This window comes from Pseudoalteromonas luteoviolacea S2607 (genome assembly GCF_001625575.1).
In the GTDB taxonomy this organism is placed as follows: Bacteria; Pseudomonadota; Gammaproteobacteria; order Enterobacterales; family Alteromonadaceae; genus Pseudoalteromonas; species Pseudoalteromonas luteoviolacea_E.
In genome coordinates this window covers 173015-288357 of sequence record NZ_AUXV01000073.1, presented here as the reverse complement: position 1 = coordinate 288357, position 115343 = coordinate 173015, and the positions used below count along the sequence as shown (strand labels likewise).

The 115343-nt window shown below is 42.2% G+C and carries 90 protein-coding genes (1 of these 90 cut by a window edge); 33 read left to right on the top strand and 57 right to left on the bottom strand.

The genetic code is table 11. The features are described 5' to 3' along the window. Nucleotides 1-147 precede the first annotated feature (147 nt). Both N480_RS24680 and N480_RS24675 read left to right on the top strand, forming a co-directional pair. Complete coding sequence (locus N480_RS24680) at nt 148-1386, top strand: NAD(P)/FAD-dependent oxidoreductase (RefSeq protein WP_063375089.1); 1239 nt, start codon at nt 148-150, stop codon at nt 1384-1386. 27 nt (nt 1387-1413) lie between these two features. Further along, nucleotides 1414-2628 (top strand): M24 family metallopeptidase, encoded by a 1215-nt coding sequence (locus N480_RS24675; protein ID WP_063375088.1) that lies wholly within the window; start codon nt 1414-1416, stop codon nt 2626-2628. Nucleotides 2629-2674: 46 nt separating this feature from the next. Here the strand turns inward: N480_RS24675 and N480_RS24670 are convergent, their stop codons facing one another. Further along, nucleotides 2675-3400, bottom strand: coding sequence for a hypothetical protein (locus tag N480_RS24670; protein WP_063375087.1), 726 nt, complete (start codon nt 3398-3400; stop codon nt 2675-2677). A 240-nt stretch (nt 3401-3640) separates the two neighbouring features. On the opposite strand from N480_RS24670, the gene N480_RS24665 reads away from it, so the two are divergent. Next, nucleotides 3641-5971 carry a hypothetical protein gene (locus N480_RS24665; RefSeq protein ID WP_231102318.1) on the top strand — a complete coding sequence of 777 codons (2331 nt, stop codon included), beginning with the start codon at nt 3641-3643 and terminating at the stop codon, nt 5969-5971. Nucleotides 5972-6030: 59 nt separating this feature from the next. On the opposite strand, the gene N480_RS24660 is transcribed toward N480_RS24665, so the two are convergent. The 4 genes from N480_RS24660 to N480_RS24645 all read right to left on the bottom strand — a co-directional run bounded on the left by N480_RS24660 (nt 6031) and on the right by N480_RS24645 (nt 8926). Continuing rightward, nucleotides 6031-6444 carry a hypothetical protein gene (locus N480_RS24660; protein WP_063375086.1) on the bottom strand — a complete coding sequence of 138 codons (414 nt, stop codon included), beginning with the start codon at nt 6442-6444 and terminating at the stop codon, nt 6031-6033. A gap of 223 nt (nt 6445-6667) precedes the next feature. Next, nucleotides 6668-6910, bottom strand: a complete 243-nt coding sequence (locus N480_RS24655; RefSeq protein ID WP_063375085.1) for a hypothetical protein — start codon at nt 6908-6910, stop codon at nt 6668-6670. Then, nucleotides 6891-7835 (bottom strand): ornithine cyclodeaminase family protein, encoded by a 945-nt coding sequence (locus N480_RS24650; protein ID WP_063375084.1) that lies wholly within the window; start codon nt 7833-7835, stop codon nt 6891-6893. Before N480_RS24650 ends, N480_RS24655 begins: the two co-directional genes overlap by 20 nt. A gap of 11 nt (nt 7836-7846) precedes the next feature. Next, nucleotides 7847-8926, bottom strand: coding sequence for a M24 family metallopeptidase (locus N480_RS24645; RefSeq protein WP_063375083.1), 1080 nt, complete (start codon nt 8924-8926; stop codon nt 7847-7849). Nucleotides 8927-9524: 598 nt separating this feature from the next. Between N480_RS24645 and N480_RS24640 the strand changes: the two genes are divergently transcribed. Both N480_RS24640 and N480_RS24635 read left to right on the top strand, forming a co-directional pair. Then, nucleotides 9525-11162 (top strand): alkaline phosphatase D family protein, encoded by a 1638-nt coding sequence (locus N480_RS24640; protein ID WP_063375082.1) that lies wholly within the window; start codon nt 9525-9527, stop codon nt 11160-11162. A 200-nt stretch (nt 11163-11362) separates the two neighbouring features. Further along, nucleotides 11363-12616 (top strand): aromatic amino acid transport family protein, encoded by a 1254-nt coding sequence (locus N480_RS24635; protein WP_063375081.1) that lies wholly within the window; start codon nt 11363-11365, stop codon nt 12614-12616. A gap of 48 nt (nt 12617-12664) precedes the next feature. On the opposite strand, the gene N480_RS24630 is transcribed toward N480_RS24635, so the two are convergent. Then, nucleotides 12665-13585 (bottom strand): diguanylate cyclase domain-containing protein, encoded by a 921-nt coding sequence (locus tag N480_RS24630; RefSeq protein WP_063375139.1) that lies wholly within the window; start codon nt 13583-13585, stop codon nt 12665-12667. 141 nt (nt 13586-13726) lie between these two features. Further along, nucleotides 13727-14290, bottom strand: a complete 564-nt coding sequence (locus N480_RS24625) for a YSC84-related protein (protein ID WP_063375080.1) — start codon at nt 14288-14290, stop codon at nt 13727-13729. A gap of 570 nt (nt 14291-14860) precedes the next feature. Here N480_RS24625 and N480_RS24620 point away from each other — a divergent pair. Further along, nucleotides 14861-15736: a carboxylate/amino acid/amine transporter gene (locus N480_RS24620; protein ID WP_063375079.1), complete on the top strand. Its 876-nt coding sequence runs from the start codon at nt 14861-14863 to the stop codon at nt 15734-15736. 41 nt (nt 15737-15777) lie between these two features. On the opposite strand, the gene N480_RS24615 is transcribed toward N480_RS24620, so the two are convergent. After that, nucleotides 15778-16215, bottom strand: a complete 438-nt coding sequence (locus N480_RS24615; RefSeq protein ID WP_063375078.1) for a GNAT family N-acetyltransferase — start codon at nt 16213-16215, stop codon at nt 15778-15780. A gap of 417 nt (nt 16216-16632) precedes the next feature. Here N480_RS24615 and N480_RS24610 point away from each other — a divergent pair, with 417 nt between their 5' ends. Further along, nucleotides 16633-18177, top strand: coding sequence for a basic secretory protein-like protein (locus N480_RS24610; protein WP_063375077.1), 1545 nt, complete (start codon nt 16633-16635; stop codon nt 18175-18177). A 228-nt stretch (nt 18178-18405) separates the two neighbouring features. After that, nucleotides 18406-19575, top strand: a complete 1170-nt coding sequence (locus N480_RS24605) for a response regulator (protein ID WP_063375076.1) — start codon at nt 18406-18408, stop codon at nt 19573-19575. Here the strand turns inward: N480_RS24605 and N480_RS24600 are convergent. Then, nucleotides 19567-22989: a PAS domain S-box protein gene (locus tag N480_RS24600; protein WP_063375075.1), complete on the bottom strand. Its 3423-nt coding sequence runs from the start codon at nt 22987-22989 to the stop codon at nt 19567-19569. The genes N480_RS24605 and N480_RS24600 overlap by 9 nt on opposite strands. Nucleotides 22990-23245: 256 nt before the next feature. Next, nucleotides 23246-23644: a MerC domain-containing protein gene (locus N480_RS24595; RefSeq protein ID WP_081231993.1), complete on the bottom strand. Its 399-nt coding sequence runs from the start codon at nt 23642-23644 to the stop codon at nt 23246-23248. Nucleotides 23645-24005: 361 nt separating this feature from the next. Between N480_RS24595 and N480_RS24585 the strand changes: the two genes are divergently transcribed. From N480_RS24585 to vioE, 6 genes are all read left to right on the top strand, one after another. Next, complete coding sequence (locus N480_RS24585) at nt 24006-25391, top strand: MATE family efflux transporter (RefSeq protein WP_063375073.1); 1386 nt, start codon at nt 24006-24008, stop codon at nt 25389-25391. A gap of 735 nt (nt 25392-26126) precedes the next feature. After that, complete coding sequence (locus tag N480_RS24580; RefSeq protein ID WP_063375072.1) at nt 26127-27425, top strand: FAD-dependent oxidoreductase; 1299 nt, start codon at nt 26127-26129, stop codon at nt 27423-27425. A gap of 53 nt (nt 27426-27478) precedes the next feature. Further along, on the top strand, nt 27479-30514 hold the full coding sequence (gene vioB, locus N480_RS24575; RefSeq protein ID WP_063375071.1) for an iminophenyl-pyruvate dimer synthase VioB: 3036 nt from the start codon (nt 27479-27481) through the stop codon (nt 30512-30514). Nucleotides 30515-30516: 2 nt separating this feature from the next. Next, nucleotides 30517-31806: an FAD-dependent oxidoreductase gene (locus tag N480_RS24570; RefSeq protein WP_063375070.1), complete on the top strand. Its 1290-nt coding sequence runs from the start codon at nt 30517-30519 to the stop codon at nt 31804-31806. Beyond that, a complete protein-coding gene (locus tag N480_RS24565) occupies nt 31806-32942 on the top strand; it encodes a hypothetical protein (RefSeq protein ID WP_063375069.1) in 1137 nt (378 codons plus the stop codon). The genes N480_RS24570 and N480_RS24565 overlap by 1 nt, the downstream gene beginning before the upstream one ends. 1 nt (nt 32943) lies before the next feature. Then, nucleotides 32944-33543 (top strand): violacein biosynthesis enzyme VioE, encoded by a 600-nt coding sequence (gene vioE / locus N480_RS24560; protein ID WP_081231992.1) that lies wholly within the window; start codon nt 32944-32946, stop codon nt 33541-33543. 85 nt (nt 33544-33628) lie between these two features. On the opposite strand, the gene trpS is transcribed toward vioE, so the two are convergent. Beyond that, on the bottom strand, nt 33629-34627 hold the full coding sequence (gene trpS / locus N480_RS24555) for a tryptophan--tRNA ligase (RefSeq protein WP_081231991.1): 999 nt from the start codon (nt 34625-34627) through the stop codon (nt 33629-33631). A gap of 558 nt (nt 34628-35185) precedes the next feature. Here trpS and N480_RS24550 point away from each other — a divergent pair. Both N480_RS24550 and N480_RS24545 read left to right on the top strand, forming a co-directional pair. Continuing rightward, nucleotides 35186-40615, top strand: coding sequence for a glutamate synthase-related protein (locus N480_RS24550; RefSeq protein WP_063375067.1), 5430 nt, complete (start codon nt 35186-35188; stop codon nt 40613-40615). 13 nt (nt 40616-40628) lie between these two features. Next, nucleotides 40629-42416 (top strand): diflavin oxidoreductase, encoded by a 1788-nt coding sequence (locus N480_RS24545; protein ID WP_063375066.1) that lies wholly within the window; start codon nt 40629-40631, stop codon nt 42414-42416. A 49-nt stretch (nt 42417-42465) separates the two neighbouring features. On the opposite strand, the gene N480_RS24540 is transcribed toward N480_RS24545, so the two are convergent. Further along, a complete protein-coding gene (locus N480_RS24540; protein ID WP_063375065.1) occupies nt 42466-43401 on the bottom strand; it encodes a glycerophosphodiester phosphodiesterase family protein in 936 nt (311 codons plus the stop codon). Nucleotides 43402-43640: 239 nt separating this feature from the next. Between N480_RS24540 and N480_RS24535 the strand changes: the two genes are divergently transcribed. Next, nucleotides 43641-44486, top strand: a complete 846-nt coding sequence (locus N480_RS24535) for an ADP-ribosylglycohydrolase family protein (RefSeq protein WP_063375064.1) — start codon at nt 43641-43643, stop codon at nt 44484-44486. 28 nt (nt 44487-44514) lie between these two features. Here the strand turns inward: N480_RS24535 and N480_RS24530 are convergent, their stop codons facing one another. The 3 genes from N480_RS24530 to N480_RS24520 form a co-directional block, all read right to left on the bottom strand. Then, nucleotides 44515-44877 carry a hypothetical protein gene (locus N480_RS24530; RefSeq protein ID WP_063375063.1) on the bottom strand — a complete coding sequence of 121 codons (363 nt, stop codon included), beginning with the start codon at nt 44875-44877 and terminating at the stop codon, nt 44515-44517. An 85-nt stretch (nt 44878-44962) separates the two neighbouring features. Beyond that, nucleotides 44963-45325: a nuclear transport factor 2 family protein gene (locus N480_RS24525; protein WP_063375062.1), complete on the bottom strand. Its 363-nt coding sequence runs from the start codon at nt 45323-45325 to the stop codon at nt 44963-44965. A gap of 89 nt (nt 45326-45414) precedes the next feature. Next, a complete protein-coding gene (locus N480_RS24520; protein WP_063375061.1) occupies nt 45415-46455 on the bottom strand; it encodes an MBL fold metallo-hydrolase in 1041 nt (346 codons plus the stop codon). Between the two features lie 187 nt (nt 46456-46642). On the opposite strand from N480_RS24520, the gene N480_RS24515 reads away from it, so the two are divergent. Both N480_RS24515 and N480_RS24510 read left to right on the top strand, forming a co-directional pair. Beyond that, nucleotides 46643-47239, top strand: a complete 597-nt coding sequence (locus N480_RS24515) for a TetR/AcrR family transcriptional regulator (protein ID WP_063375060.1) — start codon at nt 46643-46645, stop codon at nt 47237-47239. Between the two features lie 11 nt (nt 47240-47250). After that, the gene (locus tag N480_RS24510; RefSeq protein WP_063375059.1) at nt 47251-47934 is read left to right on the top strand and encodes a tRNA (adenine(22)-N(1))-methyltransferase; all 684 of its coding nucleotides are present in this window, start codon (nt 47251-47253) and stop codon (nt 47932-47934) included. Nucleotides 47935-47945: 11 nt separating this feature from the next. Here the strand turns inward: N480_RS24510 and N480_RS24505 are convergent, their stop codons facing one another. The 7 genes from N480_RS24505 to N480_RS24475 form a co-directional block, all read right to left on the bottom strand. Further along, a complete protein-coding gene (locus N480_RS24505; RefSeq protein WP_231102317.1) occupies nt 47946-48458 on the bottom strand; it encodes a GNAT family N-acetyltransferase in 513 nt (170 codons plus the stop codon). 19 nt (nt 48459-48477) lie between these two features. After that, entirely contained in the window at nt 48478-49110 is a 633-nt protein-coding gene (locus N480_RS24500; RefSeq protein ID WP_063375058.1) for a LysE family translocator, read from the bottom strand. Nucleotides 49111-49223: 113 nt separating this feature from the next. Beyond that, nucleotides 49224-50579 carry a cell envelope integrity protein CreD gene (gene creD, locus N480_RS24495; protein ID WP_063375057.1) on the bottom strand — a complete coding sequence of 452 codons (1356 nt, stop codon included), beginning with the start codon at nt 50577-50579 and terminating at the stop codon, nt 49224-49226. A 68-nt stretch (nt 50580-50647) separates the two neighbouring features. Beyond that, nucleotides 50648-52090, bottom strand: a complete 1443-nt coding sequence (creC, locus tag N480_RS24490; RefSeq protein WP_063375056.1) for a two-component system sensor histidine kinase CreC — start codon at nt 52088-52090, stop codon at nt 50648-50650. Between the two features lie 3 nt (nt 52091-52093). Continuing rightward, nucleotides 52094-52762, bottom strand: a complete 669-nt coding sequence (locus tag N480_RS24485; RefSeq protein ID WP_063375055.1) for a response regulator — start codon at nt 52760-52762, stop codon at nt 52094-52096. Nucleotides 52763-52911: 149 nt separating this feature from the next. Continuing rightward, the gene (locus tag N480_RS24480; RefSeq protein WP_063375054.1) at nt 52912-53391 is read right to left on the bottom strand and encodes a macro domain-containing protein; all 480 of its coding nucleotides are present in this window, start codon (nt 53389-53391) and stop codon (nt 52912-52914) included. Continuing rightward, entirely contained in the window at nt 53382-54011 is a 630-nt protein-coding gene (locus N480_RS24475; RefSeq protein WP_063375053.1) for a LysE family translocator, read from the bottom strand. The genes N480_RS24480 and N480_RS24475 overlap by 10 nt, the downstream gene beginning before the upstream one ends. Nucleotides 54012-54300: 289 nt before the next feature. On the opposite strand from N480_RS24475, the gene N480_RS24470 reads away from it, so the two are divergent. Beyond that, nucleotides 54301-56085 (top strand): GGDEF domain-containing response regulator, encoded by a 1785-nt coding sequence (locus N480_RS24470; RefSeq protein WP_063375052.1) that lies wholly within the window; start codon nt 54301-54303, stop codon nt 56083-56085. Between the two features lie 53 nt (nt 56086-56138). On the opposite strand, the gene N480_RS24465 is transcribed toward N480_RS24470, so the two are convergent. Genes N480_RS24465 through N480_RS24440 form a run of 6 tightly spaced genes read right to left on the bottom strand, consistent with a single transcriptional unit; the run spans nt 56139 to nt 62532 of the window. Then, a complete protein-coding gene (locus tag N480_RS24465) occupies nt 56139-56561 on the bottom strand; it encodes a response regulator (protein ID WP_063375051.1) in 423 nt (140 codons plus the stop codon). Nucleotides 56562-56566: 5 nt separating this feature from the next. After that, nucleotides 56567-58003 (bottom strand): sensor histidine kinase, encoded by a 1437-nt coding sequence (locus tag N480_RS24460; RefSeq protein ID WP_063375050.1) that lies wholly within the window; start codon nt 58001-58003, stop codon nt 56567-56569. 11 nt (nt 58004-58014) lie between these two features. Beyond that, the gene (locus tag N480_RS24455) at nt 58015-59004 is read right to left on the bottom strand and encodes an ABC transporter substrate-binding protein (RefSeq protein WP_063375049.1); all 990 of its coding nucleotides are present in this window, start codon (nt 59002-59004) and stop codon (nt 58015-58017) included. Nucleotides 59005-59052: 48 nt separating this feature from the next. After that, nucleotides 59053-60126 carry a sensor histidine kinase gene (locus N480_RS24450; RefSeq protein WP_063375048.1) on the bottom strand — a complete coding sequence of 358 codons (1074 nt, stop codon included), beginning with the start codon at nt 60124-60126 and terminating at the stop codon, nt 59053-59055. Nucleotides 60127-60128: 2 nt separating this feature from the next. Further along, nucleotides 60129-60563, bottom strand: a complete 435-nt coding sequence (locus tag N480_RS24445; RefSeq protein ID WP_063375047.1) for a response regulator — start codon at nt 60561-60563, stop codon at nt 60129-60131. Then, the gene (locus N480_RS24440; protein WP_063375046.1) at nt 60550-62532 is read right to left on the bottom strand and encodes an ATP-binding protein; all 1983 of its coding nucleotides are present in this window, start codon (nt 62530-62532) and stop codon (nt 60550-60552) included. Before N480_RS24440 ends, N480_RS24445 begins: the two co-directional genes overlap by 14 nt. 168 nt (nt 62533-62700) lie before the next feature. On the opposite strand from N480_RS24440, the gene N480_RS24435 reads away from it, so the two are divergent. Beyond that, complete coding sequence (locus N480_RS24435) at nt 62701-64398, top strand: GGDEF domain-containing response regulator (RefSeq protein ID WP_063375045.1); 1698 nt, start codon at nt 62701-62703, stop codon at nt 64396-64398. Between the two features lie 45 nt (nt 64399-64443). Here the strand turns inward: N480_RS24435 and N480_RS24430 are convergent, their stop codons facing one another. The 8 genes from N480_RS24430 to N480_RS24395 all read right to left on the bottom strand — a co-directional run bounded on the left by N480_RS24430 (nt 64444) and on the right by N480_RS24395 (nt 73489). Then, nucleotides 64444-64779 (bottom strand): zinc ribbon domain-containing protein YjdM, encoded by a 336-nt coding sequence (locus N480_RS24430; RefSeq protein WP_063375044.1) that lies wholly within the window; start codon nt 64777-64779, stop codon nt 64444-64446. Nucleotides 64780-64906: 127 nt separating this feature from the next. Then, the gene (locus N480_RS24425; protein ID WP_063375043.1) at nt 64907-65971 is read right to left on the bottom strand and encodes a lipocalin-like domain-containing protein; all 1065 of its coding nucleotides are present in this window, start codon (nt 65969-65971) and stop codon (nt 64907-64909) included. A gap of 15 nt (nt 65972-65986) precedes the next feature. Then, nucleotides 65987-68410, bottom strand: a complete 2424-nt coding sequence (locus N480_RS24420; RefSeq protein ID WP_063375042.1) for an ABC transporter permease — start codon at nt 68408-68410, stop codon at nt 65987-65989. Next, nucleotides 68403-69059 carry an ABC transporter ATP-binding protein gene (locus N480_RS24415; protein ID WP_063375041.1) on the bottom strand — a complete coding sequence of 219 codons (657 nt, stop codon included), beginning with the start codon at nt 69057-69059 and terminating at the stop codon, nt 68403-68405. Before N480_RS24415 ends, N480_RS24420 begins: the two co-directional genes overlap by 8 nt. 176 nt (nt 69060-69235) lie before the next feature. After that, nucleotides 69236-70672 (bottom strand): sensor histidine kinase, encoded by a 1437-nt coding sequence (locus N480_RS24410; RefSeq protein WP_155732962.1) that lies wholly within the window; start codon nt 70670-70672, stop codon nt 69236-69238. Continuing rightward, nucleotides 70672-71127 carry a response regulator gene (locus N480_RS24405; protein WP_063375040.1) on the bottom strand — a complete coding sequence of 152 codons (456 nt, stop codon included), beginning with the start codon at nt 71125-71127 and terminating at the stop codon, nt 70672-70674. The genes N480_RS24410 and N480_RS24405 overlap by 1 nt, the downstream gene beginning before the upstream one ends. 3 nt (nt 71128-71130) lie before the next feature. Continuing rightward, entirely contained in the window at nt 71131-72627 is a 1497-nt protein-coding gene (locus N480_RS24400; RefSeq protein ID WP_063375039.1) for a PAS domain-containing sensor histidine kinase, read from the bottom strand. Between the two features lie 106 nt (nt 72628-72733). Continuing rightward, nucleotides 72734-73489 carry a substrate-binding periplasmic protein gene (locus tag N480_RS24395; RefSeq protein ID WP_231102316.1) on the bottom strand — a complete coding sequence of 252 codons (756 nt, stop codon included), beginning with the start codon at nt 73487-73489 and terminating at the stop codon, nt 72734-72736. Between the two features lie 194 nt (nt 73490-73683). On the opposite strand from N480_RS24395, the gene N480_RS24390 reads away from it, so the two are divergent. Continuing rightward, nucleotides 73684-74406, top strand: a complete 723-nt coding sequence (locus N480_RS24390; protein WP_063375038.1) for a spermidine synthase — start codon at nt 73684-73686, stop codon at nt 74404-74406. On the opposite strand, the gene N480_RS24385 is transcribed toward N480_RS24390, so the two are convergent. Together N480_RS24385 and N480_RS24380 are read right to left on the bottom strand one after the other, a co-directional pair. Further along, nucleotides 74403-74909: a hypothetical protein gene (locus N480_RS24385; protein WP_063375037.1), complete on the bottom strand. Its 507-nt coding sequence runs from the start codon at nt 74907-74909 to the stop codon at nt 74403-74405. The genes N480_RS24390 and N480_RS24385 overlap by 4 nt on opposite strands. Before the next feature lie 144 nt (nt 74910-75053). Next, on the bottom strand, nt 75054-75809 hold the full coding sequence (locus N480_RS24380; protein ID WP_063375036.1) for an SDR family NAD(P)-dependent oxidoreductase: 756 nt from the start codon (nt 75807-75809) through the stop codon (nt 75054-75056). Nucleotides 75810-76156: 347 nt separating this feature from the next. On the opposite strand from N480_RS24380, the gene N480_RS25560 reads away from it, so the two are divergent. After that, nucleotides 76157-76285 carry a bacteriocin gene (locus N480_RS25560; protein ID WP_155732961.1) on the top strand — a complete coding sequence of 43 codons (129 nt, stop codon included), beginning with the start codon at nt 76157-76159 and terminating at the stop codon, nt 76283-76285. Between the two features lie 323 nt (nt 76286-76608). Here N480_RS25560 and N480_RS24375 read toward each other — a convergent pair whose 3' ends face one another. Continuing rightward, on the bottom strand, nt 76609-77028 hold the full coding sequence (locus N480_RS24375; RefSeq protein ID WP_155732960.1) for a hypothetical protein: 420 nt from the start codon (nt 77026-77028) through the stop codon (nt 76609-76611). Between the two features lie 178 nt (nt 77029-77206). Here N480_RS24375 and tsaA point away from each other — a divergent pair, with 178 nt between their 5' ends. The 3 genes from tsaA to N480_RS24360 all read left to right on the top strand — a co-directional run bounded on the left by tsaA (nt 77207) and on the right by N480_RS24360 (nt 80718). After that, the gene (gene tsaA / locus N480_RS24370) at nt 77207-77938 is read left to right on the top strand and encodes a tRNA (N6-threonylcarbamoyladenosine(37)-N6)-methyltransferase TrmO (protein WP_063375034.1); all 732 of its coding nucleotides are present in this window, start codon (nt 77207-77209) and stop codon (nt 77936-77938) included. A 95-nt stretch (nt 77939-78033) separates the two neighbouring features. Further along, nucleotides 78034-79755, top strand: a complete 1722-nt coding sequence (locus tag N480_RS24365; protein WP_063375033.1) for a proline--tRNA ligase — start codon at nt 78034-78036, stop codon at nt 79753-79755. A 162-nt stretch (nt 79756-79917) separates the two neighbouring features. After that, entirely contained in the window at nt 79918-80718 is an 801-nt protein-coding gene (locus N480_RS24360; RefSeq protein ID WP_063375032.1) for a UDP-2,3-diacylglucosamine diphosphatase, read from the top strand. A gap of 8 nt (nt 80719-80726) precedes the next feature. Here the strand turns inward: N480_RS24360 and N480_RS24355 are convergent, their stop codons facing one another. Genes N480_RS24355 through N480_RS24345 form a run of 3 tightly spaced genes read right to left on the bottom strand, consistent with a single transcriptional unit; the run spans nt 80727 to nt 83524 of the window. Continuing rightward, the gene (locus N480_RS24355) at nt 80727-81935 is read right to left on the bottom strand and encodes an ABC transporter permease (RefSeq protein ID WP_063375031.1); all 1209 of its coding nucleotides are present in this window, start codon (nt 81933-81935) and stop codon (nt 80727-80729) included. Beyond that, nucleotides 81928-82716 (bottom strand): ATP-binding cassette domain-containing protein, encoded by a 789-nt coding sequence (locus N480_RS24350; RefSeq protein ID WP_063375030.1) that lies wholly within the window; start codon nt 82714-82716, stop codon nt 81928-81930. Before N480_RS24350 ends, N480_RS24355 begins: the two co-directional genes overlap by 8 nt. After that, the gene (locus N480_RS24345; RefSeq protein ID WP_063375029.1) at nt 82682-83524 is read right to left on the bottom strand and encodes a DUF3025 domain-containing protein; all 843 of its coding nucleotides are present in this window, start codon (nt 83522-83524) and stop codon (nt 82682-82684) included. The genes N480_RS24350 and N480_RS24345 overlap by 35 nt, the downstream gene beginning before the upstream one ends. Before the next feature lie 187 nt (nt 83525-83711). On the opposite strand from N480_RS24345, the gene N480_RS24340 reads away from it, so the two are divergent. Both N480_RS24340 and N480_RS24335 read left to right on the top strand, forming a co-directional pair. Further along, nucleotides 83712-85340 (top strand): M28 family metallopeptidase, encoded by a 1629-nt coding sequence (locus tag N480_RS24340; protein WP_063375028.1) that lies wholly within the window; start codon nt 83712-83714, stop codon nt 85338-85340. Nucleotides 85341-85412: 72 nt separating this feature from the next. Continuing rightward, entirely contained in the window at nt 85413-86579 is a 1167-nt protein-coding gene (locus tag N480_RS24335) for a putative manganese transporter (protein WP_063375027.1), read from the top strand. Between the two features lie 83 nt (nt 86580-86662). On the opposite strand, the gene N480_RS24330 is transcribed toward N480_RS24335, so the two are convergent. After that, nucleotides 86663-87307, bottom strand: a complete 645-nt coding sequence (locus N480_RS24330; protein ID WP_063375026.1) for a DUF2987 domain-containing protein — start codon at nt 87305-87307, stop codon at nt 86663-86665. After that, complete coding sequence (locus N480_RS24325) at nt 87297-88121, bottom strand: glucosaminidase domain-containing protein (RefSeq protein ID WP_063375025.1); 825 nt, start codon at nt 88119-88121, stop codon at nt 87297-87299. The genes N480_RS24330 and N480_RS24325 overlap by 11 nt, the downstream gene beginning before the upstream one ends. 260 nt (nt 88122-88381) lie before the next feature. On the opposite strand from N480_RS24325, the gene N480_RS24320 reads away from it, so the two are divergent. Next, nucleotides 88382-89677, top strand: coding sequence for an anti-phage deoxyguanosine triphosphatase (locus N480_RS24320; protein WP_063375024.1), 1296 nt, complete (start codon nt 88382-88384; stop codon nt 89675-89677). Nucleotides 89678-89703: 26 nt separating this feature from the next. Here N480_RS24320 and N480_RS24315 read toward each other — a convergent pair whose 3' ends face one another. The 6 genes from N480_RS24315 to N480_RS24285 form a co-directional block, all read right to left on the bottom strand. Further along, a complete protein-coding gene (locus tag N480_RS24315) occupies nt 89704-90312 on the bottom strand; it encodes a hypothetical protein (protein ID WP_155732959.1) in 609 nt (202 codons plus the stop codon). 239 nt (nt 90313-90551) lie between these two features. After that, a complete protein-coding gene (locus N480_RS24305) occupies nt 90552-92942 on the bottom strand; it encodes a glycoside hydrolase family 15 protein (RefSeq protein ID WP_063375021.1) in 2391 nt (796 codons plus the stop codon). Between the two features lie 24 nt (nt 92943-92966). Continuing rightward, the gene (locus tag N480_RS24300; protein ID WP_063375020.1) at nt 92967-94454 is read right to left on the bottom strand and encodes an MFS transporter; all 1488 of its coding nucleotides are present in this window, start codon (nt 94452-94454) and stop codon (nt 92967-92969) included. A 2-nt stretch (nt 94455-94456) separates the two neighbouring features. Continuing rightward, entirely contained in the window at nt 94457-96298 is a 1842-nt protein-coding gene (locus N480_RS24295; RefSeq protein ID WP_063375019.1) for an alpha-amylase family glycosyl hydrolase, read from the bottom strand. A 214-nt stretch (nt 96299-96512) separates the two neighbouring features. Then, the gene (locus N480_RS24290; protein ID WP_063375018.1) at nt 96513-98015 is read right to left on the bottom strand and encodes a tryptophan halogenase family protein; all 1503 of its coding nucleotides are present in this window, start codon (nt 98013-98015) and stop codon (nt 96513-96515) included. Nucleotides 98016-98115: 100 nt separating this feature from the next. Then, a complete protein-coding gene (locus N480_RS24285) occupies nt 98116-100974 on the bottom strand; it encodes a TonB-dependent receptor (RefSeq protein WP_063375017.1) in 2859 nt (952 codons plus the stop codon). Between the two features lie 643 nt (nt 100975-101617). On the opposite strand from N480_RS24285, the gene N480_RS24280 reads away from it, so the two are divergent. Further along, the gene (locus N480_RS24280) at nt 101618-103240 is read left to right on the top strand and encodes an alpha-glucosidase family protein (RefSeq protein WP_063375016.1); all 1623 of its coding nucleotides are present in this window, start codon (nt 101618-101620) and stop codon (nt 103238-103240) included. Nucleotides 103241-103301: 61 nt separating this feature from the next. Here the strand turns inward: N480_RS24280 and N480_RS24275 are convergent, their stop codons facing one another. The 7 genes from N480_RS24275 to N480_RS24245 form a co-directional block, all read right to left on the bottom strand. Further along, entirely contained in the window at nt 103302-104828 is a 1527-nt protein-coding gene (locus N480_RS24275; RefSeq protein WP_331245807.1) for an EAL domain-containing protein, read from the bottom strand. 199 nt (nt 104829-105027) lie between these two features. After that, nucleotides 105028-105327, bottom strand: coding sequence for an integration host factor subunit alpha (gene ihfA / locus N480_RS24270; RefSeq protein WP_023400419.1), 300 nt, complete (start codon nt 105325-105327; stop codon nt 105028-105030). A 2-nt stretch (nt 105328-105329) separates the two neighbouring features. After that, nucleotides 105330-107717: a phenylalanine--tRNA ligase subunit beta gene (gene pheT / locus N480_RS24265; RefSeq protein WP_063375014.1), complete on the bottom strand. Its 2388-nt coding sequence runs from the start codon at nt 107715-107717 to the stop codon at nt 105330-105332. Nucleotides 107718-107730: 13 nt separating this feature from the next. Continuing rightward, on the bottom strand, nt 107731-108711 hold the full coding sequence (pheS, locus tag N480_RS24260) for a phenylalanine--tRNA ligase subunit alpha (RefSeq protein ID WP_063375013.1): 981 nt from the start codon (nt 108709-108711) through the stop codon (nt 107731-107733). An 84-nt stretch (nt 108712-108795) separates the two neighbouring features. Continuing rightward, nucleotides 108796-109500, bottom strand: a complete 705-nt coding sequence (gene hda, locus N480_RS24255) for a DnaA regulatory inactivator Hda (protein ID WP_063359204.1) — start codon at nt 109498-109500, stop codon at nt 108796-108798. After that, complete coding sequence (locus tag N480_RS24250; protein WP_063375012.1) at nt 109500-110558, bottom strand: DUF2066 domain-containing protein; 1059 nt, start codon at nt 110556-110558, stop codon at nt 109500-109502. Before N480_RS24250 ends, hda begins: the two co-directional genes overlap by 1 nt. Before the next feature lie 74 nt (nt 110559-110632). Continuing rightward, entirely contained in the window at nt 110633-111820 is a 1188-nt protein-coding gene (locus N480_RS24245) for a sensor domain-containing diguanylate cyclase (RefSeq protein ID WP_063375011.1), read from the bottom strand. 158 nt (nt 111821-111978) lie between these two features. Between N480_RS24245 and N480_RS24240 the strand changes: the two genes are divergently transcribed. The 3 genes in view from N480_RS24240 to N480_RS24230 are tightly spaced (at most 5 nt apart) and all read left to right on the top strand, a layout consistent with a single transcriptional unit that may run on beyond the window. Next, nucleotides 111979-113490: an ethylbenzene dehydrogenase-related protein gene (locus tag N480_RS24240; protein ID WP_063375010.1), complete on the top strand. Its 1512-nt coding sequence runs from the start codon at nt 111979-111981 to the stop codon at nt 113488-113490. Next, complete coding sequence (locus tag N480_RS24235; RefSeq protein WP_063375009.1) at nt 113487-114164, top strand: DUF1566 domain-containing protein; 678 nt, start codon at nt 113487-113489, stop codon at nt 114162-114164. The genes N480_RS24240 and N480_RS24235 overlap by 4 nt, the downstream gene beginning before the upstream one ends. Nucleotides 114165-114169: 5 nt before the next feature. Beyond that, nucleotides 114170-115343, top strand: partial view of a pre-peptidase C-terminal domain-containing protein gene (locus N480_RS24230; RefSeq protein ID WP_063375008.1) — the 5' portion only. Its footprint extends 776 nt past the window's final position; 1174 of the gene's 1950 nt are visible here — the first part of the coding sequence; it begins with the start codon at nt 114170-114172; the stop codon falls past the right edge of the window.

The window sequence follows — 115343 nt, the reverse complement described above, 5'->3', positions numbered from 1 at the left end:
ATATGCTTTTTTTGATGATTTGCAAAAACATCGTCTTAAATCATCAAAAAACAGATTATGCATATGTTTTTATTGAAGTTATTTATTTTTATTTTTTTGACAAACCTTGTAATTGGGGTTGATGCAATCTGAAAAAAGAGAGATACAATGGAAAAAAGCAATAAAATTGCAGTAATAGGTGCAGGTATTGTAGGCCTCTGTAATGCCCTTCAATTACAGCAACAAGGGTACCAAGTCATCTTATTTGACAAGCACGGTGTTGGTGAGCAATGTTCAAAAGGCAATGCGGGGCATTTTGCAACAGAACAGGTATTCCCGCTCGCTGATAAATCACTTCTACCCAAACTGCCAAAAATGTTGCTAGATAGCATGAGCCCACTGCGGATAGACTGGCGCTATTTAATCAAGGCAATACCTTGGTTTGCTAAGTTTTGTCAAAACATGTTGAACAGCAAATACCAACGACACACGCAAGCACTTAAACTTCTCAATAAAGATGCAATAAACGCATACGCAAGGTTGCTGGGAGATAATTTTGAAGAGCACGTCACCCTCAGTGGCAGCCTGTTAACTTTTGAACATGGCAACCTCACTGAGATCCGCGCACTACAAAACAAGTTTCTAAAAGAAGGGATCAAAGTAAAACTGCTTAACCAGGATGAAGTGCAAGCGCTTGAACCGCAACTCAGTATTCGTATTAAGTATGCGTTACTGTTTACGGAAGTTGGACACACCAGCGATCCATTTCAACTCAGTCTTTGTGTTTACAACAAATTTGTTTCTTTAGGGGGGCAGTTTGTACAACAGCAAGTAACAGATATCTGTCAGGCCAACAGCACATGGAAGGTGGCCACACAGCAAACAGAGCACAGCGAATTTGACAAAATAATTGTTTGTACAGGTGCTTGGAGTAAACGCCTATGTAAGCAACTGGGATATCGAGTGCCTATTGAAGCTGAACGCGGTTACCACAATATGCTTTCCACCCATGCCCTATCGAGGCCCGTAGCCTCTGCAGAACGACAGTTTATTATGACCCCTATGAACTCGGGCCTCAGATTGGCAGGTACCGTAGAGTTTGCTGGACTCGAAGCCCCACCAATGTATGACAGAGCAGCATACTTATTAGCACATGCCAAGAATATGTTGAAAGATTTTGACGACGTTCAACAAGGGGAACATTGGATGGGGCCAAGGCCATCCCTGCCAGACTCACTCCCGGTTATTTGCGAAGCACCAAATCACCCGAACATTATATTTTCATTCGGCCATCAGCACCTTGGATTGACACAGGCCGCTATCAACAGTGAACTCGTCGCAAATTTGGTTGCAAAGCAGCCAAGTGCATTTGATATTAGCCCCTACAGTATTACGCGTTTTCAGTAACACTGAGCAAAACATTTAGGATTATTTATGAAAGGTATAGGTTTTCAAACAAAGCAGGCAGCATTAGATAGCCTCAATAATATGACCGCTGGCACCGCGCCCATCGCCGCAGAAGAATTCACAGCGAGAATGGAAAGAGCCCAGTCGTACATGAGAGCGCACAACATCGATGCCCTGTATCTTAATGCCGGAACCAATTTAAAGTATTTTACAGGACTCTCATGGTCTGCAAGTGAACGCTTGGTCGGTGCTATTTTGCCTGCACACGGTCAAGTTAGGTTTATTGCGCCTTTTTTCGAGCTTGGCACTATCAATGAGTATCAAATCATCAAAGGCGAAATCCATGCTTGGCAAGAAGAAGAGTCTCCCTACTTACTCGTAGGAGAAGCGCTAAAAGCTATGGGGATTGCCCAGACGGCAACATTGGCAATAGACGAAAGCACTGCGTTTTTCACCGTTGATGGCATTGCAAACGCCAACTCTGAGTTGAACATCATTAACGGCCACCATGTAACAGCCCACTGTAGGATGCACAAATCAGACAGTGAAATCGCATTAATTCAGCGTGCAATGGATATGACGCTTGAAGTGCACAAAGCCGCAGCATCTATCCTACATGAGGGTATCTCCACTACAGAGGTAGAAGAGTTTATTGAACTGGCGCACCAGAAAGTCGGTGCAACGGGCAATTACTTTTGCATTGTGTTATTTGGTAAAGCGTCATCCTTCCCGCACGGTGTTAAAGATCCTCAAACGCTAAAACAAGGGGATGTGGTTTTAATTGATACAGGGTGTAAACTGCACGGCTACTTGAGTGACATCACGCGAACTTATGTGTATGGCGAAGCAACGGAACGTCAAAAAACGATGTGGCAACATGAAAAAACCGCACAAGCGCGCGCTTTCGAGGCCGCTCAGATAGGTGCAACATGTGGTGATGTTGACTATGCGGCCAGAAGCTATTTGGCATCGCAAAACCTTGGACCGGATTATCAACTACCTGGTTGCCCGCATAGAACGGGCCACGGTATTGGATTAGATATCCATGAATTACCCTATTTGGTCAAGGATAACCCTCAACCTCTTGCCCCTGGGATGTGCTTTTCAAATGAGCCTATGTTGGTCATTCCTGATGAATTCGGTATTCGACTTGAGGATCATTTCTATATGACTGAGCACGGTCCAAAGTGGTTTACTGAGCCGAGCCATAGTATTGATGACCCATTCGGAATCGATAAATAAAAATGCGGTGTGGCCAGCGGGTCTTTTACCCGCTGGCCAAGTCTATTTATTGCTCTTTTATATCATACAGTTTAACGTTACCTGAGCCGTCATTAAGTAATTCAAATGCACCCGCGTTTGTCACAGTGACATTACCACTGCCATCGTCCACAGACACTTTTCCTGTCACATTTTCAATGACGATATTACCGGAGCCGTCCTCAACCATCACATCACCTTCAATGTCTTCTGCACGCAATTTTCCAGAGCCATCATCTACGGTAAGCGTTCCTTTGATACCGACTAGTTCAATTTTCCCTGAGCCATCTTCAATTTCTAACGGTGTTAAATTGTCATGAACTTCAATCGAACCAGAGCCATCATCAATGAAACGAATACTCGCATCTCGCGCCTTAATTGAACCAGAGCCATCTTTAATTTTAGTCATTAATGTATTTGGCAAAGAGACAGTCAAATGAATCAGTGTGTAGTTGTTCCTAGTATGACACACATTGGCTTGCAGCTGCGCAGTACCGCCCTTTTCCTGCAAGTTTAAACAATAATCTGAGCTCTTTTCAGACTGGTAAATATCTGCTTTCACAGAGACTTCATCAGTATCAGTGCCAACCACTGAAAGGCTACCTGCGCCTGCATCTATTTTTAGTTGCGTGATCTCTTTGGTCGATAACGATAGCGTTTCACTTTTTACAAACTCAAAGTCACTAGAATAAAATTGGTGTGCCGAAACATTCGTAGCGCCCAGCGCCATTGCAGCAAATATATAAGCTTTCATTTATTCATCCTTTATCGCTCTATTTTTTGATTAAGACGCGGCCGTCTCCAAAATGGTTTAAACCTATTTAAAATAATTTCCACCTTCCTTTTCTTAACCACATCAATCTCTCTGGTTAAGAAAATACCTTGGATTTACATAAAAATTATTGTATACAATATACATAAAATAGAATGAGATCCCGTTATGTATAAAGCCTGTCTAAGTTTATGTTTTGCTTCGCTCCTATCTGGATGTGCTATGACATCCGCAACCAAATCTGAATCGAGTATCAAATCACCAGCGCAGATGCAAGTCGATATCGATGTATCTGGTCGAGTAAGTACACTTAACCACATTGATATTCAATTTGTTGGAAAGCAAATCCCTCGAACCTATAGCGATGGGAAAATATCCAATAGCCGAGGCTATAATTGGTGGGTTAGTAAGCACTTTGCGCTAAAAAGTGATTTACCGGAAGAAAAAGTCTATTTGTACCTAGAGCTGTTGGAAATGTCATACCCTCACTACGTTGAGCTATTTGGTATGGAGCCCAGCAATATTGATAACCAACGCATTGCTGTGGTGTATGGCAGCTCTCGTGATCGTGTACGCGAAGCCATGTTGGATGATGGTTTTTTACGCGGCGTGCACACACATGCCGGCGGTGAAACTATGTTTTATAATCGCGCCGGATACAGCTTTCCTAGCCATCGTCAGCACCATCAAAGGTATATCGTAATTCACGAAACCATGCATGCTTTCCATATGGCTCTAAACGGGCACTCAACCTGGGCACCAAACTGGATCACTGAAGGTATGGCTGATGCCATCGCAAGTCACACATACGATCCAACACTAAAGCAATTGAATGTTATGGTGTTTGATAGAGCCCCGATGAACTATCTCGCATTAGGCCTAGAGCAGTACCACAACGCCAATCAACCCAGCTTTGAACAAATTAATGATGACCCGAGATTAAAAAGGGGATTAAACTTTTTTATCGTACATTTCTTGCTTAGTGACCCAACTCGTTACCATTACTTCAAACGTTACTTACGCACGCTCATGGATGCTAACCCTGATTCGGAGCACACATTACCGACAGCAAATAAACTGCTTAAAGCAACCTTTCCTGACTGGCAGGCACTCGAAACACAATTTGCTCAATTTATTCAATCAGCACAACCTAGCTTTTACATCGTAAAAGGTCCTTGGGAGCAAAACGGTGCTGGCTATTTTTTACGTAGCGATAAAAGTGACGTTTTACACCGTTTAGATATCCTTGCGAACAATAACAGTAAACAAATCACGCTCGACTTTCCGGCTCCGCTTGCGCACCCTTTGATTGCGCCTGTAAAACAAGATAGCCTAGGTGCACTCATTGATTTTGAGCCAGAGCAAAGAACCCGAGGTAAATTAGGACTGGGGTTGATCACAGAGCTATCGACAGATAGCAAACAAAAGCGCTTAGGTTTAATTGAAGATGCAGATTTTAGCCAAGATAAAATGCTGGCTATATTGATTGAAAATGGCAACAAACTCTCCTTACAATTTGTCGGTTATAACTTGCCAAAACAATTTATCTCGCTCCCGACAGAGATTACAGAAGACATAGCGTTACATCATCAACTCGCCGTAAATTTAAGACAACAGGGCCACACACTTAGCGCAACACTCAATACCAAAGATCATAGTCATCACGTTGAATTTGCCTTGCCAGAGCAAATTAGCGCCAATGTAGACTTACAAAAGTTATCTGTGTTGGGTAACGCGATGAACCACACCATAACCCCCTATATATTCGGACACTCGAAGAAAGTAAAAAGACTTTCGTCTGCTTCTCCAAACCCATGGCAATATCAAGATGCAGCGCTTGCCCTTCGCGCTTTCAATACCTGTGAATCTTATGTTTCTCAGTTGCAAGGTTGTCGATCGCAACTTAGTACGGCATTCGATAAATTAACAGTGCCAAGCCAACATGAGACACTCTCAACCCAGCTTTCCTCACTATTAAATACTTGGCAAACACAACTTGATGCGCCAGATGCAACCACACTTAGCGGCATAACTATTTTCCCAAGATACGACGCCCAGACCCCATTTTTGCAAGTTGTAAATCCGAGCAAACATGCGGCAAAACTGACATTGACTCACAGCGGCATTAGCGAAAGTCAAACGATTGTACCTGGACAGAACCGTATCGAGCTGTCAAAAAAAGCGACGCAGTATACTTATCAATTGCAATGGCAAGGTACTGACCAGCAAGGCGCAATAGATATTAAACCGCACCGTTTTGACGGCGTTTACTTAAACGCAGCTCTGCAGAAACAGCAGCTTGAAATTGCGCTCTCAGGGCCGTACTCAGGAGCCACAACAGGCCAATTAGATGTTAAGTTTTTACCCTACGCAACACCAATAAGCACACCGGTATTGTGGCAAGATAAAGTCGAAATCGCACCGTATGAGAGTCGTACATGGCAACCTAAATTACCGAATGTAACTCAATTAGCGCATGGTATTTTAGAGGTCACAGCAACACTTGACGTCGATGGTGAGCCCATTTTGCTAAAACAGCAAATAAAGCTATAAAAACTAAAACGCATAGCGTATTTTTCTTGTACGCTATGCGCCTCATTTAAAAATTATTTTTACTTGCAGCTAAAAGACATATTGATTTGATACGGTTCACCCATTGAATCTTCTGCGATACCTCCACCAATCCACATAGCAGTGCCCACATCATCTACCGCATTGCGACCAAATATCGCCATCCCAGCACCAGCAACTTCAACCGCATTTGCCAAGTTTCTGTTACGCAAATATTCTTCCTCCGGCATGGAGCCCATGTAAGTCAACTGCTCATTGATCACATAGGCACGAACACTGCCTTTTTCTTCACAGAAGTGATTGGCTTGATCAATGGCTTCTTCAGCTGCTTTCTCTCTGGTTTCAGCTGTCAAGTTGACATAATGTTTACCGTCTTCAGCAGGCCGTACATTGTTGTGGTGTGCACATCCGGTTACTAATACGGCTAGAAGCGATGCAGCGATAAGTTGTTTCATGTTTTTCCCCAATTTGTTTGTTGGGAAAATAATAGGCGAACTCGGTGTGCGTTTCAGTCAGGGAATGTTTGAAAGTGTTAAGTTTGTTATGGTGTTTTTGACATTGGCTACAAATGTAACGGGATAACCTAGTTAAAAATAAGGATTTAATGAGTCACTGAGTAACAAGTTACAAAGTGACTCAATCAAAGGTCTGGTGGCTATTCGCCTTCGATAACGGGTATTACAAGTGCCATATCATTTTATCATCTGCAAGAACGTGCAACTGTTCAGTAGCTCTAGACTTTTCAAAAAATGAGTCATCATAAAGTACTTTATTACTGCACACTGCATCGCCATACTGGTATGTGATCAGTAAGTGCGCTTGATGGCAGACTAGCGTATTACATAGTCGCTTGTCATGAACGACGCTGACTTCTAGCACTTTGCACAATTGGCATTTTGCTTTATTCTTGAACCAAGTCATAAACGAGTTTTGCAGTCACTAAATCACTCAGTGCCGTCCCTACTGATTTAAATAAAGTGATCTCACTCTGAGACTCACGCTGGTTGATGTTACTTTTGGTCAGCTCAGTCAATTCTGCTTTAACTTGATCTGCACTAAATACATTTTCTGCGATTGGGATTAGCAACTCACCAGCTTCATTTAACACATTTGCTCGGCTGTCCACATACACTGAACTTCGTGTTACGGTACGTGTATCGCATTCTCTGTATTGCTTATGGTGATTGCCAATCACATCAATGTGCGTGCCTTCAGAGATCCAGTTACCGTCAAATAAGGGGGAGTGACTCCCCGTTGCACAACTAATTACATCGGCAGCTCGAACTACATCTTCGCTTGCACTGCCAAGAGCAAACTCAACTTGTGGAAACTGCGACGCCATTAAAGAAATTAAGGTCTGTGCCTTATCTTTATTTCTGGCAACAATAGTAACTTTCTCATATCTTCGTACGCTCAAGTGAGCACGGATCATAAATGGCGCTAAGTTACCAGAACCAAAAAACACGAGCTGCTTTGCATCTTGCTTCGCCAAATAAGACGCAGCCAGTGCAGACACCGCCGCGGTGCGCCATAGCGTGACTTCCGTACCATCAACCAGTGCTAATGGTTCTCCGGTTGCTCTTGAGAACAGCATGATTTTTGAGTAAAGGCTTGCTTTGTCTTGCTTAAAGTTGTCTGGAAAATAAGTAAATGCTTTTACCCCTATCACTTCGCCATTCCAAGCTGGTAAAACGGCAAAAGCATCGTAGTTAGTAGGATTGTCGTCTAGCTCAAAAACTTGCCGCATTGGCATGCCCGCGTCACTCGCAAAGCCTTGTTGCAAAGCAGGTATTAACTTGTCGAAACTAAGCGCTTGCTTTACTTGCGCCCGATTGATTTGCTGCATAGAGATAACCCTTATAATTCGAATGTTTGAGGAGCTTTCGTGAGGCACTGGTAGCCCTGCTCCGTCACGACAATATCTTCCTCCAGACGGACGCCACCAAATTCAGGTATGTAAATACCTGGCTCGATTGTGATGACATTTCCAGGCTTTAAAATATGCTCGGCTCTGGGTTTGATAAACGGTTGTTCATGTAGGTCAAGCCCCAAACCGTGACCTAAGCCTTCACCGGCGAATTGTGCAAATGGGCTGTTCGCCATAACTTGATGGGCAACCCTATTTAAGCTGTCGCAGTCTATTTCTGGCTTCACACTTTCTAATGCGCATTGCTGCGCTCGCTGAACCGTGTTAAACACGGACAATTGCTTGGCTGTTGGTGTGCCGAGCACATAGGTACGCGTCATATCAGAGCGATAACCATTTACGACGGCACCGAAGTCTACCAATATAAAGTCGCCTTTTTTTAATCGCCGCTCACTGGGGTTACCATGGGGTAATGCACTGCGTTCGCCGAACAATAAAATAGTGTCGAATGAAACACCTTCAGAGCCTTTGCTACGCATTTTATATTCAAGCTCTAGTGCTAATTCGCGTTCTTGTACACCCTCTTTTGCAAGCGTCAACATCTCACTCAGTGATTCATCCGCAATTTGTGCTGCTTGTTGAATGTAGGAGATTTCTAGCTCATCTTTCACTTCACGTAATGCTTCTACGCACCCAGTCACTCCGCGTAAATTCGAATAAGGTAACTCACCTGAAATTAGACGCCATTGGTCAACGCTAAAATGAGCAGCTTCAAAAACAACAACTTCACAATTAGGCAAACAGCGCGCGATACACTGTCCGAGTGACTCCGTGTCTCTATCTCTTTGAACCACTGCAATGTCACTCGTTTCTGCACATGCACGTTCAAAATAGCGGTAGTCTGTTATTAAATAGGACTGGTGTTCACTAATCAGCAAAGTTGCCGCATTTCCACTGAACCCTGTGAGGTAGCGGATATTTTGACGGCTAGATATGATCATCATGTCTGCTTGATGTTGCTGCAACGATTGCAGTAATTTGCTCTTTCTTGCTTGATAATTAACGTTCAACGGTTTCACCTTTCGTAAATTAGTGATGAACAAAGTGGTGAAGGCTCACCTAACCGAACAAAATATATTGTATACAAATAAAATAAGCAAGCGAAATACCGTGCGATCTTAGACTGACAAGTATGGTGTTAGTAAGAAGAAGTTGGTGACGTTACTAGTAATGAGAAGGTCAACGCTTTTGCATTAACCCATTCGTTCAATTAAATAAAATCAATCAAAAAATGATGAGGTTTTTTTAAATAGCGTAAAGCAGAACCACAATAATGTGAGTACAAAAAGATAATAAAGCATAGGCCCCTACTACTAGTCTAAAAAGTCAGTACCTTAATGCACTGGCTCAAACTCTTATGAATCCTGCTTCGATATTATCAGTAACGCTTTTTATATTTAAGAAATAACCCCTTAACAAACTCATTTTATGAAGAAAATCATCCCCTATGATTTAAATTATAATAACACATAACCGCATTAAACAGCCTCTTTGTCATTCAGCAACTCAACACTTACATAAGATGAAAAAATGCACTTATTTGCAAATTCCACTTTCGCTTACTAACGTTACAAATAGTTAAATTTTACTATCAAGGACTGGCTTATAATGAGTATACAATTGCGCCATGCTTTCGACTCAGAGAAACTTGTTAACTGCTTAAATGATGCAATAATCATTGGCCATGTAACACGTTCCACAGCAAAGATATGGGTGAGAAGTAAGCACTGTGGCAAACATTACGTAGTATTGAGCAGCATGCCAATTCAGCCAATAGACATTAATATCGACGCGGCTGATACTTATACCACTTTGCAAAACGAATTCGAAACAGATGGTCTTGGTCAAGTTCGACCAATTGCTTTAGATGACACAACAGATCGCACTCATTGTGTCGAGTTTCAAGGTTTGCAAAGCGCAACTCGATATTGGGTCGCACTATTAGCAGATCAGTCAGTCCCGGCTCGACGACATTGGCGCAGCGGCTACGAAATACCCGCGTCGTTTAAGACACAAACCCCAAACGCTCAATCCCTCGCTTTTGGCTTTTTTAGTTGCCATGATCCCTATAAAAAAGGACATGGGCCTGATGATATTTTTCAAGATATATTCAACAGATTAAATGAGCTAGGCGGCGACTTTATTATCGCAGGCGGAGATCAGGTCTACGTCGATTCAAGCACCAAAGAGTTCGACATATGGCGGTGGGTAACCGCTAATAAAGCACAATTAAAACCCTACTTCGAAACACAGGACCAAGCGGGATTAATTAAAGAGCTCAGCTATTTCTATCGATTTATTTATCGACTATATTGGCAATCTGCACACTTTCAAAAGTTGTTGCGCTCATACCCTACTTATATGATTTGGGATGACCATGAGATTATGGATGGATGGGGCTCACTTACGGAAGAGGAGTTGAGCAATAAGTTAGATACGCTTTTTGAGTGGGAAGACAGTGAGTTTAACTTGTTTATCGCACATGCAATGTTTCATGCTGCAGCACAAGTCTACCAAGAGTACCAGCATAGCCATAACCCAACGACGCCTTCTTTGCCAAATGTCCTCTTGGCAGATAGTCAATGGGACTACAGTTTTGACCACAGTCTTGCCAGTTTTTACGTCATGGACCAAAGGGGACATCACCAATATCAAAACCCTCAAGGTTATGATCTATTGGGGTCTGAACAATTTGCTCGTTTGTCCCAATGGTTTGAAAACATACCTAGCTCTGCAAAAGCAATATTCATCGTTTCTCCTGTTCCTGTTGTGCATTGGAGTTGCACCATTGTGAACATGGCTGACATAGGCTCCTATAAAGATGATTTTAGAGACGAGTGGGACCATGAAGCTAATCATCAAGAACGCAATGCATTACTTGATTTAGCGTTCGATGCCTCGCAAAAACATAAGGTACCCGTGATATTTTTGTCCGGCGACGTGCACTGTGCAGCTTCTTTTAAACTCAAACGCCGTGCAAATAGTGGGACTATTTATCAATTTACTGCCAGTGGTGTAACAAGAAAGTCTGCGCCATTTGCCAGCAAGGCCATTTCTTGCGCACAAGGCGCATTGAGCGGCTGCAACACTTTAACGACGTTTGAACGGCTTGCTTTTAGCACTGAAAACAACTTTGGGATCATCAAACTTTTTACAGATGCCGAGCAAACACACCTAATTGCGGAGCACATTTCAACAACAGACGAAGAAGATGAAATTTTAATAAAACAAGTGCGATTAATTTAATTTTAACCAATTTAATTGTCATTAAATACGGCTTAACTCTAAGCCGTATTCGACTACCTTTAACGCACTTTGTGAACACTCATTAACCACAAACCACCTTAAAAGACTAATTTTCAATCAATCAACCCGAATAAACATGCATCATTAAGTGAATTTCTATATCATCCGCCCGATTAAAAAGAAAACATAGGACAACAAGTATGAGTAATTCGCACGCGGGAGATGCCCGTAGCATGATGCCAGAAGGCCACGCCCGCTGGACCCAGCATGATACTAATTGGGTGCTTAGCCTCTTTGGCACCGCTGTTGGCGCAGGCATATTATTTTTGCCTATCAACATCGGCATAGGTGGATTTTGGCCATTACTCATTATGGCGGTACTCGCATTTCCAATGACGTACTTAGCGCACAGAGGCCTAGCAAGGTTTGTGCTTTCTTCCAAAAACAGTGACTCAGATTTTACTGATGTCGTTGAGGAGCACTTCGGCGCAGCAAGTGGTCGGTTAATTTCCCTGCTTTACTTTTTCTCTATTTTTCCAATTTTGCTTATTTATGGTGTCGGTTTAACCAACACGGTAGACAGCTTTATGGTCAACCAAATGGGAATGGAATCTCTGCCAAGAGTTTTACTTTCAGGTGTATTGGTTGCCGGTATGATTGCCATCATGTTAGGTGGCGAGAAGCTATTGCTACGCGCATTTGCTATTTTGGTATATCCGCTGGTCGGTGTCCTACTATTTTTGTCACTTTACCTTATCCCAAATTGGCAAATCCCAGCGGTTACAGCACCAGACATAGGCTCGCTAAGCGAAACCCTTTGGCTATCTGTTCCAATTATTGTTTTTTCATTTAGCCATGCGGCAGCCATTTCGAGTTTTGCGAACACGCAGCGCCGTCATTATAAGTCAGAAGCCATCATCAAATCAGAAGCCATTTTACGCAATACAGCGCTAATGCTAATTGCATTTGTATTGTTATTTGTATTCTCTTGTATTTTCTCACTTACGCCAGAACAAATGGCAGAAGCAAAACAAGCAAACGTATCAGTACTGTCGTATTTGGCAAATGTTTACAACAACCCCTTTATTGAAACATTAGGACCATTAGTCGCATTTATTGCCATCACCTCTTCATTTTTAGGCCACTTTTTAGGCGCGAGAGAAAGTTTCAATGGCCTATTAACTAAGCAAACAAACATCAGCCTCAAAACCGCGGACAAGCTAGGTGTTGTACTTATGTTTGTTTCTATTTGGGTATGCGCGGTCATTAATCCGAGTATTTTGGACATGATGGGGGCAATATCCGGCCCTGTGATCGCATTGATCTTATTTGTAATGCCAACTATTGCAATATATAAAGTGCCTGCACTACAAAAATACAAAGGTAAGCTCAGTACTTACTTTGTACTCGCGGTAGGCTTGTTGGCAGTCTCAGCTTTGCTCTTCAATATGTAAAGTTAACAAGGTGGATGTGTGTTCGACTGAGTTGAACACACATTCATGTTATTCATCCAACAAAAATGATTGGTTTCTGCCGTTATCTTTAGCTTGGTAAAGTGCTTTGTCCGCAGTTTTTATCAACTCTTCCACATTGTCGTAATGGCCATATTTACCCACCGCAACACCTGCACTGACAGTCACAACATCAAACCGCGACTTACTATGCGGAATTTCGAGTCCTTTAATGGCTGCTACAATGGCATTTGCGATCTTCTGAGCACCTTCCCTATCAGTATTTGGCAGCAATACAGCAAACTCTTCACCTCCGTACCGAAATACACTATCAAGGGGCCTATTTACCATTTGTACAGCAACTTTTGCCACGGCTTTTAGCGCGTCATCGCCTTGCAGATGACCGTAATGGTCATTAAAAAACTTAAAGTAATCAATGTCTAGCATGATCACCGACAGACTCTGCTGCTGGCGTAAGTTCTGTTTAAATAATCTCTGACATTCCATATCAAAATAGCGTCGATTGAATACTTCTGTCAGACCATCAAAAAAGGAGTACTGCTTGAGAATATCCGTTTGTCTCTTGTATTTGAGATGCGTTCTAACTCTATTAACTAAAGTTCTAGCAACGATTGGCTTACCTAAAAAGTCGACTGCACCTGCATCCCAGCACAACTCCTGCTGATTTTCATTGGTGTTTGATGTGACAAAAATGATTGGAATATCATTCAGCTCATCCATCGCCTGAATCTTTTTACACGCTTCTAAACCCGTCATCCCTTCGAGTATCCAATCCATTAAAATAAGGTCGGGCGGATTGTCTATACAGTGTTCAATGGCATCTTCGGCTGAAAAAACACAGTCAACTTTACACAACCCATCCAAGCAGGCACTCAATACTTTTTGCGTGAGTGAGGAGTCCTCTACAATTAAAACTGAACTATCACTGAGGTCATCAATATCCTTAAACATACGGCCCCCAAAATAATTAAATATATAACTCTGTTTATAGCGAATACTCATGCACCTAACAAGTTAAAAAAACTCATTAAGTGCACAAATAATTTCGATAAGCGCTTATACAAAGTATATTCTTTCCCTTAAATTTAGCGATTAATTTAATTCGCTATCTGGCCAAAACTTCGTACCTTTAATGGTAGCCTGCAATGCTAAGCCACTCTTTGTCATGGTATAGACTGACATATCGCCATAATAAAGCTCCCCTTGCACTGACGCGCCCTTTTCTGACGCCTTCGCAGCAGCATCGGCATTGCCACCAAATGTCCAACCGTGTTCAATAAACGTATCTAGCGCTTTTTGTGTATGGAACACTAAAATAAGTCGATAGTCTTTCACTCCTAAACCCAAGCCCACGCCGCCTTCAGCCATATTCATGTAGGTAAAATTCCCCGTCTTATTTGCATGTACTACGCCATACCCTGTACCTGCTGAAACGAGTAGTAAATTGACATTGGCATTGGAAAATACCGCATACCCCACCGCGGATTTCAGTTGTGCCCGCGTATCTGGTTTTTCAGAATATAACTGTGAAAGTGTTTCATTTTTCATCTTTATGATATCGGAACGTTTTTGGGCTGTATCTCCTCCGCCCATCGATGCGCAACCGGCCATTACCGCTGCAAACCAAAGCACAGTTACTTTAAACATATAATTCATAGTTTTTCTCCCAATCAGATACTGTGAACGGCTGGTTGTGCACATATGCACAACAATTGTTGGGAACTATGCACTCACCAAGTTTAGCCCAAGATGAACGAAGCCAAATTAAAATCAAAATGAAAGTTAAACTGACGAGATATAAACCTAGAGCACATTCAAAGTACTCGATAGCAAGCAGGTGTTGTAACTTAAAAAACTTACACTACTTATAAGCCTTGCCACTAATGAAGCTAAGCATATGGATTTTAAGCTACGATAAAAGCCAGTCACGCCCCGTAATTTGCTTCTAGCAATATGTGAGAAAGTGAAATAAAAAGGCCGCCTGGGAATGGCGGCCTTTAACACATCATGGGTAATCATGAAAGGGATAAATGTGAAAACAACTTCATTGTAACCATTAGGTAGTAAATTAAAATCATATTATAACGGTCATTTACTTCGTTATTTTCGAACTATTAACGTATTCATAGAGTTAGGGGGCACTCTAAATACAGTACCTTCAGAGAAGTTTCTATCGATTTCATTTCTTATTACGCATAAAATGACTAAAAAACTCAGTCAATCTCTATGCTACATTTATCAATTGTGACCGCACTTTGGGCATTTTCATTCAGTCTTATTGGGGTCTATTTAGCAGGCCAAGTCGACTCTTGGTTTGCAGCTATGAGTCGTGTCTTAATCGCTACACTTATTTTCTTACCATTTATTAAGATAAGCCAAGTTCCTTTACAAACGGCATTACGTCTAATGCTAATTGGAGCCATCCAAATCGGTGCAATGTACGGGTTTTACTACCATTCTTTTTTATTTCTTAGCGTGCCCGAAGTACTGCTTTTTACAGTCATGACACCCGTTTACATTACTTTAATTAACGATTGCATGGACAAGCGTTTTCAAGTCCACCATATGTTAGTCGCACTTATCGCAACCCTCGGTGCCATCACTATTCGCTATGAGCAAATCAACGAGGATTTCTGGGTTGGCTTGTGCTTGGTACAAGGTGCCAATTTATGCTTTGCGCTTGGCCAAGTTCTCTACAAACGACTATTGCAAAACGCTTCCGTATCACAACATTGTAGCTTTGGCTTTTTCTTTATTGGTGCCCTAATCGTCACTGGGGCAGGATTTATGCTATTTGGAGATAGCACCAAGCTTCCTACCAACCAGCTGCAATGGGGGATTCTGTTGTATTTAGGTCTCGTTGCATCAGGGCTGGGATATTTCCTTTGGAATAAAGGGGCAACTTTAGTATCAGTAGGTACATTGGCAGCCATGAATAATGTGCTGGTACCAGCTGGGATTTTGGTCAACTTGGTTATTTGGAACAGAGAAACCAGTTTAGAGAAACTGGCTATTGGCAGTGCAATTATTTTCTTTGCTCTGTATCTGGATAGATATTTTGAAGCCAAATATTCTAAGACTCAGACATTCAAAAACGAGTAATAATTGTTAATTGAGGGGGCCACAAGCAAACATGAGGCCTCTCACTCGAACTGCTTTAGAAATTTGATTTTACTATCTGTTCCACCATTGACAGGGTTGCAAGCCACAATGTGATAATTATTTTTTAAAAGCATCATGAGCATAGATTTAAACTTATTCATGGACTTCACAGATATAAATTCATAGCCCTGCTCTAGACACCACCTTTCTTGTTCATTCAGTAATGATTGTGCGATACCACTACCGCGATACTCTGGTATTACAGCACCTAGCCAACTATAAAAGTGCTGTGTCGATTTCTCGTAGCCCAGTTTATACGCTACAGGCTTTCCATCTACCTTAGCAACCAACAGCAACGAGCGACGGTTTTGTAGACGTGCAACTATCGTATCTTTAGATTTAGGATTATCAAATTCAGGAATTTGTTGTTCTATCTCAGACAGCTCGTCTAGCGTGCCTTGTTCAACCAAATACTGCACTGTGCTGTGACCCCCTTAGGTGTATTTATCAGTAACTCATTAGATCTTTTTTAAAACTATTTGTCGGTAAAATAGTTTATTTTTTGAATGACGGTTACTATTTCCCAATAGAAAAATTATAGCGATACTTTTCAATATATTATACATCATTACTCAATACTTTTTTTAACCGCAAGGTCTAAAAACAACGGATGAAAAGCCCAATAATCTGACTATTTATCAGACCAAAAACAGGCAAAACAGTTAATCTAATGTAAAAAACCTTTGACAAAGTACATTTTACAACCAATCATTAAAACGTTCCAATAAATAATAACAGTGACAACAACACAAAAAATATGAGTTAAGCGATAAAGAACTTATTGGAACATCACGTTAATTCGAATAAATTTTGGAACGATACAAGGTTGCGTAAAAATGAATCAAAGACATACAAATAACGCTTTGAAGTACACAAAGCTCGCGTGCATAATTGCTGCTACTTTATCAATTTCGGCATATGCTAATACAGATCTCACATCAGCAAACCCAAATGCAATATCCGCCTCTGGTGAAAATGGCACTTTCGAAGGACGTACCAAAGCCTTTGATGATGATCAATACAGCAAATGGCTCACGTTTTCTCCATCAGGCTGGATCAGCTATCAGTTCGACCAGCCGCAGCGAATTACCAGCTATACACTCACATCAGCAAATGATGCGCCCAGTCGCGACCCTCAAGACTGGCAATTGCAAGGCTCTGCTGATGGCGTTAATTGGTATACGTTAGATACCCGCCATAATCAGTCGTTCGGCGCGCGTTATCAAACCAAACAATTCAATGTATCCAATCCGCAAGCATTTCAATTTGTTCGTTTAAATGTAACGGCAAACCATGGCGCCAACATTTTACAGCTAGCTGAGATTGAAATGTTTGGCTCTAGCATCGTAACCCCACCCGATGAACTACCTATCACTCAAAGCAATTCATTAAATGCACGGCAATGGCAACACTTTGGTCCATTTAATGTTGCGAATAAAGTTATCGCAACCACCAACGGTTCTGGCGATGCTGACTTGTATATGCGATCAGGTGCTCAACCAACAACACAACAGTTTGACTGTAGCAGTACCTCTCCTACTGCAACTGAATCATGTAACTTGCAGGGCAATGATCTTTATGTTTCTGTCTACGCGTACAGCAATACAAGCTATACCATCAATATCCAAGAGCAAACCACAACGCCGCCAGATGGACAGTGGAAAAAGCCCCAAGTCGACTTTGTGGACGTAGACCCACAAACTCAAGGCTCTATTCTATTCAAACGTATCATATCTGATCCTGCTGGACATATGGCGAATCGTTGTGTCGATGTTGCTCAGATCCTTTACCGCGATCCTGTCGAGTCAAACAGATTTAGAAATCTTAGATTTGAGCTAAGGGCAAAAGATCACTGGGGCAATGAATTTGTCGCATACAAAATGGGAGAAGATGGCTCGGGAGAAATGACCATCGTAGTCAGTACAACACATTTAGCTAACCTTTATCGAGACAACGGCAACTCCGACGCAGCAATAAGAGATGAGATTGATGGCATTCTTTTTCACGAAGTAACTCACGGGTATAATAACTCACCGCTTACCCATGACAGCTATGGGGATGGAAAAGCGTTTTGGGCATATACTGAAGGGCTTGCCGATGCGGTAAGAATAGGTGAAGGTTTTCATAAAACGAGACAGCCAAACGTTACCGATCCAAAAAAATGGTTAGGTGGCTACACGACTACAGGCTTTTTCTTGCACTATGTGAGAGTTACGCATGATCCTGAATTTCTGTACAAGTTTAACAAGGCAGCCAAAGATCTTGGCAACTATACATGGTCATTTGATTCCGCGTTTAGAAGTATTTTAGGAAGAGGCGTTGATGATCTTTGGCAAGAATATGCCAACTTTATCAACAACGGCGGACAGCTCCCATATTGATTGGTAATAACTGATCCCTTCCCCTCCAAAACTCAGCAAGCTGCGTTTGGCTTTTAAGTCTAAATCAGCTTGCCTTCACTAAAAATCATACCAAATTATTCTTGAATATAGATAAATAGCCCTCGCCAAGGTCATATTTTTTTAGCGCATATAATCGTTCTACACTATGCTGTTGAGAGTGGTACATTTTACCTAGTTTTACCAGCTCACAGTAGGAGTATAAGAATCATGTCGGGCAACGCAAAGGTGCTAATAGTTGATGATGAAAAACCAGTGAGGGATATGATCCTCGCGGCACTCAAGCCTTTTTTTTCATGTGAGCAAGCCTCATCCGCGCAAGAGGCCTATGAGATTCTTGAGAATTATAGCCCGCAAGTCATTTTGATGGATATAAGTATGCCTGGTATTGATGGGCTTGCAGCATGCGAGAAAATCAAAAAAGAAATTTTAACCAGTAATTGCGCCTTATTTCTGGTGTCCGGGTACAATAATTTAGATATGCGTTTACGCGCTTTTGATGTCGGTGCTGATGACTTCATCGCAAAACCATTTCAAATCAAAGAACTCGTCACAAAAGTACAGAAGGTCTCTGAGTTTATTCAATCACAAGTGGAACTCAAAGCCAGCGAGCAAGAGTCGATCACACTGGCACTCTCTTCAATGCAACAGGCTTCCCACTACAGTTTGGTAATGCAGTTCTTCAAATCACTCAATCAATGCAAAAATGAGCATCAAGTAATTAATCAATTTTTCGCGACCATGAAACAATTGGGATTACTGACAAGCGTCATGATCAAAAAAGAAGAGATTACTTTTTATGGGCCAAATGGCGCAAGCATCAGCCCAATAGAGCAAAACATCTTTGAGTTACTGTGCACTAAAGGCCGTTTGCATAGTTTTGGAAGACGATTGATTGTAAATGAAAAGCACATATCATTTTTAATCAAAAACATGCCAGAGTCCCCCGAGGAAAGCGGCGCTATCAATGATATCTCAGTTGCAATAATTGAAGGGCTGGAAGCAAAATTACTGGACCTATATCGCCAGCAAGCAATGGAGCAAATCGTCGTAGATATCACGTCCGGCATTGGCGAGCTACACACGTTATCAGAAGAATATAAAGGTTTAATACATGACGTCATGCATGACTTAAACCAGCAAATTACGTCCAGTTTTCATATTTTAGATTTAACCGAAGAGCAGGAACAGTTTATTGCCAATCTGATTGAAAAAGAGGCCAAAAGCCTCGGTTCCATTGAACCGAAAATTAATTTACTAAAATCGAACTTAACCAGCATCATTCAAAAAACAGATAAGTATTTTGAAATGGAGCAAAAAGTAGCGCCTGAGTTAGAGACTGATCTCGATTTAAATAATACCAAGCCTGAGTTATTTTGAGCAGAGTGTCGCAACTCTATTCAATAACTCCTGAGGGCGAAATGGTTTTCTAATAATGCTTGCGTAGAGGGCGCTGTCAAAATCGCTGACTTTTTCAATATCCACATAGCCACTTATCATCTGCACTTTTATCTCTGGATGAAGACCCTGAGCTTGCTTGACTAAACTAAAGCCATTCACATCGGGCATGAGTACATCCGATATGATTAAATCGTATGTGTTTACTTTGAGTATCTCCAGCGCTTCTATACCACATGTTTTCGTGTCTACAGTGTGGCCCGCCTGACAGAGAAGTTTTGCGATTACATCTGCAAGTGACGCCTCGTCATCCACAACTAAAATGCGACATGGTGTTTGGTGAATATGCGCATAGTTAAGCTTAGCTTGAGACATCTGCTTGGACTTAGATTCTAGTGCAGGAAAATAAATGGCAAATATCGTGCCCTTTGGACTGCTTTTAACATCAACCCCACCGAGACTGCGTTGAATAAATGCATACACTTGGCTGAGCCCTAAACCAGTGCCTTTATCCCCTTTGGTAGAAAAAAATGGGTCAAAGATATTGTCTAAATGTTGCTCTTGAATCCCCTCTCCGGTATCTATTACTTCACACTTAACATGTAAGCTCGTTGATTGATCGATTTTATCATTTTGATACCAATCCAGACTTGTTTTGATGGTTACACTCCCTGCTTCTTTAATTGCATGAACACTATTAATCACCAAATTCAAGACCATATCATCAAAGTCATGCCTATCGAGCTGTACATCAGGTAAATCTTCAGCTAAATCAAAAATGAGCTTAACATCGGGTGTTAGCGACTTTTCGAGTAATTGGCGGCTGTCGGCAAGAGCATCATTTAAAGAAAAAACCTCACTCAATGCACTTTCTTTTTTTGAAAAGCTCAACAGTTTTTGGGTGAGATTTGTCGCTCGCTCTCCTGCTTTTACTATTTCTTGTACATAACTTTTGATTTCAGGATCGAGGGATGACTGCATTGTAATAATATCGCTATAACCCAGCATGATCCCTATTAAGTTATTAAAGTCATGCGCTATCCCACCCGTTAATTTACCTAGGGCGTCCATTTTCATCGAGCGCCTAAGCTGCTCTTCTTTCTCTTTAATGTTGGTTAAATCAACGCAGTTACCAATAAACCTCCTCACACCATTGGGCATAATCGGCAATTCGCTAATAGATAAGTGCATAGGAAACACATCCCCACTGGCCCGTCTGCCCATCACTTGCCGACCTATACCAATGACTTGTTTGTGACCGGTCGTTATGTAATTAAGTAAAAAGGAGTCGTGATGCTTTGCAAACTCTTCAGGCATCAACATTTTGACATTTTCACCAATAACCTGCTGCGCATCATATTGAAATGCAACCTCAGCAGCTTTGTTAAATGTCAGTATTTGTCCTTTGTCGTTGATGGTAATGACAGGATCTACCATGGACTGAAGCACTTCGTCTTTTTCAGCTTCTTTCAGTTCCAGTGATTCAATCACCTCGTGTAGCATCGTAATATCGGAAATTAGAGAAGCATATCTCGCTGCCTCGCTGGTTTCATCAGAAAGAATGAAACTATGCCACTCAGTAACCCGTTGCCTACCTTTTTTATCTGCTATCGCAATTAACTGCTTTGCATTGTGTTCGTTCGATATAGTTTGCAGTAAGTAGCGCTCAAGATCAGAATAAAAGTCAACGGCAACGAGCTCTGACAAATTACTTCCCACCAAAGAGTGTTGGCAACTACCAAAAAGATCCGAGGCAGCCTGATTACAAAATACAATATTAAGCGATTGATCCCATTCAATAATTGCCATAGGAGCATGACGAACCAACTCAGCTAATCGTTTTTGAATCTGTTGCAGTTCATAATCTGTTTTCTTTTGTACAGTAATGTCTGAAATAAACCCAGCCATTGCGTAATTGCTCTTGTTTTGCTTGATAATTGGAAACAGCGTAATAGCACAATAATACGTCTCTCCACGAAATTTATAATGTACTTCTTCTCTTATATAGCTATCTCCAGACATCACTGATTGCATACGAAGCTCTAAAAAAGTCGCAATGTTTTTTGGACACGCCTGCAATAACTCTTCTGCACTCGACACCTTAGTTTGCGAAGTGAGAAAACGCTTGAACTGCCCATTGAGATAAGCCACCTCGCCATTCTCTTGCAATAAAAATACGCTTTCGGGTAAATTCTCAATGATGGAAAACAGTTTTCGTTCACTCAGTTGCAATTGCAACGTGAGTTCAAACTCTTTTTGTTGATCTACAAATGCAATTAAATAGCAAGATAGCCCCTGCTTCGCCATAGTCAGTTTAGTAATAGATAAGTTGATCGCATGCCATTTTTTCTGATTTAACCAAAAGCTCTTTACGCTTTTTCCCCTATGACTATCCGCTTCTTTTGCAAGAGAGACTAATAGTTTAGTATCACAGTCATGAGAAAGTAAAAACTGCTCATTAAATTGCTTTGAATCAGCCAAGTCCTGCGACAAACACTGCTTGGCGGTATGGTTCAGGTCTAGTATTTCCCCTTGCTCATCCACAATGATAACGGCATCTGTAATACCCTCAAATAGCGCTTGAAAGTAGTCTTTTTGCTGACTCACGGCGGTGTGGCTCAAGGCTAGATCTTGGAACAGTACATTACTTCTCCTAGCTAATTCGCTAAGCTCATCTTTTCCACCAATATCAATAAAAGTGATGCCTTTTTCGGCATGGAAGTTATCAAAGTGAGTAAAAATTTTTTGCAGCCGTTTCTGAATTGAGATATGAAAGATCATTGCAACTAATAACGCAGTAACGAGCATGATGACAAAGAGCGGTGTGAAGGCATGCATCGTAGAGTTTTCTATGTATTTTTCTGCAAATGAGTAATCCGCTAAGACCAATAAATATTTAGCATTTACTTGAGGTGCGTTACTTTGCGAACTTATTGGACCTGACATCGCAAAAAGGTTAGACTCGCGGTCAAATGCATCCATGGTCTTCTTTTGCTTTAACATGGTTGATAAATTTGAAAACTCAGATTCATTGAATTCAAACTTAGCGAGTACTGCACTTGCTGTCATGCCAATATACTCAGGTTGAGTGGCTAACATCACGGTACCGGTGTCATCAAAAACAACGGCTAATTCAACGTCTGAATGGGATTTCATTAAATTTAAGTATTTATCTATGGCATCCACTCTATTCTCAGAAACCATAAACTCTAGGGCTGTCTGTGCTTGTACGAAAAGGCTCATAACCTCATCAACACGGGTATTAAGATGACTTTCAACGGTTTGTTTGAGGGTAAATAATTGTAAGGTCGCCACCTGAGCTAATAAACCAAACACCACGACTACAAATATCTTCAGTGCAATTGGTAATCTGACATAGTTTTTCATCGGGTGCATGTCAGTCTCCTAAAGTGATGGACTGACTTATTATTTTTACGCGCATGTCATTCAGGGAGTGAACGCAAGGAAGCAAACAACCAAGGGGATAAGAGAAAGGTAGCACTTTGCCTCCCAAAGCATAAAGTTAATGCTCTGAGCATAGTACATACTAGAAAAACCACCCACTTATCAAAAGGTGGGCGTTAAATTTAATATATTAAAGTCGGCAGAAATACGTAATGAGGAGGAGTTCGTTAGCTAAGTTGCCCCTCCTTTATGAGGAACAACACCTAGCAGCTTTACATGCTTTAATATTTTTCAAATGTGAAAAAGCAACGATGAGGCTTCCTACAACGGTTAAAATCGTTTCGCCATATTCACCAAACAAGTCATGGCCAAAGAAAGCTGCAATTGAGAGCACTGCTAGGCCAGTGATCCCAAACGTAAAAATGTGCCATTTACTGTGTGTTTTGCAGCCCGATACCAAAGCTAATACACTTGTTAAAAGTACCCCACCGAGGAGCAATTGATGAAATGCCTCTTCTTGTAAAAAGCTTGCTGATAAGAAAGGCAACGCCACAAACAATATAGGTAACACAATACAATGAATGACACACATAGTTGCCAAGCCGATAGACACTTTGTCTCCGACCTGTTGAATTTGACCACGCAATTTAAATCTCTCCAAACCCAAAAGATATAATATAACATACCATTGATAAGCTAATAATTAAAAATTTTATGTTTTGTTTTATGCCTTGGTCATTACATTCAACCTCTGGATCTCTATATCCAATTAATTGAGTGCACTTTAGAAATCCATAAAAGTTAATAAAAGCGACATCAACAACACATTTTTTTATGAAATAAATTATGGCCTTACAAACGACATACAGCGTCCTTCCATACACAAATGGTCCAAATTTAAGTCAACAAAAACACATTATTAAAAATTTAAAACATAGAATTAACCTTTATAAACATTTTTTCAGTAAACTATCCGCAGCTTTAATATCAGAATACAAGGAATAAGCATGAGTACGACTACAGCAGAAATGAGCACAATAGATGAGCAAGCCGACTCTCCTTTGCTCACTGGACCTATATTTAAACAGTTCTGCTTTTTAGCAATCCCAACAATTTTAGGTATGGTCATTAATGGGCTCTACACATTTGTTGATGCGCTGTTTATCTCTCAAGGGATTGGCGCACAAGCAATGGGCGCTGTATCAGCAGTTTTCCCCATCCAAATGATACTCATCGCTATCAGCACAATGCTCGGCAGTGGTATGGCTTCTCTTGTTTCTAGATATCTAGGTGCTAAACGACAAAAAGATGCAGACGAAGTATTTTCTGCTTCATTTATGTTAGCCATATTGAGTGCATTGTTACTTTGCACGCTTACCTACTTGAACCTAAACAGTATCTTTAGTTTGTTGGCGGTTCCTGAATCCTTGCAAGCTCAGGCATCTAGCTATATTACGCCCATTGTAATGTTTTGGGTAATTGGGTTTATTTGCAATCAAATTACTGAGGGCTTTCGTGCTTCTGGTAATCCAAAAGCGATGATGCAAGTACTCTCTACAGCATCGATATTGAATATCTTGTTAGATGCACTTTTTATTTTTGTCTTTGAGTGGGGTGTTGCAGGTGCTGCTTGGGCAACTATCTGTGCTTTAAGTATTGCCTTAGTTATTGCGATTCAGCTTCAATCAAAAGGCGAAAGCGCTGTTAAATTCCAACGTCGCAGTTTATTGAGCCCAGTCCAAGTTCACCTCAAAATGCTAAGCCTAGGATTACCCGTTTTACTTTCACACGGTGGCTTTTCCGTGATCTTAGCAGCAACAGTCTATTCAATTTCTACCGTATTCGCGCAAAACTCAGAGCCACTAATCACCGCCCACGGCATTTTAGTTCGGTGTTACATGTTCTTGTTTTTACCAATTATAGGCATGATGGTCGCGCTACAAACCTTAGCGGGCTTTAACTATGGTGCTGGAGAATTTGAGCGAGTTAAAAAAGCCTACCTGGTTGCCTGCTTAATAAGTACCGTATGGGGCGTTATCGTGACATTTATACTGTGTTTAAACGCACACTGGCTAATTGCGCTTTTTACGAGTGATGCATTGGTAACCGAATTAGGTAAAGAGATAGCTTTAGTGGCATTTGCAGGCTTTACCACTGCAGGATTCTGTATGATGTCCAGCGGATTGTTTCAAGGAATGGGTAAAGCCATACCCGCGACTATGTTGGACGCCGCCCGCACTTATGTATTACTTTTACCTTTAATGGTAACTCTACCAAATCTATACGGTTCGGACGCTTTATGGTGGTCATTTCCCATTGCAGACGTCGCAGGCGGAGTTTTTGCATTGAGTTTTTCAATTTTCACACTCAACAGGCTAATAAAAAAGAATTAGAAAAGGATGAAGTTATAAAAAATTCATCTTACTTTTTCCGTTGCAAATAAACAAATACCGGCTTACTTATTGTTTTCCTACTCTAGGTAACCGGTACAAACTCAGATCAAACTCTCGTTAAAAGTGCAATCTTTCACATAGAAATTTTCTCAATTTAAAAATCTCTCTTTAAAATCCTCAAATACTCCAAAAATGTCGAGTTTTTTTGCATTAATTCTGTTATTTCATGGTCTTAGTCAATAGCCCTAAAGAACTACCCTTTCCGTGATGTACACTTTATCACCTGACTTGTAATGCAATGAAATTACAGCTCCACATTTCCTACATATTTATCCCCAAATTGAAAACAAAATTTCATCGATTTATCACCTAGCTTGCACATTGATTTATCCCTGAAAATAAAATTAAGGCTAACTTTGCAATAGAGTAAATGCACAAATTGCAATAATAAGAACAATGAAAGATTTATTTCAGACCGAAAATATCATTATTTTAATAACATTTTACTGATCTTTGTTAATTATGAGGAACAACAGTGGTATCATTTATTAAAACGCATACCGCGGGTTTGAATTATCGTAATCGATTGATTTTAGGGAATACGAATTTAATTTCATCGTGAACCAGTGAATAAACCGGCTTAAAAGTGACATTTGATATTTAATTAATGTTAATTATTAATGAAGTTTCATTTAAAGCTATAAGTTTTTAGGAAAACTCAAGGAAATATGGAACATGGCGATTAGAGAAAACACAATCTCAATCATAGGTGCAGGAATATCAGGCATTATTTGCGCGCTTACATTAGCAAAATCAAAAGCATGCAAAAAAAGTTCAATTAAGGTTTATGAGCACAAAAAACGAGTTGGTGGTCGAGCACATGCAGTTAAAGTCAATGATCACTTTGTAGACCTTGGCGCAGGCCGGTTTTCATCCCAGCTTCATCACAATGTCAAGGCGCAAATCACATCTTTAAACTTGCCTTACGAAACATTCCCTTTTACACAACTAAAGCGCCCACAAGCATTGCATAAAAGTTTAAAGAGTATTTTAAAAAATTTGAAACCTCTATGTGATGAACACCCAAATGACTCATTTGAAGAGTTTTTAACTATTTATGTCGGTAGACATCAAGCAAGAGAAATGATCAATGCATTGGGCTATGACTCTTTGTCTCTGCCTAACATTTCACCGCATATTGCTTTTGACATAATAGAAAAGCACCCTGAAATACAAGGGTTTTCAGAAAATGCTGGATACGAATGGTTTAACTTAAAAGAAGGCTTTTCAGCACTGACTGAAAAGTTGTATGAGGAAGCACTCGCACAGGGTGTTGAGTTTTACTTTGACCATGAGCTCGCTAGCATAGAAACCAACAACAATGGTTGCGCGCTAAAATTAATCAAAGATGGTAAGCAAGAGGTCACTATCTCTGATGGTGAGATGATCCTTACCTTTCCCCCTACTGCGATGAAAAAACTCAATTGTGGCTTTCCACAAGATTGGAGCGACTACACCTATGGCTCAATCCCGCTATTCAAAGGCTTTTTATTTTATGATGCACCTTGGTGGCAAGAGTTAGATCTAGCAGATCATGTAGTGATTACTAATAATCCAATGCGCAAACTGTATTTTAAGGACAACAGGTATGTATTTTTTTATACCGACAGTGATTACGCAGACTTTTGGCGTGATACAACCTTAAAAGGCGAGGCTCACTACCTAAGCACAGTTAAAGCATTGATGGCACAAGCACTACGTTGCGATGAAAGCCAATTACCTGACCCACACGTCCACACCTACAAACACTGGACCCACGGCGTTGAATTTTCTCAAGAATGTTGCCCTAACCACCCTATGACATTAGTACATAAAAAGTCACGTATTATCTCTGCAAGTGATGCTTATACACCACACTGTGGCTGGATGGAAGGCGGCATTATGGCTGGCAAAAGCGCAGCAGGAACATTATTGAAGCGAATAGAATCAGAGCAAGCTCAAGCGCTACAAAGCGAAGAGCTGGCACACGTTTAATTGTCATCTACACAGTACAGACTAAAGAAAAGTAACTAGGAAGTTTGAAATAAATGAGTATTCTCGATTTTCCCCGAGTTCATTTTAAAGGGATTGCGCGGGTTAACGTCCCAACGGCAAATCGCAATATCAACAATACATTGGATATTGCAACCAATACAGCAATTAAAGATGGAAAGCCCTATGATGTGGCACAGCCACCAGCACACTTCCACGAATACTTAACAGATATAGGGCCCAAATTTGATGCTCAAGGACGAGTTGATGGCGCTGGACCGTTTAATCTCGCAGCTGGGTATAATATGCGAGGAAATAACCATTTCAGTTGGGAAAATACGCTTGTTACTAGCGTACAGCTGAAGCCAGGAGAATACATTACCAACGATAAATTAGTTGGTCACAAACTATCTCTTTGGGGGCACTACAACGAATACTTGCGAACGTCTTTCAATCGCGCGAGATGGGTAGATAGTGATCCTACAAGGCGAGACTCTGCTCTGATTTACGCAGGTCAGCTAACAATCACAGATTCAAAAGCATCGGCAAATACGACCCATGTATTGTCAGCAGATATTGATTGCACTCACGGAGTGCGATGGATGAACAAGAGCTACATCGCTCAGCCGATTTCTCACTTCTTATATGAAGAAATGAGTGAAGCTAGACTGTTCCAATTTTCGATAAGAAAAGACAGCGACGAGTTTTTGTTTAATCAGCTAGGACTTGACTCAGACTTTCTGGCCTCACTGCAAACGGCTTTAGATGACCCCAAGGTATTAGGTTTAACCGTGCAGTATTGTGTGAGTAATTTATCCCCTCCAGTCGCACCAAATATGCCAGTGTTCTGTGATTTACATGGCACTATTGGTTTATGGCGCGAAGAAGATATGATGACTTCGCCCACGGGGCGGATATTAAGACCAGAAAACAGCGAGCAATATGCCCCCATTGCAGTATCAATTGGGGAAGACTGGTTGAGTTTAAACGCTGCTGTAGGTTTACCACATGAAAGCTACCAAGAAAGCCTCCCTGTCAAAACAGGTATGCCACCAAGACTGAGTAAAAAACTCGATTTGGGTAATCTATTTCTCAAATCAAATAATGGGCAAATCATCGCGACAATTGCGCTAGAAGATTACAAAGATAATGCACTGAATTCAGGTATTATTGATATTCCATTGCAGCAGTTTGATGAACAATTTCATCAACAGTCACTCAGACTATGCTCTGAGGAGCATACATGGTATGAAAGTGACTGGCACATCCAAGCTGAACAGCATATTTTTTCCATGGAAAGCCCTAATCATATTAAGGGTGACAAAAGTACAACATCGGTTGCAATTCGCAGTTACTTTCAGGGTAAGCCGATGCCAATCGCAAAACTGGCCTCTCATGTAAAAGATTCTAGCACTCTGAACTGTGACCAATATATAGAGACAGACTGTGAAGGCAAAGGTTCCATTACCATAGAAAGCCTAAAGCCAGGCAGTACAGAGTTATTCTTAGGTGAGTATCACAACGCCATCTTAGTGCGCGTTTTGCCAGACGACTGGGCGCTCATGGATACGCCAACAGAGCTAGTTGACTACGACTTTTTGTATAAGCATGTTATGGCCTACTACGAGCTGTTCTACCCCTTCATGACGGAAGCCGTATTCAGTATGGCTGACAAGTGTAAATGCGAAACATATGCAAGATTAATGTGGCAAATGTGCGACCCTCGCAATCGCGACAAAAGCTACTACATGCCAAGCACTCGAGAAATGCCAGAGGCACATGCTCAACTCTTTTTAAAATACTTATGTAATGTTGAGCAATCTGCTATGCCAAAAGTTTTGCCTCCCCAAAAGCCACAGTTTAAAGCTAAGGGGAACATTAAAAATAAAGCGCAGTTAATCAATGCGCTACGTGATGCTGTCGATCTTGAGCTCTCCATTATGCTTCAGTATCTATACAGTGCTTACTCGCTACCAAATTATGGCGTCGGAGAGCACTTCGTCAATGCAGGAAGGTGGCAACAAGCGCAACTCGAGTTAGTTAATGGCGGTGCAGACAGACGCCGTAACAGCGGCTGGCGCGGAGCACTATTAGAGATAGCCCATGAAGAAATGATCCACTACTTGGTGGTAAATAACTTGCTTATGGCACTGGGAGAACCTTTTTATCCGGGCAAACCGGTATTAGGTGAAGAGGCAAAAGACAAATTCGGCTTAGATACCGAGTTCTCTTTTGAGCCTTTTTCTGAGCATGTCGTTGCTAAATTTGTGCGCTTTGAGTGGCCGGCATTCTTTCCTACGGTAGGAAAATCCATCGCTGATTTTTATCACGATATCACCGTCGCAATTGGCGAGTTACCAGATTTATTCTCGACAGAAAAAGTTAATTTAGGTGGTGAACACCATTTATTCTTGAACGAAATTATTAATAGAGAATATCCAGGGTATCAATTTGAAGTCTATGACAGAGAGACAGCAATTTTTGCTATCAATTTTGTAACAGAGCAAGGTGAAGGCGTCTCTGCCGATTCACCCCAGTTTGATGTAAGTCACTTCAATCGACTGCGCTCGATTTCAAAAGCACTGACACACAGCGATATTCCGTTTGAGCCTGCCTATCCAGTGTTGAAAAACCCAGTGTTCGAGCCTCGTCAGGGCTGCAACCTCGTGACAGATCCTGAAGCGGTAGAATTAATGACCTTTTACAAAGGCTGCCATGAATTAATGTTTCAGTTGATGATGCAACATTTTGCCATCAAACCTTTGGGCAGCATGCGTCGTTCGCGCTTAATGAATGGCGCGATTGACCTGATGACGGGGATTTTAAGACCACTGTCAGTACAGTTGATGACCCTGCCCTCAGGCGAATTAGGACGCAACGCGGGCCCGCCTGTACCCGAGGCAATTTCAGCGGAAGTCTTCGACAATTTAGAACAAGGATGCATGGCCATTTCAAGGCAATGCAAAGATTTGGTAAGCATGGCTAAAAGTATGGTTTCGGCCACGCCACCACAAACACAAATTGAGTTATTAGAGTTTTTTCAAAATCAGATGCAAGAAATCGCAACTGGCAAACTTTCAAGGGAAGCGTAAATATGAAGAAAATAATTGTCATTGGCGGCGGTCTAGCCGGTGGCTTAACAGCCATTTACTTAGCAAAACGTGGATACGATGTTCACATTATAGAAAAACGCGGTAACCCTTTGCTAAGCCAAGCAGACTATATTGATCAGGTCAGCTCGCGCGCAATTGGCGTTAGTATGACTGTGAGAGGTATTGAGGCGGTTGTCGCTGCTGGCATTCCACTGGCTGAATTACAAGAGTGCGGTGTTGAAGTGTCAGGCATGTCATTTTTCGTTAAAGGTGAACCTAAAACGCGCGAACTTCCACCTCTTGATAAGCTTAAACCATTATCACTGAGTCGCAGTGCATTTCAAGTGTTACTCAACAAATATGCTGAACTAGCTGGTGTTCATTATCACTACGACCAACGCTGTATAGAAGTAGACCTAGATGGCTGCAGCCTCATGACCAAAGACAGCGAAGGTAATTTTACTACGCATAAAGGTGATTTACTCATTGGGGCTGATGGTGCTCGCTCGTGCTTACGTGAAGCGATGCAAGCTAACTGCCGACGTTTCGAATTCCACCAATCATTTTTCAAACATGGTTATAAAACCTTGGTTGTGCCTGATGCCTCAAAAGTAGGATTAAGAAAGGATTTGCTGTACTTCTTTGGTATGGACTCGGGTGGCCAATTTGCTGGACGCGCAGCAACGATCCCTGATGGCAGCATCAGCTTTGCAGTCTGCCTGCCATACACAGGACAAGTAAGCTTGCACAGTGATGATAGAACAGCGATGAAGGCGTTTTTTGATCAGTACTACCCTATGGTGCCAGAAGATATCCGCCAAGATATGTTTGAGCAATTTATGATTAAACCGAGTAACGACTTGATCAATGTCCGTTCTTCAACTTTCCATTACAAAAATACAGCACTGTTGATAGGTGACTCTGCACACGCCACTGCGCCTTTCCTCGGTCAAGGCATGAACATGGCACTCGAAGACTCTTTCGTCCTTGATCAGCTATTCGGTCAATACGGCGATGACTTCGAAAAGATTTTAAGTGAGTTTACTGAATTACGTAAAAAAGAAGCCGACGCGATGCAAGACATGGCCAGAGCGAACTACGAAGTTCTCAGTTGTTCAGACCCAATATTCTTCATGCGTGCACGCTTTGCACGTTATATGAATCAGAAGTTCCCAGACCATTACCCACCGGATATGGCTGAAAAATTATACTTCACTTCAATGCGTTACAGTGAGTTACGAGACGAGCAAGAAAAGCAAAATGTTTGGTACAAAATAGGGAGAATGAATTAATGAAGATTTTAGTGATTGGCGCCGGCCCTTCAGGCCTTATGTTTGCAAGTGAAACCAAAAGACTTAAACCTGATTGGGATATCAAAATAATTGAGAAAAACCACCCCGATGATAACGTCGTTGGTTGGGGTGTTGTACTACCTGGGCGTGCCCCGCATCACCCAGCTAACCCTCTGTCGTATCTCGCCAATTATGAAACTTTAGATGCGCAGTACCTAGAAGATTTTAAACTTACTCACCACAACCAGAGTGCATTGAAAAGCACAGGCGTGACTTTATGTGGTGCAGAGCGCAAATCAATGGTCAGAGAGTTGCGCCAAATGTGTATCGGCTTAGGTATTGACATCCAGTTTGAGCAACCTGTTTTAACGGATGCCGAGCTGGCGTCTAACGATTATGACCTAGTGGTGGTGTCAAACGGCCTTAATCACACCACCACCTACTATCGTGACGCATTAAAGCCAAAGGTAGAGTTCGGTAAAAATCGCTATATGTGGTATGGCACTACTAAAACTTTTGATGCAATGAATCTCATCTTTAAAGCACATTCAAAAGGTGTTTTTGTTGCACACTCTTATAAATACTCCAGCAAAATGAGTACTTTTGTTGTTGAATGTAGCGAAGAGACCTACAAAAAGTCTGGCCTAGACGAAATGACTACCGCAGATGCAGAGCGCTTTATTGCATCGGTATTTGAAGAGGAGCTAGATGGTAAAGCAGTCATTGCACAAGAAGGTCTGAAATGGCGCAACTTTATGACCTTGAGCCATGAGAAAGCTTACGATGGCAATGTAGCGCTATTGGGTGACGCACTCCAGTCTGGTCATTTCTCCATCGGTCACGGAACAACAATGGCGGTTGTCGGTGCGCAAATACTAGTAAAGGCGGTCTACGATAACCCAGACAATGTTACTGCGGCACTTGAAGACTTTAATCAACATGTTATGCCAGTAATGCAACTATTTGATCAACACGCAACCGTGAGTCGCTTGTGGTTTGAGTCAGTAGAGGATCGAATGCACTTATCTACAGGTGAAGTTGCGCAAGGGTTTGCTGAACGACGTGGACAGCTTCCTCCACTGCCTGCTGCGCTTGGCCAAGCATTGGAAAGAGCTTTAGATCGTGGGGAAAAGTAACGTGGAACTAAACAAACAAATGACCCCTCCAAAATTACCACAGCAATGGAGCAGTAGTTACATTTCATACTGGTCTCCTATGCAACCTGAAGAGCATATAACATCAGGTTATTGCTGGTTTGATTACAGCAAAAATGTATGTCGTATCGACGGGTTGTTTAATCCATGGAGTGAGGAAAAAACAGGCCACAGATTGTGGATGTCGGAAATAATGTACCCTGGTACTAATGAGTCATTTAAAGCCAAAGTCGCTTATTCCCGTGCGCACATGGACAAACAAAGTGAGTTCACAGGTGAAGTACTGAATGATGAAGTAGACCCGTGTCACGAGCTAATTTTAATGCAAGATGTATTGCAAACATGCAATGCTGAGTATCAAGGCACTTGTGAAGTACTAGGGTTTGAAGCTGACATTTGGCATTTCCAGAGACCGAATAGTAAAGGACCTGCAACTTACTATTTGAAAGCGGGCACCAATGAACTGCTAAGAATGGTTACAGGTGACCCAAAGGTCATGGCATCTGTGAGAGATTTTCCTAACTTCAACACTAGAGAAATCGATGCAGATATCTTCAAGCATGAGCCCTTGAAGCAAGCATAAAATACCAAGTAACATTGGGAATGAGGCGTGCCGACCACAATATTTAGTTTATTGTGGTCGGTCACATTGAACGACAAACCCCCTTTCAAAGTACATTTAATCCAAACGCATCTTTTACTCGGTTGAGCACTCGCTGAGACTGCTGGTTCGCTCTCTCTGTACCCGCTTTTAATATTTCACGTAGTTGTGTAGGGTCTGATAGATAGGTTTCACGTCTAGCCCGTATTGGCGTAATTAGGTTCACCAAACAATCCGCCAAAATCCCCTTTAATTTGCTATCACCTAACCCACCTCGACGATAATGGGCTTTGAGCGTTGCCACATACTCTTTGTCTTCATGAAAAGCATCCAAGTATGTAAAAACCACATTCCCTTCAACTTGGCCAGGATCTTCTACTCTAATGTGGTTTGGATCCGTGTACATCGCCCGCACAGCCTTTGCGATTTCATCATCACTGCTACCAAAGGTGATCACGTTTCCAAGCGACTTTGACATCTTAGCTTTGCCATCTACACCAGGTAACCTTGAAACCTCGCTCAGAAGTGGCTTTGCTTCTACTAACACTTGCTTTTTTGCGACACTGTTGAGTTTGCGAACAATTTCGTTGGTAAGTTCAAGCATCGGGAGCTGATCTTCTCCAACAGGCACTAAGGTCGCGCCAAACGCGGTAATATCAGCAGCTTGGCTTATTGGGTAATTTAGAAAACCTGCGGGAATTGACGCGCCAAAGTCTTTACTTGCGATTTCTGCTTTTACTGTTGGATTGCGCTCTAAACGCGACACACTGACCAGATTTGCATAATACATACTTAGCTCAGCCAAAGCCGGTAAAGCAGACTGTAAGCAAATTGTTGTTTCTTCAGGGTTAATGCCAACAGCAAGGTAATCCGCCATCACGTTAAATATATTGTCGGCAACCTTCTGTGGGTTGTGGCCGTTATCTGTCAAGCCCTGCATATCTGCGATTAGAATTGTTTGAGCATGCTGAGATTGCAATGAGATACGATGTTGTAAGGAACCCACATAGTGCCCCAAATGTAAAGGGCCTGTTGGTCTGTCACCGGTAAGAATTGTATGTTTCATGTCTGTCTCCTTATTTTGTTTGCTACCGAAAGAGACAGTGGTCATGTCAACTATTACCTTTCGGCAGCAGTTGAACACGTGTATTCAAGCGCCGCTCTAATAAGAGCGCCACCAAGAAATTGTGATGTGTCGTAGGTTTGATAAAATATTCATAACGGACAAAAAATTAACACAGTCAGATGAGCGCATCAAGTCAAATTTCTCGGTTAATACGATCGTATAATAACCGCTATGAATGAAGTGAGAAAATAAAAAGCATCTCGAACAAACTTTCAAATACAATACAAATTCACTAGCGTGAAAAATATTCAACACCCAAACAACCCTCTATCACAAAGAAAAAAACACATTTAAAAACAAATCATTAAATAACACATCGTGTTAACCGCTTAACGATAAAAATCTCAAAACCCGGCATTTTATTGAATGCAAATATTTATCATTTGCATATAAATTCACAAAAATATACTTTGAAAGGCCTGCTTAAAAAAATGTGTAGCGCACAGTGCACGCTTTAATCCACTGTGAGCACACCCGTTTTACTGAATTGGGTACACTATGAAACGATATTTATTTGATAGAGACCAAGATAAGTCTAGCTGTGGTGTTGGCTTTATTACCCACAAGCAGAGCTTACCAACTCATCAACTGATAAAACACGCACATCAAGCACTGTGTAGAATTCCGCATAGAGGCGGTATGAATGCTGAAGGAATTGGCGATGGTGCTGGTGTAAATATTGATTTATCTCTCACATTTTTTAGAAAAGTGACCGAAAGGCCAGACTTAACGCTTGGAGAATTTGGCGTCGCGAACTTTTTTCTGCCAAATGAGCAGACTAGCAATGAACTCGCGATGTCACTGATCTTTGAAAAACTGGCATCATATGATCTACAGGTCATTAAAGTCCGCACTGTAAAAACGGATCAAAGCACCCTCAATCCAGCGAGCCGAAAGGCCCAACTCGCCATCAAGCAAATCATCTTTTTGCGCCCAAATCACATGACAGATCAAAATGTATTTGAGTCACATATCCATCAAGCGCTTGAAGAGATTGAAATGCACGCATTTACTGGACCTCAGTATACTGGGCTATACCCCCTCTCTATGAGCTCAAGAACACAAGTACTTAAAGGGCGCCTAAATAGCTGGGAGGTTGTCCCCTACTTTGCTGATCTCAACGCACCGGAGCAGCAGATCCACACACTTTTCTTTCATACACGGTTTTCGACAAACACTGCACCTAACCCCATGTTTGCGCAACCCTTTAGACGCATGGCCCACAACGGTGAGCTCAATACCGACCGAAAAAATAGGTTAAGTGAAAATGCCATCGCAAAATATAAAAATAAACGGCTGATATTCCCACGAGGACAATCTGACTCAGCACGATTAGACCAAACGCTTGCTCGCCGTGTGATTGAAGATCAAATGCCAATTGATGTGGCTGCATTGGCAATGATGCCGCCAGCATGGGAAAACGACAATGCACTTCCAGCCTCAGTAAAATCTATGCTTGAGTACTTTTCTCTCTATGAGGAAAAAAACGACGGGCCAGCGGCCTTTATATTTGGTGATGGCGTCACAGTAGGCGCAAGGCTCGATAGACTCGGGCTAAGACCACTTAGAAGCGTGGAAACTCATGATTACTTGGCTGTAATGAGTGAGGCTGGTCAGATTGATTTTGAGCCGTCCGATATCATTCGACGCGGTCGTATTGAAGCCGGTGGCATGATTGTATTCGACCACGCCTCAAAACAAATAAAATATACCCAACAAATATTAGAAGAACTTGCCGAACAAAAAAACTACGCTGAATTGCTGCAACAAGCGCGGGTTACACTCGATGAGTTACCGCAAATATCACTGACTGACGTGGTTAAAAATCAACATTTGAGTATAACGGCTCAGCATGTTGCCTTTAGCATGAACCAAGAAAGCTTTAAGTTCATGCTCGACCCTATGTTACAAGATGGCTCAGAAAAGATTTCAGCAATGGGCTATGGTTTAGCACCGAATGTGCTAACCAGAGAAGAAGGTGGTGTATCTCGGTATTTCAGCCAACGCTTCGCGCAAGTGACTAACCCTCCCCTAGACAGCATTAGGGAGGCAGATGGTATGACACTCAGAGTGGCACTAGGACCAAAACCCAATATATGCCCGACCAGCCACCGCCAAATCGTACTCGACTCCCCTATTTTACAGCCGCATGACTTAGCGAAGATCACGAACCAGTCGGCACTCAAGGTCGAAACCTTACCCATGCTGTTTCACATTGATGTTACGCAATCAGATCATCAGCCCCAGCTGTTAGACGCCATTAAAACGCTCGCTGCTCGCGCGGAAGAACTCGTTAAATCAGGCTGCGATGTGCTCATTTTAAGCGACCTGAATGTAAGCCATCAGCAAGGAGCGATTCCAGCATTGCTTGCCATTGCTGCGATTAATCAAAAGCTCATTTCTGAAGGGCTTAGGTTTAACACCAGTTTAGTATGTCATACTGGGCAAGCCGCCAGTACTCATGATATTGCCTGCTTACTTGGGTTTGGCGCGTCTGCCATTTGCCCTATCACAGTGCACAACCGTGCTATCGAATTGTTCCAGCATGACGCTGATATTGTGGAAGGACTTGCAAGGTATCAAAAAGCGGTAGAAAAAGCGCTGATGAAAACGATGGGTAAATTTGGCCTATGTACCGTAGAAAGTTACATTGGTGGTGAATTTTTCGAAGCCAATTTTATCGACACCCAAGACCCACTGCTAAAAGCAATATTTCCCAATATTCACTCGCCAGTGGGCGGCGCAAGATTTAAAGATCTCGCTCAAAGCGCAATCTATTGGCATAAAAAAGTATTCGAAGTACAAGCTGAAGATCAAATTCCGGTACTCGGTTTATTTAAAGAGCGTGCGCAAGGTGCTGGTCACAGCTTTGGTACTACGGCAGTACGTGAGTACATTAATATGACTCAAGAGCGCATACAATATGTGGACGAGTCGCAACTCGAGTCTCATGATACTGGCGTTATTCTGCCACAAGACAATGGCTATAAAGACCTAGGCTTTGAGGCGAGAACGCCTGAGCAAATTGCTCAGTTTAAAGTGACACAAGCCTATAGAGACTTCAGTAAGAATTTAAAGCATGAGCGCTATCATAGGCCCGCAGCACTGCGAGATGTATTGGCATTGCCTTTTGATTTTTCTCAGTTAAAAAGCGCACAAGCGTTTATTGACGCGCTTTCATATATCGATGCCTCAGGGTCATACCAAGTACACGTCAAAGGCTTAATGGTTGAAGCAATTTCACAGCAAAAGTGGCTGTTATGTCATTCGTCAAAGTCCGATGCCATTCATCAACAATTGGCATTAGCGTTAAATACACTTTACGAAGCTGAAGTATACGAAATAGTTCCAGCTCTGGATAAAATCCTCATTGAGACCAGAACCAACTCAACGTTGGATACATTGTGCGCCAAGCTCTGCACAGCACGGAATTCGATCGCATTAGAACACGTTCAGCCCGCGCACGAAATCACCGCAACTTTTGCTTCCGGCGCAATGAGTCATGGCGCATTAGTCGAAAAGGCCCACGAGGCAGTTGCGCAAGGAACAAATATTGCCGGCGCAATGAGTAACTCAGGCGAAGGTGGCGAAAACTCCCGTCGCTATAACACAGTCAAAGCCAGTAAAATTAAGCAGTTTGCGTCTGGCCGATTTGGCGTCTGGACAGGTTACTTAGCTGATCCTGCGCTACAAGAAATTGAGATAAAAATAGGCCAAGGAGCGAAACCCGGAGAAGGCGGCCAGCTGCCAGCGCCCAAAGTTAATGTCGTTATTGCCGCTGCACGTGGTGGCACACCTGGCGTTGAGCTCGTCTCCCCTCCTCCACACCATGATACCTACTCAATAGAGGACTTGGGTCAGCTAATTCACGATGCCAAAGCCGCAAGGGTCCGTGTCATTGTTAAATTGGTATCATCAGAAGGCATAGGTACTATCGCAGTGGGTGTCGCTAAAGCTGGGGCAGATGTAATAAATGTTGCGGGTAATACAGGTGGAACTGGCGCGGCGCAAGTCACCAGCCTTAAACATACCGGACGCGCGGCAGACATAGGCATCGCAGAAGTGCATCAAGCTTTGAGCGAAAATGGCCTGCGAGATAAAATTACCTTGCGTTGCTCCAATGCTCACCAAACTGGCAGTGATGTTGTCAAATCAGCCATGCTAGGTGGTGACTCCTTTGAGTTTGGCACCACAGCATTGATGATGCTCAAGTGTGTTATGGCAAAAAACTGTAACTTAAAATGCCCTGCTGGACTCACCACAAACCCAGAAGTATACAGCGGCGATCCTCGCGCGTTGGCCCAATACTTTATGAATGTAGCCCATGAAGTGCGCGAGATCTTAGCAAGTATCGGTTATACGTCACTCAACGAAGTTCGTGGCCGCTCGGATTTGCTGCACCTTGTATCTCACCCAGCTATGGTCGGAAAGCTAGACATGACAGCGATGCTGCAACCTGCCAAGCAGGTCGTAGTCACCAATCCGATTTACCTAGAAGCTAACTTTACACTGGATGATATTTGGCTAACTGAAATCGAGACTCAATTTTTTGCCACACAGAATGAATGCATCGAAATAAGCCCACGAGCCCTAGACAACTGTAATAAAACTGTTGGCGGTCAATTGGCAATAGACCTTGAGCGCAAGCTCAATTATCAACTCGATGATGAGCAAATTGCCGCTCACCCGGCTGTTATAAGGCTCAGTAATGGTCGAGCCGTGCTCAAACCACATAGTATAAAAATTAATACGCGTGGTTCGGCAGGACAAAGTTACGGGGCATTTATCAATTCGGGGATGGTGCTTCGCCACAAAGGAACATGTAACGATGGTGTAGGTAAAGGTGCCAGCGGCGGAAAGATCGTCATAGATAGCGAAGGCTGCGCCCTTGCAGAGGATGTGCTCATCGGAAATTTTGCACTCTTTGGTGCAACCGGAGGCCAATTGTATGTGAATGGCCAAGCGGGAGATAGATTTGGAGTGAGAAACTCTGGTGCTGTGGCTGTCATTGAAGGCGTCGGAGACTTTTGCTGCGAGTATATGACCAACGGCTCCATTGTTAACCTTGGAGGCTTTGGTAAAGGGTTTGGTAACGGTATGAGTGGTGGTACAGCCTATCAATATGATCCTACAGGCAATATCACCCATTTGTGCTCAAAAGACTCCGTCACAGCAATTCAGATATCGCAGCCAGATATATTATGCCAAGGTCAGGAGTGGGCGCTATTACAACACCTACAATGCCATGTAGACGCGACACAATCGGCATTAGCAAATCGTTTACTGAGTAATTGGCAACAATCTAGGCAACACTTTTATGTGCTTATTCCTAATGCGCTATACCAATATCACTGTGCAGAAAACATTGCGCAGCAACTCGACAGGCGCTCAATGTTGGAAGAGTTAGCTGTATATTGGGGCGACAAGTCACTGAAAAGTATTCAGCAAGCCTACAAAGCGCATCAGCACACAAATCGGTGTTTGTTCAATGGTCAACTTCCTGACTACGGAGACAGAGACTCAGTGCTAATTTATCAATACATTATCCATGCTGGCATACTCCACCGAGGAGAGCAGCTTGCCGTTAAACAACAGTCCCAAGGGTTCAATGAGGTCAGCGCTCAATACTTGTTTGATACCTTAGACCATAAACTTGGCGACGCTTTAGCCAAAGATGCAAAAGAAGCTCTTGCAAGCTATGACGACACTGCGCTCAGCGGCTTAGTCGCACAAAAACGCATTCAAGACTATAAGTCGGCCCTGTCACTTCGAGAAGTTTGGGATACCGATGCGCTTGGTACCAGCGTCTGGATTTTACATCGAGATATTCAGACTAGAAAAGCGCTCGAGCAATACCGTGACCTAGATGAATTACTCGCAACGCATTATTGCCATGTGCTGTCAGAAGCAGTGAAAGCGGCTGTATAAATAGGAGAATATGATGGAACAACTAAAAAGTAACAAAAAAGTCCCTTTTTTACCGCAAGACATCCCTTTTAATGATGATCAAAGGCAGTGGTTAGGTGGCTTTTTAGCTGGCTTGCACACTAGATTATTGGTGAAAGAAGAACATGTCACTACGGTTAACACCGCCACTTCGCAAGTAAAGCCTTTGACCATCATTTATGGTTCGCAAACCGGTAATGCCGAAAGTGTCGCTGAAGAAGCCGCCGAAATTGCTAAAAACCATGGATTGACAGCCCATGTACAAGATATGGACGATGTCGATATACATCAGCTTAGTAAGTCCGAGCGTTTACTTGTCATCACCAGCACCTACGGTGAAGGCGAAATGCCAGATAACGCACAAGCACTTTGGGATGATATTTCAGCACAAGATGCTCCAAGGTTTGATAATACATATTTTTCAGTTTTGGCACTGGGAGATACCAACTACGATGATTTTTGCTTAGCGGGCATAGAGTGGGACAAGCGTTTAGAAGCACTTGGCGCGACACGCGTTGCCAACAGAGTAGACTGTGATGTTGCTTTTGAATCACCGGCACAAGAATGGATTGCAGAAACACTCCCAACAATTGCTCAAAAAGGCTGTGATGGTGGCAGTGAAGTGATGCCCGCCCCCGCGAGTTCAACTAGGAAAGTTAAACCAAAGTACAACCGAGACAACCCATTTGAAGCCGAATTAGTACGAAAATACACCTTGAATAATCCAGATTCAGGGAAAGAAACTTGTCACTATGAGCTTTCTTTACTGGATTCAGGGGAGACTTATGAAGCGGGAGACGCCATTAATTTACTGCCGCGCAATCGCCCCGACTTAGTAGCAGAGCTTATTGGCTTACTCGGTGCCAGAAAAGAGCAGCACGAGCATTACGATGGGCACACGCAAGAACTACACAAAATATTTACCGAAGATCTAGAAATACGTATGCCAAGTAAAGAGTTTATCGCTGAAGTGGCAACACGCAGTGGCGATCAAGCATTTATTGCCAAGCTTGATGAAGGGGCACAGGCGCTTAATGAATTCGTTTGGGGCCTAGATTGTATAGACCTACTCAGCCGCTATGCGCCCAATGCCTTTACAGCCAGCGACTTTATACGCCTTGCGAAGCCCTTAGCACCACGTGCTTACTCAATCTCTTCTAGTATCAAGCAGCATAGCAACGAAGTGCACTTAACTATTGCCAGTGTGAGATATCACCAAGCGGATCGTGCGCATCATGGTGTTTGTTCAACTTTCTTGGCAGACCTCTGCGAACCCGGAAGTAAAATCAAGTGTTACTTTGCACCAAACAAACACTTTAGTGTGCCACAAGACCCTACAGCCCCTATTATCATGATTGGCCCCGGCACAGGAATAGCGCCATTTAGGGGGTTTTTAGAAGAGCGTTTAGCTACCGGAGCAAGTGGCGACAATTGGCTGTTTTTTGGTGACAGAACAAAAGCAAATGACTTTTTATATCAACAAGAACTTGAGCAGATGCAAGAAAGTGGCTTGCTTACGCACTTAGATCTCGCATTTTCACGCGACCAAGCACAAAAAATCTATGTACAAGATAAAATGCAATCGCAAGGCGAGCGATTATTTTCTTGGATTGAGCGCGGTGCCTATTTGTATGTGTGTGGTGATGCCTTCAGAATGGCCAAAGACGTAGACAAGGCACTGCATAACATCATTGCTATACATGGCGAGTTAGACGAACAACAGTCTCAAGAATATGTCGCGAATCTTAAAAAACAAAAACGCTATGTGAGGGATGTCTATTAACGGTGAAATGCCAAACAGACAAGCTCTGTTTGGCACTCTAATCAATGCTTTATTTCGTGTTGTTACCTTGCTCTGCAAGACCAACCATATCACCAGTAAACAAGCCGATACCATACTCTCTCAAGTCTGACGCTTTGGAATATGGTTGAGATTTTTGATACAGGTAAACTTCAGTACCATTTTGTTGTGCTCTTGCTGCGAACTGTTCTGGCCAACCCCATAAAATACGGCCAAACTGCTCAGGTAAAACAAGTGTTGTGTTTGCACAAGATGCTGGATAATAACGAGACCAACCCATGAAAAAATATTTCACCAAGCAACGTTTACCCACTTCTTTTGAATAGGTCATTTGCTCAGGAAACTTTTCGGCAATGGCTTCTGAAATACTCTGCATACCGATAAAGCTTAATCGGCTTCTTTGCGCTGGATCCATCTCATTTAGATGTGTTGAAAGTACCTCAATCGCTTCTGGACCAGCCGTTTTCATATTGAGTAAAAATGACTGTTCAGGAAAACGCGTTAACACTTCATCAAGCGATGGGATCAAACCAACCCCCTGCCCTCTCAATGGATATAAGCCTTCTTCTTCACCAATGCGGTACCCGTACCCTGCATCTAACGTTTTCAGAAATACCATTGACTGTTCTGAGGTAATACCTTCACCATTTGTTCTGCAATCCAGAGTCCAATCGTGAAATACGGCAAGCTTTTTGTCTGAAGTTGCATGGATATTTAAGTGTACGGTATCTGCGCCTAGCTCGAACGCTCTCTCTATTGCCGGGATGGTGTTTTCAATGAACGGATGCGCCACCTTAGTCAGCCTATCTGCTGTACAGGTTGCGTTTGTAACGCCAGTGTAGTCTGTAGGTTGTACTAATCCTTTGTACGAAATGGTTTTGCCTTGATGATCAAGTTCTATATCTGGCTGTCTCGCAACCAAAATGATAATAAATAAGACGGATAGTCGTACAGCCCAGTGCTTCATGAAACTCCTCAAAAATAAGCATTTAAGCCCGTTATTTTAACAAAGCTCTTAAAGTTAAGGAATTACCAAAATAAGCGATACAATCCAAATTGAATTATTACTTGCGCAGTCGAGCATAGATTGTACTTTCTTTTTGCTTATCTGCATGTTAAATGTGTTAAACATTATAAAATGTAATATGGTCATTATTGGCAATTACACAAAATTAGCTTTCCCTCCCCGGTTTTTAAGGAATCGACATGTTATTAGAAATTGCCATTGGTGATGCCTATGGTGCGGGCTTTGAATTTGCCAAAAGAGAAAAAATAACTCAATTCAACAATCTAAGTGCCTACCATGAACATGGCCTTGGCATTGCGCCAGGACACTATACAGACGATACGCAAATGTCACTTGCGCTGGCTGAACTCATTATTGATGGTGAAACTTGGGATAAACAGACGATAACCCGTAAATTTATCGACTGCTTTAAAAGGGATCAACGACTGGGATACTCCAAAGGGTTTTATGCTTTTTTAAACTCTATATCTAACGCCGATGAGTTCCTAGCCAAAATAAAACCCAACAGCGTCGCCAACGGGGCGGCAATGCGCTCGGTGCCAATTGGGCTATTCCCTACAATTGAAGAGGTACTCCATAAAGCGGAAGTTCAAGCGTCAATTACACATAATACCCCCATTGGCATCAATTCGTCACAAGCGGTTGCACTTGCAAGTCATTACTTTTACTACAAGTTGGGACCAAAAGCACAACTGGGTGAATTTGTTCAATCTCATACAAACATTCAATGGAATACCAACTGGCATGGCGAGGTCGCCTGCTGTGGCTACGAGACTGTCAATGCGTTACTCTCCGTATTGTTATCTGAAGATAGTTATTCGGCTTTACTCACTCAATCTGTCGCGTTTGGGGGAGATGTGGATACAATCGCAGCTTGTGCGCTTGGTATTGCGAGTTTAAGTGACGAGTATAAAAACGATTTACCGAGCTTTCTATATGAAGAACTTGAGAACAATGACTACGGTAAGGACTATTTAATCGAGCGGTCTAGACAACTCCACTCGGCAATACTTGCTTCTAAGTGACAATTAAATGGGCTCGACCACGGGCCCGTTAAACTTTTCTAAGCAAAGGTACAATATTTCTACCAAAGGGCGTAAATACCTTTACTAAATGCGTATCTATTTGGTTTAGTTCTTTTTCACACATAGCTTGAAAGCGTATGTTAGCAGAGCCTCTGCCATGGTTTAATACCAGGTTTCTCCTCACCCATAGCCGCAAATTGATAACCAAAAGCCGGTCTTCATCTCTCAAACAGATATCAATGAGCTTTTTGGCAGATCGGATATACGCAGCAAGATTATCTATATTTGCTGGGCTGTGTTTTAATATCATGGAGTGCACTGCTAGCTCTGCATTGGCATCTTGGTAGGCCCGCAATTGAGCATCTTTGGCTTCTAGATAAGTATCGAACATAGTGAATATTAGGGCTAACAATTACTGATAATGATAATTAATATCAAATAGACTGTAAACCCAAATATAAACCGATTTCGAAATACTAACCCATAAACGTCACGCGTTTGATTAAGCCATTTTCAACTTCATACGCTGCAATCACTTTCACGCTATTATCGATTTCTTTGTTGGGCTGCGTAGATGACTCAGCAAGCTCATGATCTACTAAAAAGCGACCCTGTACCATCCGAGTCATCGACGTTGCACGCAAATAGCTCAAACTTGCAAACTTTTTACCATAGCGCTCTACGAGCGTCTGTTTGCCCTTAAATACTAAATTTTGACCTTGATAGATTTCCACATCATCAGCGTAAGTTGCTGCAAATGCATGGATATCTTGACTGTTGTAAGCGTCGAGTTGCCTGTCTACAACAACGGCGGTTGCTTGCTCTATGTCTGTATACATAAAAAGTCCAAAAACTCATTCGTAATTGGACCGTAATTATATACACATGTATCAAGGCTGTTAAGTTGAGATGCACTTGAGCTAAACAACTAACCTTTTGACATCAGAGATTTCCACCAAAAAGCATTATTGTGAGGTTCGCCTGCGGTGATCACCTCACCCACAATTGGCGTATTGACCGTTACATTTTTTTGTGCGGCAGCTGTGGTTACCCGCTCTAACGGGTCATACCAAGCATGAAATGCTAAATCAAATGTGCCATTGTGTATTGGCAGCATCACCTCAGCATTCAGGTCTATGTGTGCTTGTACACTTTGCTCCGGTGTCATATGAATATCAGCCCAATCTTTGTCGTATGCACCCGTTTCAATAAAGGTGTAGTTAAAAGGCCCGTAGCGGCGACCAATTTCTTTAAAGCCGTCAAAATATCCAGAGTCACCACTAAAGTAAATGCTCTGGTCAGCTGCTTTGATGACCCACGAACCCCACAAAGTTTTATTGGCATCACCTAAGCCTCTGCCAGAAAAGTGTTGGGTTGGAACAAACGCAACTAGGCTGGATTTGTCCGTATGCTCCTGCCACCAATCAAATACTTTCACCTTATTTGTGTCTACTCCCCATTGCTTTAGGTCACCTTCAACACCTAACGGAACAAATATCTCCTTTGTTTTATCCATAAGAGACAAAATGCTTTCTTTATCTAAATGATCATAGTGATTGTGAGAAATTAAGATCCTATCGATTTGCGGTAAGTCCGCTAACGTAATTGGCGCCTCATGGAATCGCTCAGGGCCTGCAAAACTAAAAGGAGACGCACGCTTCGAAAATACGGGGTCCAACAACCAATACTTACCAAATACTTTTAATAGTACTGACGAGTGACCCAATTTAATCATGTGTATTTGATCGTCTGAAAGTTGCGCGAGCATATCCGGACTCTGTTGCACCATAGGAAGAGGAATATTGGGCATTGGATCTTGCTTGGACTCAGTAATAAAACGCCAAAAAATCCCTAACGTCTTTTTCAAGCCCGGCTGCTCTACCTCATTGGTATTGTAAAACTTACCGTCTTTAAATTGCTTGGAGCTGTATCCTGAATCACTCACTTGCGCGTCTAAATTCGAAACCATTGCACATCCTCCAACTGTCAAAACAAATACCGATGCGAGTAAAGAAAATTTGTATCTAGCTTTCATACGCCACCATCAAAAGTAAACTACACGGTGCAGTTTTTCACGTTCTGAACTAAAAGTAAACTACCTAGTGCAAGTTTTTTATAATTCCGCTAAACTACGCTCACTTTAGTAAGGAGTTGATATGAAGCTATCAGAAAAAAAACGCCTGCAAATCATTCAAGCGGCTGAGCAGCTGTTTTCTGAAAATGGAGCACAGCAAACCAGTATGGACTTGGTCGCGCAAACCGCAGAAGTATCTAAGCGTACTGTGTATAACCACTTTGATAGCAAAGAAGCGCTTTTGTACGCTGTAATCGAAAACATGCTGACACACGTTGAGCAAGGCAATACATTGCTTTATACGCCTGACCAATGCATTCGGTCACAGCTAATTAATATTGCGCAAGCAGAGGCACAATTGCTTACGTCAGACACCTTTTTGCGAATCGCCCGTGTCGCGTTTTTAGAGTTATTGCAAAACCCAGATATGGCCGCGCACCTAAACAATACTAAAGTGGGCTGCATGCGTTATTTGGAAGAGTTTCTTGTTGCTGCCAATTCATCTGGCGCAATCAATGTGGAAGATGTTACTTTCGCTGCAAAGCAATTTGTCTTCCAACTGAAATCATTTATTTTCTATCCGCGCCTCTACGGTTTCGCGCTAGAGCCTCATATGGATCAAGAATTTGTGATAAACCAAACTGTCGACACGTTTTTAGCCCGCTATCAAACCAGCTAAATGGTGTTCAAATGAAATTGGGAAAACGCCTGTCGCAGATTAGCGACTTAGTGAACAATGACTATGCACATATTTGGGATTGCTGTTGCGACCACGGTCTACTTGGCGCGAACTTATTAGATAAAGGCCTGAACGCAAAAATCCACTTTGTCGATATAGTACCGCACCTGATTAATGAATTAGATGAAAAACTCACGCAATTCTATGCCCATAAAGAGTCGCATTGGCAAACACATTGCCAAGACGTCACGGCCTTACCTCTGTCACAGTATGCGGGCAAGCATTTGGTGATTATTGCTGGGGTTGGCGGTGATTTGTGTAGCGCTTTTGTGCAAAATATCATGCGTCAAAGCCCAAATTTAAACATCGACTTTATTCTTTGCCCAGTGCATCACTTGTATACACTGCGACAAACATTACAATCGCTGGCACTGACCTTAAAAAATGAGCGATTAGTCAATGAAAACAAACGCAGCTATGAACTTATTTATGTTTCGGCTGATAAATTCGGTGGTCAACCCGTGCATGCTGTGGGCCAGCGTATTTGGTGCTATCAAGATCAACAAGAGTATGAAATAGCCAAACACTACTTGAATAAGACCATTGATCATTATCAACGTATTAACCAAGGTAGTGACGATGTGTCAGAGATAATATCTGCCTATAAGCGGGTTCAGTTACAGCCGGTTGAGTGAATGGTGAGCACTTATATGCTCACCTTCTTTAAGGTATAAATATCTCGATATAATCCATCTGGGAACAACATTCTATCTGTTTTAGTACCACCTAGCCGTTCAACTAATTTTCGGGCAGCGTCATTGTCATCGTTCATATAAGTGCGAACTTGTGAAAACTCCAGTTCATCGTATGCATAATTAATCGCAGCAATAGAAGCTTCTTTGGCATAGCCTAGACCACGCGTTTTGGGTATTAGCCACCATGTAAGTTCAGTGGGCCAATTATAGCCTTGCCAAAAACCACAAGTACCAATGTAATTACCAGAGGCTTTCTCTTGTACAACCCAGACACCAAAACCATGTAAATACCATGAGCCCAAATCTGCTTTCAACCTTGCAAGTACTTGCGCAGGCTCAATCGGCCCACCGTACATTTTTGACGCTTCACCATCGGTATAAAATTGTAAGTAGGCGTCTAAACATGCTGCGCTGGGTGCCACTAAACGTAGCCGTTCTGTTTCTATTGGTACAATGTGAATCATGTATTTCCCTGTTTATTTATTATTTTGAGGTAGCAAGCCTCGCTGCAAGCGTCACAAACAAGACGCCTAAAACGCCATCAAAATGACGACCTATTCTAAACCTACCGGCCAACACTTTACCTAACTTACTAAATGAAACAGCGAAAATGAGATTAACTAACAAAACCAGAGTACTGAGTAACGTGCCTAGTACCAGTATCTGCAAAGTCAAAGACGAGTTACTATGTGTGAATTGCACGAGAAACACACTGAAAAATAGCAGCGCTTTAGGGTTCATTAAATTATTTAGAAAGCCCTTTAAAACTAATCCTCCACTGACGTTTTCATCACTATTAAGGTCTGTTTTTGAAGTGCTTTTATCTACCCACCAAGACTTAAGCATATTTATACCAAGCCATGCTAAGTACAAAGCGCCGAGTAACTTTATCGCCATTACGATGGGTGGAAATTGCTGCATCAATTGCCCAAGCCCCAGCGCCACAGCAAGCGTCTGTACAATACCAGCAATAAAAATTCCCAAGGCAAGGCGCGCGCCAGCTGCAAACCCTTGTCCAGACGAATAAGCAGAAATTAACACCAGATCAGGACCTGGCGAAATAGCTAAAAGTATGGTCGTAATGATAAATAATGGCAGTATTGTAAGCTCAGGCATAATTCATTCCTCGGTCTTTTATTTGCTAAAAAACCGTCAATACTGCCACATGGATTGTTTGATTAGAATGCGTCTAAATCATTAATTTTATGACTTTATATTCGAATTAAAGACTATTCAATCTCATCATTTGATGGGTCAGATACTTGCTGGTCGCGCTTTTTATTTAACTTCGCACTGCTATACCAATTTACTTTACGTGTAAGGATCATGACCAGTGACAAAACGATAAAACACATTAAGCTCCCCATAAGCAGCGCATAATCTTCAGCGCCAAGCATGCCGTAAAGCAGTGAATAGAGCATAATTAAACCTGCGAAATAGTAACCGCCTATCACGCCACTTTTTAGGACACCACTTACATACCAACCAAGTAGTCCAGTCGCGGCAAATGATGAAATCACATATGCAATCCCAAAGCCTAAATGCTCGCTGAGAGAAATAAGTAATAGATAGAATATTGCGAGTGCAAGCCCTACGAATCCATATTGTACAGGATGAATTGGCTCGTCTCGTACGAGCTCCAATAAAAAGAAGCTAGCAACCACAAGTAAAATCACCAACAATGCATAATTAACTGCGCGATGACTTTTTAAGTAATGATCGACCGGATCAACAAGCGCGACCCCCATTGTCCGTTCAGTTAACTCTCCACATTCGCTGCGTAAAATACAGCTTTCAAACGTACTTTGCATATTGGTTGAAAAGTAACTCGCTTGCCAATTTGCATTAAACTCGTCACCGTTAATGTTTGAGGTTATTGGTAAATAAGCCCCAACAAAGCTCGGATGCGGCCAATCTGCGGCCATACTCACGCGTGTTTCCCTACCTAGTGGTGAGATAGCTAGCTTTTCCATCCCTTGTAGATGTAAATCTGCGGAGAATGATAGCTCTGATGAAGCAAACACATGTGCGCGCTCAAGTGGCACGTGCACACCCTCTTTTAACCTTTTGACTCCAGTTCCGGGCAAGATTTTAGCGTCTTCACCAGCAATTTTAACTGCCGAGTCTAACCCAATGCCTCGAATATCTGAGATCCCAAAAACAAGGCTTATCGATGTCACACGCTGGTCTTTTAATATATGAAGGTCAGAGGTTTTGAATACACCTGAAATAGTGTTATTTGAACGATACAAGGTCGCTTTATAAATACTGCGAAATTTTTCGAACGTATCAAGCGCACTGTGGATATTGAGCTTTTCAGGCAACAAAAAAGTATTTTCCTTTATAACGCTCACCGTGCTTTGTCGCTCTATGTCTCGTTCATATTCTACGTAAATGAACGGGCCAACAAGGCGCTGTTGTGCACTGCTACTTTTTGCAATTTCTTGCTGCACTTGCTTTTGCATGTTACTGCGTTCAGATATCAGCTCTTCTATCATGGTCATTGGGATCATCAGTAAGATAATGAGCCCTATTAGCATGCCAAACTTAACACCTATTTTTTCTTTACTTTGATTGTTCATCATTCACTCCTTAGGTTTGCCCAAACTTTAGCAAGGCAGCTTGGGCAATCTATGGAGCTTATATGGAGAGTTTATGGAGACTTGATGGCGAGCGACACTTCAACCCCTTGCTGGCAATTTTTTACCTTTAAATAGCCAAAATGAAGCTTTGCCACTTGTTCAACGAAATTAAGTCCGAGCCCCGTACTTTTATTTCCCGCTGCCCGCGGTAACGAATAAAATCGCTCGGTTAATCGTGGCAAAGCATAATCGGGGATTAACGGACCATCGTTATATATTTTAAAACAAACATGTGTTTTCAACTGCTCAACAGATACTTGGATTTTTCCTTTCTCAAATACAAAATCCAACGCATTTTCAAATACATTGAGCAACGCTTGGCGAAGCAAAAACTCATCACCTTTAATTATGGGGTTTGACTCAGATAGGAGGACGTAGTCAATTGATTTGTGTTCTATTTTCACGCTCATCGCCGTAGCCACATAATCGACTAATTCTCGACTCTGCATTGATTTTGGTTTCTCAAGCTCTGGCAACTTTTCTAGCCGTGTAAGCTCTAGGAGCTTCTCGATAAGCAACTGCATGCGCTGGGATTCGCGTTCTATATTACACGCAAATTTTTCTCTCTTTTGGTCATCTAGTGGCAATTGCAGTAACTCACTTGCCCCCTTTATACCTGACAGCGGACTTTTTAACTCGTGCGTTAACGTTTCAACGTATGATTCAACATACTGTTTTCCATCGAGTTGTGAACGCATATTGGCCAATGCATCGCTTAATTGGCCATATTCATAAAATACTCTAAATATTGGCTTATTGGCCTTTTCACCTTGACCCATTTTATAGGCGTACAACGACAACTTGCTAAGTGCAGAGTTAATTCGCCACGCGATGACCGCTCCAACGAGCAGTACCAGCACACTCATCACCGCAAGCCAGTTAAAAACACGTTGCTGCGACAGTTCAATGAATGGCTGTACCGAGCGATTTGCTTTCGCAACGGTTAAGCTACCAATGGTTTTGTTGTCAAATATGATCGGTGCTGCCACATGCATAACCGTTGAGAGTGGATCGCTAGGATCTGTAGCTGTGGAGCGCGCACCGTACTCTCCCCGCAACGTGAGGTAAACATCATTCCAACGTGAAAAGTCACTACCGATGTCTTGCTGCCATGAATCAGCGACCACGATACCATTGATATCAGTAACATAGATTCGATGCGACATCACAGTTTTATCAACCCCCCAAATTGCTGCGTCGACACTGCGGTTACCAAACTGCTGTAACAGTCTCGAAATTTGGCTCGTTTCTAATGTTCCGTTAGCCAGCTCTTCAGCCACCAGCACCGCTAACAAGTTAGCCATATCAACCAACGTCTCTTCTGTTGTTTGACGTACGGTGGGTTTAATTTCTTTGATTAATGTCGAGCTTACAAAGTACGTCGTCATGATCACAATGACAAAGTACAATAAAAACAATCTCAACCCGAGTGGGATCTTAGGCCAGCGGCTCACATTCTATTCCTTTTCAAAATAGTAACCAAAACCCCGTTTGGTTTTTAAACACTCAGCTAACGCAACCTTTTGCAATTTAATGCGGATAGACTTTATGTGTGAATCGACATTGCGCTCATACGCCTCTTCACTTGGCATACTAGAAAAGTCCATAAGTTGTTGGCGACTCAATACTCTGGGAGACGATTTTAGTAAAGCATCTAACAACCTGAACTCTAATGCAGTCAGACCAAGGGCAGTGTTTCCCCTCACATAGTCAAAGTTTTCGACGCGTAGTTCATCTTGTCCTTGCTCACACTCAGGCTGTGCTTGTCGCCGTATCGATTTCAGTCTCAGCTTTACTCTAGCTAACAGCTCTCTGGGGCTAAACGGTTTAGTTACATAATCATCTGCGCCTATCTCCAGCCCCACTACTCTGTCTATTTCGTCTGCTCGCGCGGTCAAAAATATAATGGGAATGTCAGAAAAGCCTCTTATTTGTTTGCACAATTCAAACCCATTGCCATCAGGTAACCCAACATCTAGTATCAACAAATCCGCCGACTTTGTTTTTAAATGCGCCACTCCAGCGCCAGCGGTATTAAACCAATGGGCTTGAAAGCCATCCATTTCCAGCACATGAATGAGGGTATCAGCAATGGCTGATTCATCCTCTATGATGACAATATTCACGTTATTTCCCCAAAAATACAGACTGGCTTAATATGTATACGACCTGCAATTAAAACCAGAAATACCTATCTTAATACAGCATAAGTATAAGCGATTGCCCACACAGCCACTATAGATAAAATCTTAACATTATGAATTATCTGGTTTTGTCATTGGTTTGATGTAGAGAACTTGACTACCTTAACTTTTACAATGCTCTCAATGGATTCTAACGTACGCAGCATACATTCTAATGACCACTGTTCAGAGCGGTTACCAGATCCAGCGCCGATGAGAGGCATCGCTAAGGTTTTAAAACTGTTCGCTTCTGCCAACCTGATCGCACTAATGACCGACTGCTTCACTGAATACTCAGTGGCATACCAGCATAAATTAATACCCGCGACGTGAATAATTCCCTTAAAGTTCAATGTTCCTGCAGAGGTAAGCCGCGCCTCCCCTAACGGAATTGCACCATATTTTGCCACCTCTTTAAATGGCGCAGTACCCGCTCGGCGCTTTATCGCCCCCGAAACACCCTGTGGTAATAGCAACCACCAAGGAATTATGTTGCGATTCCAGCTATTTACAATTGCATCAACCTGTTGATCCAAAATATCACCATGTACGACCACGACATTTACGCCCATAAATTTGCTACCTGTGTTTGCTCAATGAGCTCAAACACTACTGGCATAACCGATAACGCCAGCAGCATGGCCATCACATAATTAAACAAGGTTCTATATTTATCTTTGGTTAACACCCGCTTTAAAGCTGAACCGCATAAAAGCCAAGTACCAACACAAGGGAATGCAGCAATAAAAAACACCAAGGCGATTATGACGTTTTGTGTATAGTACCCATCCCCAATGCTTGTAAATGCTGCTATTGCCCCTGTTGCCACCACCCATGCTTTTGCATTAACCCACTGAAATAGCGCACCATTCATGAACGTAAGCGGCTTAGCTTCGTCTGTATTAATTGGGGCACTTGCTGATTTGGCGATAGCCCATGCAAGATACAGTAAATAGGCGATGCCTATACACTTAATAATAAGGTGTAAACTCGGGAACGCGGTAAATACTTGCCCAAAACCAAACCCGATGACTAACAACATCACACTGAACCCTGCACAAATACCGACTAACAAAGGCAAGGTTTTTTTAACGCCAAAGTTGAGTGCTGAGGTCATCACCATAATATTATTAGGTCCAGGGGTAATTGATGTTGAAATGGCAAATAAAATCACTGCCAGCATGTATTCCATGTTTTTCTCCAGTTCCTTTTTACAATTGAATAATCGAGTTTAGCGACACGTGTGCTTTCCAACATCTATCCAATTTACACATATTTGTCCCATTGGCAAATAACATATCAATATCCTTCAGTTGGCAATAATTCTATTAGTTAAACGCACTTCTTCATGGTCCTAGCTTTTCATTTAAGGCTTTTGGACTAAAGTTATGCTGTATGCCCTACTAAACGATGATAAATGTAGCATCTTAGGAAATCCTTAGCTGGCTCAAAGCCACTGTATCTATAGGAAAAAGGACCGCATGACTTACACCAAGTTACTCGTCGTTGACGATGATGTAATAGACAGAAAAACAATCATTAGAACGCTGTCTAAAGAACAAAACCATTATGATATTGTCGAAGCAAACAATGCCGATGAAGCGTATGCATACCTTGATGAAATGCACTTTGATGTGATTTTAATGGACTACAATATGCCTCAAATTAACGGCGTTGAGGCGATTGTAAAACTGAGAAGTCAACCGCAACTGAAACACACAGCCATTGTGATGATCAGTAATCTGTATAATGAAGCGCTAGTATTGGACTGTATCAATGCCGGTGCGCAAGACTTTTTGCTCAAACAAGAAGTCACCAGCACACAACTAACGCGGTCAATATTGCAAGCGCGTAAACGACATGAGTTAGAACAACAGCTTTATGAAAGCTACCATCAAGTGAAACAGCTCGCAGAAAAAGATTCGTTAACTGGCCTACACAACCGCTTTCATTTTGATGAAATGTTGAACCGTTTATTACTAGCAAGGCAGCGACGTAATCGTGAAATAGTTGCTGTGATGATGCTGGATTTGGATAAGTTTAAACATATCAATGACAATTTTGGTCATGAGGTTGGCGACCAGCTTTTGGTGGCGGTAGCCGGAAGAATAAAAGAAGTACTAAGAGAAAATGAGCTTCTCGCTAGGTTAGGTGGAGATGAGTTTGCTTTTGCCTGCGGCGAACTCACTTCTATCAGGCAGATCCAAGCAATTGCCGAACGCGTTTTAAATACATTTCACGTTCCTTTTGAAATCGATGGCCATGCCATTCATTGCTCAAGTAGCATTGGGATTGCAGTAGCGCCCATCAACTCTGAGCATCGTAAAGAGCTCATGAAACTTGCAGATATCGCGATGTACAGAGCAAAAAACGGCATCAGCGACAAAATTTGTATCTTTCAAGACAATATGCAGGAAGCATTTTTACTAAAATATCAAATTGAATCTGAGCTTAGATTGGCAGCGCAGAGTCAACACTTTGAACTCTACTATCAGCCCATCATCGACAGCCAATCCGATACCATCAATATGATAGAAGCGCTTATTAGATGGCCTTTGGCAAATACCACTCAGTTACCTGAGGAGTTTATCCCCATTGCAGAAGAAGCAGGCCTTATTCAAGCCATAGGGCAATGGGTGTTAGAAAGTGCTTTAGAACAATTTAGCCAGATGTTATGTGATGACCAGTATCAGTTCAGGCTGTCTATTAATATCTCACCTTGCCAGCTGTGTGACAGCGACTTTGCCGCTATGGTTGAACAAACTCTTCACGCAGTCTCGGTGCCTCCTAACAAGCTCGTGCTTGATATTACAGAGGCTGCCCTGTTGCAAAACGATCAAGCCATTAATGAAACATTACATGCGCTATCAAATATAGGGGTAGGCTTAGCATTGGATGACTTTGGCAGTGGCCTATCATCAATTTCTCATCTGCTGCAATACCCGTTTGAGCTCGTGAAAATTGACAGTTCAATTGTGCAGCAAATCGCACAACCAGAATCAAAACAGCACGATATGCTACAGGGCTTATCGTTCATGCTAAACAAGCTCGGCATCAAGGTCGTTGGCGAAGGTGTTGAAACCACGATGCAAGCGAAAGCATGCGACAGCATGGGGATTTCTCTTCAACAAGGCTTTTTGTTTTATCAGCCTATGAGTGAAAACAAAGTCAAGCATACCTTAAAAGATGAATGCAAAGCCAGCCGCCTATCACTTGTTAATTGCGACGCAAAAACACCTGCTGGCAGTCACAATAAGAAGAGCTAAAGCACATTACGACAAATGCGCAACTGATGGCATATTCTAACTGTTCGCATTTGCTACTTACTAGATACAGACAATTCGGCTTTGAGCTGTTCAATATCATATTTTCCTTTTACCAAATAGGCTTTCACCATTGAAAGCCCCGCAGCCCTGTCAACATCCTCTTTTCGGTCAGAGCTACTGAACATTATAATAATGGGGTCTGGGCCTTGCTTAGATTGCATTTTTTTAAACTCTTCCAAAAATTCAAATCCATCCATAAGCGGCATATTGATATCTAGAAAAACAAACGTAGGTGGATAGCCACTTGCATAACGTGCTACATTTTTTTCATAGTCCACAAAAAAACGTAAAGCTGACGCGCCTTCACTACATTCAAATATTTGGCTGATAGGAATTTTTGTCTCTTTAAGCTGTCTAGTTAAGATATACCGATCGTCTTCGCTATCGTCTACGATCAAGACCGAAATGGGATCCATTGATTTTATTTCCTTTTAATATCTATTCGAAAGGTTGTGCCTTGCTGCGACGATGTGAAATGAATGCTCCCTTGCATCCTTTCGACATGTTTTTTAACAATCGCAAGACCAAGCCCAGATCCAGATGCTAAGCTCGGGTGAAATCGCTTAAACATCTGATATATTTCACTATGATGCTTATCTGGTATACCTACACCATTGTCTTCAACCGTGATCGATAAACGTTCGTCAACACTTATAATGTGTAATTTAACGTAAGGGTTTTGTTTGGTTTCATCTTTGTATTTAAACCCATTTGAAACCAAGTTTTCTATTATTTGTTGGTATCGAATTTTATGTCCGCGGATGATGGGATCTGCTAAATCCACCACCACCGACAGTGTGCAGCAATCTTCTTCAAAGAAGATTTGACGCTTATCGACTATGTCATCAATCAGCGTTTTAATATTGAACTCACTCTCATTTTCTGCAATTAAATCTATTTTAGTAAGAGATAAAACATCATCGACAAGGCTTTCTAGTTTAGTTACCTGCGATTGAACCCGTGTAACACTGCTTTTTGCCTCTTCAAGATCACCACTTTCTATGTCTTGTAAAATGAATTCTGTTAACTTTTTAGATGCTGTTAAAGGCGATTTTAAGTCATGGGATGTGCGATAAGAAAACTGGCTTAACTCTTCATTCGCTTTTTCAATCCTACCGATATTTTCAGTCAAACTCATTCGCATTCTGTCTAGGTGCTTACTCAGTACCCTAAACTCTTCCGGTGACTTAATCCTCAATCGATCTTCCAATTTAAGCTGGGATAACCGTTCTGAAAATGAGCTGATTTCGCTCAAAGGCTTAATGACAAAATACCTATACATTAGAGACGTCACCGTAAATAACACAACCAAAATCAGACCACACACAAGAAACACTGCAAATGCGACTTCTTTCAATAGCTCACTGGTTTCTTCAATAGGGTAAAGTCCATAGATATCCCATTTCCAAGGCTCAAACTGCAGCTTTGAAAAGACATACTTTTCGCCGTTCAATTCTAGTATTCTGTCATCATGCTCTAATCCAGCTAAGCTTGAGCTCATCTCCAAATCAGTCACTCCGACAAAGTACCCCCGATTGTAAAAAAAGCGCCCTCCTTGGTTTTCCGCAATAACAAAGCTACCCTTGTAGGACTCATCTTCGGACTGAGCCTCTACAACCACCTCGTTTTTATAGGCTGTGACGTAATTTTTCAGGCCATCCATCTTATTTTTTACTAAGATGTCATGACGCGCATCAATATGTAATTCGACAAAGTCCTTCGTATGAATCGCATTTACCACTTGAAGCTTATCAAAAGTACTTTCCTTTAAAAATTGGTATGAAATGACGCCGACTAATATCGGGCCGATAACCACCAACGGAAAAGAAGTAATAAATAGCAGATCCCTAAGCTTCATTGATATCCAGCTCATTGAAAAATATTATCGCCAGCAATGCTTAGCAAATCATAAGGTATGACAATGCCAAGCTGTGTCGCTGTCTTCACATTAAATGCAACTGTGCTACGTGGCGCCGGCTTTACTGCAATGCGGTGTGGGCTCACGCCCGAAAATATGGAACTCACAATTTGTGCAACTTGCTCCGCAGTGCTTTGCACATCAGGGATCACAGTGAAAAGTGCGCCTTGCATTACTGAGTTAACGTTAGCGCCATACAATACGGGTTTAACCTTTGAAGTTTCAGGCACAAAGCTTTGTTTTTCACTAAATGGCCCATTCACCGACCAGTAAAAATCTACCTCAGGCTGAATAGAAGCGACGGCTTCATTTGCTTGCAGATACGTATCCGTCAGGTCTTTATCATTGCCGTCTCTATAGTCAACAAGCCTTTTTACAAGGTTAATATTTTTATATTTATTGGAGATAGACTCCAGCTTGGCGATGTCCGTCAAAGCCGATGGGTACGTTGTTGCAACAATACCAATGTCTGTCTGTTTGCCTTTCAATAACTGATTTGCGATTTCGAATTTAGTGCCTCTTTTTACAGAGTAAATTGTCCCAGTAATAAAGTTTAAGTCAGGACTGTTTTTATCAGGGACCAAACCTGCACCGTGTGGGTCAGCTACCGTCACAAAAACCATAGGGATACGCTTTCCTTTAAGAACACGCTTGCCCATCTTAGATGCCAAAGTTCCATTGGTGATTACAAGATCGACACAATTACAAGTGAGCTTTTTTGATATATGGTTGGCTATTCTTTCGCTCTGACCATCCCCGTTGAATATCTCTATTTCAATATCCATATTTAGGCGGCTCAACTCTGCAGAGATGTACTGTGTATGTGTGGTAACGATAGGCACTGGCAGTGTTTCAACTATAAGCACTTTCTTACTCTCTGCATTTGCCAGTGAGTAACTAAAAAGTGCACATACGTATATAAAATAAACCACTGACTTCATTTTACCCTCTCAATATCTGTTTGAGACTCATTACCACACCTCACTGCACTACAGGTTTTTTTTAATGGTAAAATTGAGTTTACTTCCCTCATTTTCACAATCAGAAAAATAGATAGTTCCACTGTGTTTATTGATGATTCTTTTGGCGGTCGCAAGCCCCAACCCACTACCTTGATAGGTATCTGAACTATGCAACCTAAACAAAGGATCAAAGGCCTTTTCACGGTACTCTGTAGGAATACCTATGCCATTGTCTTGAATAGAAAAATACCAATGCGTCTCATCACTTTGATGATTAATGGTTAATTCTGGTTGCTTCTCGCAGTACTTAAGTGAATTTTCAATAAGAATTTGAAATAGCTGAACGATAAAGCAGGGGATCGCATTAATCACTGGGAGCACGTTAAATTTAATTTCTGCGTTGCTGTTACTTACCTCTGTCGCAAGATTAGCAAGCGCAAGTTCAACGCAATTGGTCACGTTGGTGCTTTCAATCAAATGCTCAGCGTGTAAGTCCATCTGAGTATATGAAACCAACGCATCGATTAACTGATACATCTGTAAAGATGACTCAGTAAGTAGGTTTAACTGGCGTAATGCTTCTGTGGGCATGTCTTGCGCAAATTTGTTCGTTATCAACTGCCCCATTTTAACTATGGCATTAGCCGGTTGTTTTAAGTCATGCGCTAACACATGCGCAAACTGTGTTAGCTCTTTATTCTGCTCTTCGATTCTCTGCTGCAATTGCGTGGACTCTATCGCATTATTCACCGCCTTGATCAAAGCATAATGCGTTAACCCGCCTTTACTGATGTAATCTGAGGCTCCTTTTTTAATAGACTCAACGGCCACTTTTTCGTTGCCCTGCCCAGTTAACATAACAACGGGAATAAAGGGATGAGATTGCTTAATTTGAGGTAAGGTGTACAACCCATCCGAGCCAGGCAAAGAGTAATCTAACAAAATCGCGTCAATCTTTACTTCATGCAAAATTTTCAGCCCATACTCTCCTGTCTCAGCCTCTTGAATGCTCCATTTCGGGCTGTGCTCCCTTATCAAGCGCTTTATTAAATACCGATCATCTTCACAGTCATCAATTAATAAAAGTGTATTGGCTTCCATAGCTAGTCACCTTTAGGCAGAATTGCAATTTGAAACCAGTAGTCTTTTAGCTTTTGAATTGCCTCGAATAAGGAGTCGAGTTTTACAGGCTTTTGGATATAGGTATTTGCACCCAGCTCATAACACTCTTCGATGTCTTTTTCATCGTTTGAAGTTGTTAACACCACAACGGGGATATTACACAGGCGCTTATCTTGCTTTATTTTTTTTAACACATGCCTGCCATCTAACCCCGGTAAATTGAGGTCCAGCAATATAATTGCGGGTTTCAAATGTTCATCAGACCACGGTGTTTTTAAATAATCCAAAGCCTCTTGGCCATCTTCGCAACGTTGTAGCGGATTTGATAAATTGCCGTCTCTTTTAAAAGCGCGTAATGTGGCGTAAAAATCATCATCGCTATCTTCAACGATTAGAATAAGTTTACTGTCCTTCATTGTTCTGATTATCGTCCTTTAACGTAAAGTAAAAGCGCGTTCCACTTCCTAGCTCTGACTCATACCATATCCGGCCACCATGCCGTTCAACTATTTTCTGTGCGATGGTCAACCCAGCCCCAGAGCCTTCCCCAAATTTTTTAGGACTATTCAATCGTTTGAATATTTTAAAAACATCATTTCCAAACTGTGAATCAATCCCAATGCCATTATCTTCTACACAATACGCTTTGAGATTTTCATCAAAACGTATGTTGATAACTTTTTTATCCGATAGGTTATATTTATAGCCATTGACAATTAAATTGTATAACAGCTCTTCAATTCTAGTTCGATTTCCGTAAACTGTCGGAAATTCACTTGAAATTGTTACATCCGCGCCGTGTTCTTCTAATGATTCTGACAGTCGACTTTGGGTACTTTTTATAGCAGACACCATGTTAAACCTAGCCATATCGGGCTCTTCTCTGCCAAGCCTCGAGTAGTACATTAAATCAGATATTAAGCGCTCCATTTTTGCGCCCAGATAAACCAATCTATCTAACTTGTATACACCATCACTACCAAGTATCGACTCATAATCCTCTTTTAAAAAGCACGCATGGTTTTGAATTGCACGCAGTGGTTCTTTTAAATCATGCGACGCAATGTAGGCAAAGTTATCTAACTCTTCATTTGATTTTGACAGTTGCTGAATTAACTTCTCTTTTTCCTCAGCGAGCTTCACAGCGACGGACACGTCCTTCACAACGCAGCAAAAAAGCTGCTCTTTGTGTATTTCAAAGGTTGTGATCCCCAAATCCAATGGAAACACATGACCATTTTTGAGCATGCCTGCAACCCTTTGTACTTTGCCAATCTCGACACAGCCCTCCTCCAATTGCTCTTTTCGCCATACACATTGTTCATAATCACTTCTAAATGGCTCTGCAAATAAGGCGCTCAACTTTTGACCAATCAACTTTCCTCTCTGACGGTCAAAAATTTGCTCAGCGGTAGTGTTTACACCACGAATCACCCCTTTGCTGTCTAGGGTGATAATGCCGTCAATGGCATTTTCAAGTGTTGCCTTGTGCTCTGCATCCTTAGCACTAATGATGGACTCTGAAATGAGCGACTTAAGTAGGTAAAATAATGCAATACCCGCCAACAGAGAAATAAGCACGCCATTAAACAGCGCAATGTAGTGGATGTTAGAGTTTTCACTTCCCTCTTTTATTTTTCTGGGCCATACGGCAATGTCCCATTTCACATCATATAGCGAAAATGAGTGGGTGTGCCCCGTTTTGTCATCATAAGTGAGTTCAGCTTCTTTTTTGCTGTACATCACCTCGTTGCCCGAAAGAATTTCAATATTGTGGTCTTCAATAAACTTGTGCGGTAGTAGGCTGTCTACCAGCAAAGAAACATCAAATACGCCAAGAATGAATCCTTCAAATTCACTTCCAACAAAAATTGGAAAATAGGCTAAAAACCCCTTCCCGCCTTGTACTAGCTGTACGGGTTTAGATAAGGTGTAGGTTTTTAAATCTCTCGCCAAGTCTAATGCCTGTTTACGATTAGCTTCAAAAGTCAGGTTCAAATCAACCGCGGACTCATTGCCTTCGAGTGGTACAACCCATTTAACGATATAGTCCTTGTTCACCCATTCAACAGCCCTTAACCCCGCATGGTCATTGACATAGTCTTGCGCATCTAACTGCCACTCTGAAAAGGGCGGGCCTTGGCGTGCTATCCAACGATTTCTCATTCTTTCAAGGGCGTTGATGATTGCGGGCATGGAGCTAGCAAAATGGTGCTCAATAAGCTCTGATTTAGCAATCGAAGTGCGTTTTATTAATGAGTTATGTTGTTCAATTGAAAGCGACCAGATACGGACAGAAACCATAACACTGATTAGCACACCAGATAAAACCACCGCCACGGCTATTTTCAGGCGCTGTGATGAGATTCCAATATTATTTATCAACTAATTATCCTTAGTTAGCAATATAAACACGAGCACGCTCATACAAAGTTAGTAACAAATTGCCCAATTGGCTAGCTCATTGCACTAGCTTGAACTAGTCTTTTCGTATCAGATTGCTGTATTCGCCCGCATGGTTTGGGCGTATTTTAGGAATAAGGAGCAACAGCAATGAATATTTTACTGGTTGACGATCAGAAAATAGACCGTGAACTCGTCAAAGAAGCACTAAATTGCTCTTTGCAAAAGTTTGACCTCAAGGAAGTCAACTGTGCTGAAGATGGTTTAAGCGCAATTCAAGCAGCCCAATATGACGTCATTTTGTTAGATTATCAGATGCCTAGACAAAATGGTCTGCAAGTACTGGTCGAGCTGAAGTCACAAAAAATGTGTGAATGTTCCGCCATCATTATGCTCACAAACAATAGAGATGAAGAGTTACTGGTCAATTGCATTAATGCGGGTGCACAGGATTTATTGCTCAAAGATGAAGTGACTTCCACTCAGCTCCTGAGATGTATCAAACAGTCACAAAAAAGAATTGAACTCGAAAACAAACTCTCCAAAAGCTATCAGCAAGTCAAACAACTGGCAGAGCGAGACCCTCTCACTGGTTTATTCAATCGTAGTTATTTTGAAACCGCCTTAAATTCATTGTTAGTAAACATGCGCAGTTTAGAAGGTTATGTCGTCGTGATGCTGCTTGATATCGATGGCTTTAAGATGATCAATGACAGTCTTGGACATTCTGCTGGAGATGCTGTTTTACAGGAGCTTGCCAATAGAGTGCGGTATTCATTTCGTGAAAGCCCATTATTTGCCCGTCTTGGTGGTGACGAGTTCGCTTTTATGTTTTCGGGCGTGCGGGATGCTGATGCTGCACTGTCGATTGCTGAGCGAGTACTATCAAGTTTTGAAGAGCCCTTTGTTTTCTCCAAACATGAGATCCACAGTACAGCGAGTATTGGTATTACACTCAGTGCATCAAAAACAACGACTGAAGATCTGCTCAAGCAAGCTGACATAGCCATGTACAAAGCAAAAAATGGCGGAAAAAATCAAGTTTGCTTTTACGATGAGCTGCTAGAGCAAGAGTTTTTTAAGTTATTTCAAATTGAAAGTGAACTTAGAGAGGCCATAAAAACCCAGAATTTTGAGGTGTACTATCAACCTATCCTCTACAGTAAAAATGACGCAGTAAAATCTCTCGAAGCACTTGTCAGACTGCCTGTAAAAGCCTCAGGAGCCAGCCCTGCTGAATATATCCATACATCCGAGAAGACAAGACTCATTGAGGCTTTTGGTCGGCTTATTATTCAAAAAGCGCTCAGCCAATATGCAGATCTATGCCATAGCAAGATCTACAATCAAGTCGAATTGGCCATTAACTTATCGCCGCTACAAATCCATGACTTAAACTTGCCCACTTTTTTACAACAGCAAGCTAAACACTACAATATAGACCTAACAAAAGTCACCATTGAAGTAACAGAAACGGCATTGCTTGAAAACAGCGAGTCGACAATGGATACCCTCAAATCCATTAAATCTAAAGGCTGTAAAATTGCACTTGATGATTTTGGCACTGGCTTTTCTTCAATATCCCACCTTTTAAATTACCCTATCGACATCGTAAAGTTTGACAAAAGCTTGATAGAAAGAACATTACAAGATGAGAAAGCCAAATTGATGTTGGTCGGTTTGGTAGATATGCTTCGTAGTTTGTCTATCGAAACGGTTGCAGAAGGCGTTGAATATGAAGCCCATGCAACTCTTTGTAAGCAGGCTAATGTTGCTTGTCTACAGGGGTATTACTTTTCAAAACCCTTGTCATTTTCTGAAATTAAGGCAAACCTCAAGAAAATATAGAAAGAGTGAAGCGAGCGAGTTCACTCTTCTAAATGATTAATCTGCTTATGCTTTTTTAACAAACTTTGCAGTAACCATCATTTCACCAACACCATCTACTTTGCAGTCTAGTTCATGGTCTTTTTTGTCTAGAACGCGTCGTACAAGTGCTTTTGTACCAATTTTAATTACTTGTGAACTACCTTTAATTTTCAAGTCTTTTACTACGGTGACTTTATCACCATCGACTAACAAAGTGCCATTTGCATCTTTTACTTGTGGCGTGTCGTCTTCTTCTACTGCTGACGGATCCCATTCGTAGGCACACTCAGGGCAGATCAATTGATTTTGATCTTGATACACGTATTCAGAGCTACATTTAGGGCAAGGAGGACAAGACATACTTTACTGCCTATATAAGTTTCTTTGTCGCGCATAATAATGCTTAAATACAACATGCGCGAGCAGAAATCGCTATTTTATGAGACTTTTCTGTTTTAGAAACACGCTATGCGCTTTTTGGTCTCATTTAATACCCCACCAATTCACCATACCCTGTTGCATTAAACCCACCGCTGCTTTTCACTCTTCCTTCCCAATAAGGAATACTGAGTTTGTTGCGTGAGTCTGGGTTAATGCTTTGAATATCAATCGGTGCAAGCCCAGCCACTTGCAAACGCCACTTTTGCGGATAAACCTTGCCGTCTAGTTTGTGCGATTGAAGCACTTCAAGTGACACTTGGTCACTGCTATAAGCGATACTGTCGCCCTGAGCATTAATGGCTGTTGCACTACAATATTCATAACTTTGATCTGCGCCACGAATACAAAAAGCCATTAGTCCGCCTTCATCGGTATCTGTTGCTTGTAAACTAAACCAGTCCCACCCCGCTTGATTCGGATCTATAAACGCAGAAGACCACTCGCGATCGAGCCAAGCCCGGCCCGTCACTTTAAAGTTCTGCCCTGCAAACTCAACTCGGCCGGAGGCTTCAAGAAACGGGTAGCTGTAATACATTGAAGCATGACCATCGTGGGTTTTCTGGCTGTAACCATTGTCACCGTGAAGCACCCGAGGGCTATTGTCGAGCGTCAGATTGACACCATAACCAGATGCACTGGCTTGCAGGTTAAGTGGTAAGTACATTTCACCCTCACTCGATAAATGCCAATCTTGTATTTGAGCGATAAACGGAGACGCGTTAACCATGACAGATCCCGACCGCCCTGACTTTTCAAATGCCTCATGCCTGTCTTCAGTTTGCAGTGCAAAGTGTGCAAAGTAAAACTGCCCATCCCACCACACACTGTTGTTGTCACCGGAAAGATGCGGTGTACTCACCCGAAATAGTGTCCACTGAACACCAAATTGTTGCTTCGACTCACTTTCAAGGTTGGCAGTTATGTACCACCATTCAAGCCCTTGCTCAGGGTGGATACCATGATCTTCGGGAAACACTAATTTGGTGCCGGGTTGAACGGCTTCACCAATATGCTGAGAAAAAGAAAACTGTGACGCAGTAGCTGGTTTTTGTTCACTGCATCCTGTCAGCAAAGTGCAAATCATAATTAGGTAAATTGCGTGACGAAACATATAACCTCTTGGCTTCTACAAGCTTGCAACACTATCAGCAACATTGCGTCGGATTAATTTAATGAGTGGTAAAGCACTGGCTATCAAAGCCAGAAAAAGTACCACCAAACAAAAACCTAAAATATCTGGCCAGCTTAAAACGAGTGCCATACTCCAACCAAATGCAATTGGCATCACATAAGTCAGTAATACCCAGCCAAGCAGAATGCCCAGTGGTATTGCGAGTAATGTGGTGACCGCTAAAATCACACACGCTTGTAGCATCTTACTCCAAAACAACTGAGTTCTTGTTACACCAAGCGTTTGTAATACGGCCATAGGCTGCAATTGCTGACGACCCAAAGTTAAGAAGCTGACCCAAATACCAAACAGCGCGATCATCATAATGAATAAGTTAAGCGCATGCGTTACTTTAAAAGTATTTTCAAACAATTGTTTTGCGAACGCTTTGAAAGTTTTATTGACACTAACCTGACTCGTTTCAAGGCCATAAGTGTCTTTGAGCTGTTGTGCTACAGCATCGATGTCTTGGTGTTGTTTCAAGGTTAAAGAATAACCGAACGCCTCATAAGCAAACTTTGCATTTTCTATCTGCGAGGTTGTGACTAAAAGTGTGGCGCTTTGCTCCCCGTAGTCATAATAAATACTGCTTACTTGACAACTCATTGATTTAGCACCTTGTTGTAACTCAATGATGTCACCAACCTCGATACCATAAATTCGCCACCCAGGTTCGTTAACCATACAACGCGCCAACTTCCCGCTTGTCTCAGGCCCAATGTGCACGGCACTGACAGGCAGTTGGCCAAGCAAAGTAATGTGACTGTGGTATTTTGCACTTTGACCAAAGCTCACCAGCTTGACAGGTAAACGCTCAGCGTTTTGCATAAGCTCTGTTTGTGCCTGCCAATATACACCTACTTTTTCAAATTTGTCAGATCTTGTCAGCTCATTTTCCATGCGTTCTGATGCGACAGATGGTCGAATATATAAGTCTGCACTGAGGCGCTTTTGTAAGTGACTGTCCAACGCAGTACTAAAGCTGTTAACCATCACCTGCATGCCAATGGCGGCGCCCATTGCCATAAGTGTTGCCAAGACGGCACTAAGCAGCTCATTAATCTGATTTTTGCTGTCTTCTTTCATCCATAAAAGCAATGGAGACCGAGTAGGCCACAGGTAACTGAAAACCCCTTTAAGTATGCTTGGCGTAATAATAAAAAAGACAACCAATACACAAGCACATAACATCAATGCCGTAAATTTATTATCAGCATTGAGCCACAGCGCTATTGCGCCAGCGATGCTTACTCCAAGCAGGCCGCCAAGCGCTCTTTTTTGGAATTTTGGTGCTATCGTTTTTTGCGAAACTAAAAAACACACCAGAACCAGCGTATTTAAAGCAAAACCGAGCAGCACCATAGAATAATCAAAACCAACGACTAGGCCTCTATCTAGCTGATAAAAACTACGTAAAACTCGCCCAACATCAGTGACTAAAAGGTTAGCAAGAGACACGCCTAGTAGTGTCCCTAAGTAAGCAGAAATAAAGCCCAAGCATAATAATTCGATCACAACCGCTTGCGTGAGTCTGCGTTGTTGGCAGCCAAGCACATACAACTGCTGCTGTAGCTTTTTTCGCGCAACAACCGCCAACTTAATCGCATTAAAGCTTAAAAAGGCACCTACGATGTAACCTAAAAATGCTAACGCTTGAAGATTGAAGAAAAACGGCCCTGACAGCGTATCAAACGCTTGGTCGTTGGCACTCTCCAAACGTGCCTTTTGCGCTAACATAGCAGTCAGGGATTTTGCGTTTACATCATCTAATTCAATGACTTCTACAAAGCTCAGCTCACCGTTTGCACGTAATAGCTTGTCCGCTAAGCTGATATCCATAAGCGCTTGATGTCCCAACCCTGCCATCGGGCTAACTTGATATTCAGTGCCATTAATTTTCACCACTTGTTGCGCTGCTTTTTCTCCCAATCGCGCAATCACCTTTGGATCTAAAAACAGCGTATCAAATAAACGCCCCCTACTGGGTTGGCTTTGATTTAACTGATCTGACCTGCCATTACCGAACTTTACCCACTTAAGTAAATCAACGCCTCGAATACTTAACCAACGCCGATCTTCAAGCTGAACGCGCCCTTCAAGAACTGGCTCCAAGTTTAAGTTTGGTTGTCGAGAAAGGAGTTGCCAGAGCTCGTGGGCGATTCGCTCTTCACCCAATTGCGGCTTAATAAAATGAGTAACGGGGTTTTCAAGTAACGCGCTGCTATTGCTGTAACGTTTTGAGGCTTCTAAATTTAGTCCATAAATTGCACTGATAAGCGCACTGCCTAAACTAAAACCTATCATGAATAGCAACAGTAACCCTTTGTGCCGCAGATAGAACTGACCATAAGAATAAAAAATAAGTCGCAGTTCAGTCATACAGCTTTCCATTTTTCAGGCGAAGTTGCGTCTGAAATTGTTTAGCCAGCCTTTGACTGTGAGTTACCATCACAAGATTTATGTTACTTTCACTACACAACGTTTGGAGTAAATCCACCACTTCTTGGCTGCGTTCACTATCCAGATTACCTGTAGGCTCGTCCGCTAGAATAACTTTAGGCTGATTTATAATTGCTCTTGCTATACCAACCCGCTGTTGCTCACCACCACTTAGCTGGCTGGGTAAAACGTCTAATTTGTCATTGATGCCGAGCCGTGAAGCCAAAGAATTTAATTGGGCCCGTTCAACCTTAAAGCCGTTTAACCTAGCTTGAAAACTTATATTGTCAGCCACTGTCAGGGCTTCAAGCAGTTGATAGTGCTGAAATATCACGCCAATTGTTCGGCGATAAAGAGCAAGCTGGTTGTCATTAAAGTGAGAAATCCGCTTGTCGTTTACTGTAATTTCACCTTGGGTAGGCACCAGTAAGCCAGCTAATAAATTGAGCAACGTTGTTTTGCCGGAGCCGCTGTCTCCTACGAGTGCGACTTGCTGCCCATCATCGATAGTAATAGATAAGTCATCGATAATACGCCTTTGGGTTGAGCCGTCAGTCCTAGAAAATGTCACCTGATTTAGCTGGATCATTACTATCTCTGTAATTGCATCGAGTGGTTAGTTTGCACTAAATAGCAACAAATGATCCAGTTCTAAGGCTATGAAAATTACAACAAAATGTGTTTTTACAGAGGTAAACTCACACGCAGTTACCTGAAACAGCCTAGCAGTCTCCTAGCATGGTCGTACCCAATAAAGTCCAACCCTTAGGTTTTTCTGTTGCTAGCAGGCCAAAATACATCAAATCTTGCGCCGTTTTGATGTGTTGTATTGAGTTCGATAGACCCTTCGTAATATTCCAGCACTTTTTTAGCGAGTGCCAAGCCCATTCCACTGCCTTCTATCACATCTCTTGATTGCAATGTTTGAAACATTTCAAATATTTTCTTGCTGTATGTAATAGGAATGCCCGGCCCGTCATCAATAAATGAGATTTGATGGCCCTTTTGGTTCGCTTCAATCCAGATGGTTATCTCACCATGGCCTTTATGGTGATGTTTAATAGCATTGCCAATTAAATTCATAGCTACGATTTGAAACGCTACACGCGGTAGTTTTAATCTAGGCCCAACAATTTTAATCGTAAATTTATCTGACTGCTCAATCACAGATAAAACTGAATCTACGACCACATCCAAATAGCCCCATTCTTCATCCTCAAGACATTTTTGGACCCTGGAATATGCCAACAAGTCATCTAGCAATGTCGCCATGCGAATACTGCGATTTTTTATTAAGTTAAAGTTTTCCTTGGCCCCCTCAGGAAAGGCATCAAAATAGTCTTCCTCTATCCAGCTAACTAGGTTCTTGATGGCATTGAGCGGCGACTTTAAATCATGTGAAGCGCTATAAGCAAACCGCTCCAAGTCTTGATTAGACTTAGTTAGCTTTTTGATAAGATCCTCTCGTTCAGTCACATCTGTTGCAATACCCAGAATGTAATCCTGAGCATGTTCATCCGTGAATTTCTTTTTTTGCGTAAATAATATCCGTGAATCACCGTTTGGAAATTGAATTCTCTCAACAGTCTCGCTATAACCGCAAGCGAATGCTTCTCTGTCTTTTTCTAAAAATTCTTTGGCTTCATCGGGGTCATAGTCCTCAATCGTAGTTGAACCAATCACTTTATCTCTATATGGCTCTGGGTATAACGACAAAAATGTTTGATTCGCTCGTACAATTCTAAATTGCGTATCTTTAACAAATAGGTAGTTGGGGACACTTTCTATCACCAGGTCTAAAAACTCAGCATCAAATAGTGAGTGTTGACCACCATCAATGTCCGCAGCTTGCGAGCATACTGTGTTCAAATTTTTGGCCAAAACATCGTGCGCATCTGGGCGGTTTAAATCAATTGTCGAGAGCTCACCACAAGCTTGTCTATCAGGCCTGTATTTTTCCGTACCAAAGGCAATATAAATATTTGATGTAATGGTTAAAAGCGCTTCGATGGCCTCAGCTTTAAACAGCGTATTATTTATGAATACAAAATCTGCACTGATGTGTTCAGCCTTTTTCAGGCCGTCGGCCATAGATGACGATAAATATAGCTTTTGCTTGTCACCGCAGTCTTTCATAGCGTGTATAAACAGCTCAATACATTCAACGCTATCAGAGATAAATAATATGTTAGATTTCACCACTAGTCGTATCCATCTGTTGTAGGTAATAACGCTACATCAAACCAAAAGTCTTTCAGCTTTTTAAACGCAATCGCTAAGTCATCAAATTCAACCGGTTTTTGGATATATGCAGAAGCACCAAGCGCATAACAAGATTCTACATCTTGCGGGTCGCTGGACGTGGTTAATACCACTATCGGAATGGAGCACATTTTGGGATCTGCTTTTAATTCTCGTACCAATTGTCTGCCATCTATCCCAGGCATATTCAAATCAACGAGCGCCAATACCGGCCTTTTTAAATGCTCATGTGTTTTATATTTGCCAATTTTGTATAAGAAGTCCTTTGCATCCTGACCTGATTGACACCACTGAATTGGATTCATGAAATGGCTTTTTCTTAAACTCCGTAAAATCGCTTCAAAGTCGTCCGGATTATCATCTACCAACAAGAGCAGACCTAAGTCTTTATCCATCTGTTAGTCTCCTAGCTTCAGTGTAAAGTTAAAGCAGCTACCTCGGCCGAGTTCCGATTCAACCCAAATCTGCCCATTATGGCGTTCAATAATTTTTTTCACAAAAGTGAGGCCAACCCCCGTGCCACGCACAGAGTCATCCTCTTCATTCAAGCGTTTAAATATTCTAAAGATGTCCTCAAAAAAGCGGCTGTCTATGCCCTGACCGTTATCTTTCACGTAAAAAACACGAGTTTCTAAGGTATTATTTATGGGCTCGATACAAGACTTAACCCCGATTTCAATTTCTTTTGTGGCAGACTTATTGTATTTGACAGCATTCGAAATGAGGTTGCGAAACAATTCTGAGACTTTAGGCTGATCGCAGGTGACATGGGGTAAAGATTTAGGAATCGATAGGTTCACACACTGTGCTGTTTCTTCAGGCAGTGTAAGTTCAATTACGTTATCGATAAGCGCATTCAAGTCAACATTTTCAACGGCGAGATCCTGACGCCCAAGCCTAGAATAGTAGAGTAAACTATCTACGAGTTTTTCCATTCGCGTACACAAAAACCGGATCCTTTGAATTCTCCGGACCCCCTCTTCCCCTATCGAATCTCCATGATCTTCTTCCAAAAACAAAGCATTGTTAGCAAGCCCTCTGAGCGGCTCTTTTAAATCATGGGATGCAATATAAGCAAACTGATCTAACTCCGAGTTACTGACCTGCAACTTTCTTATATAGGAATCAATTGCGGCTTCAGCCGCTTTACGCTCTGATATATCACGCACGGTGCCAACAAACATGGTTTTGCCTTGCACCACCATTTTGTTTACGCCCAACTCCATTGGGAATAAATAGCCATTGTGTCGTCTACCTGTTATCTCCCGGCCGATCCCAATCACTTTATTTACGCCCGTATTATGGTAGTTGGATAGATACGAGTCATGTTCTGATTGATAGGGTTCAGGCATCAACATCTTTACATTTCGTCCTATCACCTCACTGGCTCGATAGCCAAAAATGGCCTCGGCCGCAGCGTTAAAACTGTGGATCACGCCTTTCATATCAATCGTAATAAGGCCATCGAGCACCGTATCCATGATGGTTTCAATGTGTTCAATGTATGACTTGATAGATTGGTCTGCTTCTTTTCTCTCGGTGATGTCTCTAACTGTGCCAAGGTATGCAACTTCATTGTTGCTAGTAAGCGCACTAACCGAGAGCTCAACAGGAAAAACACTACCGCTTTTATGCACAACTAAAACCTCTAGGCTTGAGGCTGGCGTATCTTCATTTGAGGATGAAAGGCTTTGCAGATATTTAAAATAGAGCGGTCGGTATTCAGACGACATTAAAGATGTGATGTTGACGCCTATGGCTTCTTGCTTTGAATAACCAAAAATATTTGCGGCTGAGCGATTAAAGCTAATAATTTCGCCACTTTCATTGGTCATGATGAATCCGTCTTTGACACCGTCCATCACGGTTTGCAGCTGCAAGTCACCGATTTCCATCTTGCGTTATAAGTTTCCTAACACCTAGCTCTGATTAAAAAGTGTAGTCAATGGAATTGTGTACTGCTGAATATTAGAAAAAAATAAGTTTCTACTCGTTGCTTAACTAGTTTGGCATGCGCCATTTCTGAATTATTTTTTGATATTGGCCTGACGATTTCAACTGTTCAAGTGCTGTACTAATTTTACTTGCAATATCATCGGGAAAGCTTTGATTTGCAGCTAAATGCAGCTGCGATGGAAAGTCCTGTAGCGTCAATTTATATTCAAGCCTATCCGGATCTAGTCCAAGCTTATCCAACTCTCGCTGAATCGTTTGGGTATTAGTCAAGATAAGATCGGTACGCCCTTTGTATAGGAGTTGCCAAAGGCTGGCGTAGTGAGAGACAAGCACAAGATCATGATCTTCCGAAAAACCTGCTTGGCGTAAATACTCTTCGCTATAATACCCACGAATTGTACTGATACGATATTGTTTTGCATGGTTAAGATCTGTCAGATTCAATTTATTCTCTTTTAGTCCAATCAATGAGGCTGAGATCTGACACATAGATCCTAAGAACTTATACCCTCGTTCTCTAGATGGGGTTTTTAACCAAGCTAGCATTACCACATTGTTTTTCGTCTGCAGCTCATGGTGTGCTCTGGCCATTGGTAAAATCTCAATTTGAGCTTTTAAGCCACTTTGCACCTGCAACGCTTTCGCAATCTCAACCAAACCACCATCAGGCTTTCCCGCATCATTAATAAAATGATACGGAGGAAGATCCTCTGCTATAAAGCGGATGATTTGTGCTTGCACAGACGCACTTGAAATTAACATCACCAAAGGCAACAGACTTTTTAAAAGACGATACTTCATTACTTATTTCACACACTCAATTACACCGAGTGTGACGATTATTGCATAAAAGATCAACAGCACAGTTACCTACTTTAGTTTTAATGAACACACTAACCACTAGTAGCATATCACTACATAAAACACATAGTTATTACAAAACAATAAATTAACTACTAGAATATACCCTGTCTTTTCAGTGTTCCGAAATTAGTATGTCAAAAGCAACAGAACAAAATAACAATTTAACGTGCCTTGCACAGGTAAATGATGAAAATAGGCTTTTCGAAGTGTATGAAAATGAGGATTTAAGATGGCTTAGTATTGACGGATGCGTACAAACGGCGATGTCACTAGAGCGCCCCGATGCTTTGATGTTTCCACATATGCTATTTATGGTGTTGCCACTCAACGTCATGCACCATGTCAGTCGCGCTTTGGAGCTTGGACTAGGAGGGGGAGGCATACTAAGGCATCTATCTACCCACTTCCCAAAAATTCAAATAGAAGTCGTCGAATATGAAAGCACAGTAATTGAGTTATACCAGCGACATTTTAACCCGCAACAACAAAACCACACAATACATTGCATGGACGCTCGCCAATTCATGTCCAATCTTGATTCGCAGCCTTTCGATTTGATTTTTGTAGATGTATTTGACTCAGAGCAACCCGTTCCCTTAATGTTTGAGCCAGATTTTTATCAAGATTTAAAAAAACATGCGGACAACACCGGATGGATAGTGCTAAACACCGTGCTCACTTCTCAATCACACCTTGAAAAATTACATAAAATACTAAGCGAAACCTTTTTAGGAGCCACTATTTATGGATATAAAGCCGAGCAATTTGCCAACTTTGTTTGGTTGATAAGCCTAGATAACACTCGCTTGGATCCTATTTGGCGCGCCCAAGCTTTATTTGAACTCAAGCTTTAAAGCTGATGGCAATGCTTTTCCATCACCGCGATTTTGTATGTTGCTTTTAGCATCACACCCACAGCGACAACATTCAAAATGATGCTAAACCAAGCTTCAAATACCAATAGCTCAAGATGGAAATTGCGCAGATAGTTGGCAAGTTGATCTACAATCTCAATGGAAATCCCTATTACGATGAGCATAAAGCCATAGTATTCAGATGTTTCATTGAGCTGTTTATGTTCAACTAAGCGTGTATCTTGCTTGCTATCAAAAGCGCGCTTCGACAAAATTTTTCTGCCATCCATTACCGCGCCAAACCCAATCAATAAAATGGTGATGGTTGACTCATTATCGATCACATTTTGATATCCGTGCTCATCCATATGACCAAATAAAAAACGCAGATCTTCAACTGTTATATTGGTGACGAGTAAACAAATAAGGATAAGTGGAAAAAGCAAAAACCATCGGTTCAATACAACCATGTAGATTAGCTGGCTCGTTTTAGATTTTGGCATGTCACGCTCTTTAGGCGGTTAATAACTCATTCAGGCGGAAGATCTTAGCTATTTATAACTGATTGACAAGTTAAACCGCTTTGATTCAGCACAAAGTTGTAAAAATCGCTGTTTGCAAAGCTAGATCACACAACCTCAATCGAATTAACGTTTAGTTGGCTTCTTACACCCAATCAGCCTTAGATACACTTTAAACGGCACATACTTTAAAATTAGCGAAATAAGCCACCAACGTTTAGTGATATACGCGATTCGCTTTTTCTTTTTGATTGCCACAAAAATTTGCTGCGCTGCTTTTTCTGCACTTGCCAGCCAAAATACCCCGTCCCCTTTCGCCATTTCAGTGTCTACAAAGCCAGGTCTCAGTTCTGTGAAAGATATATTTGCGCCATCTTTCGCAGCTCTGCAAGATAAGCCCTCCATGTAGGCGGCAATATACGCCTTTGACGCGTTGTAAGAAGCGCATGGGCCACCTCTGAGCGCCATTATTGATGAGGTTGCAACTATATGACCGGAGTTTTGTTTTGCAAAAAAATGAAATGCACTATTGGCAAGTGCTGTAAACCCCGCAACATTGACAGCTACCGTATGCAGCTCCCCTTGCAGTGGAAAGCTTGCATCAGTGGTCCCCGTACCCGCATTAATGATGACGAGATCGACACCTCGCATTTTTGTAAGCAACGATTCAAATTCAAATACTGCATCATGCGACTGGGAAACATCCATTTGAGCAATGTGGCTAGGCTGAGTTAATTCGTTTTGAAGGCTTACCAACAACGCTTGCCGCCGGCCTGTTAGCCCTAGTTCATAACCACACTTGTCCATATGGATCGCTAAAGCGCGTCCAATCCCTGATGTAGCTCCAATGATGATTGCTTTGTTATGCTTAGGTTTTTCCATTGAGTTTTTTATCTCCTTACTGTTCCCATCCTCAAAAACTCAAGACAAGTAATTTAAACTTTAAATATATTAAAGATGCGACTAAACCAACATTAAATTACATATAACAACATGAAAAATATAAATATCAAATAACAAACTTTAACACTAAGTACCAATAAACACCTTTTACTGTTTAATAAGAATTCAGGCGAATAAAAAACTTAAAACCAACAACACTCATGACTGCGCTCTAACTAAGATATAAATTTATTAATATTATTTTGCTATAGGATAATTTTGTTGTTAAACACAAAACAACAATTTACACAAATTAAATTTATATAAATTAATACAAAGGAAATGAAATGGAAGTTAAAAAGAAACAATTAAAATCATTATCAGTTAAAGAGTTAAATAACGTAGTAGGCGGAAGTGATGGTGTTGGTCCTGAGCCACCGAAAATGGCCGTAGTCGTGACTAATCCAAAAAGCTAAGAGAGCCATGTTCAGTTTTAACTCTCTGAATTAATATCACTACTTAAGGCTTAGGAGCCCACTTAAGCCTTAAGTAGTGAATGATAGGTTACTATCAAAATCAGATAATCTAGCAACTTAATTTTTTTCGCTAAGTATTCACAATACGCAATAAGACTTTATGGATCAATCGCTGTGATTAATAGCTGAATATGTCAAAGCGATAGGCTGGGTATCTGGCAAACATTAATGCGTGAATCACAACGGTTATTTGGCGGTATTGACCCATCACCTATTTAGTTAAATACCAAATTATGAGGTTAAACAGAGTTTAAGTCCTATTTTTACATACTTTCTCTGGCTATTTGGAATAATACCGTTCTTACAAGCGCTCTTAAATCACTGGCTACAACCAAAGTCTCGGGTAATAGCTTTTGGGTGATCAAATTAGTTTGTTCTTGCAAAAAAGAGTCTAATTTGCACGGGCTAATCGTGCCCTCTTGTACACCTGTAAAAGTATGCATCAATGGGTTTCTTTGTTTTTGTAACTGGAGGATTAATGCACTGCGGATCGGACTTGTTTTACATACATGTTTTTTACACACGCGAATAACAATTTCCATAAATTGGGCAATTTCATCATTGCTATTATTTGATTTGTTTAAATTAGACTTTAACGCTCGCTGCTTTTTTGAGTTGGCAATGCTGTTTTTGAAACCAAGCGCACGCTCTCCAATCAGTTCCATTTCATCACTCGTCAACATTTGATTCCCAAATCGCGCAAAAAACATTGCTTTATCCGTTTTATTTTTTGGGATAATTATGCGTGTAATTTCATACTTGTACATTACAGCCTATTACAAAGCGACCCATGTTATTTAAATTTGTTGCGCCCATAACAAAGCGATACAATGTTGTTTTTCATCTTTAGAGCCCACTACCGTGCAATTTGAAGTTCAAGCTATTGGTCATATTGAATCCCCATACAAACAGAAGTTTGCCATCCCAAGACAACCGAGATTAGTCCCTGAGGCCACTGCAAAACTTGTTTTTTGTCATGAGTTTAATCGAGAAGAGTTTGTACGCGGTATCGAAGAGTTTACGCATCTATGGCTACTGTTTAGATTTCACGAAACAGCAGACAAAGGTTACTCAGCACTTGTGCGCCCACCTAGGTTGGGCGGCAACGAACGCAAAGGCGTTTTCGCAACACGCGCAACCTTTAGACCAAACGGTATTGGTATGAGTGCAGTCAAATTGGAAGGCGTAGAGTACAAAAATGGTCAGCTTGCGCTATTACTATCTGGCATCGATTTGTTAGATGGCACCCCCATTGTCGATATTAAACCTTACCTCCCCTACTCTGATGCTTTACAAGGCGCCTCAGCAGGTTTCGCAGACACACGACCTGAAACAGAAATGACGGTCTCGTTTAGCGAGCAGGCTGCGCACTTTATTGAAAAGCAATCGCAGTATCCTGAGTTAAAAAGCTTTATTAGCAACGTCTTAAAACAAGACCCAAGACCTGCTTATAAAAAGAAAAAACAGCAAACTCAAAGTTACGGTATGAGCTTATATGAATTCAATATTCGCTGGCAGGTTGAGGATCAACACAACCACGTTATTGAGGTCGCGCTCGAAAACCAGCAAACAACAGACAAAGCAATAGATTAAATATCAATACAGCTTAAAATAACTCTTTTTTAGCACCTTAGGCACTGTTAAACTACGTGCCTAATTAAAAACACACAACATTGAACGGAACAAGCATGCGTACCAGTCAATATATTTTAGCGACTCTTAAAGAGACGCCTTCTGATGCCGAGGTGATAAGCCACCAGCTAATGCTACGTGCGGGTATGATCCGCAAACTCGCTTCAGGTTTATACACTTGGTTGCCGTCAGGTTTAAAAGTACTTCGTAAAGTAGAAACTATTGTACGCGAGGAAATGGAAAAAGCTGGCGCAATCGAAATGTTGATGCCTGTCATTCAGCCAGCAGATCTGTGGGAAGAGTCAGGCCGTTGGGAACAGTTCGGCCCAGAACTACTTAGAATTACCGATCGCCACAACCGTCCGTTTGCGCTTGGTCCGACACACGAAGAAGTCATTACTGACTTTGTACGCAAAGAAGTAAGCAGCTACAAACAGCTGCCTCTGACACTTTATCAAGTACAAACCAAAGTACGTGATGAGGTGCGTCCACGCTTTGGTGTAATGCGTGCGCGTGAATTTACTATGAAAGATGCTTACTCGTTCCACCTAGACGACGCATGCCTTGAAAAAACTTATCAAGTCATGCATCAAGCATACTGTAATATCTTTGAGCGTCTTGGTTTAGATTACCGTCCAGTTATCGCAGACACGGGCTCTATTGGTGGCAGTGTATCACACGAGTTCCATGTACTTGCTGAGTCAGGTGAAGATGCAATCGCGTTCAGCAGTGAAAGCGATTACGCAGCTAACATCGAAAAAGCAGAGGCCGTTGCGCCAGCTACTGAACGCGCAGCACCAAGCAAAGACTTAAACACATTTGACACACCAAATGCTAAGTCTATTGCAGATCTTGCACAGCAGCACGGTGTTAAAGCACATAAAGGTGTTAAAACACTTATCGTTTACGGACCAGAGGGTGAAGACGGTGAACGTGGCCTAGTGGCACTTATCGTGCGAGGCGACCATGAATTAAACGAGCTAAAAGCTGAAAAGCTTGAGCTTGTTGGTGCGCCACTTGAAATGGCTAAAGAAGAAGACATCGTTGCAGCAATTGGCGCGAAACCTGGTTCACTGGGTCCTGTAGGTCTTGATATGCCAGTTATTGTTGACCGCAGTGCTGCCGTTATGTCTGACTTTGTAGCAGGCGCGAATAAAGATGGCGTACATTACAGCGGTATTAACTGGGACCGTGATGCAAATAACTATACCGTTGCAGATATTCGTAACGTGGTAGAAGGCGACCCTAGCCCTTGTGGCCAAGGTACGCTTCAGATCAAACGTGGTATTGAAGTTGGTCATATCTTCCAGCTTGGTAGCAAGTACTCAGAAGCCATGAATGCAGGTGTGCTTGGCGAAAGCGGTAAAAACCAAGTCATGACAATGGGTTGTTACGGTATTGGTGTATCTCGTATCGTTGCAGCAGCTATTGAGCAAAACCATGATAAATTTGGTATTAAATGGCCTCAGGCACTTGCACCATTTGATATTGCTATCGTACCAATGAACATGCATAAGTCTCACCGTATTCCAGATATTGCTGAAAAGTTCTATGCAGACTTAAAAGCTGCAGGTCTTGAAGTATTATTTGACGACCGTAAAGAGCGCCCTGGTGTGATGTTTAACGATATGGAACTAGTGGGTGTGCCATTCACATTAGTGATTGGTGAGCGCAACCTAGATAACAATCAGGTTGAGCTTAAAAACCGCCGCACGGGTGAAAAAGTCATGTTAAACATAGATTCAGCAGTTGCTGAAATCACTAAATTGATGGCTTAGCCAATGATTTGACTTTGCGTCTTTTAAAAGCGCGCCTACGGCGCGTTTTTTTATGCCTACTCACCCACTTGGTTAAAATGTCATCATAGCGTCTCAATACTGATAAGTATTTGTCATCTAGTGCCTTTAACGTAGACATTATTACGCTTGAGAGTACACACAATGGAGCAAACCTATTACCCCAGCATATGGATTTCAGACGTACACCTTGGCTATAAAGATTGTAAAGCCGACTTCTTACTCGATTTTTTAAACTGTACCCGCTGTGATACTTTATACCTTGTCGGTGATATTGTTGATTTATGGTCTTTGAAAAGGCAATTCTACTGGCACCCAAGTCATTACCAAGTACTTGAGTGTATACAAAAAAAAGCTGAGTCCGGAACACGTGTTATCTATATTCCCGGTAATCATGACGAAACATTCAGAAACTACGTGGATATGACTTTGTTTAATGTCGAAGTTCACCACACTTTTGTGCATACAACATCTGCTGGCAAACGGTTTTTGTTACTTCATGGCGATGACTTTGACTCCGCGACAAGATACAACAAGCTTATTAGTATCATTGGCGATCAAGCGTATGACTTTCTATTGTTTTTGAACCGTTGGACGAATCGCGTCCGCAAATTATACGGTGGTCATTACTGGTCTTTGGCATCATGGCTAAAAAATCGCGTACATAAAGCCCGCGCAGCAATCGCGGCATTTGAGCAAGCCGCGGTCCATGAAGCGAAAAAGCAAGGTATGGATGGGATTATTTGTGGGCACATCCACCAGCCAAGGATCAACGTGACAGATGGCATTGTCTACTGCAACGATGGTGACTGGATAGAAAACTGCACCGCCTTAGTCGAAAATGAGCAAGGCCGAATTGAGCTTTTACATTGGTCTGACGTACAAAAAGTGCTTAATGTAGTTGAAATAGAAAAACAAGGATTACGCGGCGCAAAGGCCGCATAACTCAGACATTATCTAAAAAGCACGGTTTCACGGCTAAACCAACGTACACAGCAACCAAGCAGCGCGCCGGCCAATAGAGCTGACGCAACGAAGATCATTGCTACGGCACCGTAATCTACGGTGCCTTTTACAATCTCTTTAATGGCCAAGGATACATTTGTTATAGGGATCCACGCCGTAAAGCTAGTGAGAGACATATTGGGCATCAAGGACACCACGATGGGCACAAACACTAACATACTTAACGGCCCCATATAGTTTTGCGCTTCTTTAAATGTTCGGGCATAAATTGAAATGGCCAATACCAATGAAGATAGCATCACAGCGACCGGCAGTAGCAGACCAAAAATAAGTAAATAGTCCCAAACACTTACACTGGAAAACGCCTCTTTAAGACTGTCTAACACCCCTACTCCACTGGCAATGCTGATCCAAACAGCAAGGCTGGATACCGTCACCAAGGCACACGCAATAGAGCTTGCTAAAACCGTAATAAACTTACCGAGTACCAGTTGTGTGCGTGTTACAGGCGTCAACAATAGTGTCTCTAGTGTGCCACGCTCTTTTTCACCAGCGCCTAAATCTATCGCGGGGTAACTCGCCCCCATCAGCACCAATGGGATCAATAAATATGGAATAAATGCTCCAAGCTTTTCTCCATAATTTTCACGTTTATCTGCCGTATCTACTTTACTCACTGCAATAGGGTTGAGCAGCGCCGTATGTTGCTCTTTGGGAACTCCCAGATTCTCTAGTGACACTGAACGAATTTCTGCAGCGAATTTTTGAATGAGCTTCTCAAGACGCCTATAAACAAAATTGATTGACTGGGCATCATTAAACACAACTTGCCATGTAAACTGCGCTGGCAAGGGTTGTTTGTCGTTAAATTGGTTAGGAATGATCACACCAACATCGATTTTACCAGCACGAACTGCCTCCTTCAGCGCCTCAACAGAGTCAAACTGCTCTTCACCTTCATATGGTTTAAAGCTTTTGTGATAGAACATACGCTCTTCAAAGACAGGAGCAAGCTGTGCATTCGCGATATAATAGGTGTGTACTTTTTGCTCTGCTTCTAAGGTTGTTTTGGAAGCTAAGAAAGCCAACAAAGCAAATAATACTGGAAATATAACAATGGGGAGTGCGATAACAAAAAACAGGGTTTTTCTATCGCGCAGCAGCTCTTTTACTTCTTTTAAAAACACCTCAAACATTAGTGCGCCCTTGGTTTATGATATTCAAAAAAGCATCGTTCAGCTCTGTACTTTGACCTGTTGCTTTAAACTCTTCAACACTGCCATCAAAACAGCTCACCCCTTGGTCAATCAAACATATCCGGTCACATAACATCGCGATTTCATCCAAATGATGTGTTGAAAATACGACAGGTGTTTCCTTGGCTTTGAGTTCTCGAATAAATTGAATAATAGTTTGTTTAGTCATGATATCTAAGCCCGTTGTGGGCTCATCTAAAATCACCACCTCTGGCTCATGAACGACAGCACGTGCAATATTGGTTTTTTGTTTCATCCCTGTAGACAAGTGCTCTGCTCGCTTGTCCAAAAAGTTTTCCATATCTAAGGTTGCAAATAGATATTCACAGCGAGACTTCAGCGCACGCCCTTTTAAACCGTGGAGCTTAGCAAAGTACTCAACATTTTCTTTAGCAGTTAAACGCCCATATAAACCCGTAGTACCAGACAAGAAGCCAATGGCCTTTCTACCCGCTAGCGGCGATTTAACGATATCATGACCTGCAATGTGAATGCTCCCAGCATCCGGCGTCAGCGCGGTAGAGAGCATGCGCAACGTGGTTGTTTTCCCAGCGCCATTTGGGCCAAGCAAGCCGAGTACTTCATTGCCTTCACATTTGAACGTGACGTCTTCTACTGAGTTAAAGTACCCATCTCGTTGACGAGGATCTTGATTTACATTACTCGAGGTTGCTTCTTTAGTAAGTTTAAAGCGTTTTTTCAGCCCGTTTACTACTATCATTTGCGCTCCTTCTTTTTGGCCTGAAATAGTCCTGATTTGCGTAAAATGCCTCATTTTGGTTTTCACAATGCCAATTGGGGATCCCTAATAATGGCAAGGGTGACATCTGCTTATTGTCATCCAATACGCTGTGTTCTTGTATCATTTCAATCAACTGGTTGTCTAAGTAACTATACTGCGCAGCCAACGGCAGTTCATAAAATGACTCTTCAACAACGATGCACAACAATTTGCCAGTCAAGCCGATAAAAGGATTGGTAAGCATTTCATAGTTTGCGTGACCGAATACAAAAGGTCTCAATTCGTTATGCCAAAGATTACGGTGCTCGTAAAATACTTCCGTCCACTGGTGTTCACGTAATTTCTCTCGCCACTTCATATCTGGAATAGCGAGTACCAAACCACATTCATCAAATAAAGTTAACGCATTACGCTTACGACTGCGCTGCTTCAAGCCATGTTGTTTTATTTCTTCAATATGCAGTAAATTCAATAAGGTCTTTGTTTTTGGAAACAAGCACCAAATCATCGCGCCAAAAAAATCATGCCAGTTTTCTTCTCGGGTAGGCACCTGCCCGGTTTGGGCGATAATTTCTTCGTAGTAGCGCGTTTCATTTTCTAACAACGCATTGGGTGTAAAAACAACCTTTTTGCCTTCACTGTTGTTGTGAGACAACTGATCGTTGAGCCACTCAAAGCTTGGCCATGAAGTAAATGCTTGTAAATTAAGCAGGGCTTGTAAATGAGCGAAAGGGGCCTGACTAAATAACTGACTGTGCCAATTTTCTGGAGCAGTAAACTTTTTCATGCGTAATACGAACTAATACTCTGACTTTATTGCTCGCTATTTTACTCTATCCACCCCGCTGCGCAAAAGTTAAATAACGTCAGTGCTTTTTTACAGCAACTTCTGCACTACATCGGCTTAAGTCGAATTAATCTTGCTTTTGTGGTATTACTTAGGTGAGAAGTAAAAGCAAAATAAAAGAAAGGTCATGAAACTAAAATTAACTCTAAGTGCTTTGTCGCTTGCTATTTTAGCCGGTTGTGCGACGACAAAAAGCAACACGCCTGAAGATATTTCCAACGCTTACAACAGTATTAATGCCCAGCAGCTAGGTGAGCACATCAAAACACTTGCCTCTGATGAGTTTGAAGGCCGAGCACCATCAAGTAAAGGTGAAGAACTGACGCTTGCTTATCTAACGAAGCAGTTTAAAGCGTTAGGTTACGAACCGGGTAACGGCAGTAGCTTTTTACAAGAGGTACCATTGGTATCGATAGAAGCTGATCCAAACATGACGCTAAAAATTGGCGAGCGCAGCTACCCTTACAAAAAAGGGATGGTGATGGGCACTAGCCGTATTAGCCCTGAGCAATCTCTAAACAACTCAGAATTAGTCTTTGTTGGTTATGGTGTCAATGCACCTGAATATGGGTGGAACGACTACGAAGGCTTGGACGTGAAAGGCAAAACTGTTGTTATGCTTGTGAACGATCCGGGTTACGCGACCAAAGATCCTGCCGTCTTTAACGGTAATACAATGACCTACTACGGTCGTTGGACATATAAGTATGAAGAAGCGAGCCGCCAAGGTGCCGCTGGTGCTATCATCATTCACGAAACGGCACCTGCTTCATATCCTTGGGAAGTGGTTGAGAACTCTTGGAGCGGTGAACAGTTTGGTTTCCAAAAAGAAAACAACAACATGGATCGCGTTGCTGTTGAAGGTTGGATCAGTGTCGATGTAGCCAAAGAGCTATTCGCCGACGCAGGCCTTAATTTTGAAGAAGCAAAAAAGAAAGCATCTGAAGGCGCTTACCACGTTGATATGGGCGACTTAACAGCTTCGGTTGATGTCAAGAGCACGATTAAGAAGTCTGTATCTTATAACTTCATTGCCACTTTACCTGGCGCGAAAAAGTCAAATGAGCACATTATCTACTCTGCACACTGGGACCACCTAGGTATGGATCCTAATCGCAAAGGCGATAAAATCTACAATGGTGCTCACGATAACGCAACGGGTACTGGCGGTATCATCGAAGTGGCTGAAGCGTTTGCAAAATTACCTCAACGTCCAGATCGCTCTATAACTTTCTTAGCCGTTACCGCTGAAGAGCAAGGCTTACTTGGTTCTAAGTTTTATGCAGAGACACCTGTTATTCCGGCCAATCAAACGGTTGCAAACATCAACTTGGATGCGCTGAACTTGTTAGGTAAAGTAAAAGACATCAGCGTAGTTGGTCTTGGTAAATCCTCACTAGACGGCGTGTTAAAAGAAGTTGCTGACGAACAAAACAGAACTATTTCCAACGAATCAAACCCTTCTGCTGGTATTTACTACCGCTCAGATCACTTTGCATTCGCGAATATGGGGATCCCAGCAATGTATGCTGGTGGTGGCCATGAACCTTATGACGATGCCACAGCGACATATCGCAAACGCATGAGTTTAGTGCTGCGTGGTTGTTATCACCAGCCGTGTGACCGCTATAGAAAAGAGTGGGATTTAAGTGGCGCTGTTCAGGATCTTCAGCTATTTTTCAAGGCGGGTTATCTAATCTCTCAAGACGAAGCATGGCCAACTTGGAGCAAAACCTCAGAGTTCCAAAGAAAATAAATATAAATGATATTGATTTTCATTTAATTTAACTCTAAAGTGCAACTGTTATTAGGTTACCGGTTGCACTTTATGCTCTCTTACTCTCGTTCGTATCCGCTTAAAGCGGCCTCTCAATTTGCAATGTTAATCGCTAACAAGCGTTTAATACTGCCTGTACTTCTAATTGCAGCACTTTTTTATGGACCCGTTCGAGATATAGCACTGGGCACGCTCGCAGATGCGTTTTTCCAAGTCAGTGTATTTGTGGCTGGCACCTTAGCTATCTACTATTACCTCGTAGAAAAATTGCCGCAATTGGAACTGAGCTACCTCAGTAAGAAATCGCCCACATTAGAAGTAGCTATGGCCGCTGTTTTAGGTGCCCTACCAGGCTGTGGTGGCGCTATTATTGTTGTAACCCAATTTACCAAAGGACAAGCTAGCTTTGCCTCTGTTGTCGCAGTGCTGACAGCGACAATGGGCGATGCAGCCTTCTTGTTGCTAGCAAAAAAGCCACTCGAGGGTATGACGATTATTTTACTCGGTATCGGTGTTGGCATTCTCAGTGGCTTGGTTGTTAATTTACTCCATAAATCTGACTACTGTAGACCGGAGCAAAACAATAAAGAGGTTCAAGACTGCGAGCCGCCGACATTCGCAGTAAGGATGAGTGAACCCGTTTGGAAGGTGCTACTGTTTCCTTGTCTTGCTATTTCTTTGTTAATGGCGTTTAACCTCGACTTAGGCGAGTTTGAAAAGCCCGTTGAACTACTTGGTGCAGCAATGGCTATTTTTGCTGTCGTCATTTGGGCACTGTCATCTAAAGGTCAGACTTATAAGCAGATAACCGCTGAGGAAGAAGAGGTTAAACCCCCTTCACGTCTTGCTAAAATCTTACAAGACACACACTTTGTTACGGCATGGGTCGTTGCGAGTTTCATGCTTTATGAATTGTCAGTCGCTTTGTTTGGTCTAGATTTGGCTGCATGGTTTACTGAATACGCAATATACGCACCATTAATTGCAATTATGATTGGATTACTGCCAGGCTGTGGCCCGCAAATCGTGGTAACAAGCTTGTATATTCAGGGGGTGTTGCCTTTCAGTGCGCTTGCCGCCAATGCGGTCGCCAATGATGGTGATGCTTTGTTTCCAGCCATTGCCCTAGCACCAAAAGCGGCACTACTCGCAACAGTCTATTCTGCGATACCAGCCTTGCTAGTCGGTTATGGTATATATTACTGGAACTTGCCTTAACACATTTAAACACCGTATAACGCATTAAAAAAGCGACCAGAGGTCGCTTTTTTATACTTCGCTAGCCGATTAATAAGCTCGATTTATTTAGCTATCCACGGCTTTGCGCTGACTAGCTTAGTTAACACATTAAACTTTCCATCGTCGGTTTCCCAGCTATTTGGCACCTCAAAACGACATCGATTTTCCTCACAGTAAACATACTTGGCAGATAAATCGACATGACTCGCAAATTCCAGCGTCACACCTTTTTGCTCAGGTAACATAAAAGACAATAGTTTCCCGACAAAGACGCCCGACAAATCACTTAATAGTGATTCAAATTCATGATGTAACTGATAAATTTTTCGTTTAGTCAATTCTTGATTGGTAAAGTGAGCAGACTCTATTTGAATTTTGATTTCGCAATACTGAGCTGATTTAGGCGTTACCACCACAACCGCTTTGTCTTTATCTAGTTTTTCATTGACGGGTAACATCAGCTGCGCGTCTTGCGTATATTGTAAAGGCTGTGTAGATCGCTCTGTGACAATTTTGCCATCAGCGATTTCACAAGGTTCCTTACTCTCACCCTCTACCAAGTAGAAGTTTACTCTGGCAAATTCAAAGTCACCTTTTTCAACGACCTTTAATCGATCGTAAAAGCCTTCATAAGATGCCACAAACTCTTCAGCGGCAACACTACAGCTCATTGCCACAAGCAATAACGAGAGTATTTTATTCTTCATCAAAATAAGCCTTGTTATGTCTTATCATATCATTGAGTTCCTCAATGTAATCTTCGCCACGTTCGGAGTAAGACATTAAACCAGGTGTAAGCTCTGTTGCTGTGATTTCTTTTTTCTCAGCCCTTAGCTGTGCTCTGACATTTCTTAGCTCTCGATACGCATCATGTGTATTAATATTCCTAAAATAAGACGTTACTGATGCTCTCACCGATTTAAATGCAGCCACTTCATGTGCGGCTTCGTCCGCACGGCGTTTAGGGATCATGCCGCAACCCGCTCTATAACACCACTGTCCAAAAAAGTTTAAGCCGATGCGAGCAAACCTAGAGGTTCCCCACGCTGACTCATTGGCAGCCTGCATTAAAGCGAGCTCTTTAGGAATAATATCTACTTTATCAAGCGCTAATTTTAAGCTTTCTTTGGTGATCTCTTTTTGATCTACTTTATACAAATCAAAGATTTTTAATACCCTTTCACTTTGTACATCTGTCAGAGTTTCATCAAACTGCAACATCATCAACGCAATCTCTATACTGGCTCGCTGTTGTAAAATTACTTTGTTCTCGGCCTCGACATGGGGTTTAATAAAGTCGAAAAAGCGCCTTTTCTTAGTTGCAATATCTCTTATTGCCGCAAAGTCAGGCAAAACTACATCATGTAATGGTTTTTCAGGCGCAACCACTTCTGGCTGTTCAACGATTACTTCAGGAGTTACTTCTGGCTCTGGTTGTTTGGGCGGTTCGGTAATAAATGGGTAAACAATTGCGTATAAGGAAACGGCAATCAATAAAAACTTAATCAAGTTAGAACGCATGATTCTCCTCTCACTAGTACCTACAAAACGAGATTCTGAACTTCCTTTGTCAGATAATAACTCGTTGTACTTAGTTCATCTCATAAAATGGCCGGTGATTATAGCAATAATAGTCGTTAAACGCGAATTCCCCCCACTTTGTCGCTAAATTAACGGTTTTTTTCAATCATGCCAAGTAATTACAATTTCAATTTAAGCTCGCTATACTAGATAGAATAAGCACTGACGCTTACTGTTAAACGACAACTGTAGAGAAAGGTATGACGCAAACAGCTTGGCATGACCGCCTGCTAAACCAAACAAAAAACAGACCAAATGATAACCGCTCTCCTTGGCAAATTGATCGTTCTAGGATAATTCACGCTGCGGCTTTTAGACGTTTGCAGTCAAAAACGCAGATTATGAGTATTGGCGTGAATGACTTTTACCGCACAAGATTAACTCACTCACTGGAAGTGTCTCAAATTGGCACAGGCCTATTACGCCATTTGAAATTGCAAAATCCTGAATTTGATTTTTTCCCGTCTGCCAGTTTAATTGAAACAATTTGCCTTGCACATGATATCGGTCACCCCCCTTTTGGCCATGGTGGTGAGATTGCGCTTAATTATTTGATGCGCCACCATGGTGGCTTTGAAGGCAATGCCCAAACACTCCGTATCGTGACAAAACTAGAACCATATTCAAACGGCTATGGTATGAACCTGACCCGAAGAACCTTGTTAGGGTTTATCAAATATCCTGCCTATATTGATCAGCTTTGGCATCAAATCCCCTCTGAGGAGCGCAATCAAAGATTTATTTATACGCAAAAGTGGCTGCCAGCGAAAGGTGTTTATGGCAATGATAGAGATGTGTTTGAATGGATATTGGCACCTCTTAGTGATAGTGATAAAACGCGGTTTATGTCATACAGCCATCTAAATGAATATAAGTCGAAGACAATTTATAAATCTTTAGACAGTGCAATTATGGAGTATGCCGATGATATCGCTTATGCAGTTCACGATTTAGAGGATGCCATTGCAACGGGGACTTTGTCAGAGCGAGATTGGTATAATTATGCCATGCCTGCATTTAAAAACATTGCGTCTCCTTGGTTAGAGTCCAATCTTACAAGCATTACGCACAGGCTATTCTCAGACGATGAACCTCTCAGAAAAGATGCCATTGGTGAGCTAGTTAATATCTTTATTATCAACTGTTCGCTTGTTGAGCGTGAGGAAGACTTCGAAGAGCCGCTTCTGAAGAATACAGTTAAGCTTTCCCAAGAATTTGAAGAAATCTTAAAAGTGTTAAAGCAGTTTGTATATCAGCGTTTGATCCGTGAACCTAAAATGCAGCAGATTGAGTTCAGTGGTCAAAATATGTTGATTGATTTGTTTGATGCTTTTTCGAGTGACCCTATGCGTTTACTGCCCTATACCGCACAATCAAATTATCAAGTGGCCGAAGATGAGCAAGCTAAGATGCGGGTATTAGCAGACTATTTATCAGGTATGACTGATGAATATGCGAGACGTTGTCATGCAAGACTCTTTGGCAGCGATACATAAGTTGCGCCCTAATGCCTGATCGCGCTTTAGCAATCAGGCATTGAATCTAGGTCTAACCAACGCACGTTACCTTGTTCTACCCATTGGCTGATCTTTTTCTTTTCTAAGCGCCATGGGTGTCTTTTCCACCCCTGAAAGCCAAAACCAACAATTGTTACTTTATGGCCACGTTCTAAAAAATGAGCGATTGCTAGTAGTCCAGAGCTGGGGCAAACGGGTTTATGATCAGGCTTTCCTAATTTAAGCAAATCTATTAAATGATCTCGTCTATACTGTTTATCTAGTCGGCTCACAATATGCTTATTTTCAATATTTTTGATAATGTCATTTGAGAAATCGATTTTTCCTTTTCTCTTTATCGTCTTAAAGAAGTGTTGTTTAACTGGGTTGGGCGCAGGCTCAGTAAGTACGACACTCTGTAAATTTTCCATATTAAACTTGGGAAAATTTTCGGCTAACTTTTTCGCTTGCTTGCCACGGCTAGAAAGCCATAAGTCCGTGCATTTTTCCCCTAAATGTTCGGGGAAACCTGAACAAAAATTAAACCGCACTACGCGATCAAAATGATTAACCTCGGAGCTAATATCCATATTTATTGGTCCATTACCGAGTACCAGTACGCTTTGGGTTTTCATTCACTATGCCTTGTATAACAATAAAACCAATTTCTCTAAAAGAAAATGAGTATGAATCAACTCGTTTAATCAAACTTGGTAGCAAAAACAAACGACGTGGATTATATTTTTGTTGGCTTAACAAATCATTAATGGAATAAAAAATACTGAAGTTTAAGTGTAATAAGTGCAGGAAAACTAGGGAATATTTATCATCAATAAGGTAGTGCATATAAATTGCACTACCTTAATCTGGGTGGCTAATTTAGTTTTTCGTCAACAATAGGATAATGATCCCACACATGCTTATCGGCAAGAGAGCGAACCAACTTAACATACTCTGCATGTGTCCACGCCAGTGGGGTTGCAGAGTTAGTGCCTTCTCCTAGCTCATAGCCAAATGGGTTCACACCCACGCCATCCCAAACTTGCTCAGGTAACATAAGTCCTTCGTTCGCGAAATATTCCATACCACGTACGTAGGTGTGCTTAATACGATTGACCTTTTCTGTCGTCAAGCCTTTAGCTGCCGCAGCTGCTGCAATCTCGTAATGGCCCCTTTCACCAGTAAAGAAAGGCCATACTCGACCTCTTTGCCCTGGTGTATTTTGGCCACCTTCAGCATAATTGGACCCTTTGATCTCATCTTCGCCATAGCCATCATTACCATAGCGGCGATAGCCAGGGTATACATTTGGGTCGCCTGCAAACGTAAAGCTATATTTCACGCGTAGGTTTTCTGGCAATGTCTCATCTTCATATTCAGGGAGTGTATTTAGGATACTCGGTGCACTCGCATCACGAACACCATAACGTACCAGTTCCAAAAAGCCCCCATCTATGATTTGACGTTTATCCAATCCAACGCGGCCGTTGTTATCACCTAATTTAACAGCTGAATTTGGGTTCTCATCTCGAGCAATACGGATGAAATATTCTCCGTCCGTGTCTTTGCCTTCCAAATTACCTTTTGTGGTATACATAAGTGCTTCAACTTTAGCATTATATTGCTTTGCAGTATCAAGGTATCGCTTAACACCTGCGGTATCTCCCGCGAGCTTGGCGATATCACTTGCTGTTACTAGGCCAGCAATAATGGCTGCTGTCGTCGATGGTGAAAATCCATCTTGCTCTTCCCAACGTTCTTGCTGAGTCGCAGGCGGTGTGATCTGCGTATCATTCCAAAGAATTTTTGCACGTCCACCGTCAACTAAAAACTCAGCAGCCGGCTTTAGCATACGCTCATACCAATAAACTAGCTTTTCGTCACTTAGTACACCAGCCTGCCATAATTTCCACGCTAACATAATTGGCATAGCGGTTTGGTCAAGCTGAACACCAACCCACTCAAGCTCGCCATCTACATGGGTCTTTTGTAAAAACCAACCTGTATCTCCATGATTTCCCGGAGTTTTGTCTGTTACTTGTACTTTTTCAAGATACTCAAATGATGTAAGCGCAGTATCAGGGTCGCCCATTGCCAAAAACGCCATGGCAACTTGATAAAAATCACGTACCCAAACTGCTTTATACCCCGTATGCCCTTGTTCCGCAGCCACAGTGTCACCCCATGGATTAGAAAGTGAAGCAATAAGAGCGCCTGCATGCGTTTTATCTTCTTGTGCCTTTAATACCAAAGCGCTGACATTCAGCAGTTTGCCCTGATCGGTTGTGTAATTCGCCAAGCGATCCATCGGCTTTAAACTCGCAAGGTAATCTTCCCAACCTACCGCATCGCCTTGACCATTGAAGTTTGCTAGTACTTTTTGATAGCCCTTATCTAAAGTAACACTTCCCTGCTCAAAGCTGGTTGACTGACTATTGCCAAAGCTTAATGCTAAATCAAATGTAGCTGAGCCTTTAACATCACCAAGTTCAGCTAACCAGTTAACATTACCTTTTTGCTCGCCCGTGCTTTGATAAGTGCGTGACAGTTGTTGAGATTTTTTTAGTTCAGCTAGGTTATCGCTGCTGCCTGTAAAGCCAACCGATGCCATGGTAAAACCAGATTTACTTTGCAGCGTTAGATAATTGTCACCTTCCCACGCGACTAGACCTTTATCTGTCACTTTGGCTGAGTCGTTTAAACCATTGTTGTTAACATAAGGATTGACGTTCACAAACGCCTTTACGCCCTCGAGCTTAGTGTCAACTTTAGCTCTAACAAACAATGTTTGACCATCAGGATCTGTAAAGATGTGCTTTTCAAGTGTGAAACGACCTGCTTTGTCTTGGCTGACTACTTTATAAGCTAGAGACAAAGGGCGACCAGCATCGTCTTTGTGCAGGTAGTCAATTGATACGTCTAAATCATCTTGTTCGGTTACAGTAAAGTCCTTGCCGGTGACGATAAACTGCATGTCGCGTATTTGTGCTTGATGGATCAAACCAAACATCGTTTCCGTGACCATACCTTTGGCGATGGAAAACCAAACCTTTGATACCTCACCTGTTTGTGCATTATTTGCATATTGGCCATTTTTATAGGCCTCATAAGACGTACCAATACCGGTTTTATCTGAGTAGGTCCAAAAAGGCTTATCACCAGGTGCGCCTGGTGCCGTTTCAAGCTGCTGCGTATTACTTGCACTTTCGCATCCGAACAGGCCAGCGGCAACTAAAGCAAGTGACAAACTTGATAATTTTTTCATTTTTTCTCCTTAGTGGTGACTCTATTACGTATTCGTTTTTACACGCGCAACAGACAGCGCCGCCAAAACAAACGACACCCCACCAATCACTAATGCATAAATAGGTTGATTCTCGAAAACGTTTCTTAAAATAAGGCCTAGGACACTGGCCGCTAGAAGCTGAGGGATTACGATAAAGAAATTAAATATCCCCATAAATACGCCCATTTTGTTTGCAGGTAAGGCATCACTTAACATTGCATAAGGCAACGACAAGATAGAGGCCCATGCAAAACCAATGCCAACCATGGGGATCCACAACAGGCTAGGATCCGCGATAAATTTAAAACTCAATAACGCGCCAGCACCGAGCAGAAGATTAATACTATGCGCACCTTTTAGCCCAACTCGTTTGACAATAAATGGAATAAACAGCGCTGCTATCGCAGCAAAGCCGTTGTAGGCAGCAAACAAGACCCCAACCCAATCTGCACCGTCGTTATAGGCTTTAGAGGTAACATCAGTCGTGCCATAATGAAAGCTAGTAACCGCAGATGTAGTGTAAATCCACATAGCAAACAAAGAGAACCAGCTAAAAAATTGCACCACTGCAAGCTGCTTCATTGTCTGTGGCATAGTGAATACATCGTATATCACTTCATAAAAACCACCGTCGGTACGCGCATTATTTTGCAAGTATCCGGCTATCAAAATAATGGCTGAAAACGACAACAGCAAACCACTGAGTAGATACAACTCTTTTTCAAGTTTAAAGAACGTAACTCCAGCTAAGATAACACCACCCAACACACCGCTAATCAAAGAGAATTTGGCAAAGTTGATAGTTTGTTTTTGTTCAGATGGTGCCCCTTTCAAATGCTCAGGTTCAAATTCGGCTAATTCCTGTGGGGTATATTCTCGCGTTTTAATAATGGTCCAGCCAACAGCCAAGAATAAAATCGCTCCACCAAAGTAAAATGCATACTTAACCGACTCAGGGATCTCTCCGGCAGGCGCTGTATTGCTGATCCCAAACCAATTGGTCATCATCCAAGGCAAAGCGGACGCCACGATAGCACCAATACCAATGAAGAAGCTCTGCATCGCATAACCAGTCGCACGCTGCTTTTGATTTAAGTTGTCGCCAACCAGCGCTCTAAACGGTTCCATCGTGACGTTAATAGACGCGTCCATTATCCACAGCATGCCGGCTGCAATCCAAAGTGTCGGAGAGTTCGGCATGATAAACAGTGACAAGGTCGTTAAGATTGCACCATATAAAAAGAAAGGTCTTCGGCGGCCAAGGCCAGTCCACGTTCTATCACTCCAGTAACCAATGATAGGCTGTACAACTAAACCTGTTAGCGGCGCTGCGACCCAAAGAATAGGAATATCATCCACTGATGCACCCAGCGTTTGGAAAATGCGGCTCACATTACCATTTTGCAGGGCAAACCCAAACTGGACGCCCATAAAGCCAAAACACATGTTCCAAATTTGCCAGAAACTCAGTTGCGGTTTTTGTTTTTGCATAATCAGCTCTCTAGCTTATAAACAACACTGGCAAGCGGCGCCAATGTAATAACAAGTTGGTTGTTTTCTATTTGCAGTGTCGGATGAGACTCTAATAAGTCTGTTACTTTCCCCTGCCAATGCTTCGGAAGCGAAAGCGTCACGACTTGCGATTGCTCGGCATCAAAGTTACTTGCAATCACAACGCGTTGGGCACTATTCGCTCTAGCAAACGCCATAACGCTGTTCGTTTCTGTGCCGTTCGCTCCCTTAACGGCAACGTCAATGAGTTCGCCTTCGATAATTGCTGGCAGGAAGCTCAGACTCATAAGCTTTTTATAGTAGGCACGGAGTTGCTTTTGCTGTGCTGTAAGTTGCCCACCATCAAACTTACCGTTGTTCATCCAAGCTTGGTGCGCCGGAACACCAACGTAATCAAAAATACTGGTGCGACTCGGTTTGCCAAACCCGGCCATTTCAGAACCATCTTCACCTACAGACTGACCGAAATACAGCATTGTTGGCGAAGAGCTTATCAAGTGACTCACAACCATCGCTGGCTTGCCTTTTTCTGCGCTCCCCGCAAATTCAGGGCTGGCGATACGTTGCTCGTCATGATTTTCTAAAAAGTGCAACATATGAGGAGCGATGTCAGACACGCTGTGGTGCGCTTGCATAACGGCCTGTGCATTGCCTTTACCTTGCATCAAAAGTTTCAAGCTGTCATAGAAACCAACTTTGTCATACAAAAAGTCCATTTTTCCTTGATGAATGTAGGCACGATACAAAGTTGGGTTATACACTTCAGCGAGTATGAAAGCCTCTGGATTCCTCATTTTTATTGAGGAATTCAAAAAGCTCCAAAATTCCACAGGCACCATCTCGGCCATATCGTAGCGGAATCCATCTACGCCTTTATCTAACCAATATAACGTGATGTCTCTGAACTTATACCAGCTATCAGGTAAATGCTTGTCTTGCCAAAACGCGTAGTGCGCTTTGTAATCTTGTTCAGCCATATCGGCAGGCAGTGTCGGAAAGTCGTAGCTACCATCAGGGCGAACCCCATAGTTTACTTTGACGGTTTCGTACCAATCATGAATATGTGGCTGAGCAGCCCGAGCGCCATTCCCAGTCCATTTAGCAGGCGATTCGATAAATTCGCCATCAGCCAAGTGATGTGATTGACCGCCTAGCACTTGATAGTCCTCAGAGACTGGGACTTTGAAGTCTTGCCCGCTTACGTAGTAAAAGTTATTGTCGCGCGCGTAAGTGGCATTGGTATCATCATTTGCACCAAAGTCACTAACTCCTGCTGGCGCGTTGAGTGATTGATAATTTCTCGCCACATGGTTCGGCACAATATCAATAACCACTTTCATACCCGCTAGGTGCGTACGCTCAATCAATGCTTCAAACTCACTTAGACGATTCGCGGGGTTATTCGCAAGGTCGGGGTTCACATTGTAATAGTCTTTAATTGCATAGGGAGAGCCTGCACGGCCTTTGACGACATCAGGGTCATCAATACCAATGCCATACTGGCTGTAATCCGCCACAAGTGCGTGGTGCAAAACACCCGTGTACCACATGTGGCTTACACCCATCGCTTTAATTTCTGCGAGGGCTGTCGGGGTAAAATCAGCAAACTTGCCGACACCATTTTGCTCTTTTGTACCCCAAGGTATGTTATTACTATTTGTATTGCCAAATAGTCGTGTAAACACCTGATATACCACTGGCTTTTGTTCTTGTTGCTGTTTTGCCTGAACAGTCTCTTCAGGGGATTGGGCCGTCTGACAAGCAGTCAAAATCGCGCCTCCTGAAATAAGACTTAGCGCAAGCACTAATGGTTTTATTGTCATTATATTGTTGTCATCTTGGTATTTTAATTGAGTCTACTGACTTGTAGCCTACTGTTGAACCACTTGCATACGTATTCAAGGTGATGATTAATTTGTTATTCATATACAGAAACGCGAAGTATGTTAAATACTTCGCGAAGTGAAATACAACAGAAAATAGTATATTCGACAAATGCTCGCGCTTTTGCTCAAAGCTAACCAGTCATTTAGGCCGTTAACTAGAAAAGCGAGCTAGCTGCGCTTTATGATCTGAAAAGTTTAAACCGCACCGTCTAATATACTCACGAATTTTACTGACATCATGTACATTGGCATTTTGATTACCAGCTACGAGTTGGTGCTGCTCAGGGTAAATACCATACCCAGCTAGGAGGCAATGCCAGCTGACTGAAGGGTAGTACTTATCAATATTTTGCCTATCCAACTCGTCAGATAAATTCTTACCTTGCACCCAAGCATTCAAAACGTCGAACAGAGATTTTGATATTTGATTGTTATTGGCGTTATCTCGCCAATAGTTTGTATCTGTACGGCTATTCACACGGTAATGGGCGACAATATAATCGCGAATCGCCTGATATCGTTGTGCCATCATTTGATTGTGTTTGCCCTGCTCTTTGCAGGTAAATTCGCCGTCTTGATAACACTCTATAAACGACTGAACGGTTTCTTGCACTATATGTAGTGCCGTCGCTTCAAGGGGTTCAATAAAACCTTGAGACAAACCGATTGCCACACAGTTTTTATGCCAGTGTTCTTTTACTTGGCCCACTTTCATGCTGAGGTGTCGAGCTTCTATCTCGCTATCTAGCATGCCAAGTGCAGCCCTTAACTCTGTCTCAGCTTGGTCTTTATCACAATATATGGAGCTGTATACATAGCCATTTCCTATCCGATTGGTGAGTGGAATATGCCAACTCCAGCCAAACTTTCTAGCCACAGAAGTGGTTTCAGATGCAATGACGTTACCCTGCTCGGTAGCAAGCACAACGGCGCTGTCGTTAAATAAGTTATTTTCAAATGATTCGAATCCAACTTGCATATGCTGCTGCATCAACAAGCCAGAAAACCCCGAGCAATCAATGAAGATATCACCGCAGATTTCTTGGCCTTCTTCACAGACTAATGCTGCAATAGTGCCATCAGTGTTTTTACGCACATCCGTTACACGTGCCTGAATGTGCTCAACACCAAACTCACTCGCTTTCTCTGCGAGTAATTGGCCTAATTTGCCGGAATCAAAATGATATCCATAGTTGATTTCAAAGGGAAAACTTTCAGCTGCAATGGGAGCTTTGGCATGCTCAGCTAAATAAGTTGATAAGAAAAATGGATCGGGGTGTCCTTCGAGATCGATCCCTTTTCGACGAACAAAACTGTTATGGAAAAACGCTGGCGCTGAGTAATCGTCAGGCTGCGCTGGAAACGGGTGAAAATACTGCTCAAACCCTGGCCTTGTTGACCAGTTCACAAAACGAATTCCGTTTTTGTAAGTGGCGTTACACTTAGGCATCCACTGAGATTCTGGCACCTCAATAAAGTCCATAAAAGCTTTAAATTGAGGGGTTGATCCTTCCCCTACTCCTATTATTCCGATATCAGGTGACTCTACCACACCAACATGGATATCCTTATCGCACCAACTTTTTGCAATAAGGTTTGCCGCCATCCAACCAGCAGTTCCTCCACCTAGTATGACAATTTTTCTGCTACTCATTGCCTTCCCCCTGATACACCATCTAGTTAACGATTTATAAAACAAAGCCACCAAAACATACGTTCTGGTGGCTTATATTTCAAGTGACTAACTTTGCTAATTAAAAGCTGTAGTTAAAGCCTAAGAAGTATTGACGACCAAATACTTTATCTTCACCTGTTCTTAGTGAACTACCTAGGTTTGAAGTATTAGGTTCATCTGTCAAGTTGTTGATCTGGAATACAGTTTGTATTCCGTTGTCAAAGTCATACGTTGCTTGCCAGTCAACAACTGTGTACTCATCAGCCGTGGTAGGCGTTGTGCCACCTGGTGTCGCACCTAAGTACGTGTACTCGTCACGGTAACGAATATTTAAATGCGTTGTGAACTTATCAATATTCCAGAATATTGTCGTACTCCACACATGCTTAGACAGACCAGGCAAATCTAATTGCAGATCTGGGAAGTTGCTACCACCATCAATGGTTGTTTCACTCTCTGTGTAAGAGTAGTTAGCGTTTAGACCTAAACCAGAGAATACACCCGGCAAGTTATCAAACAGCGTTGTGTACGCTAGCTCAAGACCACGAATATAACCGCCTTTGTCGTTATTACGCGTCGTCTGATATTGCCCAGGTACGAACCCTTCTGGTACTTCTAGACCAATCGAAGACCAATCTATTTCACCTTCAAAATACGTTACATCTTCAATCAATGACTCGATATTCTTCCAAAATAGCGCTGCGACAAATGCACCGCCATCTTCGAAGTAATGCTCGTAAGATAAATCCATTTGATTTGCTCTAAATGGATCCAGGTTTGGATTACCTTTAGACCAAACGTTGTATCTTCGGCTTACACCATCGTTAGCAGTATCCGCCCATGAACCCGCACCACCACGTAATTGATTCACAGGAGGTCGTCCCATTACTTTTGCAGCAGCAAAACGGATTTGATCTTGCTCGGTAATGCGGAAATTAAGGTTTAGTGATGGCAAGATATCTGTATATTCAGGGCCATAGTTTACATGGCGATAATCTGTGCGAGTTACACCATTATCATCGGTAATTGAGTCACCGACTTCATCACCTTGGATTTGCTGAATACCAATAGACTTAGTATCGGTACGTACCGCGCGTACACCAAAGTTACCAGATACTGGAATATTACCAATCTCAGTATCAATGTTAGCCATAACGTAAGCCGCTGTAACTTCCTCTTTAACTGCACCACTTTCTACTAGCGTCCAGTTATGCTCCCAAGTTTGTTGCCCTTCATAGTTTCCAGCACCAAATACAGAGTTAGCAATACCTATCATGTCTAGGTCGAAGTAATCAAAGCCACCACCGTTTTTAACAGTGACAAAGCCAGTTAAATCATGTGGAACGCACGCGTGATTTTGGTGGTTAAACTCACAGTTTTTGTTTGTAACTATCTCACCATTTGGTAAACGATAGCCATTTTGTCCTTCACGAGCCCCCCAGCGGAACGTTGAACGCTGATCTGTAAACTCACGTTTAGACCAACGTACACCCACTTCAACCGACGAAATAATGTCGTGTTCAATATGGTATTTAAAGTCTAATTTCGCGCTATCGATTTTATCAGTGTACTTATGAGGGAATTGTTCCCAGTCACCCAAGCGCATATGAGCAAGGTCCGTATAGTCATGACCTAATACCAATTTTGCAGCATCTGTCGACTGATGTTCAAAACCAAAGTATTGGTTGCTTAGCTCCTGCCAAGTTTCTACTACAGTCCCGTCTTCTAACGTTGCCGTACCAAATTCATAGGCATGCATAGACGCAATCATATCGCGGCGCGTTTTTTCACCTTCACTGTGAGCAAGGTCGAAGCTGATTTCCCACTTATCAGTAGAGTAATCTAAGTTCAAACCAAAGCTATCCGTTGTAGACTCAGTTGATTGGTCTTCAGAACGCATCTCTACCCAAGGGCCATTTGTGTCTGTTATGTAAACATCACCCGCAACCAAAAAGCCATTATCAAGTTTGGCATTTCTCAGGTCATATAAATCGCTAGAACGCGATAAGCCTTCTAAGTTCAAACCGTTTTTGCGGTCTTCTGAATCAAATGTAGAGTGGAAGTAGTCGAACTGAACCTTAAGATTATCAGTTGGCTGATAGACTAAAGTACTCATCAAACCTAAACGCTCATCAGTACCCACTGAGTTTCTGTACTGATAACCGTTAAATGAACGCTCATTCGCTTCACCATCACCATCGATATCACGTGTACCTTCAGGAGAGTGGGCTGAGAACTCTACCGAACTATTTGGCTGATTTAGGAATGCTGCACCAATACCAAAACCTAATGTTTCATCTAGAAACTTGCCTTGGTAAGAAAAGCTTAAACGTTCTCCGTTTGCGTCTGCGTCGATGTCTGATGCCGCGTCATTATGCGAAAATCTTGCGCTTGCATTAAAGTTATGTGTCTTATCTGCATCTAGTGGGTTCGCTGTTTTGAGTTCAACGGAGCCCGCAACGCCGCCTTCTACTAAAGAGGCTTTAGGCGATTTATAAACAGCTGCCTGCGTGATCAGTTCTGATGGGTATTGATCAAAAGAGATCCAACGGCTACCCGCAGAGTATCCACTCGTACTGGCTTGCTCACGGCCGTTTAATGTTGTTTGAATGAAATCTCCGTTCATACCACGAATATTTAGCTGAGATGATTGACCGCTGTCTCTCACAGCTGTGACACCCGGTAAACGGCTCAGTGCGTCTGCAATTGATATATCTGGTAAAGAAGCTAGGTCACCCGCATCAACCACTTCTGATACGGTATCGCCAAATCGTTTTTTATCGATTGAAGCAATGATACTGCGGCTTATGCCACGCACTTCGATTACTTCAACTTCTTCATTCTTCTTTGCTGTTTCTTGCTCTTGCGCACTTACAGAGTGACTTACACCAGCAGCAATTAATGCAGCTGTTAATAAGCTTGGTTTGAACGTAGACATATTGTTTTATCCCAATTAGCTTTTTATACGTCGCTTCAATTGTTATTCATTGCAATCATTGACACCAATGCTGCAAAAATAAGTTCATGTGACGTTAATTTTGTTGTCACCGGCAATAGTAGCGCTGTGACTTGGCTGCTCACAACTTTATGCATACGTATTCAAAAATGATTGAGCGGTAATTCCATACAATCCATCGTCTAAAAAAAGATTCTAATCTTCTGTTTTATATACTCTTATTTAAAGCTCCGGTGCTTTTAACAAAAACCTCTAGATATTTAATATTACTTTACATTCATGTAACCAATCAGCTTCTCGCTGATTAAATATGACAGGATTCTTACAGAAATATAAGTTGGTGAACACCGAATGGAAATTGGTATTACCAATATTTGGTTGTTTATCCCATAAAAGCACTGCACTTTATAATCTCCCACTATAAATTGGTAAAGTTATATATGTAAACCTCACCACGATACTCTTTTGGTAAAAAAATGAAGTAATTTTGATGCATACGTATGCAGTTTTTTTACTCATATGCGAGCATGCCGTATGCTTTTCGACAATGTTAATGACCCGATTCACGTTGCTCTCAAAAGTAATTGAGAAAGTGAAATCACTGCACAAAGCTGGAGAATAGTGCATGGCTCAAAATGAATGGTGGAAAGGTGCGGTAATTTATCAGATTTACCCACGTAGTTTTCAAGACACCACAGGTGATGGTATTGGTGACCTTAATGGCATCATAAACCGCTTAGACTACATCAAGTCTTTAGGCGTCGACGCGGTATGGATCTCACCTTTTTTTAAATCACCAATGAAAGACTTTGGGTACGATATCAGTGATTACAGAGATATCGATCCAATGTTTGGTAGTATTGGAGATTTTGACAGGCTTATAGAGCAAGCACACCAGCGCGATATTAAGATCATTATAGATCAAGTGCTAAGTCATACGTCTAATGAACACCCTTGGTTTATTGAAAGCCGCACAGACAAACACAATGCAAAAGCAGATTGGTATGTATGGGCTGATGCTAAACCGGATGGTAGCCCCCCCAATAACTGGCTATCCATATTCGGGGGTGTTGCGTGGCAATGGGAGCCGAGAAGATGCCAATACTATTTGCATAACTTCTTAACAGAGCAGCCCGATTTAAATTTTCACAATCCTGAAGTAAGAGCAGCTGTACTAGATAACGTCAAATTCTGGTTAGACAAAGGTGTCGATGGTTTCCGTTTAGATGCAATTAACTTTTGCTTTCATGACAAGCAGCTAAGAGATAACCCTGCGAAGCCAAAAGACTTGCGTCAAGGACGTGGATTTAGTGAAGATAACCCCTACGCGTTCCAGTACCACTACTATAACAATACACAGCCTGAAAACTTAGCATTTATGGCTGAGATTAGGTCACTTTTGGATCAGTACCCAGGAACCGTTAGCTTAGGTGAAATTTCATCTGAGGACTCATTGCAAACAATGGCCGAGTATACCTCTGGTGGAGATAAGCTGCATATGGGCTACAGCTTTGAGTTACTGACCGAGGACTATAGTGCTCAGCACATCAGAGAAACTGTTTCGCGCCTAGAAACGGCAATGACCGAAGGCTGGCCTTGTTGGGCCTTTAGCAACCATGATGTGCAACGAGTGGCGAGCCGCTGGTCAAAAGATGGGAAGCGCGTAAACCCTCAGCAGGTTAAAATGTTAACAGCGCTACTTGGCTCTTTGCGCGGCAGCGTATGTATGTATCAAGGTGAAGAGCTGGGATTAGGGGAAGCTGAAGTTGCATTTGAAGATCTTCAAGACCCCTATGGCATCACCTTCTGGCCAAACTTTAAAGGCAGAGATGGTTGCCGCACGCCAATGCCATGGGCAAGTGATAAACTAAACGCAGGATTTACTGAAGGCTCTCCATGGCTTCCTGTATTTACGGCACACGCAAATAACTGTGTGCAAAGCCAAGAACAAGAAACTGATTCAACGCTGTCGCAGTACAAAGCCTTTTTGGCATGGCGGAAAACCCGCCCTGAGTTAATTACTGGCGACATTACATTTATTGATACCCAAGAGCCTGTTCTTGCTTTCTATCGTGCAATCGATGATAAAAAATTGCTTTGTGTGTTCAATTTATCTGAACAAATTACAGATTTCGAGGTCGAACAACACAATTACACCCCTATTAAGGACCTTGCTCATCAATCAGGTGAGCAAGCAGCAGGAACGGTAACCCTGCCCGGTTACGGCTGCTTTTTTGCATCTATCTAGCACAGATGAACCCAAAGCCCCCTATTGGGGGCCTTTTTTATATTTCACTTTTAGCAAAATTTTATAAAGCGCGTTTTAGCTCACTCACTTTAAGAGCTTTGTAGTAATACCAACCTTGGTGCACAAGTACACCCCGCTCATACAGGTAACTCGCCTGTTGCTGTGTCTCTACCCCTTCAGCAATGAGCTTTTTGTTTAGTTTTTCAGCCATTTCAATCACCGCATTTAAAACTGGTGACTGCAAATTATCCAGCCCAATTGATGCAACAAAGCTCTGATCTATTTTTAGCAAATCGATGGGAAAGCTCTGTAAATACTGTAGGCCGCTGTAACCTGTCCCAAAATCGTCAATTGCAATTTCTATCCCCATATCTACAAGCTGTTGTAAAATAAGCTTTATCTTTGCCTCTGACAGTACATCTCGCTCAGTCAATTCAATAGTCAAATTATGAAAGATCCCCTTCGCTTGGCACAATTTCTCTATGTAGCTTGGGCACATCAGCAAATAGCCATTAACGTTAAAAGATACTTTAAAATCACGGTTATTTGCTACCACCGCTTTCAGATCTCTTAATGCCAAGTCTATTTGATACAGTGAGAGTTCCAATATTGTGCCGTCTCTCTCTGCTTCAGGTATAAAATAAGCAGGACCAAGCTCTCCTTCGAGTGGGTGCATCCAGCGAATAAGTACCTCAACCCCTTCAATTTTTTGGCTTTGTACATTGACCAAGGGCTGATAAACATTAAATAGCTCTTTGCGATTTATCGCATCTAGCAACAATGTGCGACTGCTCAATAGACGTTTATCATAATGATTCAGCAGTAGCACCAATCCTACCCAAGACGCTAAATATAGAAGACACAACACAAGTAACCATAATGGGTCGGGGATGCCTAATAATCGGGCTTCCTTACTTACAACGACCGCCAAACGTGGCACATTATTAAATGGCTTTATGTATAGATATTTGCTGGTTTGGTCGTCGAATCGCGCCTCAACCTCTGTACTTCGACTTAACGGAAACAATTTATGGTCCAGTGGTAAGCTATACTTGCCTTGCAAAAATACCGGAACACCAGTCTCAGTATCAACAACCGCAACAAAATCTAATGATTTATATTTCCTCAAATGTAATGTGTCATTGATCCAGTCAGTTGGTAGCAAGGCATTGACCTCATAACCATCATGCCTTGTACGGGCCAACACAAAAGCAGGCACCTGCAAAAATTCAGAAATAATCGGCCCATGATAACGCAGACCACGTTTTTTAATGGGCTCTGCCAGATACATAGGCGACGACATCATACCAAAAGAGTTGCAAATTAGGTTACCACGCGGACTCACAATACCTATTTCACTGACTGCGGGGTTTTTAAACACAAATTGACGCATTTGGCGGATGGTATCGTCATTGCATTTTGCATCAATATGATCTGATTGACGCAAAAACTCATCAACATTATCTAGCTGTGATTGAAGGTCGACAAGAACGCGCTCTGCCATGCTTTGTACAGACGACTTTTCGGACTCTTTGTGTTGGATATATATGAATGTGAATAAAAGCCCAAAAATAAATGAGCAGATCAACCAAGAAACAAAAAAATTTTTGATGCTGTTTGTCCAAGAATGTTTTCTCTGACGCAAGCTAAGTTCCTAGAATCAATGATATGGCAAGAGTTTAGAATTAAACAATTACAAATTTATGACAAAGGATCTGCCTTTACAGGCAGATCCTTTTGGTGACAGCTGTCAAATCCACAAATCGTGGATTTGCACCAATCTGATATTAAAGGTTTTTACTCGTGCCTACTTCAACACGTGTTTTTAACTTTTGACCAGGTCGAAAAGTTACCACACGCCTTGCAGAAATAGGTATGTCTTCCCCTGTTTTAGGGTTCCGACCAGGGCGTTGCTTTTTATCACGCAGGTCAAAATTGCCAAAGCCAGAGAGCTTAACTTGCTCTCCGTTTTCAAGCGCTGAGCGGATTTCTTCAAAAAACGCTTCAACTAAATCTTTGGCATCCTTTTTATTTATCCCCAATTTTTCAAATAGGTGTTCAGCTATGTCGGCTTTAGTAAGCGCCATATCTAGTCCCTCAACGATGCATTAAATTGTTTGGCCAATTCGGCCACGACTCTGTCTACAACCTCGTTGATATCTTTCTCTTCGAGCGTTTTATCAACTGCTTGTAGGGTTAGGGCGATGGCTAAACTCTTATAATCGGGTTCAATACCTTTGCCCTTGTACACATCGAATAAGTTTAGGTCAACTAATTGATTTCCGCCAACTTTCTCAATGCTTTCTAAAATATCGCCTATTTTTACATCATCTGCAACTAAAATAGCAATATCTCTGCGATTTGATGGGAATTTTGAGATACTAACGGCTTCTGGCAGCTTTCTTTGCGTAATTGCAGCCACTTCTACCTCAAATACAAACGCTGTATCGTTCAATTCCAATGCTTTTTGTAATTGTGGGTGAATCGCACCGATAAAACCAACTTTAACACCATCAGCATAAATTGCCGCTGATTGTCCAGGATGTAACCCATCACACGCTTCGGCTTTAAAACTAAATCTAGCAGGGTCATTGCAAACTGCAAGCAATGCTTCAACATCACCTTTGATATCAAAGAAATCTACCTTTCTACTCGCAATGCCCCAGTGCTCGTTATGGGTATTTCCATAAACAATACCGCCAAGCACTGCACTTTGACGGATACCATTTTCAGCACTCTCATCTTTTACAAACTTCAAACCATGTTCAAAGAAGCGAATACGAGACTGCTGACGGTTTTGGTTGTAGACAAGTGCATTCACCAAACCAGGCATCAAACTAACACGCATTGCTGACATCTCTACTGAGATCGGGTGAGGCAATACCAATGCGTCACTCTCTGGGTGAAGTAGCGCTTGCTTCTTAGGATCTACGAAGCTGTAAGTAATCGCTTCTTGGTATCCGCGAGATACAAGTTCATTTCTGAAGCGAGATACAGGCAATGCCGCTTCTTGATGATCTGTCATCTTAAGCGCTGCACTTGGCGCAACATTTGGAATGTTGTTATAACCAAATACACGTGCGACTTCTTCAATCAAGTCTTCTTCAATGCTGATGTCAAAACGGTAGCTTGGCACCTGAGCTTGCCACTGTGCATTTTCAAACGTCACCGCTAAACCTAGGCGCGTAAGAATATCGGTCACTTTCTCATCTTCGATGTGATATCCGATCACACGGTCTAAGCGCTCGCGACGTAGAGTCACTGATTTAGCCGCTGGTAAATCAGCTTCTGATACAGCCTCAACAACTGGACCGGCTTCACCGCCTACGATTTCTAGTAATAGTGCCGTTGCGCGCTCCATTGCATCGCGCTGTAGCTGGTGATCAACACCTCGCTCATAACGATGAGACGCATCCGTATGTAAACCATAGCTACGTGCTTGGCCTGCAATCGCTAATGGGTTAAAGAATGCACTTTCAAGTAGGATATCTTGTGTACCTTCTTTAACACCTGACGCTTCCCCACCAAAAATACCTGCCATAGCAAGCGCTTTTTCGTGGTCAGCAATCAATAATGTGGATGTATTGAGCTTTGCAGTATTACCGTCTAGTAGTACCAACTCTTCATCTTGCTGTGCTTTACGTACCTTGATGCCGCCAGAGATCGCTGAAAGATCGAAAGCATGCATTGGGTGTCCAAGCTCAAGCAATACATAGTTCGTTACGTCAACAACCGGGTCGATAGAGCGAATACCTGAACGACGTAGCTTTTCAACCATCCAAAGTGGTGATTCAGCGTCAAGGTTGATACCTTTAATAACACGACCTAAATAGCGAGGACATGCGTCACTATCGACAAGTTCGATGTCAACTTTGTCATCAATTGTCGGCTCTACAGTAGAGATTTCGATTTCTGTTACATCCAAACCGTTTAAAACGCCAACTTCGCGAGCAAGGCCTTTAATTCCTAAACAGTCACTGCGGTTTGCCGTTAGGTCAACATCGATTGTTACATCATCTAGCGCGAAAAACTCACGAATATTTTGACCAATTGTCGCATCTGCAGGTAGCTCTAAAATACCGTCAGAGCTTTCAGCCATGCCAAGCTCTTCAAATGCACACAACATACCGTGTGATGGTTGGCCACGTAGCTTTGCTTTTTTGATTTTGAAGCCACCTGGTAATACCGCGCCAACTTTCGCGACTGCGACTTTTAAGCCTGCACGGCAGTTTGCTGCACCACATACGATGTCTAAGAGTTCTTCTTCACCTACGTTCACTTTTGTAACACGCAGTTTATCGGCATCAGGGTGCTGACCGCACTCTACAACTTCGCCAATCACAACGCCGTCGAAATCACCAGCTACTGGGTCAACGCCATCCACTTCTAAACCGGCCATAGACAACTGTTCAGATAGAGCATCCGTATCGATCGCTGGATTAACCCACTCTCTTAGCCACTTTTCACTAAATTTCATTTTTGGTTCGCTCTTATCTGAATTGGTTTAGGAATTTTAAATCGTTTTCGAAAAATGCACGTAAATCGTTCACGCCATAACGCAACATAGTTAGACGCTCTACACCCATACCGAAGGCAAAACCAGTGTATTTTTCAGGGTCAATTCCAACCGAGCGCAATACATTTGGGTGTACCATACCGCAACCAAGTACTTCTAACCATTTACCATTTTTACCTTTAACATCTACTTCAGCTGAAGGCTCGGTAAACGGGAAATATGAAGGGCGGAAACGGATCTCCATGTCTTCTTCAAAGAAATTGCGAAGGAAGTCATGCAAAATACCCTTAAGCTCAGTAAAGCTCACATTCTCATCAACCATTAGGCCTTCAACCTGATGGAACATTGGCGTATGCGTTTGGTCGTAGTCATTACGGTAAACACGGCCAGGAGAGATAATACGTAACGGCGGTTGCTCAGCTTCCATAGTACGGATCTGAACACCACTTGTTTGCGTACGCAATACAAGTTTTGGATTGAAATAGAAAGTGTCGTGATCAGCACGAGCTGGGTGGTGCTCAGGAATATTCAAAGCATCAAAGTTGTGAAAATCATCTTCAACTTCAGGTCCAGACTTCACTGCAAAACCAAGTTCACCAAAGAATGTTTCGATTCGCTCGATTGTACGTGTTACTGGGTGTAGACCACCTGCTGGCGCTGCACGGCCCGGCAAAGTAACATCGATAGTCTCGGCTGCTAATTTTTGCTCTAGTGCTGCATTTGCTAACGCTTCACGTTTTTCGTTAATCGCAGTTTGTACTTGGTTTTTCGCTTGGTTAATTACTTGGCCTGCTTCTTTACGCTCTTCAGGCGCTAGTTTGCCTAAGGTTTTTAGTAATCCAGTAATTTCACCTTTTTTACCAAGGTAGTTAACTCTGACTTCCTCAAGTTGCGCAATCTCACTTGCACTTGAAACCGCTTCAAGCGCTTGCGCTAAAATATTCTCTAAGTTCATTCTATACCTGATCTGGTTGAGGTAATTTGCCTTTTCTGAATCAGTTATGATAACTGAAAGATGGGGCTAGATTCTAGCCCAAATTCACAGCTTTAGGGTGGCTTTTATAAAAGGAATGGTAAGTTTTCGCTGTGCAGCCATCGATGCATGGTCCAACTTGTCCAAAACATCGAGTAAAGCACGCATATCACGGCTCAGTCGTGTCAACAAAAATCGCGCACATTCATCACTCAATTCAAGCCCTCGCATATTGGCTCGCTTAACTAAAGCTTCCGCTTTATCGTCATCGCTCATGGAACGAATTTGAAAGGTTGTACCCCACGCCAGCCTAGACTCGAGATCTGGTAACGCGATATTTAACATACTCGGCAATAAATCGGCGGTCATCACTAAACACTTTCCCGCTTCATTAAAGCGATTAAAAAAGTTAAATAGTGCTTTTTCCATTGCGTCATTTCCAGCCACCAAGTGCACGTCATCAATACACACAACGTCTAAACCGTCTAATCCTTCGAGCACATCAGGGCCAAACTTGATCACTTCACGCAGAGAAATCAAGATGGTTGATAACCCCAGCTCTTGTGCGTGAATACAAGTTGCGTATAGCAAGTGCGATTTACCTGAATCCGCAAGGCCGCACAAATAAGTAAATTGAAAGTCCTGTTGAATTTCACTCAGTGCTTTTTTTAGATGTGTAACTTCCAGTGACTTTTCCCCCCCAAAGTAGGAGGTAAAAGTTTCATCATCAGGGAGAGTCACTGGTAACGCTAACTGCATAGGATCTAACATTACTGCTGCCCCACCCAGCTATACCTCAAATTTGAAGAGCTTGCGACTTGATGAAAGGCACGCGGATCGACATAAACTTCAAACGATTGCTCCAATTTTAGAGACTTTTGTAAATCAGACACCGAAGACATATGCTCTACTTCAAACTGCACTTGTTCTTTATTACGATACACCACATCCACGCTGTTTACTGTACTAATGGTGAGTAACTGTCTTTTTGCGCGCTCCACTTTGTCAAAAGTACGTAAGCCATCAACGGTGATCACTGTGCTATTGGTTGCATATGACTTGTTCGGGTCGATCACATACTCGTTAGCAAGCGCTGCAGACATGTCATTGACCATTGAAATTAACAGTTGCTGCTTATCACCCACCAATTGAACGGACTCAAACATATCAGCATCAGTATAACGCCAATCTAACTGCCAGCGGCTCGAATTTGGTTGCTTAAACAGTCGACCGGTGATCACTCGCTCTGCATTATATCTTGCTGAAGCCGCTTCTACCGGCTCTGAAAAGTTGCCCCATACCTCTGCAATTCCAACTTGGGACCGGTCGGTCAGATCCATCAAAGGCACGACCACAGGTACGCCCCACTCTGCGGCGGTATCATAAATAAGTCGCTCTAATTGCGGGTAGCTCTCCTGAGTGACAAAATCGCGGCGTAAGTTATCTTCGATGGCTAACCAAATCGCAATGAGTGGTCTGCGATTACCCCATAAGCCAAAGCCACTGTCCCTAACCAGCTTTTCTACTTTTTCAGCCTCAAAGCGGACTTTAATTTTTAATTCGCCCTCTATGTGCTCTATGTATTCATATTTGAGCATATAGTCCGAAATACGTCGTTTGCTTTTTTTGATCAATGGATGGTCGCCATTGCCCGCCTTCCCAGTCAGCTTTTTAATAACTTGGTCTAATGCGTCCTGACTTGCCTTTGCTCTGGTGGCTCGGGTTTTATCATCCACCACCAAAGTCGCCTCATAGAGGTCTGTTACCTCAATTGCATAAGCTGTGCTGCACATCCATATTAAACAAAGGAGGAAAAGTTTCTGTGCCATTACCAACCATCTAAACAAATATAAAGTTTGATCCTAATGCAATCATACGCGCTGGTAAAGCAATGCCTAAACATTTACTTAGCAAAATAAATTTGATTCTTTCCTTTGCCTTTTGCTTCATAGAGTGCGAGATCGGCATCATGCAATACCCCTTCTGCGCTGAAAGGCTGATTGATAACCGATGCCACCCCTATGCTACAACCACAACTCACCTCAACGCCTGTCTCAAGTTTTATCGGCGATGAAATCGATTTTAGGATACGATTAGCCAAAAGCTCCAATGAAGGTATGTCTATCTTTTCTGTGATCATCACAACAAATTCATCCCCTCCTAGGCGGCAGATAAAGTCATAACTTCTCAAGACTTGACTCAGCCGGTTGCTCACTGTTTGTAGCACCAGGTCACCACTTTGATGGCCATGATTGTCATTGACAGGTTTAAAATCATCTAAATCAAGATACAAGACATATACCAATACATCACTGCGCTGTGAACGCGCAGATAACCTTTCTAATTCTCTGAACAAGAACTTGCGGTTAGCTAACCCGGTTAAGCTGTCATGCAAGGAGTCATGTTCAAGCTTTTGCTGCAGAGCTTCTCTTTTCTCTATTTCTTGTTCAAGATTTTTTAAGCTCTGCTCTAATTCCGAAGTGCGTTCAGATACCTTTGCTTCCAGCTCTGACTGATAATTCTGTAAAGCTCGGTTAGCTTCGAGCAAAGCCTGTTGATTATTAAAAGCATCCAATGCAGAAGAGATTACATGGCTGATGGTATAAAGCACATCCACAATCATGCCTGAATATTCATCTTCTTTACGATAAGACTGAATAATAAAAGCCCCCAAATGCTGATTGCGGTTTACTAACGGAAAACAAAGCCACTGCATTGGAATAGATCCCAAAATATTCACCTCATTATTTTTCATCAGGGCTTCAACATCAGATTGGTTAAAGTTACACACTTGATTTGCTTTTAATGCATAGGCTGTAAGCGAGTGAGAAATATCATCAAGCGACAAGTTTTCCAAATCTTCTGCCTGCATATCATCTTTAACATCGTGAAAATAAGGAAAAGAAAGATTGCCATTTTCTTTGTACAACACCACAAAAAAATTGTCTGCATAGGTCACTTTTTGCAAAATACAGTGAATGTCTAACAAAAATCGTTGAATTGAGTCTGACGTATTTAAGCATGCTACGATGTCTGTCATGCTATCTATCACATAGCCGCTATCTACTGCATCTACAGCTATTTCTTTCATTTCGTATCCCTCATTTGTCCAAATTTTTCATATTCATAAGCCAAACAGCTCAAAGTTTAGCCATAACTTTAACCTTTTGCAGTATTTGAAAAATGACATAATTGTGTAAACATAATATTTTACACTTAATTTACAAAAATAATAATATGCACACGTTTATGGATCGGCAAACCTTCATCACTTTTCATATTTTGGCCATCATTGTCGTTATCGGCAGTATAATCACAGGCTTGAGGATTGCGCTTATCAGTCAAGACTGGATGTCCCCAATATCGATTCTTTTGCCGCAAGGTCAAATGCATGTTTGGCATTTAGGGTTTGGCATTGTGCTATCGTTAATTATAGCCTGCTATTTATTTTATTCGTTTACAAGCCCTTTTCGTAGTGTTCAGTCAAAATACCACAAATTTATTAACTACTTAGGTTATATTTCTCTACCTTTGGTCAGTGCGTCTGGCTGGCTTATTTGGGCAGACCTATATGCTGATGTCTCTCGCACAATTCACCAGTTTGCAATGTGGGCAATGTGTGTATACCTCGTTTTTCATGCATGGATCTATATTATTCAAAATGGCCGTCGTGTGTTTTCAATCCTCATCCCTAAACGGGCAACTTTACGCCACCTAAGTTTTGTATTTGGATTGGGTGCACTCTCATTATCCGGCCTGCTTTTATTAAAAAGCACAACACACCAGCTCAATGTTTTAACAATCGATGATGCAACATTTATCGAAATTGATGGCAAAGCAGATGAAGTAGCATGGCAAAACGCACGCCCCATTTCAGTTATGACCATAGGTGGGGCCAACTTTAATCAGGGCGCAACCGAAGTTACCGTCAAGGCACTGGCAAATAAATACGAAAGCTACTTTTTGATTTCATGGCAAGACGAAACCAAAAGCACTAACCATTTACCCCTTTTAAAAACCGCTCAAGGATGGAAAGTGCAAGAAAATGGGTTTTATAACTTTGACGAACGCACCTTCTATGAAGACAAATTTGCGGTCATGCTGTCGGATGGATGCGAAATTGCTGGCGACAAAACACTTCATTTAGGCGATAACCCCATTAATAACAAGCCCAAAAATTGGCACGGCAAAGGCTACCATGCCAGCCTTGACGGAAAAACACGAGACCTGTGGCACTGGAAAGCAGTTCGCACCAATGATATGTATCTCGCTGATGACAACTTTATAGGGCCACCAGCGCCTCATTTAAGCGGCAAACGCCGATATACTGCGGGCTACCAAGCAGATGGTAAAGAAAGTGGTGCCTATGTAATGAACTGGCAGTGGTACACGCCAAAGAATGTGATTCCCAAGCGATTACCCAACAATTTAGATATCTACCAACAGCATCGCGATAGCGTGCTTCCTTGGTTTGGGTCATCTCCCTACCGGGAGTCTGATGACTCATATCCACTAGGTACTTTTTTGTCTTCTGTTTTGTATCGTTCTAACCGATTTGAAGGAGACAGAGCCGATGTTAGAGCTAGAGGCGAGTGGAAAGATGGTCAATGGATGCTAGAGCTCGTGCGAAAACATAATACCCAGTCCAAATACGATGTCGCTCTGCAAACTGGGACTTGCATGTGGGTGTCAGCTTTTGATCACGCGCAAATTGCTCACACACGCCACATTAAAGCCATCAAATTGAGGTATGCTCTGTGATTAATCGCCTTATTTGGTCCGTTATAATTTTTAGCGCGCTCATCGCGCTTTGTTTACTTCCACAAGACAAGCCAGAGCTGACTCCGCATCAACGCTTTACTAAAATTACGAACACAGGACAGGCGCTCTTGCCTTGGCAAGGGCCTTGGGCCTGCGTATTAGATAGCCAAAATGGCCTCTTGTGGGAAGTAAAGACCGACAATGAAAGTGTCCATGATGGTTACTGGACCTATTCTTGGTTTGATGGTCAAAAAGGAAAAAGTAACTTTGGTGACTGTTATTTTGAACCCCAACGCTGTGACACCGCAGATCTCATTCGCCACACCAATCAACAAAACCTCTGTGGGCAAAGTAATTGGCGGCTACCCAGTGCGACTGAGCTTATCAGCTTAGTACAAGCGCCCAGCTCTCCATCGCAGCCTTATATCGCGACTGATTATTTTGTTCATATCAAGCGCGGAGACTATTGGAGTTCGGAGCATGACATCCCACTCCCCACCAAGTATCGTGCAAAAGGCCTTGGGGCCACCGCCATTAATTTTCATTTTGGTAAAAGCTATACATTGCCCTACCGAAATGCCGCATTTGTTATGTTGGTGGCAGATATACCAACAGCAAATACCCATCCGCAGCTAAGTCGTCGCGCAACTATTAAACAACACAAACAGGAATAACAACTATGAAAGCGCTCCACATTGGTATCGCTAGTACGTTACTTATGGCAAATGCCAGTTATGCCGCAAGTGACTACCACCGCATAATCTGGGACGGAAACCCAAGCAGTCAAGCCACCATCGGCTTTACCCCAGCAGGCGGTTCAAATCATGTTATTAAATACGGTACTAGCACCAATGAATCAAGCTGGACGACTAAGTCCGTTACCGCAAGCCATACTTTTGCAGGCAGCTTAAGCAGCCAGTTTGTTAAGCTAACAGGTTTACCTGCCGACTCCGCCATTTATTATCGTGTATGTGATAGCACAGGCTGTGGTCAGCACCTTTGGTTTAAAACCGCACCAGCCAGTACCAATACCGGGTTTGTTGCCATTGCAGGCGGTGATACCAGAACCGGATGGACAACACGCCGCTCGGGTAACCAAATGGTTGCCAAAATTAGACCTTTATTTATCATGCATGGTGGTGACTATACCAATGCCAACTCAGCCTCTGAGATGAAAGAGTACCTGAAAGATTGGCAATTGACGTTTTCTTCAGATGTGATTGGTGGTCAAAACTATAAACGCGTCTACCCATTCATTGCCACCCATGGTAACCATGAAGATGACAACTATAAAACACTGTGCCAAGTATTTGGCGTCGACTACAACAATGATGGACAATGCACCAGCGCAGATACTTATGGTGCTTTCAACGTTGCAAACCTTTTGCGTGTCTACACGTTAAATAGCCAGTACAAGAATAGTGGTTGGTCCAGCTATGCAACGGCGATGAATAACTGGCTAAAACAAGATTTACAGAGCCAAGGTAACAGCGCAAAATGGCGTGTTGCTCAGTATCATAAACCGATGTACCCACACTATTCTGGTAAGTCAGATAACACCATTTTACACACATGGTGGGCAAATGACTTTTACAACAATGCCATGAACCTTGTGGTCGAGTCTGATACGCATATTAATAAAATTACAGAGGCACTGAAACCTTCTGGTAATAACTTTGTGAAGACGACATCAGGCGGTACGGTTTATGTGGGTGAAGGCAGCTGGGGCGCACCTGCTCGCTCTGCAAATGATCCCAAGTCTTGGACTATCGATCTAGCGAGCATTCAACAATTTAAGGTGCTTTCAGTTACGCCCAACAAACTGGAAGTTAGAACGGCACAGTTTACCTCAG

Bases quoted from the DNA above. Each gene is read 5' to 3' on its own strand.
- N480_RS24680 (WP_063375089.1), top strand. From the start codon at position 148: ATGGAAAAAAGCAATAAAATTGCAGTAATAGGTGCAGGTATTGTAGGC.
- N480_RS24675 (WP_063375088.1), top strand. From the start codon at position 1,414: ATGAAAGGTATAGGTTTTCAAACAAAGCAGGCAGCATTAGATAGCCTC.
- N480_RS24670 (WP_063375087.1), bottom strand. From the start codon at position 3,400: ATGAAAGCTTATATATTTGCTGCAATGGCGCTGGGCGCTACGAATGTT.
- N480_RS24665 (WP_231102318.1), top strand. From the start codon at position 3,641: ATGACATCCGCAACCAAATCTGAATCGAGTATCAAATCACCAGCGCAG.
- N480_RS24660 (WP_063375086.1), bottom strand. From the start codon at position 6,444: ATGAAACAACTTATCGCTGCATCGCTTCTAGCCGTATTAGTAACCGGA.
- N480_RS24655 (WP_063375085.1), bottom strand. From the start codon at position 6,910: ATGACTTGGTTCAAGAATAAAGCAAAATGCCAATTGTGCAAAGTGCTA.
- N480_RS24650 (WP_063375084.1), bottom strand. From the start codon at position 7,835: ATGCAGCAAATCAATCGGGCGCAAGTAAAGCAAGCGCTTAGTTTCGAC.
- N480_RS24640 (WP_063375082.1), top strand. From the start codon at position 9,525: ATGAGTATACAATTGCGCCATGCTTTCGACTCAGAGAAACTTGTTAAC.
- N480_RS24635 (WP_063375081.1), top strand. From the start codon at position 11,363: ATGAGTAATTCGCACGCGGGAGATGCCCGTAGCATGATGCCAGAAGGC.
- N480_RS24630 (WP_063375139.1), bottom strand. From the start codon at position 13,585: ATGTTTAAGGATATTGATGACCTCAGTGATAGTTCAGTTTTAATTGTA.
- N480_RS24625 (WP_063375080.1), bottom strand. From the start codon at position 14,290: ATGAATTATATGTTTAAAGTAACTGTGCTTTGGTTTGCAGCGGTAATG.
- N480_RS24620 (WP_063375079.1), top strand. From the start codon at position 14,861: ATGCTACATTTATCAATTGTGACCGCACTTTGGGCATTTTCATTCAGT.
- N480_RS24610 (WP_063375077.1), top strand. From the start codon at position 16,633: ATGAATCAAAGACATACAAATAACGCTTTGAAGTACACAAAGCTCGCG.
- N480_RS24605 (WP_063375076.1), top strand. From the start codon at position 18,406: ATGTCGGGCAACGCAAAGGTGCTAATAGTTGATGATGAAAAACCAGTG.
- N480_RS24600 (WP_063375075.1), bottom strand. From the start codon at position 22,989: ATGCACCCGATGAAAAACTATGTCAGATTACCAATTGCACTGAAGATA.
- N480_RS24585 (WP_063375073.1), top strand. From the start codon at position 24,006: ATGAGTACGACTACAGCAGAAATGAGCACAATAGATGAGCAAGCCGAC.
- N480_RS24580 (WP_063375072.1), top strand. From the start codon at position 26,127: ATGGCGATTAGAGAAAACACAATCTCAATCATAGGTGCAGGAATATCA.
- vioB (WP_063375071.1), top strand. From the start codon at position 27,479: ATGAGTATTCTCGATTTTCCCCGAGTTCATTTTAAAGGGATTGCGCGG.
- N480_RS24570 (WP_063375070.1), top strand. From the start codon at position 30,517: ATGAAGAAAATAATTGTCATTGGCGGCGGTCTAGCCGGTGGCTTAACA.
- N480_RS24565 (WP_063375069.1), top strand. From the start codon at position 31,806: ATGAAGATTTTAGTGATTGGCGCCGGCCCTTCAGGCCTTATGTTTGCA.
- trpS (WP_081231991.1), bottom strand. From the start codon at position 34,627: ATGAAACATACAATTCTTACCGGTGACAGACCAACAGGCCCTTTACAT.
- N480_RS24550 (WP_063375067.1), top strand. From the start codon at position 35,186: ATGAAACGATATTTATTTGATAGAGACCAAGATAAGTCTAGCTGTGGT.
- N480_RS24545 (WP_063375066.1), top strand. From the start codon at position 40,629: ATGGAACAACTAAAAAGTAACAAAAAAGTCCCTTTTTTACCGCAAGAC.
- N480_RS24540 (WP_063375065.1), bottom strand. From the start codon at position 43,401: ATGAAGCACTGGGCTGTACGACTATCCGTCTTATTTATTATCATTTTG.
- N480_RS24535 (WP_063375064.1), top strand. From the start codon at position 43,641: ATGTTATTAGAAATTGCCATTGGTGATGCCTATGGTGCGGGCTTTGAA.
- N480_RS24530 (WP_063375063.1), bottom strand. From the start codon at position 44,877: ATGTTCGATACTTATCTAGAAGCCAAAGATGCTCAATTGCGGGCCTAC.
- N480_RS24525 (WP_063375062.1), bottom strand. From the start codon at position 45,325: ATGTATACAGACATAGAGCAAGCAACCGCCGTTGTTGTAGACAGGCAA.
- N480_RS24520 (WP_063375061.1), bottom strand. From the start codon at position 46,455: ATGGTTTCGAATTTAGACGCGCAAGTGAGTGATTCAGGATACAGCTCC.
- N480_RS24515 (WP_063375060.1), top strand. From the start codon at position 46,643: ATGAAGCTATCAGAAAAAAAACGCCTGCAAATCATTCAAGCGGCTGAG.
- N480_RS24510 (WP_063375059.1), top strand. From the start codon at position 47,251: ATGAAATTGGGAAAACGCCTGTCGCAGATTAGCGACTTAGTGAACAAT.
- N480_RS24505 (WP_231102317.1), bottom strand. From the start codon at position 48,458: ATGATTCACATTGTACCAATAGAAACAGAACGGCTACGTTTAGTGGCA.
- N480_RS24500 (WP_063375058.1), bottom strand. From the start codon at position 49,110: ATGCCTGAGCTTACAATACTGCCATTATTTATCATTACGACCATACTT.
- creD (WP_063375057.1), bottom strand. From the start codon at position 50,579: ATGATGAACAATCAAAGTAAAGAAAAAATAGGTGTTAAGTTTGGCATG.
- N480_RS24480 (WP_063375054.1), bottom strand. From the start codon at position 53,391: ATGGGCGTAAATGTCGTGGTCGTACATGGTGATATTTTGGATCAACAG.
- N480_RS24475 (WP_063375053.1), bottom strand. From the start codon at position 54,011: ATGGAATACATGCTGGCAGTGATTTTATTTGCCATTTCAACATCAATT.
- N480_RS24470 (WP_063375052.1), top strand. From the start codon at position 54,301: ATGACTTACACCAAGTTACTCGTCGTTGACGATGATGTAATAGACAGA.
- N480_RS24465 (WP_063375051.1), bottom strand. From the start codon at position 56,561: ATGGATCCCATTTCGGTCTTGATCGTAGACGATAGCGAAGACGATCGG.
- N480_RS24460 (WP_063375050.1), bottom strand. From the start codon at position 58,003: ATGAAGCTTAGGGATCTGCTATTTATTACTTCTTTTCCGTTGGTGGTT.
- N480_RS24455 (WP_063375049.1), bottom strand. From the start codon at position 59,004: ATGAAGTCAGTGGTTTATTTTATATACGTATGTGCACTTTTTAGTTAC.
- N480_RS24450 (WP_063375048.1), bottom strand. From the start codon at position 60,126: ATGGAAGCCAATACACTTTTATTAATTGATGACTGTGAAGATGATCGG.
- N480_RS24445 (WP_063375047.1), bottom strand. From the start codon at position 60,563: ATGAAGGACAGTAAACTTATTCTAATCGTTGAAGATAGCGATGATGAT.
- N480_RS24435 (WP_063375045.1), top strand. From the start codon at position 62,701: ATGAATATTTTACTGGTTGACGATCAGAAAATAGACCGTGAACTCGTC.
- N480_RS24430 (WP_063375044.1), bottom strand. From the start codon at position 64,779: ATGTCTTGTCCTCCTTGCCCTAAATGTAGCTCTGAATACGTGTATCAA.
- N480_RS24425 (WP_063375043.1), bottom strand. From the start codon at position 65,971: ATGTTTCGTCACGCAATTTACCTAATTATGATTTGCACTTTGCTGACA.
- N480_RS24420 (WP_063375042.1), bottom strand. From the start codon at position 68,410: ATGACTGAACTGCGACTTATTTTTTATTCTTATGGTCAGTTCTATCTG.
- N480_RS24415 (WP_063375041.1), bottom strand. From the start codon at position 69,059: ATGATCCAGCTAAATCAGGTGACATTTTCTAGGACTGACGGCTCAACC.
- N480_RS24405 (WP_063375040.1), bottom strand. From the start codon at position 71,127: ATGGATAAAGACTTAGGTCTGCTCTTGTTGGTAGATGATAATCCGGAC.
- N480_RS24400 (WP_063375039.1), bottom strand. From the start codon at position 72,627: ATGGAAATCGGTGACTTGCAGCTGCAAACCGTGATGGACGGTGTCAAA.
- N480_RS24395 (WP_231102316.1), bottom strand. From the start codon at position 73,489: ATGAAGTATCGTCTTTTAAAAAGTCTGTTGCCTTTGGTGATGTTAATT.
- N480_RS24390 (WP_063375038.1), top strand. From the start codon at position 73,684: ATGTCAAAAGCAACAGAACAAAATAACAATTTAACGTGCCTTGCACAG.
- N480_RS24385 (WP_063375037.1), bottom strand. From the start codon at position 74,909: ATGCCAAAATCTAAAACGAGCCAGCTAATCTACATGGTTGTATTGAAC.
- N480_RS24380 (WP_063375036.1), bottom strand. From the start codon at position 75,809: ATGGAAAAACCTAAGCATAACAAAGCAATCATCATTGGAGCTACATCA.
- N480_RS25560 (WP_155732961.1), top strand. From the start codon at position 76,157: ATGGAAGTTAAAAAGAAACAATTAAAATCATTATCAGTTAAAGAGTTA.
- N480_RS24375 (WP_155732960.1), bottom strand. From the start codon at position 77,028: ATGTTGACGAGTGATGAAATGGAACTGATTGGAGAGCGTGCGCTTGGT.
- N480_RS24365 (WP_063375033.1), top strand. From the start codon at position 78,034: ATGCGTACCAGTCAATATATTTTAGCGACTCTTAAAGAGACGCCTTCT.
- N480_RS24360 (WP_063375032.1), top strand. From the start codon at position 79,918: ATGGAGCAAACCTATTACCCCAGCATATGGATTTCAGACGTACACCTT.
- N480_RS24355 (WP_063375031.1), bottom strand. From the start codon at position 81,935: ATGTTTGAGGTGTTTTTAAAAGAAGTAAAAGAGCTGCTGCGCGATAGA.
- N480_RS24350 (WP_063375030.1), bottom strand. From the start codon at position 82,716: ATGATAGTAGTAAACGGGCTGAAAAAACGCTTTAAACTTACTAAAGAA.
- N480_RS24345 (WP_063375029.1), bottom strand. From the start codon at position 83,524: ATGAAAAAGTTTACTGCTCCAGAAAATTGGCACAGTCAGTTATTTAGT.
- N480_RS24340 (WP_063375028.1), top strand. From the start codon at position 83,712: ATGAAACTAAAATTAACTCTAAGTGCTTTGTCGCTTGCTATTTTAGCC.
- N480_RS24335 (WP_063375027.1), top strand. From the start codon at position 85,413: ATGCTCTCTTACTCTCGTTCGTATCCGCTTAAAGCGGCCTCTCAATTT.
- N480_RS24330 (WP_063375026.1), bottom strand. From the start codon at position 87,307: ATGAAGAATAAAATACTCTCGTTATTGCTTGTGGCAATGAGCTGTAGT.
- N480_RS24325 (WP_063375025.1), bottom strand. From the start codon at position 88,121: ATGCGTTCTAACTTGATTAAGTTTTTATTGATTGCCGTTTCCTTATAC.
- N480_RS24320 (WP_063375024.1), top strand. From the start codon at position 88,382: ATGACGCAAACAGCTTGGCATGACCGCCTGCTAAACCAAACAAAAAAC.
- N480_RS24315 (WP_155732959.1), bottom strand. From the start codon at position 90,312: ATGAAAACCCAAAGCGTACTGGTACTCGGTAATGGACCAATAAATATG.
- N480_RS24305 (WP_063375021.1), bottom strand. From the start codon at position 92,942: ATGAAAAAATTATCAAGTTTGTCACTTGCTTTAGTTGCCGCTGGCCTG.
- N480_RS24300 (WP_063375020.1), bottom strand. From the start codon at position 94,454: ATGCAAAAACAAAAACCGCAACTGAGTTTCTGGCAAATTTGGAACATG.
- N480_RS24295 (WP_063375019.1), bottom strand. From the start codon at position 96,298: ATGACAATAAAACCATTAGTGCTTGCGCTAAGTCTTATTTCAGGAGGC.
- N480_RS24290 (WP_063375018.1), bottom strand. From the start codon at position 98,015: ATGAGTAGCAGAAAAATTGTCATACTAGGTGGAGGAACTGCTGGTTGG.
- N480_RS24285 (WP_063375017.1), bottom strand. From the start codon at position 100,974: ATGTCTACGTTCAAACCAAGCTTATTAACAGCTGCATTAATTGCTGCT.
- N480_RS24280 (WP_063375016.1), top strand. From the start codon at position 101,618: ATGGCTCAAAATGAATGGTGGAAAGGTGCGGTAATTTATCAGATTTAC.
- ihfA (WP_023400419.1), bottom strand. From the start codon at position 105,327: ATGGCGCTTACTAAAGCCGACATAGCTGAACACCTATTTGAAAAATTG.
- pheT (WP_063375014.1), bottom strand. From the start codon at position 107,717: ATGAAATTTAGTGAAAAGTGGCTAAGAGAGTGGGTTAATCCAGCGATC.
- pheS (WP_063375013.1), bottom strand. From the start codon at position 108,711: ATGAACTTAGAGAATATTTTAGCGCAAGCGCTTGAAGCGGTTTCAAGT.
- hda (WP_063359204.1), bottom strand. From the start codon at position 109,500: ATGTTAGATCCTATGCAGTTAGCGTTACCAGTGACTCTCCCTGATGAT.
- N480_RS24250 (WP_063375012.1), bottom strand. From the start codon at position 110,558: ATGGCACAGAAACTTTTCCTCCTTTGTTTAATATGGATGTGCAGCACA.
- N480_RS24245 (WP_063375011.1), bottom strand. From the start codon at position 111,820: ATGAAAGAAATAGCTGTAGATGCAGTAGATAGCGGCTATGTGATAGAT.
- N480_RS24240 (WP_063375010.1), top strand. From the start codon at position 111,979: ATGGATCGGCAAACCTTCATCACTTTTCATATTTTGGCCATCATTGTC.